This window comes from Bradyrhizobium sp. CCBAU 25338 (assembly GCF_028128965.1).
GTDB classification, from domain to species: domain Bacteria; phylum Pseudomonadota; class Alphaproteobacteria; order Rhizobiales; family Xanthobacteraceae; genus Bradyrhizobium; species Bradyrhizobium liaoningense.
This window is the reverse complement of sequence record NZ_LFKY01000002.1, coordinates 57,672-163,224: the sequence shown is the minus strand read 5'-3', so window position 1 is coordinate 163,224 and position 105,553 is coordinate 57,672. Positions and strand designations below refer to the sequence as shown.

General features: G+C 58.6%; 70 protein-coding genes and 4 pseudogenes (1 of these 74 running past the window's edge). 45 read left to right on the top strand and 29 right to left on the bottom strand.

Features of this window, described 5'->3' with window-relative positions; genetic code table 11:
- Positions 1-587, top strand: a pseudogene (locus tag ACM42_RS02245) (integrase core domain-containing protein); the annotation flags it as partial.
- A 1,055-nt stretch (positions 588-1,642) separates the two neighbouring features.
- Here the strand turns inward: ACM42_RS02245 and nodU (ACM42_RS02240) are convergent.
- A complete protein-coding gene (gene nodU, locus ACM42_RS02240) occupies positions 1,643-3,397 on the bottom strand; it encodes a nodulation protein NodU (protein ID WP_271526478.1) in 1,755 nt (584 codons plus the stop codon).
- A 503-nt stretch (positions 3,398-3,900) separates the two neighbouring features.
- On the bottom strand, positions 3,901-5,097 hold the full coding sequence (locus tag ACM42_RS02235) for a pyridoxal phosphate-dependent aminotransferase (protein WP_271526477.1): 1,197 nt from the start codon (positions 5,095-5,097) through the stop codon (positions 3,901-3,903).
- Between the two features lie 828 nt (positions 5,098-5,925).
- On the opposite strand from ACM42_RS02235, the pseudogene ACM42_RS02230 reads away from it, so the two are divergent.
- From ACM42_RS02230 to ACM42_RS02215, 4 genes and pseudogenes are all read left to right on the top strand, one after another.
- A pseudogene (locus ACM42_RS02230) lies at positions 5,926-6,402 on the top strand (integrase core domain-containing protein); the annotation flags it as partial.
- A gap of 533 nt (positions 6,403-6,935) precedes the next feature.
- Positions 6,936-7,736: a hypothetical protein gene (locus ACM42_RS02225; RefSeq protein WP_271526476.1), complete on the top strand. Its 801-nt coding sequence runs from the start codon at positions 6,936-6,938 to the stop codon at positions 7,734-7,736.
- A gap of 37 nt (positions 7,737-7,773) precedes the next feature.
- Entirely contained in the window at positions 7,774-8,031 is a 258-nt protein-coding gene (locus ACM42_RS02220) for a hypothetical protein (protein ID WP_271526475.1), read from the top strand.
- Between the two features lie 371 nt (positions 8,032-8,402).
- Positions 8,403-8,984: a hypothetical protein gene (locus ACM42_RS02215; protein WP_271526474.1), complete on the top strand. Its 582-nt coding sequence runs from the start codon at positions 8,403-8,405 to the stop codon at positions 8,982-8,984.
- Positions 8,985-9,477: 493 nt separating this feature from the next.
- On the opposite strand, the gene ACM42_RS02210 is transcribed toward ACM42_RS02215, so the two are convergent.
- Together ACM42_RS02210 and ACM42_RS02205 are read right to left on the bottom strand one after the other, a co-directional pair.
- Complete coding sequence (locus ACM42_RS02210) at positions 9,478-10,842, bottom strand: hypothetical protein (RefSeq protein WP_271526473.1); 1,365 nt, start codon at positions 10,840-10,842, stop codon at positions 9,478-9,480.
- A complete protein-coding gene (locus ACM42_RS02205) occupies positions 10,839-16,784 on the bottom strand; it encodes an AAA domain-containing protein (RefSeq protein ID WP_271526472.1) in 5,946 nt (1,981 codons plus the stop codon). The genes ACM42_RS02210 and ACM42_RS02205 overlap by 4 nt, the downstream gene beginning before the upstream one ends.
- Positions 16,785-16,910: 126 nt before the next feature.
- Between ACM42_RS02205 and ACM42_RS02200 the strand changes: the two genes are divergently transcribed.
- Complete coding sequence (locus ACM42_RS02200; protein WP_271526471.1) at positions 16,911-17,396, top strand: NEL-type E3 ubiquitin ligase domain-containing protein; 486 nt, start codon at positions 16,911-16,913, stop codon at positions 17,394-17,396.
- 360 nt (positions 17,397-17,756) lie between these two features.
- On the opposite strand, the pseudogene ACM42_RS02195 reads toward ACM42_RS02200, so the two are convergent.
- Positions 17,757-18,054: pseudogene (locus tag ACM42_RS02195) on the bottom strand (transposase); the annotation flags it as partial.
- Between the two features lie 758 nt (positions 18,055-18,812).
- Here ACM42_RS02195 and ACM42_RS02190 point away from each other — a divergent pair.
- The 4 genes from ACM42_RS02190 to ACM42_RS02175 all read left to right on the top strand — a co-directional run bounded on the left by ACM42_RS02190 (position 18,813) and on the right by ACM42_RS02175 (position 26,708).
- On the top strand, positions 18,813-20,084 hold the full coding sequence (locus ACM42_RS02190) for a metallophosphoesterase family protein (protein ID WP_271526470.1): 1,272 nt from the start codon (positions 18,813-18,815) through the stop codon (positions 20,082-20,084).
- Positions 20,085-20,087: 3 nt separating this feature from the next.
- Positions 20,088-23,630 carry an ATP-binding protein gene (locus ACM42_RS02185; RefSeq protein WP_271526469.1) on the top strand — a complete coding sequence of 1,181 codons (3,543 nt, stop codon included), beginning with the start codon at positions 20,088-20,090 and terminating at the stop codon, positions 23,628-23,630.
- A 295-nt stretch (positions 23,631-23,925) separates the two neighbouring features.
- Complete coding sequence (locus tag ACM42_RS02180) at positions 23,926-24,975, top strand: SIR2 family protein (RefSeq protein WP_271526468.1); 1,050 nt, start codon at positions 23,926-23,928, stop codon at positions 24,973-24,975.
- The gene (locus ACM42_RS02175) at positions 24,972-26,708 is read left to right on the top strand and encodes an ATP-binding protein (RefSeq protein ID WP_271526467.1); all 1,737 of its coding nucleotides are present in this window, start codon (positions 24,972-24,974) and stop codon (positions 26,706-26,708) included. Before ACM42_RS02180 ends, ACM42_RS02175 begins: the two co-directional genes overlap by 4 nt.
- A 487-nt stretch (positions 26,709-27,195) precedes the next feature.
- On the opposite strand, the gene ACM42_RS02170 is transcribed toward ACM42_RS02175, so the two are convergent.
- From ACM42_RS02170 to ACM42_RS02155, 4 genes are all read right to left on the bottom strand, one after another.
- Positions 27,196-28,515: a type II toxin-antitoxin system HipA family toxin gene (locus ACM42_RS02170; protein ID WP_271526466.1), complete on the bottom strand. Its 1,320-nt coding sequence runs from the start codon at positions 28,513-28,515 to the stop codon at positions 27,196-27,198.
- On the bottom strand, positions 28,515-28,766 hold the full coding sequence (locus tag ACM42_RS02165; protein ID WP_271526465.1) for a helix-turn-helix domain-containing protein: 252 nt from the start codon (positions 28,764-28,766) through the stop codon (positions 28,515-28,517). Before ACM42_RS02165 ends, ACM42_RS02170 begins: the two co-directional genes overlap by 1 nt.
- A 114-nt stretch (positions 28,767-28,880) precedes the next feature.
- The gene (locus ACM42_RS02160) at positions 28,881-29,303 is read right to left on the bottom strand and encodes a hypothetical protein (protein WP_271526464.1); all 423 of its coding nucleotides are present in this window, start codon (positions 29,301-29,303) and stop codon (positions 28,881-28,883) included.
- Positions 29,304-29,507: 204 nt separating this feature from the next.
- Positions 29,508-30,674 (bottom strand): nucleotidyltransferase family protein, encoded by a 1,167-nt coding sequence (locus ACM42_RS02155; protein ID WP_271526463.1) that lies wholly within the window; start codon positions 30,672-30,674, stop codon positions 29,508-29,510.
- A 335-nt stretch (positions 30,675-31,009) separates the two neighbouring features.
- Between ACM42_RS02155 and ACM42_RS02150 the strand changes: the two genes are divergently transcribed.
- The 8 genes and pseudogenes from ACM42_RS02150 (at position 31,010) to ACM42_RS02115 (ending at position 42,104) form a co-directional block, all read left to right on the top strand.
- On the top strand, positions 31,010-32,539 hold the full coding sequence (locus ACM42_RS02150; protein ID WP_271526462.1) for a Wadjet anti-phage system protein JetA family protein: 1,530 nt from the start codon (positions 31,010-31,012) through the stop codon (positions 32,537-32,539).
- Positions 32,529-33,167 (top strand): DUF4194 domain-containing protein, encoded by a 639-nt coding sequence (locus ACM42_RS02145; protein ID WP_271526461.1) that lies wholly within the window; start codon positions 32,529-32,531, stop codon positions 33,165-33,167. The genes ACM42_RS02150 and ACM42_RS02145 overlap by 11 nt, the downstream gene beginning before the upstream one ends.
- Positions 33,164-36,598, top strand: a complete 3,435-nt coding sequence (locus tag ACM42_RS02140; protein ID WP_271526460.1) for an SbcC/MukB-like Walker B domain-containing protein — start codon at positions 33,164-33,166, stop codon at positions 36,596-36,598. The genes ACM42_RS02145 and ACM42_RS02140 overlap by 4 nt, the downstream gene beginning before the upstream one ends.
- Positions 36,599-36,600: 2 nt before the next feature.
- Positions 36,601-37,770: a Wadjet anti-phage system protein JetD domain-containing protein gene (locus ACM42_RS02135; RefSeq protein ID WP_271526459.1), complete on the top strand. Its 1,170-nt coding sequence runs from the start codon at positions 36,601-36,603 to the stop codon at positions 37,768-37,770.
- A gap of 862 nt (positions 37,771-38,632) precedes the next feature.
- Positions 38,633-39,662 (top strand): annotated as a pseudogene (locus ACM42_RS02130) (IS3 family transposase); the annotation flags it as partial.
- A gap of 1,049 nt (positions 39,663-40,711) precedes the next feature.
- Positions 40,712-41,014, top strand: coding sequence for a hypothetical protein (locus tag ACM42_RS38445; protein ID WP_333920993.1), 303 nt, complete (start codon positions 40,712-40,714; stop codon positions 41,012-41,014).
- Complete coding sequence (locus ACM42_RS02120) at positions 41,011-41,142, top strand: hypothetical protein (RefSeq protein WP_271526458.1); 132 nt, start codon at positions 41,011-41,013, stop codon at positions 41,140-41,142. Before ACM42_RS38445 ends, ACM42_RS02120 begins: the two co-directional genes overlap by 4 nt.
- A 698-nt stretch (positions 41,143-41,840) precedes the next feature.
- Complete coding sequence (locus ACM42_RS02115) at positions 41,841-42,104, top strand: hypothetical protein (protein ID WP_128948411.1); 264 nt, start codon at positions 41,841-41,843, stop codon at positions 42,102-42,104.
- Between the two features lie 83 nt (positions 42,105-42,187).
- On the opposite strand, the gene ACM42_RS02110 is transcribed toward ACM42_RS02115, so the two are convergent.
- Positions 42,188-42,397 carry a hypothetical protein gene (locus ACM42_RS02110; RefSeq protein ID WP_271526457.1) on the bottom strand — a complete coding sequence of 70 codons (210 nt, stop codon included), beginning with the start codon at positions 42,395-42,397 and terminating at the stop codon, positions 42,188-42,190.
- Between the two features lie 322 nt (positions 42,398-42,719).
- Between ACM42_RS02110 and ACM42_RS02105 the strand changes: the two genes are divergently transcribed.
- The 4 genes from ACM42_RS02105 to nolL all read left to right on the top strand — a co-directional run bounded on the left by ACM42_RS02105 (position 42,720) and on the right by nolL (position 49,812).
- The gene (locus ACM42_RS02105) at positions 42,720-44,015 is read left to right on the top strand and encodes a glycoside hydrolase family 28 protein (RefSeq protein ID WP_271526456.1); all 1,296 of its coding nucleotides are present in this window, start codon (positions 42,720-42,722) and stop codon (positions 44,013-44,015) included.
- Between the two features lie 330 nt (positions 44,016-44,345).
- Positions 44,346-45,308, top strand: a complete 963-nt coding sequence (locus ACM42_RS02100; protein WP_271526923.1) for a pectinesterase family protein — start codon at positions 44,346-44,348, stop codon at positions 45,306-45,308.
- 447 nt (positions 45,309-45,755) lie between these two features.
- Entirely contained in the window at positions 45,756-48,014 is a 2,259-nt protein-coding gene (locus ACM42_RS02095) for a hypothetical protein (RefSeq protein ID WP_271526455.1), read from the top strand.
- Positions 48,015-48,732: 718 nt separating this feature from the next.
- Positions 48,733-49,812: a nodulation factor fucose acetyltransferase NolL gene (gene nolL, locus ACM42_RS02090; protein ID WP_271526921.1), complete on the top strand. Its 1,080-nt coding sequence runs from the start codon at positions 48,733-48,735 to the stop codon at positions 49,810-49,812.
- Between the two features lie 237 nt (positions 49,813-50,049).
- Here the strand turns inward: nolL and ACM42_RS02085 are convergent, their stop codons facing one another.
- Together ACM42_RS02085 and ACM42_RS02080 are read right to left on the bottom strand one after the other, a co-directional pair.
- Positions 50,050-51,339: a carbohydrate porin gene (locus tag ACM42_RS02085; protein WP_271526454.1), complete on the bottom strand. Its 1,290-nt coding sequence runs from the start codon at positions 51,337-51,339 to the stop codon at positions 50,050-50,052.
- 752 nt (positions 51,340-52,091) lie between these two features.
- Positions 52,092-52,526: a hypothetical protein gene (locus tag ACM42_RS02080; RefSeq protein WP_271526453.1), complete on the bottom strand. Its 435-nt coding sequence runs from the start codon at positions 52,524-52,526 to the stop codon at positions 52,092-52,094.
- A 309-nt stretch (positions 52,527-52,835) separates the two neighbouring features.
- On the opposite strand from ACM42_RS02080, the gene ACM42_RS02075 reads away from it, so the two are divergent.
- Positions 52,836-53,420 carry a hypothetical protein gene (locus ACM42_RS02075; RefSeq protein WP_271526452.1) on the top strand — a complete coding sequence of 195 codons (585 nt, stop codon included), beginning with the start codon at positions 52,836-52,838 and terminating at the stop codon, positions 53,418-53,420.
- Positions 53,421-53,842: 422 nt separating this feature from the next.
- Here ACM42_RS02075 and hemN read toward each other — a convergent pair whose 3' ends face one another.
- Complete coding sequence (gene hemN / locus ACM42_RS02070; RefSeq protein WP_271526919.1) at positions 53,843-55,180, bottom strand: oxygen-independent coproporphyrinogen III oxidase; 1,338 nt, start codon at positions 55,178-55,180, stop codon at positions 53,843-53,845.
- 1,282 nt (positions 55,181-56,462) lie between these two features.
- Complete coding sequence (locus ACM42_RS02065; RefSeq protein ID WP_271526451.1) at positions 56,463-57,179, bottom strand: sulfite exporter TauE/SafE family protein; 717 nt, start codon at positions 57,177-57,179, stop codon at positions 56,463-56,465.
- Between the two features lie 1,083 nt (positions 57,180-58,262).
- On the opposite strand from ACM42_RS02065, the gene ACM42_RS02060 reads away from it, so the two are divergent.
- Both ACM42_RS02060 and ACM42_RS02055 read left to right on the top strand, forming a co-directional pair.
- Positions 58,263-58,400 carry a hypothetical protein gene (locus ACM42_RS02060; protein ID WP_164937383.1) on the top strand — a complete coding sequence of 46 codons (138 nt, stop codon included), beginning with the start codon at positions 58,263-58,265 and terminating at the stop codon, positions 58,398-58,400.
- Positions 58,397-58,558 carry a helix-turn-helix domain-containing protein gene (locus ACM42_RS02055; protein WP_128948422.1) on the top strand — a complete coding sequence of 54 codons (162 nt, stop codon included), beginning with the start codon at positions 58,397-58,399 and terminating at the stop codon, positions 58,556-58,558. The genes ACM42_RS02060 and ACM42_RS02055 overlap by 4 nt, the downstream gene beginning before the upstream one ends.
- Before the next feature lie 354 nt (positions 58,559-58,912).
- On the opposite strand, the gene ACM42_RS02050 is transcribed toward ACM42_RS02055, so the two are convergent.
- From ACM42_RS02050 to nodD1, 9 genes are all read right to left on the bottom strand, one after another.
- Entirely contained in the window at positions 58,913-59,638 is a 726-nt protein-coding gene (locus ACM42_RS02050) for an outer membrane protein (protein WP_128948423.1), read from the bottom strand.
- A 770-nt stretch (positions 59,639-60,408) separates the two neighbouring features.
- Complete coding sequence (locus ACM42_RS02045) at positions 60,409-60,690, bottom strand: hypothetical protein (RefSeq protein ID WP_271526450.1); 282 nt, start codon at positions 60,688-60,690, stop codon at positions 60,409-60,411.
- Between the two features lie 1,023 nt (positions 60,691-61,713).
- Positions 61,714-62,076, bottom strand: a complete 363-nt coding sequence (locus tag ACM42_RS02040) for a NolY (RefSeq protein WP_128948425.1) — start codon at positions 62,074-62,076, stop codon at positions 61,714-61,716.
- A gap of 1,142 nt (positions 62,077-63,218) precedes the next feature.
- The gene (locus tag ACM42_RS02035; RefSeq protein WP_271526449.1) at positions 63,219-63,575 is read right to left on the bottom strand and encodes an ABC transporter substrate-binding protein; all 357 of its coding nucleotides are present in this window, start codon (positions 63,573-63,575) and stop codon (positions 63,219-63,221) included.
- Positions 63,575-64,228: a branched-chain amino acid ABC transporter substrate-binding protein gene (locus ACM42_RS02030; RefSeq protein WP_271526448.1), complete on the bottom strand. Its 654-nt coding sequence runs from the start codon at positions 64,226-64,228 to the stop codon at positions 63,575-63,577. Before ACM42_RS02030 ends, ACM42_RS02035 begins: the two co-directional genes overlap by 1 nt.
- 417 nt (positions 64,229-64,645) lie before the next feature.
- Positions 64,646-65,359, bottom strand: a complete 714-nt coding sequence (locus tag ACM42_RS02025; RefSeq protein WP_208757090.1) for a MerR family transcriptional regulator — start codon at positions 65,357-65,359, stop codon at positions 64,646-64,648.
- A 122-nt stretch (positions 65,360-65,481) separates the two neighbouring features.
- Complete coding sequence (locus tag ACM42_RS02020) at positions 65,482-65,691, bottom strand: hypothetical protein (protein ID WP_164937384.1); 210 nt, start codon at positions 65,689-65,691, stop codon at positions 65,482-65,484.
- A gap of 551 nt (positions 65,692-66,242) precedes the next feature.
- Positions 66,243-67,235: a transcriptional regulator NodD2 gene (gene nodD2 / locus ACM42_RS02015; protein ID WP_128948426.1), complete on the bottom strand. Its 993-nt coding sequence runs from the start codon at positions 67,233-67,235 to the stop codon at positions 66,243-66,245.
- Positions 67,236-67,862: 627 nt separating this feature from the next.
- Positions 67,863-68,807 (bottom strand): transcriptional regulator NodD1, encoded by a 945-nt coding sequence (gene nodD1, locus ACM42_RS02010; RefSeq protein ID WP_128948427.1) that lies wholly within the window; start codon positions 68,805-68,807, stop codon positions 67,863-67,865.
- A gap of 789 nt (positions 68,808-69,596) precedes the next feature.
- Here nodD1 and ACM42_RS02005 point away from each other — a divergent pair.
- The 15 genes from ACM42_RS02005 to ACM42_RS01935 all read left to right on the top strand — a co-directional run bounded on the left by ACM42_RS02005 (position 69,597) and on the right by ACM42_RS01935 (position 87,937).
- The gene (locus ACM42_RS02005; protein WP_271526447.1) at positions 69,597-70,229 is read left to right on the top strand and encodes a NodA family N-acyltransferase; all 633 of its coding nucleotides are present in this window, start codon (positions 69,597-69,599) and stop codon (positions 70,227-70,229) included.
- On the top strand, positions 70,226-70,885 hold the full coding sequence (gene nodB, locus ACM42_RS02000) for a chitooligosaccharide deacetylase NodB (protein ID WP_128948429.1): 660 nt from the start codon (positions 70,226-70,228) through the stop codon (positions 70,883-70,885). The genes ACM42_RS02005 and nodB overlap by 4 nt, the downstream gene beginning before the upstream one ends.
- Before the next feature lie 15 nt (positions 70,886-70,900).
- Complete coding sequence (gene nodC, locus ACM42_RS01995) at positions 70,901-72,274, top strand: chitooligosaccharide synthase NodC (RefSeq protein ID WP_271526446.1); 1,374 nt, start codon at positions 70,901-70,903, stop codon at positions 72,272-72,274.
- Between the two features lie 11 nt (positions 72,275-72,285).
- Complete coding sequence (nodS, locus tag ACM42_RS01990) at positions 72,286-72,915, top strand: nodulation methyltransferase NodS (protein ID WP_128948431.1); 630 nt, start codon at positions 72,286-72,288, stop codon at positions 72,913-72,915.
- Positions 72,916-72,928: 13 nt separating this feature from the next.
- A complete protein-coding gene (gene nodU, locus ACM42_RS01985; protein ID WP_271526445.1) occupies positions 72,929-74,638 on the top strand; it encodes a nodulation protein NodU in 1,710 nt (569 codons plus the stop codon).
- A gap of 1 nt (position 74,639) precedes the next feature.
- Positions 74,640-75,560, top strand: coding sequence for a nodulation factor ABC transporter ATP-binding protein NodI (gene nodI, locus ACM42_RS01980; protein WP_128948433.1), 921 nt, complete (start codon positions 74,640-74,642; stop codon positions 75,558-75,560).
- A 3-nt stretch (positions 75,561-75,563) separates the two neighbouring features.
- A complete protein-coding gene (locus ACM42_RS01975; RefSeq protein ID WP_271526444.1) occupies positions 75,564-76,352 on the top strand; it encodes an ABC transporter permease in 789 nt (262 codons plus the stop codon).
- A 324-nt stretch (positions 76,353-76,676) separates the two neighbouring features.
- Complete coding sequence (locus ACM42_RS01970; protein ID WP_271526443.1) at positions 76,677-78,704, top strand: carbamoyltransferase family protein; 2,028 nt, start codon at positions 76,677-76,679, stop codon at positions 78,702-78,704.
- Between the two features lie 167 nt (positions 78,705-78,871).
- The gene (locus ACM42_RS01965) at positions 78,872-79,984 is read left to right on the top strand and encodes a nodulation protein NodZ (RefSeq protein WP_271526442.1); all 1,113 of its coding nucleotides are present in this window, start codon (positions 78,872-78,874) and stop codon (positions 79,982-79,984) included.
- On the top strand, positions 79,981-80,328 hold the full coding sequence (locus tag ACM42_RS01960) for a hypothetical protein (protein ID WP_271526441.1): 348 nt from the start codon (positions 79,981-79,983) through the stop codon (positions 80,326-80,328). Before ACM42_RS01965 ends, ACM42_RS01960 begins: the two co-directional genes overlap by 4 nt.
- A gap of 346 nt (positions 80,329-80,674) precedes the next feature.
- Entirely contained in the window at positions 80,675-81,511 is an 837-nt protein-coding gene (locus ACM42_RS01955) for an SDR family NAD(P)-dependent oxidoreductase (RefSeq protein WP_128948437.1), read from the top strand.
- Positions 81,512-81,696: 185 nt separating this feature from the next.
- On the top strand, positions 81,697-83,517 hold the full coding sequence (gene nifA, locus ACM42_RS01950; RefSeq protein ID WP_271526440.1) for a nif-specific transcriptional activator NifA: 1,821 nt from the start codon (positions 81,697-81,699) through the stop codon (positions 83,515-83,517).
- 536 nt (positions 83,518-84,053) lie between these two features.
- A complete protein-coding gene (locus tag ACM42_RS01945) occupies positions 84,054-84,920 on the top strand; it encodes an electron transfer flavoprotein subunit beta/FixA family protein (protein ID WP_271526439.1) in 867 nt (288 codons plus the stop codon).
- A gap of 1,191 nt (positions 84,921-86,111) precedes the next feature.
- Entirely contained in the window at positions 86,112-87,272 is a 1,161-nt protein-coding gene (locus ACM42_RS01940; protein WP_271526438.1) for a GFA family protein, read from the top strand.
- The gene (locus ACM42_RS01935) at positions 87,272-87,937 is read left to right on the top strand and encodes a 2OG-Fe(II) oxygenase (RefSeq protein ID WP_271526437.1); all 666 of its coding nucleotides are present in this window, start codon (positions 87,272-87,274) and stop codon (positions 87,935-87,937) included. The genes ACM42_RS01940 and ACM42_RS01935 overlap by 1 nt, the downstream gene beginning before the upstream one ends.
- A 285-nt stretch (positions 87,938-88,222) precedes the next feature.
- Here ACM42_RS01935 and ACM42_RS01930 read toward each other — a convergent pair whose 3' ends face one another.
- From ACM42_RS01930 to trpD, 3 genes are all read right to left on the bottom strand, one after another.
- Positions 88,223-89,533, bottom strand: coding sequence for a peptide ligase PGM1-related protein (locus tag ACM42_RS01930; protein WP_271526436.1), 1,311 nt, complete (start codon positions 89,531-89,533; stop codon positions 88,223-88,225).
- An 859-nt stretch (positions 89,534-90,392) separates the two neighbouring features.
- The gene (locus tag ACM42_RS01925) at positions 90,393-90,656 is read right to left on the bottom strand and encodes a hypothetical protein (RefSeq protein WP_271526435.1); all 264 of its coding nucleotides are present in this window, start codon (positions 90,654-90,656) and stop codon (positions 90,393-90,395) included.
- Between the two features lie 1,318 nt (positions 90,657-91,974).
- Positions 91,975-92,988, bottom strand: a complete 1,014-nt coding sequence (trpD, locus tag ACM42_RS01920; RefSeq protein ID WP_271526434.1) for an anthranilate phosphoribosyltransferase — start codon at positions 92,986-92,988, stop codon at positions 91,975-91,977.
- 1,783 nt (positions 92,989-94,771) lie between these two features.
- Here trpD and ACM42_RS01915 point away from each other — a divergent pair.
- From ACM42_RS01915 to ACM42_RS01910, 3 genes are all read left to right on the top strand, one after another.
- The gene (locus ACM42_RS01915) at positions 94,772-95,005 is read left to right on the top strand and encodes a hypothetical protein (protein WP_128948446.1); all 234 of its coding nucleotides are present in this window, start codon (positions 94,772-94,774) and stop codon (positions 95,003-95,005) included.
- A gap of 1,754 nt (positions 95,006-96,759) precedes the next feature.
- Positions 96,760-97,167, top strand: coding sequence for a DUF7694 domain-containing protein (locus ACM42_RS38570; RefSeq protein ID WP_442868885.1), 408 nt, complete (start codon positions 96,760-96,762; stop codon positions 97,165-97,167).
- 591 nt (positions 97,168-97,758) lie between these two features.
- Positions 97,759-98,595 carry a YopT-type cysteine protease domain-containing protein gene (locus tag ACM42_RS01910; RefSeq protein ID WP_333920992.1) on the top strand — a complete coding sequence of 279 codons (837 nt, stop codon included), beginning with the start codon at positions 97,759-97,761 and terminating at the stop codon, positions 98,593-98,595.
- Positions 98,596-100,063: 1,468 nt separating this feature from the next.
- Here ACM42_RS01910 and groL read toward each other — a convergent pair.
- Positions 100,064-101,704: a chaperonin GroEL gene (gene groL / locus ACM42_RS01905; protein ID WP_271526433.1), complete on the bottom strand. Its 1,641-nt coding sequence runs from the start codon at positions 101,702-101,704 to the stop codon at positions 100,064-100,066.
- Between the two features lie 82 nt (positions 101,705-101,786).
- Entirely contained in the window at positions 101,787-102,101 is a 315-nt protein-coding gene (groES, locus tag ACM42_RS01900) for a co-chaperone GroES (RefSeq protein ID WP_128948479.1), read from the bottom strand.
- A 1,098-nt stretch (positions 102,102-103,199) separates the two neighbouring features.
- Between groES and ACM42_RS01895 the strand changes: the two genes are divergently transcribed.
- Positions 103,200-103,847 (top strand): FkbM family methyltransferase, encoded by a 648-nt coding sequence (locus tag ACM42_RS01895; protein WP_271526914.1) that lies wholly within the window; start codon positions 103,200-103,202, stop codon positions 103,845-103,847.
- Positions 103,848-104,166: 319 nt separating this feature from the next.
- Entirely contained in the window at positions 104,167-104,391 is a 225-nt protein-coding gene (locus ACM42_RS01890) for a hypothetical protein (protein WP_271526432.1), read from the top strand.
- A gap of 433 nt (positions 104,392-104,824) precedes the next feature.
- On the opposite strand, the gene ACM42_RS01885 is transcribed toward ACM42_RS01890, so the two are convergent.
- A protein-coding gene (locus ACM42_RS01885; RefSeq protein WP_271526431.1) for a flavin-dependent monooxygenase crosses the window boundary here: on the bottom strand, positions 104,825-105,553 show its 3' portion. The gene runs 465 nt beyond the window's last position; only the last 729 of its 1,194 coding nucleotides appear in the window; its start codon lies off the right edge, out of view; its stop codon occupies positions 104,825-104,827.

The window sequence follows — 105,553 nt, the reverse complement described above, 5'->3', positions numbered from 1 at the left end:
CACGACCAGTTCGCCAATGGCCGACGCTTCCGCATCCTCAACATCGTCGACGACGTCACCAAGGAATGCCTGGGCGCCGTTCCGGAGACGTCGATCTCGGGGCGGCGCGTGGCCCGCGAACTGACGGCAATCGTTCAGCGACGCGGCAAGCCAGGAATGATCGTGTCCGACCATGGCACCGAATTCACCTGCAATGCCATGCTCGCTTGGTGCAAGGACGCAGCCATCGATTGGCACTTCATTGCGCCGGGAAAGCCGATGCAGAAGGGGGGGGGGGGGGGGGGGGGGGGGGGGGGGGGGGCGGCTTCGTCGAGAGTTTCAATGGCCGGATGCGCGATGAGCTACTCAACGAGACCCTATTCTTCCATCTCGATGACGCCCGCGCCAAGATCGCCAACTGGGTCGCCGACTACAATCTCCAGCGTCCCCACTCGTCGCTGAAATACCTGACCCCCGCGGCCTACGCCGCCCACCTCACCGCAACGGACGATCGGCTGCGCAACCCCGACCAGCTCCGCCGATCGTCCGTTGCTCCACCCGCGCCACTTGGCGTACAAAACCCCGAGACTCTAACTGCCGCTGGATGAAAATGCAGTGGCAGGTCAAGGTGGCTCAAAATGATGGGTAACGTGAGTCGCCAAACCGCGCTAGTCCCACCTCCCCGAGCGCGGTGATCGGCGCACCGCGTGGATTGACGCTTCGCCCTGCCCAAATGGCACTGGAGATACAAGGCGCGCTGAGCCCCGGCCGTCCTTGAATCCGGCGCTGGATGAATAGGCCCCGGCTCCCGCCGATCGTGTCGCTCGACGCGAAGACGACGCGCGACAAATCAGCGATCGATGCCCTCGCCCTCGCGGTAGGGGGGTACGTCCGCCGATACCCGCACCGTCGCCGAGACGAAGAGTACGTCTATTGCGTCTTGGTGGGTGACGATCTGTTTGTTAGATCGGGGCAGCCGGAACAAACGCGGCCTTCGTCGTATTCGGGGTCGATTTCAATGGTGATGACTGTTGAGCTAGGCCGACAACACGGACGCTGCGGGATAGAGGATCCACGTGCTGGAGGAAGCGTGCGCCATCCGCGAATGCGAGGAGCACGGTTAGATAGGACCATCCGCCTGCACGAGAGCGCGCCTTCTGATATCGCCCGACAGAACCCGCCAGCAGGCGTCTCCCCTCACGGAGCGGAAGCCCCAATTCGCGACGTGCTGGACCGGATCAAAGCATGGAGAACGCGAAGTAGCGTCTGCGCCGACCTCGCCATCGATCCGGATGCGGTGCCCGGTACCAGGATCAACCACGATGACTCCCTGGCCCCTTCGTCGACGTGCCGCCGTCGTCGTCGATGGAGCTTCGGCCACTTCCCGCGGCGGCACAGACGATCCAATCTCGCCCCCCACGAACGGCGCTATACTCGCTTCAACGTGCTTCCAAAGCTCTGGCGCCACCTGAACAGCTGGCTCACATGAAACCGACGATGCGAGTTGCCTCGGAAACTGGCGCCGGGCGCGGGCGATACTGCAACAAGCCGCTCCTTCTTATCCAGCGATCACCGCGCCGCCCCTCTAGCGAGGTGATCATCTCGACCCTCGAAATCGTGGCCTTCTCCCAAGATTACCCTAGGCCGGCGGCGATCGCATTCGTCAAACAAGACGACCTGTGGCGGGAGTTATCCGCTCTTCGTCGTACGGTCCCGCCTCCGCGCGCTGAGAGAGAAAAATGCCGTTGGCCGGCGCTGAGTCTCCGCCCGCGAGTTTCGTCCACAGCACACCATCGCACCACACGTGGTCAACGCGGCCCCACTGGCAGGCAGATGCCACATTCGGGAAAAACCCGCGTCCATTGCGATTGGCGCTTGTGTTGCATAGTAGCGGAATGCCCGTGAGGGCCTCGTATTCGACAAGAAGTTCGGCGATTTTGTGCTGAGAGGTCCGACAAATCGTCTGCAATCGGGCAGATCCGTCCAGATGCACAACAGCGGGGATCTTGTCCCGCCATTCTGCTCGTATTAGGTGCTCGAAGAGCATGTAAGGGTCTGGCGTTCCAGGACTAAAAATATCCGGCGCACGATCCTCTAGGCATATTGGCGCTACAGGCCGGAAGCGCTCGCGAAGTTTGATGTCGTTGAGACGGTCCTTCATTCGCGGCGATGTCGCCGCGGCCAGTATGCTTCTGCTACCCAAAGCCCGAGGTCCAAGCTCCGCGCGGCCAGCAAGGAAAATAACGGGCTTGTTGCTGGCGAGAATCGTTGCAAGTTCACGCATGCTACATGGTGAGCCGCCCCATCCGGGCGGCACGCCGCCTCGTTCCACGGCTGGACCACTATAGACGGACCATTCCAATGGTACAAAGCCTTGGTCCGCCGCCAATGCGGAGCAAGCGGCACCTATTGCCGAGCCACTGTCATTCGGAAAGGGTGGCACCCAGATAGCATCGAACAAGCCGGCAGCTCGTAGTGCGCTATTCCATTTTATGTTGAGACCGCAGCCGCCGGCGATGCACAGATTGCGCACGGGAAGCCTCGAATGTCTCTGTATAGCGCTCGCGAGTTTGGTAACGAGCAGACGCTCTTGGAACCAATGAAAGGAAGCAAGCACATCTTCGGGAGCTTTGGCTTTGAACCGTAGCGCGCTGGCATCGAAGAACTCGTGGACAGGCTCAAGCGCGGCGTCCTCGCTGCAACGACCGACTGGCTCCGTAAACGTGCTAAAGTGCTTTTCGTAGAGCTCCCGAAACACCCCGACAATGCTTTCATCGACTGAACCGAGCGCGATGTAGGCCATCAACTTGCCCGCAACACCGAGGTCCCACTTGGTCCGGTTCGCCTGCTTGTATGGTCCGAAGTGATAGCCCGCGGCAGCATAAGCATGCCCGATCAGCGGGAAGAGGCACTCGAGGAACCTGGCGGCGCGGCGCTCTACATGGTAGAGACGTGGAAAGGAAGCTCCGTCCCACACCAGACAGAACGCGGGCTGCCCGGCCTTGGCGAAGGGGCTGGTACAAAAAGCGGAAGCCACATGGGCTGTCACGTGCGGATAGCTTTTGTAAGGGAAGGCGCTCTCGTTGAGCAGCAGCCCAGAGCCGTCGTGCGCTATGAGGAGGCCTTCGGCATCGCCCTCAACATACGGCGCCCCTTTAAGGGTAATGGGTGCAGTCCCACTGAAAACCTCAAATTGTGACTCAACCTCGCCCCACCATCCGTCGATGACGAACCGATCAACGTCCCGCGGATCTAAACCGTGCTCTGCCAAGGCGACAACAACCGCATCGAGATTGTTGATTTTTTGATATCGCGGATTATTGCCCCGCTTCTCCTGCTCGATACAAAAGACAAGCCGTCCGTCCTCGATAAGGGCGACTGCTCCGTCATGGGTCAGTTTAATGCCGCAGATGCGCATACTGTCTCCGAACCTAACGTCGGTGATCCATCCGATTTGAAGGCGCCGCAACTATTGCTCGTGTCGCAAGACTCAGATGGGCTCCCACTGTCACGATGCACGCTCTGGGCCAGTTCCAATCAGAGGAATCGCTGGCGATTGTCTGATCAAAGTCGGAGTTTGAAGCGACTTGATCGATTCGTGACACCGGACGCGTTCGGTTTCGGACCAAGCACTCCCGCCTACGGCGACAATTTGCGTGCATGCGACCTGCTGCCTTCGACGTCGAGCGAACGAGTGCAGCGGAACTCTTTACCGGATAGTGAGATCATTAACCGATCCTTTCCAAACCAGATCAGGAGACGTGACCTCCAGAGGCGGCGACGAATCGCGGTCTTTGATGTCACAATTCAACCGATGCTCGCCGTTAACGGACATAGGAGCTGCGTACATTGCGGAGTGCCATCATCAGCTGAAGCGCAGATATTCATATCCATGCCTTTCGTCTGGGACTGGACCGGCGGTTATCTGATCCTAAGGCTATTTAGCGCCTGGACGATGCGCTTCAGTCCGATCGCCGATGCCCCCGGTGGGGCGCCGAATGAGAGTCGCAGGCCGTTGACGTCTCCAAACGCGTCTCCCGCAAGGCAAGCCACATTAGTATGCTTCAGGAGCCAGCCTGCAAAATCATCCGTCACTCCAACGCGACCTTCGTCCTGCAAAGCAGATGCAAGCCTGTTCAGATCAAGATAGAAGAAGAATGCCCCGTCGGCACGAGGTGGGGTTACATCACGTAGATTAGAAAGAATGTTAAGACCCATGTCGCGAGCGCCGAAAAGCCGTTGGTATGTCTCCCGCTCAATCCGGCCGCCGGCGACCTGAAAGTGGCTCAGCGTAGCTTGCTGCGCCTCTCGACTTGGTGTTATCGCTGCATAGCCCTGAAGCTTTCTTGCGGCGGAAACGATGGCGGTGGGAGCCGCGAAATAACCCAAGCGAGAGCCTGATATCGCCAGCGCCTGCGAACATGGATTGACTATGATCGTTCGCGGTCGCACGGCGGGGTACGCCACGACGATCGACTCATGGCGGTGTAAACCGGTGAATACTAATGTTGAGTAGCGCTCGTCCGAAATGATCCATATTCGGAATTCGACAGCAAGCTCGCCGAGCTCCTGCAATGTTGTTCGACTGTAGACTGCGCCCGTCGGATTGTTGGGTGAATTGATAATCATCGCTTTAGTCCGCGATGTAACGGCAGCTCGGATTGAGCCGACATTAGGAGTATATCGCGGGCGCTGAGCATCGACGAACACCGGTACTGCGCCAGCGGCCTGAACCAGCGCTGGGACCCACGGTTGCCAGGGGCGGATAATGATAACCTCATCGCCCCGCTCTAAAACGGCCAACGCCGCATAAAGCAGTGCTTCCCTTGAGCCGGCAGTGATTGCGATCTCCTCCGCCATCCAATCGAGGCCTGTCTGGGCCGCGAGCCTTTCGGCAACAGCTTTGCGGAGCGGCATAAGGCCAATGGGATCCACGACGCCGCTCGACCCAGAATCGACGGTAACCATCGCCCTCTCGTGCACTGATGAGAGTGGCTGGATGATCTCGTCGTTCGCGAGATCGATGAACTGATCTCCGCCACCGACAGAACCGGTGGCCGCGCCCTGGGCGCCGGACGCACGCTCTGTAGAACCGAACGATATCAATCGTGACGGCAAAGTGACCTCCCACGGTCGTCGAACTCGAAGCGAGCCAAAGCTCGCAACCGCCGTGCGCTCCCGGTTTAGCCATCGATCCATATCCGGCGAGGCCGACGATCTCACCTAGACCGACACAGTCCCCCCAACACACAACGCTAGCAGCCTAATGGCAGTCGCTCCACCCTGAGTGCTTGGTGAGACAATTTTGGCCGGGCATCAAACGGACTGATCTTCGGCTCGACTATCGGCGTATAGGCCATCCTGGACTGCTTGCGAGCACGGGCTCCTGCTATCGTCCTACTTGTGAAGCGTTTTGCCGCCAGCACGTGATACTGACCTCGGACTCAAAAGGATACCGTAAACGCGAGCATTAGCCCGCGCGCCTCGCGACAGAGCCGTTGACGGTGACATAATGCAGTTGCTCTAGCCACACTTGTTGAAGGTGCATCGTCATGCGCCTGATGCGCACAGGCGACACGGTGTGTCATCGCCAGGAACTATGTTCCCAATCAATGACCAGTGTTAGTAGTTGATCCGGCGAGCATCGAAAAAGCGCTAAGATGTTGCGACCGATCCAGGCAATCAGACGCGGACACTTCTAAGCGGCCCCGAGGAGACGCTAACGCCCGCAAGCTATCACTACATCGCCCAGAGTTAGCTCTAGCAGCTAAGCGGAGGCCGTCTACGCTTTAGGTACCTTTCTGCTGGCGCCGCAGGTCGGCTCGCGGTCGCAGACTCCATCGTCAATGGAGAAAGAGGGCCCTAGCTTGGGGTAGTGGTTGATGGCGCGGCCGTTCCGGAGGCGCCTGAAGGCTCTTAACGCAAGCAATAAAAACATGGGNCGGCGCCATTCCGGAGACGTCGATCTCGGGGCGGCGCGTGGCCCGCGAACTGACGGCAATCGTCCAGCGACGCGGCAAGCCAGGAATGATCGTGTCCGACCATGGCACCGAATTCACCTGCAACGCCATGCTCGCTTGGTGCAAGGACGCAGCCATCGATTGGCACTTCATTGCGCCGGGAAAGCCGATGCAGAACGGCTTCGTCGAGAGTTTCAATGGCCGGATGCGCGATGAGCTACTCAACGAGACCCTATTCTTCCATCTCGATGACGCCCGCGCCAAGATCGCCAACTGGGTCGCCGACTACAATCTCCAGCGTCCCCACTCGTCGCTGAAATACCTGACCCCCGCGGCCTACGCCGCCCACCTCACCGCAACGGACGATCGGCTGCGCAACCCCGACCAGCTCCGCCGATCGTCCGTTGCTCCATCCGCGCCACTTGGCGTACAAAACCCCGAGACTCTAACTGCCGCTGGATGAAAATGCAGTGGCAGGTCAAGAGCTCAAAACTAGCCCGGCTCCGATCCTGCCGTTCAATGGAGGAACAGCTTGCGAGCACGGTAGGAAGTCGTTGCCTCCGGCGCTTTCTGTACCGTTCGAATGACACCCTTCGAAATGACTGCGCCTGATCAATCGCGGGGAAAATACGCGATTGGGCTTGGATTACGATGTGCCGGCGGCGGCGCGAGAAAACGGCTGCAGCCAGCATCCGTGATGGCATTTCTGGTGCCAAGGCGTGCGTGCGAATCCGCGAGAGGTTATCCGATCCAAACTACGCCGATTGTTTCAGCATGCCGCTTTGTCCGCAACGTGCAATGCCGTGGCGGAGGCGCAACAGTCGGTTCATAAAATCCCATAACTCAACTTTTGCTAGTTGCGCGCTTAGGCCGAAAGGCATTCGATAACAACCAGTTTTGTCAGGTTGACCGGAGTGGCTCCCTCGGCCCCTCTAGAAACCTGCACACTGCAAATTTTAAGCCCGGGGATTTGGCATGTTGAGGCCGGGAGTCAATTTGATCGCACTTATCGCTGGTTGTGTGCTTGCCGGATGCGGGTTACGCGTCCCAGAGATCCGCGATTTTCCTAACGGTGGGTCATACGCCTCCAATAATGCTTTGGTGCAGGCAATCGTTCGAAGTGTTCATTGCGAGCTTGAGGATGCCGTTACCCGGGTTCTCAACGCAAGAGCCGGTTCATCTGATGCTCTTTTCTTGCGCAAGTGGGGCGCTCAGGTCGCCCTCACTATTCAGCTTGAAGAGAAGTCGACGGCTAATCCGACGGCTGTTTGGTTCCCTCCCTCGCCACCTTCGTCCATCTTCAGTTTAAGCGGCGCATTTAATGGATCAGCAGATGCGACCCGTGTAGATAAAGTAAACTTCTATTACAAGGTGAGCGAGCTCTATCTCGGGCCAAACGGAAGATGTGAGCGTGACACCACGGCGCCAACCGACTCATTACTAATTCAGAGCGACTTGAAATTGGCAGAATGGCTTGACGCGATGGTCAACGGTGTCGCGACAGGGCAAATCACGAGCGTCGCTAAGCAAAATGTTCTTTCCCATCAAGTAACTTTCGAAATCGATACTAGCGGAACCATTACTCCTGCATGGAAGCTCGTGCGAGCGACGTTCAACCAAAGTGGCAACTTGTTGTCGGCTTTGCGCAATCGCAAGCATGACCTGGTGGTGACCTTCGCGCCGCTGGATAAAACGCAGAGCGGAAATTTCCTAATCCCAATCGGCGAAAGTACGCATATTGCTTCGCAGTTGACCAGCGGCATTACGACTGGCTTCAAGAGCGCCCTGGGCCAATAGACATCTATAGATGTAGATCTTTGATTGGAGGATTATAATGGCCAAGAAAACGAAAAAGCGCGCCATCAAGAAAGCTAGAAAAACCGGCGCGGAAGTCGTGCCTGACTCTCTGTCGGCTGATCCGGCAACGAATGCTCTGGCTGACAGAGTTGCGCGTTGTAATAAGCCGCCGCTCAAGTGGCTTAGGCAAGCTGATGGGTCATGGCTGGAATGCTCCCTTCGATCAGACTGCACCTACGGCAACTGCCACGAGGTAAGTGCCAATGAGGTGCCAGCAGAAATCCGCAACGGTTGAGGCGCACCGTGTGATCGCCGGAGGCGCTGTCAAGCTCAAAAGCCGAGCGAGCTCATGTCCGGAAATATTCGCGCACTGAAGGCCCGGTTTGGCAAGCCGTTGATCAGTGGCTTCAACGAAGCGATCTTGCCATTTTATTCCGGACGGTTGCTGGTCGTTCGGTCCTGAAATCAACGCTTCCTCGGAGCGTACTCGATGTCACTATGCTCTGACCGACTAAATAGCGCAATGCAGTGAGCCGATCCAATAGGCCAAACGCCGAAATGATTTATTGGGGTCACCAACGCAACGGCATGACATCGTCATTTCCGTAGCGCCTTTTTTGTTGCGCTGGTTTCTTGCTGGGTTGACTTTGTTGGAGGAGCACACCCATGGCAAAAACACTCTTTTGGGGAACCCTTTTGGTAGTCCTGACTATCGGGGGGATATCTTATTTCTATGTTCGAGCTTTGAATCAGCTTCAGGCGGACAGCGAAAAAATCGCTCAGGTACGGGCAGGTTACGAAACACGATTACAGGAGCTGCAGAAGAACCTAACCGTTGAGCAAACGAAAACTGTGGCGGTTCCGACTCAGACCGTGACAACGGAATGCAGGTCACCCGACATTAATCTCGGCGGTATCAAGCTTCCGCCCGTTTGTATCCCTGTTGTCAAAACGACCACTCAGAACATCCAACAGGTTGTGAAAGTGGAGGATGCAAAGGTACGAGCAGAACTAGATGAGACGCTCGCCCGCTTGAAAGATCTCTCGAAGCAAAATCAGAATGCAAAGTCTGTCCTAGACGAGATTAGGCCATGGTACGAGTTTGCGCAGCAATTGATGAAGCCTGTCATAAGCATCATCGTTCTTATTGTTAGCCTGATCATCATTCTCTCGAAGAGATATAATGCCGATCAAGAAAAATGGGCTTTCGGCTCTCTCGGTACAATCATCGGTGTGTGGTTGAAGTAGTTCGTTGCGCTTGGCGTGGCGGAGATCGACAAAGCTAGATCCGAATTTGCGCGCGGCGCAAAGAGAGCCTAATCACAGGCGAGAGCTGGTCGCAAAGAGACGCTCGTTCTCGCCTCTATTTGCGCAAACCGACTGATTGGCCGGTTGAGACCGAAGTTCTCAGTTAATGTTTGACCGCAGTATTCGGGCCTGAATTTGCCCCTTCGGCGCAGTGCGGCAAGGACGAGCTCGATGAAGTCCTTGAGCCCATCGGGAACAGTTCCCGGCAACAAGTTGAATCCAAAGCCGCGCATTATCGCTGCAGAAAGCGTCAATCATTCCGCTGAACTGGAATTTGTGCGCGGGGCAATCGATAGTCTGATCATAAGGGACGGCTATAAAGGAGTTGCCGTAGCAGCTCTCGACCGCGCACAGGGAAGACTCAGGTCAGTGTGATCTTCGCGGAGATTTGCGAGATCATCTCTGTTAGATTGCAGCTGGCTTCTCGCAATTGCTAAGTGGGCCGGTTCGCTGGCACCGATCGATATGATCGTTCAGCAACTTCCGCTTCTTGGCTTGCACCCGGATCTGAGACGATCTTCAAAGGGAGTTGACCGACTGGCCTTGCGAATTCCATAGTAACGTTTCCGCCTGCTTTAGCGACCAACGCCTTCAGCCGATCGAACTCGCCGCACCAGATCGTTTCCATGTCGTGGTCACGATTTGCATCGCGAGCTTCGGCCGAGCTGCCGATACCTACGGCACGCACCTGGAGGAGATCCGATCTCGATCCGCCCAAGAGCTCTACTCCGTAACCAGGATTGGCCGCCTTACGAAGGACAATCCGGCCGTTCTGGACCCAGGCGGTCGCCATTCCCTCCGATACTTCGTATCCCAGGCTGGCAAGACCTTCGAGCACCGCGCGCCTGCGCTCCGCCGCGGCCATCGCCTTGAATTCTTCCTCGATGAGAACGTCGGCGCGTTTGACGAGTTCTTGCCGGTTGCTGGGCAATGGGGAGGCGAGGGCGTCCTCGATTTCGCTCACCAACGAGGTAGCCTCCGCTGACTTCATGCCGGAAAGCTCGGCGCGTCGCGCCCGAAGCTCGTCGGCTAGTCGCGCGCTGGCGCGGCCATCCTTCACGGCCGCGGCCAAGTCCAACAGAAGGCTATCTGCGATAAGTGATCTTCGAGCCGACGGCTCTGCTTCCAAGAGCGCGACACGGTCCGAGAATGGGGAGGGATCGATGCCAAGCCCGCGCAACTCGCCGAGAAGAGTATCGACGCGTCCCAAGGCAGGATCCTCCATCTCCTGAGCTTGCCTGGCAATCCATTCCTGCAGCGTGGCGCGGCGTTCGCCGGCGGCCAGGCGAGTAGCAAGCTCGCGTTGGCGGTCTGTTGCTTTTTGTGCCGCCTGAGAAGGAAGCAGCAGCAGCGCCTTTGCCATCGCCGCTTCCAGGCGCTCGGAAGATCCGTTCGAGTCACTGAGCTCGCTTCGAATGTCGGTGGGAATTTCGACTTTCAAGGCTTGTAGCCTCTGCAGCAGTGCCTCGGCCGCGGCTTTGGAGCGCCTCAAACCACGCTTCGAACGGACCTCCATTTCGGCAACCCTTTCGACCCGGCGTTCGGAGTCCGCCTGAAGGAAGGCGATCTCGGCGGCAACCTGTTTCTGGAGTTCGGTGAAACGATCTGCCTTGAGCAGGCGATGAAGCGCGTCCCGCCGGGCTGTGACATTCTCGATGTCCTTCTGCTCGATCGTTCCGTTGCGCCTGCCGGCGGACGTCCAGCTTTCGATCGCGCAGTCAAGCCGCGCCAGGTTGCGACGACAGATGGCGATGATCTCTGCTCGGGTAACGATCCTGAATGCTTTGGGTCCGCTCATTGCAATCCTCCCCCACGAAGCGCGTGCTCGACAGCGTTCTTGAGCCGGAGGCGTTCGGCGTCTCCAGCATGAGTCCAAGCATACGACGAAACTCTATGGACATAAGGAACGGCTCTTCCCAACACATTGGGGCGCCAGATCTCGCGAGCACGCGCTCTTTGAAGCAATTGGTGTCGCGGCGCATCGCATTCGACGCCTATCGCGTACAGGCCGGTCCGGGGATCGGTCACGGCAAAATCAAGGCTGAATGCGCCGCCATCGCGAGCCCGACTGGGCTTATAGCCATTTGCTTCCAGAAAGGCTTCGACGGACCTGGTGAAGCCGTCGTCCTCATGATGTCCAGCTTCGTGGTGCGGACGTGGTTCGGTTACCATCCGGTCCAGGAGCGTCTTTCCGGACTCTGCAAGACCATCGGATACCGTCCTGGCATATTCGAGGTAGCCTTGCAGATAGTCGCGCGGCACCCTGGGACCGCTCCTCCTCGTCAACAGGTCCGATATCTCCGATATCGGCATGGATGTGACGATGACCACCTTTTCTCTCGCACGTGTTACTGCGACATTCAGGCGGCGCTCGCCGCCGGCGTGGCCTAGCGCGCCGAAGCTCTTGCGAAAAACGCTGTGTTCGTTGCGGCCGAACGTCGTGGAGAAAACGATGATGTCACGTTCATCGCCTTGCACGTTTTCCACATTCTTGACGAAAAAGCCCATGTCCTCGCCATGCTCGATACGTTCGCGCTCGCGCATCAATGCCTCTCGGAACGCTGCATCGTTTTCGGCGCGATCTTCCAAAGCATCTTCTATGGCGTCGGCCTGCTTGCGGCTGAATGTGACGACACCAACCGACGGTGGCGATGAATCCTCCCAAAGCTCCGATAGGTATTGTACGATATCGCTGGCTTCCTTTTGGTTCGTCTGGGCCTTGTAAGTGCCGTCCGAGCGCACGACTTCGATCGGCTTGAGCCTGCGGATTGTCTCTAGGGGATGGCGAACGGGGACGCTAAGGCGGTTGGCGTAGAACGATGCGTTCGAGAATGATATCAGCTCTCGATATTTCGAACGATAGTGCACCTGCAGAGTACGGGTCCGAAGCACGGAGCGAGCGAGTTGGAGGAGATCGGGACAATCCTTGATCTCTCTCCGATTCCACGTCTCCGCGAAGGCTTCGCGTTCCTCCTCGCTGGCTCCTTCTTCTGGTTCTTCACCGTCGAATATTGCCGCTTCGTCGTTCTCGACCTTGCTGGCGAAGAAGGATGTCGGCGGCATCTGCTTCTCGTCGCCGCTGACGACGACGAGCCTGCTGCGAAACAGGGAGGGCAGCGCATACTCAACCGGCATCTGCGAAGCCTCGTCAAAGATGACGGTATCGAACAGTCCCGCGCGAGGTTGCAGCACGCGGCTTGCGACATCTGGCGTCATGAGCCAGACCGGCCGGAGCGCGAAAAGACCGAGCGGAGCGGCGCGATCGATGAATTCACGCAATCTTAGTGCTCTTGGACCACGCAGCCTGGTGATCGCGTCCCACTCGCTGGTCGGACGCACTTTTGCTGCATCGATACCTTGGACGAGAAGATCCCGGTTGTACTGCCGGATCTGCGCGTCGGCTTCCGCGAGCGATTTTACCTTCGCATCTAGCTCGTCAGCGTCGAACAAGACGTCAGGATTCGCACCCTCCATATCGGCCTTCCACGCCAAACGGGCCTCGCGGCCTATAGTGGCGCGAATGCAGGCGTCGAGGTCTTCGGAAGCCGAAAGCTCGGACTCCCTGGACCTGAGTGCTGCGAAGATTGCACGCTCCTCGTCGCCCAGTCGCGAAGAGCGAAGTCGATACTCCTGATAGCTGCTCAGCAACGGCAGAGCCTGCACGATCTGGTCAATGGCGCTCGCATTGGAGCGGCCATTCTCGAGCGCCGAGCGTCTCGATCCGAGCCACAGTTCGTCGAAATAGGTCCTGAGCCGGTCCAATGCGGCACGGCTCTCCTCTCGCGTGTCATGCCTTCTGAGCGCGAGTTCAGCCCGCTGAAAGAACGTGCCGAGCTCCTCGGTCGTTCCGGCCGAGAGCGCTCTCTCGAGCTCGAGCCGGTCGGGGCACCGATCGATGAGGGAATTAAGGCCTCCCAGACCATTGAAGAACGCGCCGACGCGCTCGGCGAAATCGGCGAGCTTACCGGGCGACAAATCCAGATTGGGGGCACGACCGAACAGGATCGTGAAATATTGCTCCAGTTCGTGCCGTGGCTGGCGTATGGCCAATTCGAGCTCGACCGCATAATACAACGAGCTGATGGCGTCGTTATCTTGCGGGAGCTGCAATGACGCAAGGAGCTGGCGTACACGGCGCGTGCGCAGCCAATGGAGCGGGTTGAGCCATTGTAGGGCGCTTGCCGGCAAGCGAACTTGGCCCGCGAGTTCCTCGGCAGAGCAGAGCTCTTCCTCATTGAAGGCGATGAGCTTGGAGCAAAAGTTCGGCTTGTAGGACGGGCCGTCGAGCGCTGAGAGGATTTCTTTAATCGCTGATAGGCTCTTGAGAATGCGCGCAGCTTCCGATGTCCCATCCTCGACGTTCCGAAACAGCGGCCGCAATCGAGCAAGATTTGCGCAGACCGAATCGCTGATCGAGCGGAGCTCATCCGCTTCGGCGAGCCAGGACCGAAATTCCGCCGCATCCGATATTTTCAGACAGTTCGCCGTCTCAGCGTCGGTCTGGTCCCGCCGTGTGTCGGCTTGCAAAAATGCCTGCAGGTGCAAGGCCAGTGCGGCCGCGGTTCCTCGATCGGGATTGAACGGCTTGAGGGCGGACAGAGGATTGTCTTCAAATTTCGACGGAAGCCAGAATTTCGCAAGCGGGCCGCAATTCTCCTCGATCCTCGCCACGTCCGCGGGATGTAGATCTGCCAGCAAAGGGCGGAGTTCAGGAGCCTCAATCGTTTTCCGGCTTGCTTCTTCGATCTCGAGCAGTTCGCCGAGCAGTGTTCGATAGGACAATCCGGTTCGATCATCCACGGAATGAAGTGCAACCTGGCGACGGTCCAGCTCCGTTTCGAGCGTCTCGATGCGAGCGGCGAGGCGATCGCGCTCTCGCTTCCAGGCCGCAGACCCTCCGGGAGACAAGTTGTGCAAAGCCTGGACTTGCGAACGGATTGCGCCGACGATCGGCTCACGGTCGCGATGGGCATCGGTAATCATGACGAAGCGATCCGTCAGGCGTTCCTTATCCAAGCGCTTGCGAACCACCTCGAGAGCGGCTTGCTTCTGGCAGATCACGAGGAGCGATTTTCCCGTGCCGATGGCGTCCGCGACCATGTTGACGATGGTCTGGCTCTTGCCGGTTCCGGGAGGTCCTTCGATGACCAGTCCCGGGGCCTGACGCGCGTCGAGGACGGCCGCTTCCTGCGAGGGATCACTATCCGCGGTAAAGTACCGGTCGGCCTCTTTCACCGGAGGGGATGCCGAAGGCGCCGCCTGCTGTTCGTTCAGGCGCAGGGCGGCCTCCAGCGCCGTGGCCGTCGGCGGCAAGCCCCGGAGGGTCTCGAGATCCTTCATCACCGCCTGGCCCATGAAGGCCAGATGGAACAGCACGGCTGCTGGCACCAGCTGTCGTTCTTGCGCGCCGACGTCGAGGTCCTTGCCGGGAAGCGTAGTCAATTCGGTGCCGATAGGCTTGGCCAATCGGCTGAAGGCGTCCATCACCGCCTGGACGGACAAGCTTGCATGCGTCAGGAGCTCGTTGGCCGCTTCCTGCCAACGTCTCGCCTCGGCAATGCCGACCATTCCTTCGAGAGCGGGATTGACGAGAACATGCTCTATCTCGGTATCGGGATTTCTCTCGCGCCCATAACTTAAAATGATGTGACCGCGGTTTCCGACCTCCGGATTGACGCGCACCGGCCACAGCAGGACCGGCGCAATCCGCGGTTTCGCGTTCGGCCGATGATCGCGCATGATCAGGAATGGAAATCCCATGAACAGCCCATCGATGCCGGTATCGCGCCTGTAAAGCAATGCATGGGAGTGCAAGGAGCGCAACCTTCGCTCAAGCCCGTCGTCATCGGCGAAAGCCGCCGGATCGACGTTCACGATTCGGTTCGTACGACCAAGCAGTTGGTCTAGAATGTCAGTTGCCGGCACTCTGGGCGTATCGAGCTCGGTGAGATCGATCCTGGCCGATTTGCCGATCAGCATGCGCGTCAGCGGCCCGCGCAACACGCCGCCTGAAATCCGCTTGGCGAAGAAGTCCAAGATCGTCGACACATAGCCTTGCTTCGGAAGCGCTCTCCACGTCTCGGCGGGCACACAAAGAAGGGCAACCGCGCGCCCTAAGGGCATTCGTCGGTCCAGGCGAAACTGGTCCGCCCACTCGTCGACGTCCTTGATGCCGCATCTGGCGAAGTTTTGAATGCGCTCGTCAATCGTCTGGTAGATCTCGCGACGTGGGCGGCCGAGAAGCGTTGTCGCCTCCTCTGCCGAAAAGTTGCCGAGCCCGGCCGTCGACGCTTCCTTTTCTGCTTCTTCGATGACCTCGGCGACCGAGCGGAATTGGTTCGAGGTCGCGCTGAGCAGGATGACAAGGTCTTCTTCCGCCGAAATGCGGCGCTCAGTGAGCGCTGCTACTCCGGCATGGTCGGTATCGGGGAAAAGCCGTCGCCGTTCTTCCCAGAGCGCGGCCAGGCGGGCCATAGAGGTCGACAGCAGGTGAACGCGCAGAGCATCCTCGTCGACCGCGATTTCGAGTTGGTCCAGTCGCTTACGAACCGTGTCCGAGCGGACCTTCAGGCGCCAGAGCCAATCGTCCGAATCAATTTTCCGCAGCAGGTCGGGTGCAGGACCTGTGATCAGGCTGTAGCCGTCGCTCGGGTGGTCAAGCAGCCAACCCGGTGTGACGATATTGCCTCTGACGATCAGAGGCATCGACGGATTGAGGGTTTTAAGTGAGATGGAGAGCTTCAAATCCTCCTGAAGGTCGTCAGTCCGCAGAATTTGCCGTAGACCTGCCGCAACAGCCGCTTCGAAGCCGGCCTCCGCAGTCCAGCTTGCAACGGCGCCTCTGAGGACAAGCGCCTTGGCTTGGTCCCAGTTCGCAGCTTCCGCGGCTGCCAATGCGAACATGTTTGCAGATCGATATTGTTTGCCGCCCAGCGAAATCGAGCTCCCGCCCTCTGTGTCGGCCGCTGTATCGGGCGCGGGCGCAGATACGCTTTCTCCGCGTAGCCAAGCCTGAACTTCCTTCCACTGCCAACGCTGACGCCTGTCACGCGCCAACAGGCCGCGCAGCAACGTGTTGGTCCGCTCGTCCAGACTTTCGGGGAGGTGTACGCCGTTGGTGAGAACGTGGATCAGAAAGGCCTGCTCATTGATGCCTGCGAAGCACGCGCCTTGGGTAATCTTCTCCAACAAGATCATCCCCATGCTCCACCAGTCGGACGCCGGGGCGACGCCGCCGGCGATCGCCTCGGGCGCCATATAGCGAGTGGTTTCAAGTGGAGACACGATATCGAGGTCGAATTCGGAGAGCCGTGCCGAGCCGAAGCCCCCGATGACGAGGTCAAGTGGCTCTTTTGACCGCACGAAGATCACGGAAGGGCGCAGATCCCTGTGTCGCAATCCGGCTTCGGTGAGAGCGTGAACGGCCTTGGCGAGCTCGCGGACTAACGTTGCAAGAGACGCCGGATCGGCTGGATCGACGGCAAAATCCGCCAGAGTGCCGTCCTTAAATTCCTCCGCGACCTCGTAGGCGCGGTCTTGCCAACGACCGGTTGCGAAGAATTCCGGGACGTGATCTCGAGGAAGCTTTAAGAGCAAATCGTAGATCGCTTGGTCCGGTTCCGAGCCTGCAGCGTAAAGCGTGAGTATTCCTCGCTGTCCGTCTGAGGCGCGCGTGGCGACAAAGCGCTCGCGAACTGTGCTGGACGAGGCGATCCGATCCAGCAGATGCCAACCGTCCACGACCGTTTCCTGACCGGACGCTGGCGCGGGCTGTGGCGTCGGACTGGGCTCGGTCGGTGAGGGCGCCTCGTCCCCTTCGATGATCGGCTCGGCGAACTCATCCAGCAGGCGCGGGTCCTGTTCCGCTTGAACGCGCTTGAGCCGATCGCCCGTCAGAAAGTCGACTCGCTCGGATTCGTCGACGAGATCGAGGTCTATCTCGCCTATCAGGTCAAGCTACGTGATCGGCTGGACCTGCAGCTCATCGCTCCGGACATGCGATTCTTTGATGTCGCCCACGTCACTGAAGACGACCTCACCGCAGCCGAGATCCAGGTGCGCAACGAGGAGGCGGCGGGGTTCGCCGACTATCTGGCAACTCGCTGGCAACCCTGGGAGATGGTGGTGAGTCGGATTGCCCCACAAGCTCATGCACAGATGGAGGGCCGACTCAGGCAGGCGATGGACGAGGAGTTTCCGAGCCGCCTTGAGCAACGGCTCGCCGACCATCAGCTAACCGGAGATAGCGATGCCGCGGTGCAATTCGGAGCCCAGATCAGCGTGGAGATCGCCCGCGAGATCAAGGGCGCTCTGATGCGCCAGATGCTTGGGGACCGAGGGCTTGAGCTGTGAAACGGCCATCCAATTGCGAGGAGCGTCAATTTTACGTCATGTTGTTTTCGGATGCCGGCACCCTGAATGGGTCGTTTGTTGAAAACGTTCGGCCGGCAGATCTACGCGCATGGCGGCGCTCGATCTCCCCGAAAGATGACCGCGGGGGCGCGCGGCAGCGGCCCAGATGCAATTCATCAGCTTCGCAGCTGACCGACACTATTGCTTGTTGCGCAATTGCTGCTTGGCATCAGGGCATCCATCCGGGGTGACGCGGACTGATTGACTGGCAGATCGCCTATACTAGGAGTCCGATGCCTCGCAACCGTAACGATGACAACGCGCCGCTCGGTACGATTCCAACTCTAGAGCATCCGCCGATCATGCAGCGTATCCTGCGGCGATGAAGTAGTTGCGGCATTTGGTTGCTGTCAAGCGATCAATCGCCCAAATCGCGCTCCAGAGGCCCTTCGTTCTGCGGCCTGACGCAAGAGCGCCTTGAGCTTGGCGAGGCGTTCTCGATCGGATTGAAGTCGGGGCTGTAGGGAGGCAGGTAGAGTAGGCGTGCACCCGCAGCCTCGATCATCTGGCGGACCCTTGGTCCCTTGTGGCCGGAGAGGTTGTCCATGACGACGATAGCGTCTGGCGGAAGGTCGGGGATGAGAACCTTCTCGACATAGATTGGCGTATAGTACCGCATGGGTACATCAATGCGGTTGATTTCTTCGATGAACTCCAGCGCGAAATGAGAAAATTCGCTTGATATCTGCGGTGCCCGGCAGAAATTGGCGAATTTTCCTCTTCATGACGAGGTAAGTTTTCCGTTGCGGACGGTGTTCGAAGGGCCCGGGCCCGGGCCCGGGTCCGGATGAAGGCTCAAGCCGAATGAGCTCACGCGGCAGCAGCTTTCTATCGATGCCGAGCAGCGAGGATGCTCCGGATGCTGCACACCAGAGTTTCTGACTCCGGAGTTGCAGAAGATGAACGTGTGGGATCGTCGCGAAGGCTTTAAGACTCTCCCAGGCGCGACAACTGGAAGTGATCGGGCATCTCGGCATTTCGGCTCGCTCCGATCGGGTTCCGTGTTGGTCGTCTCCAAAGCGTCAGCGCGGCACGGTGTGTGTCTTCCCAGCCGATCGCCGCATTTGCCAGAATTTCGAGGCAAGGTCACTCAGGAAAGCGGCGCGCAGGACTGAGGAGCTAGCTCAGGTACGACCTTGTCCGAACCGTACCAAAGACACGCTCTCCGCAACATGGATAACGCGAATGTTAAACGTGCCGCCGAATCTTCGCGTCGCCCTCAAATTCGGCGGCCCCTTCGAGCCCTCATCGACAATCCCTTTCCGCGTTTGCGGATACTTGGTGACAACACTCCGCTCAAGATTGCGATAAAAGGAATTTACTAGTTTGTTCTGATTGGAATTAGCGAGTCCTGTTGTGAGCACTTTCCAATTTATCCATACCGGCGACATACATCTGGACAGCCCCCTGAGAGGCCTGAGCGGACAGGAGGGGCCAGCGGCCGAGCGTATTCGAACGGCGACCCGAACTGCCTTTGAGGACCTCATTACTCAGGCAATCGATAGACAGGCGGCTTTCGTGGTCATCGCCGGAGACCTCTACGACGGCGATTGGCGCGATTTTCACACCGGCCTGTTTTTCGTTCGGCAGATGGGTCGTTTGCGGGGGGCGAAAATCCCCGCCTTCGTGTTGCACGGCAATCATGACGCCGAAAGCCAAATCACGAAGCGGCTGACGCTTCCCGACAATGTTGAGGTGTTTAGCTATCGAAAGCCTCAAACTTTCAAGCTCGATGATTGCCGCGTCGCCCTTCACGGTCAAAGCTTCCGCCTGCAGGCGACGACGGAAAATCTCGCGGCAGCCTATCCCGCGCCGATCAAAGGCTATTTCAACATCGGCGTGCTGCATACTGCACTCGGCGGAATGGGTGGTTCTCACGAGAACTACGCCCCTTGCACGCTCGAAGAGTTGGTCAACAAGGGGTACGACTATTGGGCGCTCGCGCACGTGCATCAGGGCGGCGTACTGCATCGAAATCCGCACGTGGTGTTCTGCGGCAATCTACAGGGGCGCCACATCCGCGAAGCCGGCCCGAAATCGGCGCAGCTCGTTACGGTCCAAGACGGAGCGATCGAAGGCGCTGAGCTGCTCCAAACGGATGTCGTGCGGTGGATGCATGTCGATGTACCGGTCAGTGGTAGCGCGCGGTTCGGGGATGTTGTAGATCAAATCAAACGCTCGATCGACGAGGCGGCCAAGAACGCAGAAGGCCGACTGCTGGCTTGTCGCATCAAACTAACTGGCCCGACGGCTCTTCACGCCGAGCTGATGGCGTCTGCGCCGCAATTGTTGGCTGAAGCGAGAGCCGCAGCACTGGCTCTTGGCGAAGAGGTTGCATGGATCGAACGTGTGATCAATGCGACCGTGCCTACGACGGCCGTTTCTATCCAGACAGAGGGCAGCGCGATCAACGATCTCAAAGTCCTACTAGCTCAGGCTGCGGGGGATTCCGATCTCCAGGCAGAAATCGCGAACGATCTGGGCGACCTTGTCCGCAGGCTTCCTCACGACGCGGCACTTGATATTGACGATTTTCTTCTCGAAGCGGTGATCGCGAAACAATACTCGGTTGTGATTGAGCAGGCTGGCGAATATCTGAGCGCACGTCTGACTGCGGAAAGGCGTTGATCCGTGCGTATTCGTTCTCTTGACCTGGTCCGTTACGGACATTTCACCGGCACGACGCTTCATTTTCCGTCAGGCGAACCAGACTTTCATGTCGTGTACGGCGAGAATGAGGCTGGAAAGTCGACGACGATGTCGGCGATTGAAGATCTGCTCTTCGGTATTCCCGGGCAATCATCCCGTAATTTCCTGCATGAGAATGCGGCCCTGCGCATCGGCGCCGCCCTAGAACGTGACGGCGCGCTGCTTTCGGTCCGGCGTCGCAAGGGCAACAAGGACACGCTTCTCGGTCCGGACGATCTGCCGCTTGCGGCTGGCGATGGCCTGCTTGCTCCTTGGCTCGGCGGGATGGACCGCGCGTTTTTCTGCCGGATGTTCTGTCTTGACCATGAGCGCCTGCGGGCTGGCGGGCGGGATATCACCCAGGCCAAGGATGATATCGGCGCGGCATTGTTCGCCGCCGGGGCCGGCGTGTCAGGTCTCCGCGATCGGCTGGGTGCGATGCAGGCAGAGGCGGATGGGCTCTGGGCCAGCCGCAAGGCGGGACACCGAAAATACTACCAAGCGGAAGACCGCCTTAAAGAGGCTGATGCGGCGTTGCGTCAACACATGGTGAGCGCAAGCAAATGGCAGGAATTGAAATCCGCCTTTGAAGAGGCGCGCGGCCTTTGCAATCAGATCGAGAAGGAAATCGAAGAGCAAGTTTCCGAACTTGCGAAGATTTCTCGAGTCCGGCGCGTATATCGCGGTGTGCGTCGGCTTCAAGAGATTGAAACCGAGATAGCGGACCTCGGCGCGGTGGTCGAATTACCTCCCGACGCGGCTAGGCAATTTGAGGAGGCCTCGGGCGATAACGCTGCTGCAGAAGTGCGTATAAGCGCATTCCGCGAACAGATCGCAACAATCGGCACGGAAATTTCCGAACTTGTGGTTGACGATAGCGTTCTGCTCCACCAAACGGAGATTGAACGACTTTCGAAGCGCGGCATACAACTCTCTTCGGGCCGGGCGGACTTACCGAAGCGGCGGGCCGAACTCGCCGCAGCGGAAGAAGTCCTGAAGCGCGCGGCGATTGAACTGGGGTGGACAGGGTCCGTCGCCGACCTGGTCGAGAGAATTCCGCCGCGGGCCAAGGTTGCAGCAGTCCGCGGACTGTTGACATCGTCTGGCAGCCGATTTGCCGCCGTTGATAGCGCTGAAGCGGCGCTAGAGGATGCCAGCGAAAAACTCGCTGATATCCAGGCACGGCTTGAAGCGCTCGGAGCGCAGAAAGACCTTTCGGTGCTGGCTGGGGTCGTTGAGTCCATTCGTGCTTTTGGCGATCTCGATGCGCGTCTCCTGAGTATCCATCAAGAGCATCGGGATGCCGATAGATCATGTCAGCGGCAAATGGCTGATATGAATCCGCCTATCGTGAGTGAAACGAGTTTGCAGGCCTTGAAAAGTCCGGCGAAAGAGGCGGTAAGGGCGCATCGCGATGCTGCTCGTGAGCTTCAGGCGCGTATTCAGCGCCAGCAAGCTGTGACGCGTGAGCTGACGCGTACAGTCGAAAACAATCGAAAGTCTTATGCTCGTCTTGTGTCAGATGAAAAAATTGTCGGCGTTGAGGAGTTGAAGAAACTCCGCGAACGGCGGGATGCCGGATGGTCTATCATCAGGCGCAGACATGTCGACAAGATCATGGTGCCAGAATCGGAGGAGCTCGCTTTTACAAGCGGCGAGCCGCTGCTCAATGCCTATGTGAAGGCCATCGAAGACGCCGACACCGCGGCGGACCGTCGCTTTCAGAATGCGCAGTCGACGGCTGCGGCCATGGTGCTGGCGCGGCAAATCGCTGACGAGCAAGACGTCCTTGAATCCGCCAAGCAGGAGCTTTTTTCGTTAGCCGAAGAGCAGAAAGCGTTGGCCGAGGCTTGGGCGATCCTGTGGAAACAGGTTACCGATAACCCGCGTTCTCCGGACGAAATGCTGGATTGGCTCGATGCGAGGGCTGACGTGCTCGATCAAATCGCCAAGCGTGACGCCGCGCTTCATGCAGAGTCCTCGCTCCAGCAGCAAATTGCGAAAGCCAAGCAACAGCTCGCCAGCTTGATGGCGGACACGGCAATCGCAGCCTCCGCAGATAGTCTGCCGCTGAACGGAATTCTTGGGGCTGCCGAAGCGCGCCTTCGCGCGGAGGAGGGCAACACACAAAAGAGGAATGAACTCGCGCTCGAGGAACGGAAGGTCGCAACAGAAGTCGAACGCAGGCGCGTGGCTGTTGAAAACGCTGCGAAAGAGCGTGATGTCTGGAACGCGCAATGGAAGGAGGCCCTGAGGGGTCTCAATCTGTTACCCGAAGCCCCGCTTGAGACCGTTCAAGAGCAAATTGAAGCAGTCGATCAGATGCGGGAGACGTCTGCCAAGATCGCGGATTTGAAGCACGAGCGCATTGGAAAGATCGAGCGGGACATCACGGCGTTTACGGAGGATGTCGAAAAGCTCGTAAATGCGATCGCGCCACGGTTTTCCGGACAGAATGCAGATGAAGCAATCCTTCAACTCCATGCGCAATTGAATGCGGCGAGGCAGACTGTCGTGTCCCGCGACGAAAGAGCTGAGGCGATGCGGGGCCTGCAGAAGAAATTGGAAGAATGCGACAAGTCCAGGACGGACGCCGCGGCCGTAATAGATGGCCTCAAAAGGGCTGCAGCCGTCGATTCGATCGACAGATTGCGAGCGGCTATTCTTCAGTCCGATCTACAACGCGCACTTCGGGATGAGCGATCGCGCTTGCGGACCACGCTCGAGGCTGATGGCGATGGGCTTGGTGTCGAACAACTCGCCGAGGAATGTCGCAGCGCCGATCCCGATCAAACAACGGCTCGGGAGCAAACGCTAAAGGCAATACTCAAAGATGTCAGGGAACGCCAGCTGATCGCAATTCAGAGTCGCAATGATACTGAGCGTTTGTTCGAAGCCGTCGGCGGCGACGCCGCTGCGGCCAAAGCTGCTGGTGATCGTCAGCTGGCTTTGGCCGAGATGAAGGAGGTGGCGGCGCAGTATGCGCGCGTTCGCTCCGCAACCATCATCCTGAGGTGGGCGATCGAGCGGTTTAGGCGCGAAAAGCAGGCACCATTGCTCAAACGGGCAGGGGAGCTGTTCTCTATTCTGACCGGCGGCTCGTTCCAACGCCTTACGCTCGAATACGACGAAAAAGATGTGCCACATCTGGCGGGCGTGCGCGGGAACGGAGGAGCGGTGCCCGTATCAGGTCTCAGCGAAGGAGCCGCCGATCAGCTCTTTTTCGCGCTGCGCATTGCGGCCGTTGAAGAGTATCTGATGCATGCTGCGCCGGTGCCCTTTATTGCCGATGATCTTTTCATCAATTATGACGATGCGCGCGCATCGGCCGGTTTCAGGGTGTTGCAACTGCTTGCGGAGAAAACACAGGTGCTTTTCTTCACTCATCACCAGCACCTGCTTGATGTGGCGTCTACTGCGTTTGGCAGGAGTGTTTCGACGGCAACGCTTGAGCCTCGCCCACATCAAATGAAGAATGTTGCTTAGATGGATTACAGAATGCATGTCTCGACATCATTATCGCTATGTTCAAACGCAGTCCGCGATGCGGAGTTTGCGTCGACATGCTTCTCGGACTTCCTTTGGGGAAGATCAATCCCGGAAAGTTCACGGTCCTGCAGGCCCTTCGTCGCCGCGACACCAAGCGTAACCTGATCGGCTAAGGGCTAATTTCAGATTTAGCGAGGACGCAATCCTCGCCGAAATTGTTCCATTCACTAAATCTCATGGGGATGACGACGGCTGTAGTGGATACAGCCCGCGTTGGCCGGGAAGGGACTGTATGGCGGCCAAGAGCGCGCCGGAGATGGCGCAGGAATTCGCGCAGGCGGCGCTTAGCGCCACACCGGTGATCATTCTGGGCAGCGGCGCCTCGGCTGCACACGGTGTGCCCGGCATGGGCGGCCTGGCGTTGCAGCTTTCCGCTATCAAGCCTCCCACGAGCTGGACAGCAGACGAGAGGAGCGAATGGGAGAAGTTCGTCGCGCAGCTTGCGGCCGGCAATGATCTCGAAAGCGCCCTTCAGGCCGTGCGCCCGACGGAACGCCAGACCCAGTTCATCGCCACCGAGACCCGCGCTGTCCTGCTGCCGCACGATCTTCGCGTCCTCCAGACGCTTGTGGCGGATCGGCGCGCGCTACCCCTTTCGCGGCTGTACCGCCATCTCTTCGACAGCACGCACAAGACCGTCCATGTCGTCACGCCTAACTATGACCGGCTTGCCGAATATGCCGCCGATGCCGTCGATGTAAGCACGTTCACTGGCTTCAACTACGGTTATTTGCAATCGCGCGCCCGCGATTCGAACACGCGCGTTTTCGTTAATCGGCAGGTGACCCGTACCGTTGCCGTCTGGAAAGTGCATGGCTCTCTCGACTGGTTCCAGGATTCTGCTGGCCAGATCATCGGCGTTCGCGGAATGCCCGAAGTGCCGGCCGGATACTCGCCGCTGATGATCACGCCGGGCATCGATAAATACCGGCTGACACATGGCGAGCCGTTCCGAACGATCTTGGGCTGCAGCGACGCCGCGCTGGAGAACGCCCGCGCCTATTTCTGCGTTGGTTATGGCTTCAACGACGAGCATCTTCAGACCAAGCTGATCGAGCGTTGCGACCGCGATTCCGTCCCGCTTGTCGTGATCACCAAAGAGCTGACCACGTCCGCCCGGACCTTCCTCGGCGGCGGACGCTGCCGGCGCTATCTCGCGATCGAGGAGGGGACGATGGGCGCGCGCGCTTATATGCACGACGTACCGAAAGGGTTCGACGTAGATCAACCGATCTGGCGGCTCGACCGCTTCCTCAATGAGATGACAGGAGTTTCCGCGTGAGCATTCTGGATTTTGCGGATGGAGAAGCGCTGGGCCGCGTCCAATCGGTCGACACGACCACGGTGATCGTCCACGTCGATGATGTCGAGGCGCTGCGGGCGCTGCAGGTGAACCGGCTGGTTGCGCTCCAGAGCAGCCTTGCCGGCCACAAGTTGATTGGCGTGATCCAAACGATCATCCGTACCGCGCTCAGTGAAGCGAAGATCGCCGATGTCGAGCTAGGCGAGGCCGCGCATCCCGAAGTCAATCTGGTTCGGATTATGTTGATCGGCACGCTGCTCGATCGCGACGGACCGCGCGCCAATGTCTTCCGCCGGACGCTTGAGACCGTCCCGGAGATCGATGCCTGCTGCTTCGCTCTCGAAGGCGAGCGCCTAACGCGATTCATGGGCGTGATTTCGGAGGTGACCGGCGGCGCGCAGCGCCTGTCGCTTGGCGCCTATACGCTCGATCCCAACGCTCAGGCGTTCGTCAATGGCAATCGGTTGTTCCAGCGTCATGCGCTCATCGTGGGCAGCACCGGCTCGGGCAAGTCGTGGACGACCGCCCGCCTGCTCGAGCAAATCGCCGAGCTCGACAGCGCCAATGCCATCGTGTTCGACATGCACGGAGAATATGCGTCGATGGCTGGCGACGGTTTCGTCCATCTTCGCGTCGCGGGCCCAAGCGACATCGAAGCGGGGAAGGGGCTGAACGATGGTGTGCTGCATTTGCCCTATTGGCTCATGAGCTACGAGGCGCTTGTCTCGATGTTTGTTGACCGCTCCGATCAGAACGCCCCAAACCAGGCTATGATCATGTCGCGTACCGTCGTGGACGCCAAGACGGGCTTCCTGAAAGCTGGCGGTCATGTCGAGGTGCTCGCCAACTTCACGATCGACAGTCCGGTGCCTTTCAGGATGGAAACCGTGCTCGGCGAGCTCAACCGCCTCAACGCCGAGATGGTACCGGGAGCCAGGACGGAGAAGCAGGGCGATTTCCACGGCAAGCTCAGCCGTCTAATCCAGCGCCTCGAGGGCAAACGCACCGATCGACGCCTCGGCTTCCTATTTCCTGCGTCCGGCGTGGCGGACAGCTATGATTGGCTCGATCGCGCAGTTGAGCTGCTGCTCGGTGGCAGGGCGGCCAAAGGCGGCCACGGTGGCGTCAAGATCATCGACTTCTCTGAAGTTCCCTCCGACATTTTGCCGCTGATCGTCGGCATGGTCGCGCGCATGGCCTTCCACGTGCAGCAGTGGAGCACGCAGGGGCTTCGCCATCCGGTGGCCCTGTTCTGTGACGAGGCGCATCTTTATATTCCACAGGATCCGACTTCGGGCGCCGCGGAGAATGCGATCGCTACCTTCGAGCGCATCGCCAAGGAGGGGCGGAAATATGGCGTCGGGCTGGTGGTGATCAGCCAGCGCCCCGCCGAAGTGAACCGTACGGTGGCCAGCCAGTGCAACAATCTCATCGCGATGCGGCTAACCAACGGTGACGACCAAGCTGTCGTGCGACGGCTGCTGCCCGACAGCCTCGGCGGCTTCGGCGACCTGCTTCCGGTCCTCGACACGGGCGAAGCACTCGTCGTTGGCGATGCGATTCTACTGCCCACGCGTATCCGCATTGCCAAACCGATAAACGAACCGCTTAGCGGCACGATCCAGTTCTGGGATCGTTGGGCCGACCCAGCGGCTGCGGCGACGCTCGACAAGGCTGTCGAGAGTTGGCGCCGTCAGACGCTTGTCAAATAGTTGCCTTCCGGCAAGCCTCTCGCGCATCACGATGCTGGGCGCGACGCTGCAGCAACTGATGTGATCCTGCCTGCTTCCCACCATCTTTATCATTCGTCTTGCCAGTGCGTCCGCGATGCTGGTGCTGATGGCCTCCGAGATGGTTGGCGCGAAGGCAGGTCTTAGCTGTCTCATCATCAACAGTCAGTACAGCTTCCTGATTCCTCCGATGTAGGGCATCATCAGCATCACGATGATCGGACTTGCTTTCAACGCCGTTCTAGAGGCGTTGCAGCGGCGCTTCATGCGGTGAAGGCGCCGGGCACGAATTGAGTACGGCGGTGGCTGATTGGGCTCCTTCGATGAAGGCCCCCCTTGGAAGATGGGACGCGGAGAGCAACTTCTTTCATCAAGGCGACACATAGAAAATTTATGATCCCGAGATCTTAGCCGCAACGCCGGCTCGGTCAGAAAAGCCGACCTACGCGCCGCGCCGACTGGCCGCGTGTCATTCACTACTCTTGAGCGCAGCCAGCGAATTCACACGGCGCTTCGCGCCATCAGCAATCGATATGGCCATCTTCTCCGGAAATCCTTTTGGAAGCGCATTCAGCACCTGATCTATGGCTTTTGCGGCTGTATCGCCGAGCTGCTGGATGACAACCTTGACTGTTTTGTCGGATAGACCGCAGCTTTTCGCAGTCTGCACGAAATGTCGGCCGAGAACCGTGTGAACGACATAATGCCGGTTGCTGCCGATCGCCATGGCAAGCTTCATTTGGTTTTGGCTGATCTGTCCAGCGTCCAGGCTCGGTTGGGTCGAAATGATGTCATAAAGCGGGGCAAGATGAAAACGTCCGCCCGGCGCCAAATGAATGCTAAAATTCTTCGCATGGCCATCGGTGGCGGCGAGCAGCCAGAACACGATCTGCGCCTTGAAGAAAATGGCCCGGTCATCCTCAGGCGTATCGCTGCCCTTGAGGAAATCCGAGATTTTGCGGATGCCAGGTCCGCCGTCGGATTCATACTTGCGCGCGGGCGGAACCGACAGTGCTTGGCAGCAGTCTTCCTGCGGCAGCCGCAACAGGCGGCCGTCGCGCGTCCAGATGCGATCGAACCGCTCAACTGCGAGCACGCGGCGCCCGGCGAAATCGATGATGCTCGATTTGGCGACCGGCAAGCCGAGTGCGGCAACCAGCTCGAGGCACAGATGCTCGTTTTCGACGCTGCTGGTCAGGTCGCTTCCGTTCGGCAACTTCCCGATCTGCGGCTTGATGATGTGCGTAGTTGCGGTCGTGCCATGAGGAACGTGCCACTTGTCTTTCCAGTAAAGCAGCGCTGTCTTTTCCTGCGCGCCCGCGAGAGAAATGCGGAAGTCCTGGTCGGGGCCGATGCCGAGCGGATTGCTGTCAAGATTACCGAGAATGGCGGCGATCTCCTGATCGCTAGCGGCGCGGCCATCAATGGCGCCGGCGGCTCCGGGCGCGGCACCGTCGGGAAGGAATTGCAGCGCGCCGATGCAATCGCGGCCGATTGCGGAGAGCAGGCTGTAAGCGTCGGCGCCATCAGCATGCGCACGTTCAGCGACGCGTCGGCGGATGTCGTCATTGTCGGGCAGAAGATTATCAAAGACAGCGACGACCGGATCGCCGATATAACGATCCTCCCGCAATGGCAGCGACCCCGAAACGGGGATGGCATTTTCCCACGCGAGCCACTGCTTGTCATACTGGAAATCGATTGCGCCGCTGCTCTCGCGCCGCAGCCGCCCGACCAGCCGTGCGTTGAGATAGACGTTGAGCGGCGCGCGGGCAGGACGACGCGCCATCAGAACAGATCCTCAATCGCTTCAGCCGTCAATTTGGTGCGCGGCCGGATGACCAACTCGAGGTCGAGCGCGGCCAGCGCATCCATCAAGATGCGCAGCTGCGTTGTAGGTACACCGGCTTCCAGCTTCGAGACCGTCGCTTGACGCGCATGCATCTTCTCACCGAGGCCACCCTGGGTGAGCTTCTTCTGCCGCCGGTAGCGCCTGATCCCGGCGCCGATTTGCTGGGGGGTGCGGGCAATCGTATCCATAAGCTAGCATACGCAAACGCGTATATACCGTCAATATACGCGCCCGCGAATATCTACTGATTATACGTTTCCGCGTATGCTTAATACGCAACTGCGTATGCCACGCGATCTATCTCATTTCTGAGATCGCAGTCTGGCGTACGTCGCTTTGATCAGCTCGTCCAACGCCGCAGTGGCGTTCTCGTTGAGATTGGGATCTTCGCGCAGGATGGACGAGATCTGGGTCAAGGGGCTGGCCGCGCCGAAAGCGACTTTCCGCTGCCCCAAGCGGTCAGCCGGCAGGCCAAGCCATTGCGTAAGAGCTGCCAAACTGCCGACATCGGGACGCCTTCCCTGGGACAAACGCGTTGGGGTTGAGGCACTTACACCGGCGGCAATCCGGGTCAGGGCGGAGGTCATAGCGGTGGCCCCGACAAGCCCGTTAGTCCGTTCGTCGTCGAAAAACCGGTCACGGTCGAGGACGAGAAGCAGACCGGCCATCAAACAGGCGGCGATTGCGCAGCACGTTCCGATCCAGCTCGACTTCGTGCTGAGCATCGAGCGCGTCGGCGGCAAGACCGAGCTGATCGAGCGGCATGATGCCTAGTGATCGGCACCATCACCGGAATGGTCAGCTGCATCGGCAGCGAGATGATCAGCGAGCCAATCACGTGATTCGGCATGCCGACGTATCAGCAGCAGCACCGGCACGCCCGTCGCCGATGATGCGCGAGAGAGCCTCATCGACATGTCGAATTGGCATCACGGCGTTGGCGAGGCCGTCGGCTTCGCAATTGAAACGCGCGCCAGAAGACCTTCCTTGCCTCCCGTAAGCCCGTACTCCTCTGCCGGCTTGCCGTCGAGTTTGGCCGCTTCGGCTACGCCCTTCGCGAGCATGTCGAAAGTGTCGTGCGAAAGACGCAGGGCGCCAACACCAAGCCGTCGTCGCCATCTGGCTCCGCGTTCCCACGCTTCCATCCACGCAAAGCCTAGGTCGCTACTACGTTTGACGGCATTGAATGCTTGAATGAGCGCGCCAGCCTGGTTGATGTCCTTTTTGGCCTTATCCGCAAAGAACACATTCCGTTTGGTCGCGATGATCAGTTTGTGGACGGCGTAGCGCTCCGGGGCCGGTACAAGGACCGGCACGCCGGCGTCGTGCAAGACCACAGAGCGGATGGGCTCATGGATCAGGTAGTCTAGGAACCGCAAAACCTGCGCCCCTACAGACGGCCCCAATGAAGGCATCTGCGTCAGTCTGGAGGAGTAGTCCTCGTCGCCACGGTTTGGTGTAAGGAATTCGACCTTGAAGCCGGTGGCATTGGCAAAACCGCTGAACAGCTTGGTTTCATCGGGGGAGAATGAGGGCGCAAATGTCGGATCCACCTTTTTCAGGATCTCTTCGATGTCGGGCATGCTTTCATCGATCGAGATCGAGATGCCGTAGAATTTCGCGATGTCCAAATCCTCGGTCGTCACGAGCTCGTCGGGCAGCTTGACGCCGAGTACGCCGCTGTATGTCTGATAGGCCATCGAACCGACGAGCGTGGCGCGAAGCCGGAAAAGTCCCGCGCGCGCGAGTTCGTTGACGACGAGACCTTCCATGTGGGGAGGGGCAGGGTAGCCGGCCCGCCTCAACTTCGCTGCCAGCTCGCGTCGCGCGCGATAGCCAATCTTGGTGCGCTGGAAAGCTTCCGCGCGTTTGGCAATCTCGGGATCATCGGCCGGACCGACATATTTGAGGGTCGTCTTCGTCGGTCCGTCGCCACCGGAGGGCTCGTAGGCCTTGTAGTAATAGTATTCGCGGTTGGCTCGCTTCTGTTTGAGAAAGGTCCCGTTTTCCGGGAAGTTCTCGTCGAAATCCGCGTCGGTCGCCTTTTGAACCAGGTCGGAGAACATGACTTGGTCGATGTTGGAAAACTGCTTCATAGGTTTTTGTTACCATTTTGGCGAAGTGGTAACAATGGCTTTGTATCCATCCTGCCAAAATGGTAGCAAAGCCTTTGTATCCACTTCGCCATAATGGTAACAACAATGGATTCAAGGGCTTGAGCCGATTGTTCCGCTTCCAGGGTCCGAAATCTACCTCCCGATCCAACTTTGGAGCCTCGACAGGGATCGAGCTGCCAAGCTATATTAGAACATACTAGGAACAAACCTTCCGGTTGTATTTTCAAGACCCACTCTCAATAACAATGTTGTCCGGCACATCATGCGTTTAGTGTCGCCAACTCAAGATAAAGTCGGGCCCAGGAGCCGCGTCATTGACCTTGTTTCGCCATTTGCATGACGACGCGTTTTTGGCCTTTTCGCGCGATCACAAGCACCTGTACGCGGCCTGTCTGCTCGACCTCCATGAACGCTTCTTTTCAGGCGCGCCGTCGTTTCCGACGCCGCAGCAGGTCGTCCATGCCGTCTACGACGTCATGCGTGCCAACCCCGTCCTCTGGAACGAGGGCGATGATTTCGGCAGCCTGCCGGAAATGATCTCCGCGGGACGCCGCCGGATCCGGAAGGCCGACGTCGCGCTCGCTTCCGAGAAGGGCGACAAGGCGCTCGGTCTTGCCCGACAACTGTACGCCCGGCTGCTCGCCTGGGGATGGCTTGAAGAGGAGGAATACGGGCTTCGCGTCACCGTGGACATGGCTATGGGATCGCTGCTCGTCATCCAGCGGCTCGCGAGCCTCAACAAGGATCTCTCGCAGCGATTCGGCGGCTTGATCGTGCAAATCCGCCTCAACCTGGAGGCCGTCGAAAAACTGAGGCCCGAGATCACCGACCGCAAACAGCGCGAAGCCGCGCTCGCCGTCCGCGAGGCGCGCAATCAGGCCGACCAGTTCACTAAGAGCCTGCGGGCCATTCTGGCCGACCTGAAGCGCGTCCGACGGACCGTCATGGAGTCGAAAACAGTCGCTACCCGGCTGGAAGCCTTTTTCGAGGAGTTCGTCGAACAGCTTCTGCTGAAGGATTTCGAGTCCATCCTCACCGTCAACCATCCGTACCGCTTCCGCGACGCCATCGTCGATCTCGCGCGGAGGATCTCCTACACCCCTGAGACCATGCAGGTCCTTGCCGAGGAGTACACAGCTTCCAGCATGGCAGCCGACATCGAGGACGGTCGAATGGCCGCGGCCGACGACCTGCTGGCCATCGAAAGCATCTTCGATCAGATCGGGGAGATGTTTGGTAGGATCGAGGCCTTCCGCAGGCAGCTCGAAGCCAGGGTCCGCAACACCATTAAGTACGCCGAGCGGGGCGGCCAGGGACTCGTCGGCCGGGCTAGCGATCTGGTTCGGCGGCTGGATGCCCTACTGCGGGACGGCACACACCACAACGCGACAATCGAATGGAGCATCGAGCCGCTGCGGTCGCCCTGGTCGGAGCACCATCAGGCGCCGGCCAGGCAGCCGCGCCGTCCCGTCGAAGCAAGGGAGCTCGCCGAGCCGCCGTCGGACCCGCTGTACGAACTGCGCAAGAAGCTCCGCCTCGAGTACATCGCGCGCATCGCGCCCCGCCCGGAGGATGTCAGACGATTCCTCGAGGGCCAGGTGCCGCCCTTCGCGACCAGGGAAGCCCGCTTCATGGAAATCGATACTGTGGACGACTTTCTCGCCTTCGATTGCGCCCGCCGATATGCGCTGACGGGCGAGATTCCGGTGCAGGTCGCGGCCGGGTTCGATCTCGAACCGTGCCCCGACACGCCACCACACGACAGCGAATGGCTCCGTTGCGCAAACTTCCTGGTCAAGCGATCGGGCGCACTCCGGAAGGCGAGCGTGGCTCATGCTCAGTGAATTCGAAAACGTCGAGCGCTCCCTCGGCGCGGAAAAGGCAGCCGACCTCCGCAAAGCGCTGCACTTCCTGCTACGGCGGCAGTTCGTGTTCGCGGGAGATCCCCGGACCGGGACAGTCTACAGCACGATCATGGATGGCCGCTTCCGCGACGTGGTCGACGGATTCTTCGATAGTTGCGGATACCGCGTCCATCGCGATCCGGAGGCGCAGTGGGCCGGCATCGTCGCGATGGACGAGGACGTGCCGCTGCCCCGGATGAAGCTCGATGAAACAATCGTCATGCTGGTGCTGGCGGCGTACTGGCAGCAGGAGGTGAACGTCGGAGCGGTCGAGGACCGGGCCGTCGTTGTCGCCACCTTGAACGACCTGTTTGACCGGTACCGCGAGATGGCGCAACACGGCGGCGGAGGCGCGATCTCGCCCGCCCGCTTCCGAGACATCCTGCGCGAGGCCGCCCAACGCAGTTTGGTCGAGATCGGTGATTTTGACGACGAGCAGCAGGACTGCGAGATCAGGATCCGTCCGATGATTAAGCTGATCAGTGGCGGCGATGCCCTCCAACGGCTTGAGCGCTACGTCCGTAGCGAGGAGGCGCGGTTTCCGCAGCCCGCAGGAGACGAGGCATGATAGAGCTACGCCACCTGACGATGGTGAACTGGCACCTGTTCGACGTCGCCGACATCGACGTGACAGGACACGTCGGGGTCCTGGGCGAGAACCGGTCCGGAAAATCCACAATCCTCGACATGGCGCAGGTCGTTCTCACAGGCGCGAGCCGGCGGTTCTTGCGCCTGAACGCGGTCGCCGGCGACAGCGGAAAATCGCGCAGCGGCTCGAAGCGCAGCGTCGTGGACTACTGCCTCGGGACGCTCGGCGAAGACCAGCGTCGGCGCGACGAGGCGCGCACCTACATCGCGCTAGGTTTCGAAGACACGGAAGGCGCCCGCCCACCGGTCACGATCGGCATGGCACTTGAGGCGCGCAAGTCCGACAGCAGGGAGACCGTGCTGGCACTTTTCGTCGCCGTCGGGACCGTTCTGAGCTCCAAGGACTTCATCGAACAGCGAGGAAAGTCGCAATTCCCGGCGCCGTGGGAGGACGTGCGCGCCCGGATCCTCGCGGCGGTCGGCGATGGCAACTTCGTCAATCATCGCGACCGGGCGAGCGACTACGTCCGTGAGTACATGCGCCATCTTCTGCCGCATTCGCCCTATGGCGAGCAGAACGCCAGCGCCCTGCAGAAATCAATCGTCAACGCGATGACGCTCGACCACAACCAGACGGCGACGCAGTTCGTGCGGAACTACATCCTCGAAGACAGTCCGATCGGCATCAAGGAGCTGCGCGAGTCGATCCAGACATACCGCAACATCAGCGAAACCATCCGAAAGATGCGCCTCAGGCTCGAAGCCCTGAGGGCGCTTCGGGTCGTCCTCGGCACGCTTGAAGAGGCGCTCGAGACCAAGTTCAGGGAGGAGTGGATCGCAAAACGCGCGACTTGGCTCGCGGCGCGCGCGACAAACCTGGACTTCAAGACCAAGCGGCGTACCGAGATGGCGCGCCGGGACGCGGCAGCAAAAGAGCTCGAATTCATCGACGACGACGTCAAGGCCATCGATAACGAGATCGAACGTCTCACGGCCGCGATCGCCGAGCACGATGCCAAGACCGGCAGAAAGTCCCTGCAGCAGACCGCCGATGTGGCCGGGCAGGCGGCGCACCGCGCCTCGGCGGACTTCAAGGCTCGCATGGAGAACATCCGTCGCCTGGAGCCGCTACGCGCGATGTGCGCGGACGGTTTCGAGGACTTCGTTCCTGCTCTTGAGCGTCTTGTGACCGCCACCGCCGGGGCCGACATCGGGGGCGTCTCCAACGAGGTCACCGCGGCCGAGAAATCCTTCGCGGCAAGCGGCGCCAAATGGCTGCCGAAGATCGACGAAGCGCGTCAGACGATCATCGCGGAGCTTTCCGGGCTCCGAGGCCGGCGCGACGAGGTGCTCGAACGCATTCGACAGCACGCGGCGGGAGGGGCGCGCGCCTATCTTGGCGACGACACTGAACTTCTCTGCCGCAGGCTGCGGCAGAAGGGAATGGTCCCGCGCGTGCTCTGCGACATCGTCGAAGTCGCCGAACCAGAGTGGGTGGGAGCCGCCGAGGCGCTCCTCGGCCGCGACCGGGAAGCTGTGTTCGTGGACAGAGCGGATATCAGCGCCGCCACGTCAATCTTCAAGGAAGGTCGCCGCGAGTTTCGCCACGCATCGCTCGTGAGCCTAAACAAGCTCGAGCAGTTCAGGGTCAAGCCGGAGCGCGGCACTTTCCCCTCGATCTTCCGGAGCCAGGATCCGGATGCGATGGCCTTCATCATGCGCCGCTACGGCACGGTTCGCCTCGCGGACACGCTCGACCAGTTCAACAGGCCCGGCCGGGCTATCATGAAGGACGGGCTCTACGATGACGGACTCGTAAGGACCCATCGCTGGATCGAAGCCTCGCAGCACAAGATTGGAAAGGCGGCCCAGGCGAACGCCCTGCGCTCCCTGCAGGATCAGGCCGACGAACTGGATCGGCTCCAAACGGAAAAGAGCAAGCAGGCCCAGGCGGCAGAGCAGGCCTTCGCCGCTCTGAAGAATATCTGCGAGGGACGTGACGATCTGAGGGCTTGCGCCGCTGCCTTCGCAGCCGCGCAGACCGAGATCGCCGAAGCCCAGGCGAGGCTCGAAGCGCTCGACGGCGCGGGCGACGGCGGGCTTCGCGACAAGAAACGAGCGCAACAGAACCTAAAGGTCAAGAGGCTCGACGAACGAAAGATCCAGCAGAAGGCGTTCGGCGAGCATGACGGTGAGGTCAGGTCGGCGGAGAGGAGGCTCGGAGAGGGCGAAAACGTGCCCGGCTCCGAGCTCAGCCTGCGGGTCGCCCGCTCGATCTATCGCAAGACCTTCCCGCTATACTCCGCCGCGAAGGGCAGGATCGTGTACCGCGAGCGCCTCGATGCCGCAGCCCAGAAGGGCTTCGCGGAGAAACACCGCGCTATCGCCGACAGAGCGCTCAAAGATGCCGACGCTTCGGACGCCGAACGTCTCCGGATCGAGCGACGGGTCCGCGAACTCCTTTACGATTACTTCGACCAGTTCGGGATGAGCTCGCAAGTCGGCGCGGAGAGCGAGCCGCTGCGGGAGGTGAAGCCATGGATGGAACAGCTCATCTCGGATATCGAATCCAATGAGCTGCGCCAGTACGAACGGCAGGCGCGTGATGCGGCGGAAAAAGCCTCTACCCTGCTGCGCGGCGAGTTCATCAACGCGCTCACGGCCCGGATCGGAAAGATGGAGCGGGAACTGCAATCGTTGAACCGTAGCCTCTACGCACATCCGTTCCATAACGAGCGATATTCATTCCATCGCACCCAGATGGTGGAATTCCAGCCCATCCTGAAGATCATCGAGATAGCCAAAACCTCTCCGGAGGCGCTCGATATGCTGTTCCGGGGCGACGTGCCCGATGACTTCCCGCACAAGGATACGATCGTCGCACTCGAGGCGCTGCTCGAGGACCCCGACAAGGATTTCACCCAGTTCGAGGACTACCGCAACTTCTACACCTTCGAGATCCACATGGAGGATGTTGCCACCGGCCGCTCGACCCGCTGGGAGCAGCGGCGCGGCACCGGGTCTGGCGCTGAACAACAGGTGCCTATCTACGTTGCCATCGGCGCTTCGCTGGCCGCCGTCTACGGCAGCGCGGAGCGTCGTGCCGGCAAGCCCGCCGGTTTCGCCCTGGCCATGTTCGATGAGGCCTTCTCCAAGATGGACGGCAAGAACCAGCGGCAGATGATGAGCTTTTACAAAAATCTCGGCCTGCAGTTCGTGATTGCTGCGCCATTCGAGAAGCGGGTCGCCGTGCTCGAGCACATGGACACCATCGTGGAGGTGGACCGGATCGGCGAGCAGTCCAGGGCTACCGTGGTGGAACTGAAAGAGAAGGCCAAGCGCGAGCTGATGGCCATCGATCCGGACCTGATGTCCGAAGATGAGCTCGCCAGCCGTCTGGCCGCCGAGTAGCCATGGCTCGGCGTTTCACGGATGCGATCGGCCTGTTGAACGACCTGCTCAACCGCTTCGAGGCCGGGGCCGCAAGCCCGATCGCCCACCCGGACTACCCCGCCTTCCCATCAGTAGTCGCGGCGGACGCCTTCCTGAAACAGATCAGGGAAGCCGAAAGTGCCGGCGCGGTCTCCATTCGCTGGGGGCGTGGCGCGAACCGAGACCAAGTGGCGCACGTGCGGTTGGTCTCGGCGGAGATCTTATACCGATATCTCGGCCGCACCCCGGCCTCACGCATCGCGGAGCATGCCGCCGTGCGGCTTGTAGCCGGGGCGGCGCTGCACGAGTCCCTGAAGAACAGCGGCTCTCAAATCGCAGAGGTGTGGGCGCGGGGTAAGACGTGGCATGGATTCGGTTCGTCCGACGTCGACACGCTGCGCCACGCATTCGTTCTCGCCCAGGCGATCCTCGATAACAAGCATCTGGACGTCGACTACAAAACTTTCTCGCGACGTACGGTGGGGCACAGCAAGATACTCGAGCGCATCGAGGGTGCCGTGGTCCGACTTTTGAGCGGCATGATGGACTTTCCGCCTGGCGCCCGCCCCCGCGAGGCACTGCGAGCGATCGGGCTGGAGCGCTTCGCGCCGCCCCTGCTGATCGCGGGCAAGATCGACCTCGGCGGAGCCGATCTTTCCAGAATATCTCCGCATTATCTCGGAATCACTCCCAAGGAAGCAGATCGCGTCCGGTTCCGGGAGCCGCCGGCCTACGTTTTAACGATCGAAAACTTCGCAAGCTTCAACCGGCACATCGCCGAGGCGGACCCCGGCCGATTAGGAACGACCATGTATGTCGGCGGGTACCCCTCGCTTGCCACCCAGCAGGCGCTGCGGACAATCGCAGGATTGGTATCCGAACAGACGCCGATCTTTCATTGGTCGGACATCGATCCGGACGGCACCTGGATCTTTCACACCATCGAGTGCGCCGTCGATCGACCGATCCGTCCCCACCTCATGAGCGTCCAAGTTGCCGAGCGTTTGGGCCAAGTGCCCTTCAAGAAATCGGCACCCGCTCGATGTCCACCGCACTCCGGTATCGCAGCTCTGGCAGCGTACCTGGCCAAAGATGGAGCCAAGACGCTCGAGCAGGAAGAACTCGATCCAGTCCTGCCAGAGTTTCATTAGAATATGCGCGCGGACGCTCGTGGTTGCGGGTTTGGCTGTCTCGCTCAAGACGTCGTTTGTTTCAAGCGCGACAACAGCACCGTCTGCAACTACGTGCTGCGGTAAAACCGACATCGTTTCTTCATAAAAACGCTCAACCGGCATTGGCATGCCGGTTGCTTGAAAATGTACGAAACCAGCTGTGACTATGATGCTCGTTCAGCATCCGGTTGAGGTATTCAGATGAAAGTTGTCCGCTTGATCGATGGTAGAGGTCTCCCCATGCGCTTTCCCAACGTGCTCCTGCCTTCGCGAACTCTGCCATCTTCGGATCGCGCTCCGGTTTGCCGGGCAGAAGCCGATTGTCAGTAAGGGGGCTCGCAACGAATGGTGGTTCTCAACAAGAACGCCAGCGTAAAAGGCGTCCTCAGGACGATCGCTTGGCATCGCTTTAGCCCATGGCTCAGGGTGGGGCATCCGCGACATGCGGAGCCTGCGTTCTTGAAGCTAAGTGCCCGCCTTGCATCGGGGCTTGCAGATGGTCAATGAGCTAATGCAGAACGATTGGGATCTTGAGAAAATACTCAGGCAACAGGACGAGCTCAAGGTCAAGCTGCTTCGCGCCCAATCGGTTGTCGCCGAATGTAAGGCAGGATTGGCGTATCTGGAGCGGAGGCTTGAGCGTCGAGCGGTCTCATCGTCGATCGATGAACGCCAGCGCAGCTCTGCGCCAAACAATTCAATACGCAACGCACGACCGCCCAAATCCCGAACCGTCGATGATCCTGTTGACCCGGATGCAGCCGTGGCGTTTCCGCCTCGATCATGGGACCGTTGAAAGCTGCCGCCGCGCACGTTGACGGCGACAGGTTTGGTCACGGACCTGGCGAAGATCTGCCGCAAGGCCGGGATCAGCCAGGCGACCTATTTCAACTCGAAGAAGAAGTATGACGGTCTGCTGCCGACCGAGATGCGCCGACTGAAGCAGCTCGAGGAGAACGGCAAGCTGAAGAAGCTGGTCGCGGACCTGTCGCTCGACAAGGAGATGCTGCAGGACGTGATCCGCCGAAAGCTATGAAGCCTGGTCGGAAGCGCATGCTGGTCGACGCGGTCCGCAGCGAATGGCAGGTCTCGATCCGCAGGGCCTGTGACGCTCTCGAATTTGACCGCTCGACCTACCACTACAAGTCCCGTCGCTCCGGCCAGGCTGCCCTCGAACAGAAGATCAAGGAGATCTGCCATGTGCGTATCCGCTACGGTTATCGTCGTGTTCACGTCTTGCTGCGTCGTGAAGGCTGGCGCCATGGCCAGAACAAGACGCGGCGGATCTATCGCGAATTGGGCCTGCAACTACGCAACAAAACACCCAAGCGCCGGGTCAAGGCCAAGCTGCGCGATGATCGCAGGCCGGCCACACGGTCGAACGAGACCTGGACGATGGACTTTGTCCATGACCAGTTGGCGAGCGGACACAAGCTTCGCGTCCTTACGATCATCGATACCTTCTCCCGCTTCTCGCCGGCGCTGGCGCCACGGTTCACCTTCCGCGGCACCGACGTGGTGGGGTGTTGGAAAGGGCCTGCAAGGAAGTGGGATTCCCGGCAACGATCCGCGTCGATCAAGGCAGCGAGTTCGTGTCGCGAGATCTTGACCTGTGGGCCTACCAGCGCGGCGTCACGCTGGACTTCTCGCGGCCCGGCAAACCGACCGACAACGCGTTCATCGAGGCCTTCAACGGCCGCTTCCGGGCCGAATGCCTCAACGCTCACTGGTTCCTGTCGCTTGCGGATGCCCAGGAAAAAGTGGAGACTTGGCGCAGATATTACAACGAAGAACGGCCCCATGGGGCGATCGGCAATCGACCGCCGATTTTGCTGCAAACCCACCTCGGCGCGACCAGCCCGCCAACGTGACAGCGGCGCAAAACTCTAGTTCTGGGTGGTCCAAAGTTCGGTCTCGCTACAACCCCAACGGGGACTCTACCTGCGGCTGGATGAAACTTCGGTGGCAGGTCATGTCGCGAACGGTATGAGCGTGACGCCGTCGCTGAAAACTGAACTCACGCGGAGATTGTGTCGGCTGTGGCCTTCAGCCGCTTGGCGGCTGCGTGGTCGAATTGGAGCGCTGATTGCTGCCGCCTTCTGTGATCCTATGATTCGTGAGTTGCGCGCGTTGTTGTCCAACCGTTGGCTCCTGCACCATGGGGCCGGGACCATCGTCGCACAGATCAAAAGCCCAGATCTGACCCGTTCGATTCTCGCAATTTTCTTGCCGGAGATATCGATCATCTGCTCAATCTTGCCGAGATGCAGCCTGCAGTGAGCGCAATCGGTAATGAAGCTCTCGGCATGTAGGTCACTCGTGCCCGTCGCGACGGTGCGTCCGAAAAGGACCTGGAGGCTATATCTTCACTCATCGGACATTTAGATCCGACACAGCTATCCGACGAATGTCTGCTGGCGGTCGCGCTTGATGAGTGCTTGCCGATCTACATGCGTCTGGAAGCTTTCGCCCTTCGTTCCACACCAGTGGACCCGCGAGCCATGCAGCAACAATTTGAAGTGACCGCAAACCGAAGATGCTACCAGGAGGCGCGGCAGACCTCTGTCGGCCACAAAGCAGTACGTTCTATCCTTGAAAGGCCCGCCCTATGGTCCATTGTCCTTAGTCCTAGGACAAAGGACGGAAGCGAATTTGTATGAAAAGTCAAGACCTTGTTGTATTGCTTAAGCTCGTGAGCCTTGAGTAGGCCAAGAATGAGCGCGATGCGCATCCTGGGGAGGCTGCGTATCACGCTGACCCTTACTCAGTACGCAGCCTGGAATCAGCCCTTGGTATCAGCAAGACAGAGATCAATGCCTCGATCAACCGGAGCCTTTCGTCGGGACTTGCAGTCAAAGATCGGGAATCCGGCCACGCAAAGCCTAACCGCCGCAATCTCCATAATTTTGTGGTGCACGGATTGAAGTTCGTTTTTCCGGCTAAACCGGGTGCGATGACCCGGGGCATCCCCACCGCCTTTGCAGCCGCCCCCCTTAAAAATCTGCTTATCAGCGCAGGAGAGTACATTTATGTCTGGCCGTACGCAAAAGGCAAAGACATGGGGCAGGCGGTAGAACCGCTGTACAAAAGCGTACCCCAGGCCATTCAAAAAGACGATCGTCTGTATGAATATCTGGCCCTTATCGATGGTGTCAGGCTTGGAAATCAAAGGGAGGCTGGGTTCGCGGCCGAGCGTCTATCGGAAAGGCTTCTCAGAAAATGACCACCGTTAAAGGCGGTCATGAGGATTTTGACCATTTCCTCGGCGGGAATATCAAGGGACCTGAAGGCCGGGTCGATATTGTACGAGAGCGCTTTGTCGCCATAGGCCAGAGCGATGCTGGCGAGTGAGAGGGGAATGGAGATCAACTGGCGCAGTGAGCAAGGAAAGAGGACGCGCGATAACCGGGATTGCGGGGGAGTCGGAGTGCGCGCCGATGCCGTGTTATTTCTCCTTAATGTCGTAGATTGGTACGTCGCCACAGACGAAGCCGCAACGATAGAAAGCCTCAGCGCGTAGTTGCGCCGCGCTCATCGCAGTTTATCTCCGCGGTTTCCGCGCGACAGCGCGAGCTACGTGCTCACCCACTTAGCGAACAAAGGGACGGCGCTCGTTATGCATGCTGGCGATTGTATGTTAGGAAGCCGCGAGCAAACCGGCGCGGTACATTGGTTCACCAAGCCGCATACGCTGGCCAATCCGATAGGTGAAGTCCCGTTTGACGAGATTGCCAGGAGTCCTGCCAGTCCGGCATCGCGTGAATGATACTGGCTGACGATGTCTCCCAAGCGGTCGGCTCCGCCGAGGTCGATCTTGCCCGCGATCAGCAGGGGCGGCGCGAAGCGCTCCAGCCCGATCGCTCGCAGTGCCTCGCGGGGGCGGGCGCCAGGCGGAAAGTCCATCATGCCGCTCAAAAGTCGGACCACGGCACCCTCGATGCGCTCGAGTATCTTGCTGTGCCCACCGTACGTCGCGAGAAAGTTTTGTAGTCGACGTCCAGATGCTTGTTGGCGCGGAGAGCGAGCCGCTGCGGGAGGTGAAGCCATGGATGGAGCAGCTCATCTCGGATATCGAATCCAATGAGCTGCGCCAGTATGAACGGCAGGCGCGGGATGCGGCGGAGAAGGCGTCCACCCCGCTGCGCGGCGAGTTCATCAATGCGCTCACGGCCCGAATCGGAAAGATGCGGTCCTGGAGGTGTCGGCTAACGGCGGTCAACTTAAGTCCGGACGTCAGGCGGAGCGTTGCCGGTGCGAATGCAATCCAGTCGTCAGCTTTTCGAAAGCTTCTCCGAATACGCACAGCCCACTGATCTCAGGACGGGAGGCTGGCGTGGACTCGCACAATTTCGCTATATCCAATGCTGCCTCTCCGCCATCGGGACAGCAAGCCGTTCTAGACGATCAGCAAGCGAACCAGGCGGAAGAAGATGCCTTTGAGCAACAATTGGATCCAGCACGCGTGGCCGATCGAATCGGCCTTGCCCGGCGCCCCGGTCGCAAACCGCGGTTGAATGTCTCGCGCGAGGATCATGATTACATTCAGCTCGCTAACACGCTCTTGAAGCAGAACAAGCGCGTAGGTATGGCCTTGCGGCCGCTTCAAGAACAGCGCGGGGGTTCAACAGCAGCAGTCAGGGTCAGGCGCTTGCGTGCTTCGGCTCCGGGCCGTACTGGGCGCGCGCCAGTTGCTCGAAGTGACGCTGATGCGCCGCTTAGCGAACCCCTCAACCAGCAGCCGGCAAAGCTTCTGCGGTGTCTAGTGCAGTGAGCGCCCTGTCGGTTCTTGTGGCCGGGTGTTTTCGGTCGAATAAAGCGCAAAGGGTGCGCCTGCGCGGGCCACTGACGCGCGCGACGGCTCGATCGAGCTAGCGCTCCAGACCAGACAGGGCCGGGGCGGGGATGCGTGACAAAGTACGAGGAGGTCAATGACAAAGCGTTTTCGCAACTGCGCCCTACTGTCCACACTTATCTCCATGGTTGTCGTCCCCGCCGCGAAAGCGCAAGACCGCCGGATTATCACCGAACCTGTTGCACCTCATACGGTGTGCGATCGCCCCGTTCCGTCTGGCAAGGAAGATACGACCACGTTGCAAGATGCAATCGACCAATGCCACTCCGGGGCCGCTGTGTATTTAGGGCGTGGCGAGTTCCGGTCGGGCCCACTTGAGATGAAATCGGGCGTGACCTTATGGGTGGGGCGCGGTGCGATCCTGACCGCCATCCCCGAGCCTGCTGCTTACGACAAAGGCCTCGGACAATGTGGTCGCGTTGCAGGCAAGGGTGACGGTTGCCGGCCGTTTATCAGCTTTTCCAAAACGCGTGGCGGTGGCATCTACGGGGAGGGCATCATCGATGGTCAGGGCGGCGCAACGATTGGCGGCGGAGCGGAAACTTGGTGGCAGCTGGCGCGCCGCGCCCAAGCGGAGGGCGGCAACCAGAACGCGCCGCGCTTGATCCAGATCGATCATGCGCAGGATATTACGCTGTCCGGTGTCACCTTGCGCAACTCTCCGAATTTTCATGTCGCGATGAACCGGGTCGAAGGTGCCACGTTTTGGGGCCTCACGATCGATTCACCGGCGGATGCCCGCAATACGGATGGTATCGACCCTGGCGCCAGTCAGGATGTAACCATCACCCATAGCTCGATCCGTACGGGTGACGACAACGTCGCAATCAAGGCCGGCGACAATGGCTCGAGCAGCCATATCTCGATCATTGATAATTATTTCGGCTGGGGGCATGGCATGTCGATCGGCAGTGAGGTGAATTCCGGGGTCAGAGACATATTGGTGCGTAATCTGACGCTCGATGGTACGACGTCGGGCCTGCGCATCAAGAGCGATGTTAGTCGAGGCGGTCTCGTCGAGAGCGTGACTTATGAGTACGTGTGCCTGAGGGGCAACCGGTGGCCGCTAGCTTTCGATACAAAATATGATCCGCGCGCACAAGGCACGAGGGTTCCGGTCTATCGGCAAATTGTTCTCCGTCACGTGCATGGCGATACTGGTGTGTTGCTGATGCGCGGCTTAGACGAGGGGCATAAACTTGACGTGACACTCGAAGATGTCCGGTTTGCCAATTCCGCGACTTGGCAGGTTGAACATGTCAAGGTCACCGCAAATCACTCTGACGTATCGCCGCCGCTGCCCGGCCGAGCTACACAACCGCTGCGCGGATCGGAGGTATGTTCCAGGGCATTCCGCGATGGCAATCGGTAAGCACTACCCCCGGCGCCGAACTCAGGTGGTGAGTTCCGCGTCCGGGCCGGGCACTGGTGTTGACGAAGGTCGGCCTTATGTCCCGAGTTGGTTGCAATTGGCCGACGATTGCGGAGGGCCGAAAAATGCGAAGGTGACGTGCAGGTTCTGATTTGGTGATGAAAATCTCTTGTCCAATGTGACGGCTATCCTGCTGAGATACGCTCTATCGACTGCGTCGAGCGTGCCGCTGGCTCAACGAGTGTAGGATCCATGCGTATTTTCGTTTCCTCCGCTGTGCTTCTGGCGGGATGTTTCTGCATCCCCGCGGCGTGCGCTGAGCCACTGTTGGTGTCGCATGCCGGAAGTGCAGACTATCACTCCGTGCAGCAGGCCATCGACGCATTGCCGGCGGAAGGCGGAGATGTCCAGATCGCGCCAGGCATCTATCGCGAGAAGGTCAAAATCTCCAAATCCGGTGTTCATCTCTCAGGGACTGGTAGCAATCCGGAGGATACCGTTATTGTGTATGGCGACAGCGCGATCAACGTAGGAGGAACCGCCCGCTCGGCTACGCTGGATGCCACTGGCGATGACTTTCGGCTCGAGAACCTGACCATCCAGAACGACTACGCCCTCAATCCGGTCAATCCACCCTCGCAGGCGGTCGCGCTGTCCCTTACCGGAGACAGGGACGTCGTTACGCGTGTCCGCTTGCTCGGAGCCCAGGACACGCTGTTTGCCGGCAAGGGACCAAACGGCAGAATGTCACGGCAATACTTCTCGAACTGCTACATCGAAGGGCACGTCGATTTCGTATTTGGCAACGCCAAGGCCTGGTTCCGGCGGTGTGAGTTACACGGCATCGCCAATCAAGCGGTCGTCTTTACCGCTCAGAGCAAGGCTGCACCGGATGAGGACAGCGGCTATGCTTTTGATCATTGCACCTTAAGTGCCGACCCTGCCGCGCGCTATATCGCGCTTGGCCGCCCCTGGCGGCCGTACGCCACAGTGGTCTTCCTGTGGACAAAGATAGAAGCACAGGTCATTGCGGAAGGCTGGCGCGAATGGACTCCCGGCAAGACCAACAACTTGAGCACCAGCTATTATGCCGAATATAGATCCTTCGGGGTCGGGGCTAATCCCTCAGGGCGCGAACCTCACTCCCATCAACTGACAGATGGCCAAGCCGCGAGATGGTCGCTGGGAGCGTTCTTCGGGGGTGCCACAGATTGGCTGCCAATGGAACCATATCGATGGAAGAAAAAGCAAACGCTCACGGTGGGGGGACGACGGCGATCCTCGGATGAATGATGGAGGCGAGCGGACATAATTGAGAGTGGTGTGCAGCAACGAAACTGCTGGGAGTGTGAGGGGCAGCGCTTCGGCTGTTACGCCACTTTTAAGAGAGCTCGTTAAGACGCTCCATCTGCCAGCGCGCGTTACATCGGATCGCGGCTGAGTGAACCCGGCCGTGATGCTTGAATTCCTCGCACAAGCGACGGGCGATCCATCGGTCTTATCGGTTTACGAATTTCGGCGATTGGAACAGGCCTGCGAAGAGCTGCGAAAAATTGGAGTGCCCCGTCCTGTCGCCAGGCGGCGCCCATGCGAGGCTGTTAATCGCGGAGCAATGTCCTGATCTCGTCAGCTTTCCGAAAGGTTGCGGCTACAACAATCGACAATCGTTTTCTTCGTAGACGATCTGCTACCAGGCAGTACCGATTGCTGTAGGGCTTATACAAACATGAGGAGAGCAGGGTGGATCCGGTTGACCCATTCTTCGATTTAGGAGCCTGGATGCGGGAGTACGCCGCGCTGCAGGGGCGGACCGCGCAGCGAGGGGACAACTTAAGTGAGCACGGTGATTTTGAACGGCAGCTGGAGGGTTTGCATCTCGATCCCTCTGATGAGAGCAAGTCAAGTTCGCCTGATCGGGCTCCCAAAGGAGAGGGGCGAGCAGTCGGGCGGGAGAATTTCGGCGGGTCGATGCGGGTGCCGCCGCACTCGGCTTTTAGAGAGAGTGCGCTGGGCGACAGGCGCCGGAGCGTAGACATTCCCAGCTTTCAGCTTCCCGCTTCGGCGCAAGTGCCGCAGCCTAGTTTGCGAGATGATCTGTTCAGCAGCGCTCGCTACAGCTTTCCGTACGCAGAGTCTGCCGCGTCGGCCAAGAGCGGAAAAAACGGCGGATTATGGTCACGCTTCAAGTCGGGAGTCGGCAAGGCTTTTGGCGGGAGCAGCAGCGAAAAGTCCTCGCGCGACGCGGGACAGGCGGACACCTTTTCCACGAATCTTCGCATTGACTACGCTAGGCAGCCGGGCCGGACGCGCGGGGCGCCTGTCCCTGACGCGGACGAGGTGCTGATAAAAGATTTCAGAAACAACGCGGCGGGTAAGCTCACCGACGGCACGATCAAGAATGCGGCAGCCGATCTGCGCCATTTGAGCGTGCGCCTGAGCACGGCCGGCAGGCCCTCAATTGCGGATCGAATTCGCCGAGAATTGGAAAACGCGCAGCAGGACAACCCGCAGGTGGAAAACGAGCAGCTGGAAGCTGAACTCGATCAGGATGTCGATACCTACGCAAAGGACCGCAGTACGCGCATCAAGGCGGCCTTGAAGAAGCTCCGTGAGGTCTGTGCCGGAAACGCCCTGGCGCCTGATCTCCGCCGACTGGCTCCTCACGGCGCGGACGCAACCCTCATCGGCATGTGGGCGACGGCGGAAAAGGCAACACGCAGGATCGAGCCGGAGACGATCGACAGGCAAGCTCGCCGCATGTCTAGGCTGAGTGAGTGGCTGCAGACGAATAATAGGCCACCGATGGCCGGCCGACTTTCCACCCCCGAGTTTGTCCGGGATCTCGAGGAGTACAAGCGCGAAACCAAGGATAAGAAGATCAACGCTGATCTGGTCAAGCTTGGCCAATACGCGCAAATCCTGGAGGCGAACAGGGCGCTTGGATTGAGGCCTCCTGAGGATCCGGGCCAGCCTTCTCGGCAAGCTGCTCGACAGCCGCATTCACTGCAGGATCCTCCCGCAACGCCAGGTAGCCCGAGCGCGGGAGCCTGGGATTGGCGTGGCGAGCAGGTCCACGGGCCCAACATCTTGATGCCACCGCCGCGCAGCCACTGGCAGGCCGGTTCGTCGCAGCAGCTTCCCGCAACCCCGGCGACGCCGAGCGCCGGAGCCTGGAACTGGCTTGGCGAGCAGATCCACGGACCTGCCTCACCAGAGCCAGCGCCGCACTGGGCCGCGCAAGCGCATCCGCCACTTGAGCTTCCTGCTACACCGGCCACCCCCAGCCAGGGAGCCTGGGCCTGGCTTGGGCAACAGATGCAAGACCCCGCATCGCCGTCGTCCGTGAGGCCTCGATCGTCAAACATCTACGGCGGTCTGGATTCCTTCGTTGATCTGGATCCACCCACACCGCACGACTTGCGTGACGATGCGCGCTCTGCGCCAGCATCTGAATTTGCAGCCGCTTCGTCGTTCGCAGGACCGCCAGGGGCGGCTCCGGAGCTGCGGGATATAGGAGCGATCGTTGGCGCCGGCTGGCGCCACGGCTCCCAGGCGGCTTCAGACGTGTTGATCGATGTATTGGGCAATATCCATCTGCTGCCAAACCAGTTCGGGCCAAGTCAGTTTGTGATCAATGGGGAGCGCTATTCGGCGACGCTTGGACCGGGAGGCCGCAGGGATGTTCGCCTGATCCATCATCCCCGCCTGAGCCAGCCGGATGAACCTGGCCCGTCTCAGTCGCTCCACCGTCCCCGGCCGATCGTGCCAGCGGCGCAATCCGGTGAGGGGCCCGTTGATCTTGGGTATCTGATCCGCGGGGGCTGGGAGCACCGCGAGCGATTCCTGCCGGATTATCTTGTCCGCGCCCTCGAAGGCCAGCGTATCATGCCCGAAGTTGGGCGCCCAACCTATTTCGAGATCCGCGGAGTGCCTTACAGGGGCGAATTGGAGGAGAGCGAAGGCCGCCAGCGCGTGCGCATATATCCTGAACGTGGCTGAAGAGGCAGCAGGACGGCAATCGGGCTTTCGGCGGGGCAGCTCGCGTAAGGCGTTCTATGCGAGGCCTTTGGCAGGCGATGGATCTGTTGCAGGGGCACGTAGAATCTGCCAAGGGATTCTACGAATTTGGTGCATGCCCGGACTTGCTTTCTGCATCCCTGATCCTTTCACATAGTCCGACAATTCTTGTCTTGAAAACCGCAGCTACTACAGATCGAACGAATTCGTGATCGATGGAGCACCGCGCCGAGTGCAGGCGATGGACAAGCGCCAAGAACATGGCCACCAAACGAAAGTTTGCTGACGAAGGCGTTTCCTGATGGCGGCCCAAATTCTTCGGCGGGCGCGGTACTTCGCAACGCATAGCTTAAGCCTTCACGCGCAGCTCAGTATTGCGCTATGTAAAGTCTCCTCGCGCTGCGCTGCAAACACCTGGCCTGCTCGGGAGCAGAGTGCAAGGTCCCGCTGAACCAGGGAAGCCGATGAAAGCGAGCTTGGTGCGACAAAAATCGATAAACCATCGTATAGCTCGTTTCCCCCTTTCTTTCGGTCTTTATCGCACAGTCAGCTATTGGAGCGTAGACTCTCGGTGACAATTGTCTCCGCTGTCATCTGATATCTCGATTTCCATGCAAACAGACTACGCAACACGTGCCCTTAACAATAGGTGTTGGCCAACCCCGAGCATGTATTCGGCTGGCTGCATAAGTGTGCCGAGATGTTGATACATCAAGTAACAGGAAAGGTTGTGCCTGAGACAGCGTACGATCGCGATCTCGCTTTGGACTTCATCAAAGGAGTTCTCATCATTTTAGTGATCGTTGGTCACCTGATCCAATATATCCTCTACCAAAACGCAGGATTTTGGGATTCGGCATGCTTCAAATGGATCTACATGTTCCACATGCCCCTCTTTATGGCGATAAGCGGTTATCTTTCTTGCCGAGCGCTACTGGTAAAGTCGTTCACGCAAGCTATCGGCGATCGTGCGACGCAGCTCCTGGTGCCGATGCTGTTTTGGTGCTCTCTTCTGGCGTCATTGAAGTTTACCGTGTTTCCCCGATCGACGGACGCACCAGGCACCGTTTTGCAGTTCCTGAATGAGTTCGTCGGCACATACTGGTTCGTCTGGGCCGCGTTCATTTGTTTCATTCTCGCTAAAACTATTTCGATCTTCAATCGTTGGTCGCCCTGGGCCTTGTTCGTATCCGTCATTCTGGTCGTGCTTGCGCCTCTGACTTTCTCCATATTCCCTCTTATAAAGTATATGTACCCGTTTTTTTGCCTGGGATTCTCATTTGCGCAGTCTAGAGAACGGTGGACGAGCATAATGCGCTCTCACAGGCCGTTCTTGATTATGTCTGCCTCGATAGCGGCTATGATGTTCTTTCTGGCCTGGCGTAACGATACTTATGTCTACAACAACCTCGCTTTGGTCCAGGATTTGCAGTCGGCAAAAAATGTTCTCCTGATGTTTCTCGGCTCCGCAGCTGCCTCAGTGATAATGATTGAGATCCTGCTACGATGCTGGAATATTGGTCACTCAAATCGGGTGGTCCGCTTTATCGCCGCGAAATTGGGGCCGAGCACGCTCGTGCTGTACTTGATTCAGGGTACGGTATTCCGTCTCATGGATTCCATACAGTATGGAGAACTTTGGGACCCCACAATGAGGTCTGCCGCGGCTGCATTTCGCGGGACAATGATTGTTGCCGTCGCGCTAGCGGTTCGCTGGAGCGTGGGCGACATTCCTTATCTGTCCCAGCTCATGCTCGGAGTGCCACCCCGCTCACACTGAGTAGCTGTAACCGAGATCTGATCGGGAGGCTCTCGCAAACCATCGTAGATTGCAGGGTGTGAACCTGCTGTCAGGCGAGACAATCTGGAAAAATGTCCTCGAAAAAAGGGTCGTTGCCCCCACGTAATTTGCTTCCCTCGAACGTTTAGCGCAGGTGCGGCCGATCGCTTCAAGGGGCGCGAAGGTCCGGTCCCAATGCGTCACGATAACGTCGGAGCAGAACGGCGCTTGCCATGATCAGAAGAATATCAACGTAGATACCAACAGATTGAGTGCGTGTTCCGTTTGGGGCGTATGTGTGATGCTTGTCGGGTAATGAATGTATGACAGTCCGACGCTTGCATATATCCCCGGAGCGAGATGCGCGATGTATGTTCCCGTGACTGCTGTGCTATCGCGGTGCGCAAGCTGGCCTTTTGCCAGAGCAGCATCCACTGCAAGCTTACTCCAGGCCGTGTTGGTCGCAACGAGAGCAATCAGATCACTGGGCCGGTTATCAAAAGGTCCCTTCGCGTAAAGACGAAGCTCGTAATACCGGCTGATCCTGTTGCGCTCAGGTGGAGCTCCCATGACGGAGAAGCCGCCGTAGATGCCGCGAGACGGCGACCCAAGGGCGTCACTCTGCCACAGCTGCCTGTCCGCAGCGATGTAGTGAAAATTATTTCCGGTCTCCCTTTGTTGCTTGGGATCCGCCAAATTCGTGTAGCGGCTACTGTTCAAACCAACGCCCGCCCGCAGCCACGTGTCGGGTACGCCGGGAGCAGCCTTGCTCTTGTAGCCAGCTTCTTCGACGAGAAGGATGCCTGCATTGGCCGTGCTCCATTTCAAGCCGGTGGGATTCTCGGTTATATGGGCATAGGCACCATCTGGACTGATTGAGCGCTGGACGGAGACCTTGTTGTACAAGCGAGCGTCAAAATTGTACTTCAAGTTGGCCGCGGGCGTCGGCGCGGCATTGGTGCTCATCCCAGCCTGGAACAAGGCAGACATGTTCGATCCTGTCATCCCTCCGAACAATGTGCCGGTGAATTCATTCTGGTTTCTGAGGTAGCCAAGTTTGAGTTCTAGTGTCCTGTCGAAGAAAGTCTGATAGTAGGCGAGCGTATTGAGTCCCACTCGATCTGGCCCTGGGCGATCCCACGTCCAGTATTGCTGCTCGGCTCCTACGACAATCTGTCCGTCGGCAATGCCAAACCGGCTCAGATCGTAGGTGACGATCATGAGGTTCGCCGACGCGATAGTCGGATTCTGGCCCATATAGAGCTGGTTTGCGATAGTGCTTCTGGCTGCATGCGGTAGCTGGTTGCTCGCAAAGGAGTTATGTGTCCACCCGATATAGCCGATGCCGACGTCCGCCAGAGCAGATCTAACGCCCCCCTTGTCCTGATCAATCGTATCTGCAGGACCAGGGATGGGGAACCACAACCCTTTTTCACGCAGATTGTCGTACCTTTGGAAGGGATCGACGGTTTTTTGCGGTCTCGTCTGAGCAGCCCTGTCCGCATTGGCGCGCTTCTCGAAACGCACTCCGGGACCTGCTGCTGGCGCCGGGGCAGGAGGGCGGATTGCCTGAGGGATCAGGTCGATCGGGAGCTTTGCGGCCCGGTCGGGAGTCTTTCCTCTTTTGCTGGCCTGATCCAGAGGGGGGTTACTAGGATCAAGTCCGCTCGCAGTTTGTGCCAGTACGGAATTGCCGACCAGACAAGCCGCTAGCGAAAGTGCGCTAACAAGCCCAGATTGCTTTCCCCTTGGTCTTAAATTGAAAGAAAGTGCTGCCGTAGCCGAGTATGTCCGAGGCGAGGTCGTCGCAAGAAGGCAATCAGGCATGGCGTAGTTCGGGTCCATGTCTGCCGGCCATGAATAGATTGAAATGCGGCCTGATTGGCCCGGAGTGAGCTCCCGGCCCAGTGTGGCACGCGCCTGCTTCCACATCGTCATTGCGTGCGCAGCCAAGCAATCCAGAATTCCTCCGCGGCGGCAGTCTGGATCGCGTCGTTCGCTCCTCGCAATGACGAGCAAGCGGCATCGTCGGCGTCGTTTCGCGTCCGAGGGTGAGGGGGAAGAGCCAGAACTCGATCTATCCGAACAGAGCCACTCAGGCGTCCTGAACCTCTCAGCTCGCGGCGCGATGATGATCTGGTCCGAAACTTTGCTTGTGCATGACGCCGGTGCGCCGAGAGCCAGCGGAGAGCGCTGGCTCGGCAAATGCTCGCGAGCGCGCGGGGGCTTGCTGCCCTGGCCACCAGAACATTGCGAATGTCCACCTAGCTCACTGTGAGTCAGGCGAGTCTGGCGGTGCCGCGCATCTGCATCGAAGGCGGCTCTCTGGACCAAACGGCAGCGACCAGAAAGCAAGGCTCGCCGTGCAAGAGGCTTGGCTTTACGAAGCGCTTCATTGGTATCGTTGTCAGAGAAACACGAGACGATCGGCGGGCTCGAAGGCCGAAGAGCCTTTGAATTTGCCCGCGCGGCAGCCACACCACAACATCCAACGTGATGGCCCAGGAGATCGGAGGAATCAGCCATCGAGCAGCTTTGGCGGATATCGGCGAGTAGTTGCTGGCTGCCGTCGGCGCGGCAAAACCTGTCTTGCATCCAAAACCTTGATGTGCGCGGCGTTCGTTGGTCACGCTTGCCACGTGCCCGTCATCTCGAACAACCTGCCGGAACTGGTAGTTGATCAGGTGCAATGTTTGCCGGTCCAATCGCGCCATTGCGGCTCGGCCGATCAGCCGTGGCGCTTACGTGGCGCGTCCCAGACAAAGTTGCTGGTCTGGGCAATGCGTGAGCCGGGCTCCATCGAACACTTGCAGGAGTCCGTGGACGGTTTGCATTCGTGCCTGGGCGCAGTAAGAAAATCGACAAAGACGAGAACCATTGCTCCTTGGTGGCGCTATCAGGGAGAACGCGCGCAAATTGTCGCGCTGCGTTGCTCGAGAAGGAGCGTTTCATAGGAGCAGGCGCAGCCGATCGGGCAGCTCGCCAAGATTGATTATTGTCGACGCTGGCAGCTCCTGGAGCGCGTGAGCATTGCAGTCTATCGCGTCGACAAAATGAGCCTGCTGGAATGGGATCTTGAGCGAGGGACAATGGATTTGATTGATCTGGCGGCCGCTTCAGACTTGCGGCCGCTCTTGCGCGGGCCGTCAAGACGGCTTCTCCCGGTTTTGGTGCTCCCGCTTATCCTCGTCGGCTCGTGTGCTGCTGGCGCCTGGCTTTCGGCTAACCTTGACGAGCCTGTCGAGACGCCGGAAAGCAGGGAAGTCGTTTCAACGATGAGCCTGCCACCGGAGGACAGGGCATCCTTGTCCGAGATAAAGTGGGCACAGCAGAAAACTGGTGATGAGATCGCAGAACTCAACCGCCGGATCGATGCCCAGCGGGATGTCCTCAAAGGGATCCTGGATCGGATCACCATGCTGACTTCGCGGATCGATGCGCTGCAGAGTTCAACACCTGTCCCTTCTGCTGCTTCCGAGCCTCCTTCGTCGCCAGGCCCGGCTGTTTCGAGCGTCGCCAGGAAACGCTTCGGGCGGTCCAAACCACGGGGACCTGTTTCCGTCGGAGGCGCGCCAGTGATCGCCGGACCGAAGACAGCCGAGCCTTGAGTCTGAGATGCTGCAGGCGTGGTCGAGTGTCCAACTGTGCTCGAGGAGGTGGACCGTAGCTTCGCAAAGCTCCATCCAGCCGTAAAATTCCCGACGCTGGTGCGGGCGCCGGCGTCTCCAGCGGCACGTCGCTGAGGCCGTCACCATTATCAAGAGCGCTCAAGGGGAGGGGGGCAGAGCCCTCTCGGCATGATCGAGCGGTGGCCCTGAACGGCGGAATCCGCTGCGCCTCTCCTCCAAATCGGCTTCCTTTTAGTCAGTCCTCCCGGTTTAGGGCCATATCTGAAAGGTCGTTGTCATGACACCGCCGCTGCATCCTCGAAATCTGGCCTGTCTGCCGGAGGTGCCTCTGCCGGAGGTGCCTCTTCAGATCATTCCGTCGCGAAGAGCTTAAATGTTTGAAATCTGCTCACATGCGCGGCTTAGTTAATAGGGGTACGGTCGAGATAGGTGTCGAATGCGGCAGCAACAGCACGAATGAGAAACCGGTGTTCCTGCTTGACCCGAATGAATCCCTCTTCAATGTCCACTATTCCGTCGTCGGCGAGCATTCCCAGCCGGTTGGCCGAATTTAGAAGAGGAATCGGATCAAATCCGTGAGCAGCACAGATCGCTGGTACGTCGGCCTGCAAATCGCACATCAGACGCTCGATAATTGCGGCGCGGAGGCGATCTTCGGGGGAGAGGCAGTAGCCTTTTGAGGTTGCCGGACGACCAGCCTGAATGTGTTCGTGATAGGAGGCGGTTGCGATCTCGTTCTGGACGTAACCCTCACGCAGACGGCCGATGGCTGACGGACCTAAGCCGATTACGGTTTTGCAGGTATCAGCCGAATAGCCCAGGGAGTTGCGGCGCAGCCGACCCGATTTCTGCGCGAGCGCGAGCTCGTCGTTGGGCAGGGCGAAATGGTCGAGCCCGATCTGGCGGTAGCCGGCCGAGACCAGCGTATCTGCAATGGCCGCGGCTTGCTCGGCGCGGGCGACATTGTCCGGCAGCGCCGTCTCATCGATCTGGCGCTGACGCTTCATATAGGAGGGGACGTGAGCATAGCCGAAAACCGCAAGCCGGTCTGGCCGCATGGCCAGAGCCGTCCGTGTAGAGTCCACGCAAGACCGCACCGTCTGATGTGGGAGTCCGAAGAGGAGGTCGAAATTGATGCGGCTTATCCCATGCTGGCGAAGAGTTTCGACGACAGACACCGTCTGCACCTCGCTCTGCACGCGGTTCACCGACCTTTGAACCACCCGATCGAAGCTTTGCACGCCGATGCTCGCGCGATTGACGCCGGCCACTTGTAATGTTTCGACCATCTCCGCCGTGAACGCACGTGGGTCGATTTCTATGGCAATGGTAGCTGATTTGCTGAACGCGAAGCGGCGTCGCAGGAGACCCATCAAGGCGAGGAAATCGGCCGGTGCAATGGCGGTCGGCGTCCCGCCGCCGAAATGCACGTCGCTGACCCGCAGAGCCCGAGGCGCTTGCTCTGCGACCAAAAGTATCTCGGCATGCAACGCCGCCAAGTAATTGCGGATCGGTCGCTCGCTGCGCGTGAGGCTTGTAGGGAAGCCGCAATACCAACAGATAGAACGACAGAACGGAACATGGATGTATAGCGACACGGGATCGTCGGGCGGCAGCCGCCTCAACCACGTCTCACAAGTCTTGGCACCGACAGTCGCGGAGAAATCCGGTACGGTCGGGTATATGGTGTACCAAGGCAGGCGAGCGTCGCAATATTTGTTCAGAAGAGACGTCTGCAAAGCCCAACTTTCTCGTGATCCAGCGGCATGAAGCTGACCGATGCCCACTGTTATGTCTTTGCGTTATGTCAAAGGGGTCTAACGGTCCCTGAGGTTTGGCCTGCTTTCGATGTCACTGCCAAACGCAGCGTAGGGGTTCAGGCCTGGAAGTGAGAGCCGCTCGTCCGCGATTATCTGGACGTTTATGGTGGCATATGAATTCCTAAAAGGACGCTCGAATTGGCGCGGCGTGCCGCGACTAGCCGCGCGCAGTATCAATCGCTCATCGGGCAGCGTCGTTTCCGCATTCCCTGGCGTGCTACCTCTTTGCGACGCAAACAGGGATCTTAAAACCTCAGCAGGGCAGCTGAGCTTGTTGCTGTTCGACCCGGCTTCCCGAGGAAAGGTCGACGTGGTTGCTCTGCAATGCCTCCCGTTCAAGGCCGGAGCGTCACGGAGATAAGTGACTTGCTAGATCAGAGCGCGATGTGCGATTGCAGCACATGACGCTACGTGCGATTCAAGTCTTTTGGAGCAGCTCACGAAAAACTTTTTTTGGTTTCAAGCAAAAATCAATGAGCCTCAATTCCGCCACGCTGCTTGTCTCATTGCGGGAAGCATCATCACGGATGTACTGATGATGTTGGGGTGGCCCCGGCGCACTTTACCGCCCCCCGCGAGGTGCGTCGGGACGCCTTGGTTCGCCGGCATCTCGTTCAGATCCAAATACATGTCACCAACTCACAACGACTTGGACGTCGTGCTGATGGTAAACGCGAGCTCGGAACGATCTGCTATACGTTCTATTCTGCTTCATCGTTGAGGCGTTTCGTTTCTGATAACACCGTTGCAGCCGTTGATCGGCCAGATCGGATATCTGTGTAGTCTTCATTGGCGTCGCATCAATGCGTTGAACCTCCAGATTCAGTTCCACATAAGCCTCCTGGTGAGGCGTCGCCGATCTCGGCTATGGCCTGGCGAGGCTTCAACCAAGCGTGCCGAACGAAGAGCACCTGATGGACGGCCTCGTTTGCTCGCCCGGCCTGCCCGACGTTGATCCTCCCCTCGATTGGAAGCGTGAACCGAATGCGATCTAGTACTGACCGTCCGGCTGAGGACCATCAGCCGGAACGCGCTCGGATCCGCCTCACCGTCGCTCGACCCTACGGCTTTTCGCCATCGTGTTGGCGGCTTTCAGAGTTGGGCAAGGCGCTCGGACCAGGCTTGAGCCGCGGCTTGCAGAAACCTTGTACTTCGATTTGACCGCGCTGGGATCCCCGCATGAAAGATGTGCGTTTCGATCTCAAGTGCGAACCAATTGGATGCCGGCAACGAGCAGAACCGCTGCCAGTATGTATCTGATGGCTGTCTGGCTCAACCATTTCAGGCCGATTACTGTTCCAGCGACCGCACCCGCCAGCACGGCGATTGTGTAAAGAGCAAAATCCTGGGAAGGAAATTGGCCAGTGAAAAGAGCTCCGACGAATCCGACTGTGGAGTTGGCCAGGATAAAAGGGGGGGATAGCGCGACGGTCTGCCTCGGTGATGCCCAATTCAGTGCGATGAGCGTCGGGGCGAGGAACACACCGCCGCCCACCCCTGTCAGGCCGGAGACGAGGCCAAGGACCGCGCCAATGCTCACGCTTGCCCGGAGCGGAGTTTCGCCGACGCGATCGACGGCTTGTCCCCGGTGCATGATCATTACTGCGCTCGCCAGAAGAAGAACGAGCCCGGTCAGTGTTTTGTACATCTGCTCCTCGAGCACAATCAAGCCACCGGCAAGTGACGCTGGCATCGACGAAAAAAGAAGAGGGCGCAGGAGTGTCCAGTCAACGACCTTGTTGCGGTTGAACAGCCAAGTAGAATAGGTCGCGACAACAATGTTGAGACCAAGCGCCGTGGGGCGCATCTCTGTCGATGACATACCAAAGAATGCCATCAGCGAGAGGAATGCAGTACCGCCAGCCTGGCCAACGCTCGCATATAGCAGGGAGATGATCGCGAAGAGCAGGGAAGCCATGCTTCACCGATTTTGGCGACGACCTTCGCCCTGTTTTACCAAGCCCATCATGATTGGTGCATCTGGTGCGGCTCAAATTGTGTTTCCGATCGGGGGCGGCTCTAATCGTTTCCCCGAATCGCGCGGCCGGAGGTGCAGTCAGTTCAAGTTCCTTAGCGAGTGCCATGTGTGGACCCTCCCATCAATTGCCGAGGTTGGTAGTTGACTGGGCCCCAATAGGGGGGTGAGTCCCTGAGAGGACGGCACTCGAGGAGGGGGCGGCCGAGGTGAGCTGCATTTCTTGCTGTAGCTCACCTCGTGCCGCGGTTCGCGATGGTGCTGTCGCCTTCCCTCCCCATGTCATGAATGCTTCGAGGCACCTACCTCGCAACGAACCGTCCGCGTTCGAAGCCCTTCTGCGACGATTGATTTTGGCGAAATCAACAGTTGGTATGGCACTTGCTAGTCCGATCCGGGGGGCTTCCTTCTGGAGATGCGCATGCAAAATGTCTTCCGCATCAAGCAGGTCTCGCGACTGCGGCTATCTCTTGTTGCGCTTTTGACGTGGCCCTTTTCTGCCCGTTCGGTTCGTTTGTCCCGGGCCTGCCGGACGGGTCCGATGAAGCGTCGGACAACAATGTGGAGAGCATGGCGTCTGCATCGGATCTTCCGTGCTGCTCATCGATCGCGTCACCGGCGCTGTCACACGCCGACGATCAGCGACAGGTTAGCGATGGGCGATGTGAAAGATTGGGAAAAAAGATGACGCTTCTGTTGTCTTCATCTGAAAGCAGGGAATTGGTACTGACAAGACGCAGATCGAGTCCCGCACCGAAACGCGCGTGCTCTACCTTACGTGTATCGCGAAGTTCAGAGCCCAGGATCGCCGTGCTCGCATTCGAGAGAAAGCGAAGCGTCGTTCGGACGCAACTGCGTTTTCTCGCCATGCAAGCTAAACAGACCCAAGCATCTAGCCGTTAGTGCTGCTTGGTTCTTGTCGCCGGCACAGTCCCGGGGGCCCTCGGACCGTCTATCACTAGGGGCATGAGTAAGGTGGAGGCATCTTTGTGTTCGCACCGATTCGATCCACAAGGACGACAGGCGATGATCTCCGATTTCGCCAGCTCCGCCATCAGCGAGTACTTTGTCGATCGCCTCGGAGCAAGGATGATGACGCTATCTCGGCTGCCTGACGATGCGATCATCCTGGCGCAGTCGCCGGCAGAGCAACGAATGCGGTGAATGGCGTCGGAGAGGGAAAATCGTCATGGGAAATTGGGATGATCGTGGGAATCAGCGACAATGCAGTCATTTTTCATGTCGAGAATACGATGGGAAAGCTGGGCGCGACCAGCCGGATTCAAGCAGTCGCGATAGCTATTCGCCTCGATGTTCTTTGAATTCAGTTAAGGAACGAGCGCCAACTGTCACATCTTTGGCTCCCAGTTTCTGGCAAGTTGACCATGGCGCTTTCGGCGAACTCGCAGATATAACGCTCCTTTGGGCAAGTCTGCATCTCGCGCTGGGTGAGGCTCTGGGGCTTCGTAGGGTCGGTGAGATGTGGAATCGGCGGATCTAATGCTCACTGGTCGGAGCATGGCGGCCTCTCTCCATCGAGCGCGTGATCCTTTGCTCAGACGCGCTCGCAATCCTTGCTCCGGAAGTAGGACAGGGGTCCCTAGGGAGAGGGACAGCTGAGGAAAGAACCCCGACCGCCGGTCGGGGTCCCGATTCAAGCAAGCGCGGGGGGACCTTTATCTGGCAAACGGCGAGCCAAACTTGTAGTTGAGCCGTGCCGTGATGAGATCGATGTCCTGGTGCACGCGATCCGCGCCAAGGGCCGCTGGGAAGCTTATGTTGCTGCGCTGCATGAACAAGTGGTTATACTCGACGCCAGCCGACCAGCTCGGCGTGAGGCTGACTTCGGCACCGGCGCCCAGCACGCCACCCCAGCGAACATCACTGTTTTTGCCAATCTCTGTGCCAGTTGCCACCGAGTTGACGTGATAGGTGTTGCTGGTCAGCGCAGCGCCGCCCTTGCCATAAAGGAGGATAGCATTGAACGCGTATCCAATATGGCCCGTGAGTAGACCGAATGCATCTGTCGTGGTGCCAACGGTGTCTGCCGGGAAGGCGGTGCTGACATTGGAGCCGCGGAAGTCGGCCCAGTTGCCCTGGCCTTCGAGGCCGTACACCATGTTGAAGATGTGCCAACGATAGCCGATCTGGCCGCCAATCGTACCGCCAGTCGAATTGTGGCACCCCTCGGAAGCGACGCCATTGAAATCCCAGCAATTGCTGCTCGTTCCCCAGCCACCATTGGCGCCGATATAGTAGCCGGACCAATCGATGATCGGGGCTGCGACCGGCAGCGGTGCCGCCTTGACCTTGACAGGCTGCCCGGCCAGGTCCGTGCCGAATGAGGGAGTGGCCGCACCGAGTGCGCCCATAATGGCAGTCAGAATCAGAATCTTTTTCATTCGAGTGTCGTTTCCTTTCGGTGCCCCCCGGCGCCGTGCGTTTAACAACATGAACGCGAATTGCTGTAACTGCCGCACCACATGTCTTCGAAAGAAATGTCACCAATCGTACGTGGCGTCAGATTGCGGAGCCCGCAGCTTGCCGCTGTTCCGCTTCTACGGAGACGCTACGGCTCGGCAGTGGTTGCCCCGCGCGGATTGTTCTTTGACATGATCGTTCATGATGAGCTACGACGCGAAGCAATCTGGGAGGTGTTTGGCTCCTTCTGTCGCTAAGGAGCGACAAACCCAGGCCGCGCCCTACAATGCTGGACCGATGGCCCGCCTCGGGCGCTCAAGGTCATTCTTTCGGCACGGTGTGCTATCGCTTGAGCGATGCCGGCCGTTGCAGGCTCGATCGCTCTGGCTCGGGAACTACCACAAATCTAGCTAGCTCGAAGTCCGTAACTCTACCACCGATCGATGGGTCGCGAAGCCTGCTGTGGCTATGCTAGACAATGCTCTTGCTTGAAATTGCGCAAGCCCGGGCCGAGCTCAAGGTGAGGCAGAAAAGGGTGGTCGGCTTCCTGGCGCGAGGAATACTAGCGCGGCCGCCCCGTCTCGCCCCCGATTGGGCCTGTATTCAGCTTACTGGTCTTGCGGTCGCCAGAGGAGCGGCAGGCCTCAGCTTTCGGGAACGTTCTCGTCAACGGGGCCGCACATGAGCAGAGAAAAGTCCGCTCGACCACGTGCTGACCCGATTGTTCTACGATAAAGGCGCCCTAAATACCTCAACGGCGCCGGACGCTCTCGCCGGTCCATGTACAAGCGCCTGGTTGCTCGGGCGACAGCGCCAGTTCAGCCCGCAAGTTGCGTATCGCCTCGTTTGCCAGATCCAGAGTATTCCGTTCTCCGTTTCTTATCAAATGCTCGAGGTAAGTGCGCAGTCGGCTATGAAGGACGGCCTTGCGATTATGTGCCAGCAGCGGATCCTTCTCGACAAAGCTCCAAGCCTTCTCAAATGCGACGCTCACGACGGCATCTGGCACCTGCTGGGAAGAGAACTGATCCATTCAAACACTCCTCGACATCCTGAAAGGAAGTACCTTCGCAAAGCAAACCGAGATTGTGTTGCATGTCTAAGCAAGAAAGACATCAGCTCTGCAAGACTTTCTACCGAGCTGCTCTCGGCGCTTTCAGGAGAGGATAAAGATGCTTGTTGAAGTTGTGATGACCGAACGTCGTGACGGGCACCATTCGAATAATTCTGAAACGAGTGAGACGAGTACGGGTTACCGTGCACTTCATTGCCGCAGTGGTCCTGTTGGTAGGTCACGAGTCACAAGTTGTGGCTCCTGTTCATTTACTCGGAAGATCGGCGCCCACCAGTCGCGACTAAAGCCGAGCATGATGAATTGGACCGCGCGCTCATTTTCCACCCTCAAGCCAAGAAGCGTCCAGACCGCAATAGTCCTTGTGATGTCGAATTGTGGATCATGTAGCGTGTTCCGGATGTGACTTGTCTGTCGGCTTTTTGACATGTCTCGATGGCCCATTGCCGGGTGAGTCACCTGCGCATGGCCTCCTGCTCCGGGTGTGGTGTTTGTTACCGGTCAGTCGCCCTAGAGAGGAGCGAGATGCAACGGCAATGGCGATGCTCCCATAATGGATTCTTTGTCGTCTGGCAAAGACGGTTCGGCCCCGTTCGCTGCGGGTTTGAGACAGACCGGCGTAGGGAAGCCGGCGCAGCGAGGGACCGGAAGCGGCGGTAGTCATCCGAGGTCTCGCACGTATGTGTTGGGTTGCGCTTCCGAGCTCTCGACCCCTGCAGCTGGCCACAGACGTCGAGAGACAGCAAGGTCCAGCTGGATGGAATATAATGTGTCGTCCGCGGCGCAAGATAGAGCGAGCCTGGTTTCGAACGTGGTGGCGAGCAGTTGCTATATGGCAAGCCAGCGGGAGCGGCGCGCCTACGGATGGTGAGCCCATAAATAGAAAATGTCGATCGCTGGTGCGTACGGCCTTAGCGCAACCGTCAGCCCAGCGATAAACGTTCGGTCAACGCCGTCAACCTTCAGAAAAAAGCAAATTAAATCTCAGTCCGCTGCTGCACGTGAAAAAATGAGTTTGGCGATCGTCATTCGATTGGCGGAAGTCCGCAGCGCGGCCGGTAATGCCGCGACAGTCTGATCAAATAGGCGTCCCAGAACCTGAAGGTCCTCGGGGTGGTAAACGCCACGGTCTCGCGACAGTCGCATTCGTCCGTCGCCGGTTCTCGTGTCGCCAAGCCGGCCGAGCTCCAATTCCGCCGTAATCATTTGGCCTATGAGCGCATTAAGTAATCGGATCGCTTCGAGCTCGTTATCTTCTTCGCGCATGAGGGCAGCCACGATCTCGAGTTGCAGGTCGATGCGATCCTCGAGGTTCTGTATGCGTGAATTGGAAGGGTCAAGTTCCACGGTATTTCTCCAAAGTGGTGAAATGCAGGACAGGCTGAGTAGAGGTATCGTTTCCCGTTCGGCAGATGCCCGACGCTTCGCTGGACGTGATTGCTGCACAGGAGGTGCGCTCGGTCCCATAGAGGCGGGCACACATGTGCCGCGAAAGGACTGCAAAGGCGGATGAGGGTCTAGGGAAAAACGAAGAGCGTTGTCGTTGGCGCGGGATTTGAATGGATTGTCGCGCTGTCCAGCGCGTCCGGCAATGGCACCGACTCCGTTGGGGGGCCAACAGCTGATGGTACTGCTTTGCTTGGAGGCCGCCGCGGGGGCATCGGATTGTTGACGCTACAGGCCTCGTCAGAGCGAAAAGTCCAGCCTGCACCGGTGGAAAGGGCAGCTCACCTGCCTGAGTTCTATGCTGCGGACGCATTTACCATCGCCGAACAGTGTGCGTGAGAGCTGTCTTCTTGGAGTCTTCAAGTATCGTGCCAAGGGGAGAGGCGACGACGTGATAGATTCCGCGCGAACTGCGATTGGTCATCGCACTGCATTCGTGCCCCGCGTGTCTCGCTGTCAAACATTGCTCGATGCAGCCACGACAGACCTGGGTGGCGCTGCGACCAAGCTGAAAAGGATCCATTATCGCGCGACATTCGTGAACTTTGCTTTCCGTAAGCCGGCGACCGACTTATGCGGTGATTGGGTTGAATTAGTAAAATAGAAAGTGTTGATGGGATGCATCCAGCTCGTTGATAGCGCCCGTGAGCAGCCTCAGTGCCTTCATCGGGAGTCGGTTAATTGGTGTTTCCTACGGTCTAGGTCTAGCGTGCATAAGGAATGCTGGGCAGCGCTGCTGATCTGCTGATGCCCGATCGAAATTGACCGGCACGAAGTTGCGGGGCGAACAGCGTTGAATCCAACCCTAAAACCCTGGATACTCCCAAGCCGAAATCAGACAACGGTGCTGCTATTTGTCTATCATCGGATGTAGCACCTCCGGCAGCTCGACGCTGCGTAGCTCTGCGAGCGCCGCAGCGAGAGCGAAAAACGCTCCGAAAGCGGCAAGTATAAAAGAGCTAGCGAGTATCGCTGCAATCAAGTTCGGAGGACGTCTCATCTTGCGTATACTTTGCGGTCGGGAACGCGGCGTTCCGTGCAAATCAGTACCTCGTGACGCGTTCAACATGGCCGTTGCGCCAGCGGTAAACCAGAAATCCAGAAGCCGAGTTGTCTCCTTTTTTGTCGAACCGGACCGGGCCAACCACGGTATCGATCGGCCGTGAACGAAGTGCGCTGGCGACCCGCGCAGGGTCGAAGGAGCCGCTACGGTACACCGCCTCTGCCCAGGCTTGCACAGCTGCATAAGCGTATAGCGTGTAGCCTTCAGCGGACCGGCTGGAAGCTTTGAGGCCGGCGACCGCGCCGGCCGCGTTGGCATTCCCGGCGGGATCGGGCATGAAGGTAAACAGTGTGTCATTCCCAGTGCTGCCGGTAATGGCCCAGAATTCGGAGGTCATCAGGGGATCGTTCGCCATACTCTGAAGTCTGCTTTTGCTTCTGATGCCTGGCGTAGAAACAATCCAATTTCGGTATGATAACCGCCGATATAGGCGACGCGCACCCGATCCTTCTTCATTCTTGAGACCAACGCTCTGAAGTCCTTTTCGCCGGCAACATAGCTTTGCCGAGTGACTTGTCGTCCGAATCGATGAAGCCGGGCTTCAACCACGTCGGCAATTCCCTTGCCAGCAGTGCTCTTATCGTCGAGCACCGCGATATTCTCGTTGGGATAATTCATGTGAATGTACTCGGCGGCAACGGTTCCCTGTTGGTCGTCGCGGCCGCAGATCCGAAAGACAGTCTCAAGGCCGCGATCTGTAAGCTGAGGAGTTGACGAGCCTGGTGACACCTGAACGATGCCTGCTTCGGCGTAGATGTCGGAGGCGGGGATCGAGGAAGAGGAACAAAAGTAGCCAACCACCAACAGGACCCGCTCTGTCGTGAGCTTATTCGCGACTGCGACAGCTTGCCTGGGGTCGCAGGCGTCGTCAGCGACACTCAATACAACCTTGGCGTTATCGGGCAGTAGGCCCGAAACATTCAAGACTTCGACTGCCGCAGCCGCACCATCGCGCATTTGGGCGCCGAACGCGGCGCTGCTTCCGGTCATTGGGTCAGCCACGGCGATCTTTATTTCAGAGCCGCGCGCAGACGGACCGGCGAGAGCGCAGAAGAGAAGCGCTGCACTCGCAACAGAGGCGGGCCGCCTATTCACCATTGTAGAACTTCCAATGCTCACCTGAAGTGAACCACAGTTAGTTGTAAGCTTGCACGTCGGCAGGGCGAGGTTGCCTGCCGAGCAGACGTGCGATGGCTCAGTGAGCTTCCAACTGGAAGGTCTACAACTTGACGTTACGTGCGGATCAAGCCCTTTCGGGAGGGAGCGATGGAGCTGTCAGGGAAGCGAATCGATGGGCGATGACCATCTGCCCATTCCCTGAGACTCTCAGCCGCATCAGAGAGCGGCCGGTTAACCTAGCGCTTCTAGAGGTTGTCCCGGAGACGTGTGGAACCGGCCTTGAACGCGTCAGTACGGCTGATCCTCCAACCCGCTAAGGGCGAGATCGAGATATTGCATCAGGCAGGGATCCCAACCAGCCAGACTGCGGGGGGCGCTTAATCGTGCAAGTACCTTCAGGATCATCGAAACGCGTGAATCGGCGCCGGCGATTTCGCTGATCAGCAAGCGTGCTGCAACTGCGACAGTCTTTGCGCGCTCGCCGCAAGGGTGCTCGCCCCGATCCATGCAGTCGCGAAGGTCGTCGCGGATTCGGCGCCAGCGGTCCTCGCGCTCCGCAGCTAAATTGCAGGTGCATTCGGACGTCTGACTACGCGTCTCAACCCGCGACATGGCATTCAGGGTGGCAGGCAGCTCATGCACACTTACCTGCGCCTCGCCGTCGATGGTCATGTTGCGCAAACGGTCCCGTAACAAAGTTGCTCGCGCGACTTGAAGTTCTATGCGCTCTAGGTGTTTGCGCAGCAGGTCCGTGAGTGAGGTCGTGCCTTCCATAGCTTTACGGATCTCGATTAGCGAGAAGCCAAGCTCACGCAGCGCGCGAATCTGGTGAACCCGCTGCACGCTTTCGCGGTCATACATCCGGTGACCGCCGTCAGTACGCTCTGTGGCGGCTAGGAGTCCAGTGTGCTCATAATGGTGCAGCGTGCGTACCGTTACTCCGGTCGCCTCTGCAAGTTCGCCAATGCGCCATCGACGCCTTCTTGGTGTAGCTCTGTTCATGTTGTTCAATTTCAAAGCCTACAACCTGACGTCACGTATGATTCAAGCGGCTTTCTAAGCTCCAGCTGAATCGTCTTCCACCCCGACACGCGAGTGGTGACTATCCTTAGAATGGCGGCCGATCAACCCTTAGGGGAAATGGTGATCAACAACTTCGTCAGGCGTGCCAGTTGAGCCTCGCCAGCCGCTGTGCGCTCCAGGATGAGCTTGGCGATTGCCGTGCGGTTCTCTGGACTCCGCATCGATGGAGGAAGCGCGTTGACGGCGCCGTCATAAAGTCGTCCGAGGGCAGAAAGCTCTTCTGGATCGAACACCCCGCTGCAAAGCTTCAACGTTCAGCTCCTTGTTTGAAATTGGTCAGCGCAGCGCACGTCGTCAAGACGTTTGGCTGCGGTAGGGCCAAAACAAGTCATACCTGCGGCGCGGAGCAATGAAGGTGTGATGTACTGCTGGGTGATGCGCTAGCGCCACACGCGTGCGCGATGCTTGCTTCGACTGCGCGGCTGGTCCGACGATCTCTATGCGAGCAGTGGATGTTGGTAGGACTCCGAAGACGCTGATCGTCTCCGTTCATCGGGAGCAACGACTGACTGACACGACAAGAGCTGCCTGCCTGTCCTACCTCCTTGAGACAGGTGCGCCCGCACCCGCAGTTGCAACGGAAGCGCCTAGCTTCAACGCGAGCTCGTCGGTTTGTCCCCGTCCACGTCGCTAAAATCAGGCCGGCAGTCTGCCGCGCCTAGGCGAAGATGCGAGGAACTACATAACGTCCTACGAGCCGGTGGGTCGCGAGGAGCTTTATCCTCCGACAATGAGAGCAAGATAGGCGAGGTGTGTTGAGACAAGTGTTGGAATGCGAGGACCGTAGACTTTACGGATGGGCTTACGGCAACGGGGAGACAGATCGTACGAGATGTCCCGCGGTGTCTGCTTCTTCCGAGAGGCTGGTGACAGGGAGCTCTTGTGTAGTTGCCATGCGGGTGGCCTCCTGCAACAATATATCCCTCATCCACAGACTTCCCGGGTCGCTGTTCTGAAGCGCGGGCCATTGGACCGCCTCAGTGAAGGCGGGGAATGGATGCGGAAGCTCGACGATCTTAAGGGGCATCGTTCTTTGGAAATGCCTCACGAGCCCTAACGGCATGGTGCCTATGCGGTTCGTCCCAACCAGGAGGGGCGGGATCATACTGAAGCTCTGCACGAGAATGTCGATGCGCCGAGTGGGGCCGAGATCCATTAAGAATGAATGCTCAACTGGCGTTTGGGGCGCACCTTCGTGCTTAACTGCAACGTGACCCATCGACATATATCGATCGAATGTAAGCCGGCGTTGTAATTCCCTGTTGGTGCAGCAGCCTACGCAGACGAGTCTCTCCTCGAATAGGGCCGCTCTTGGGTGCGTGCTGGACATGAAAAAATCTGGCAAGATAACAAAATCGACTTCGCCGCGGCGGAGGAGCTCCTCGTGCTCATCGGTCGGCGCCTCCAGTTGGAAGCTGACGGTGGGGGCTTCTCGCGTGACGCGCTCTACGACATTTCGGAAGAATACAACTGTTATAAAATCCGAAAGGACGATCTTGAATCGGCGGTTCAATCGAGCTGGGTCGAACGCATCCCGCGCCATAATCGAGAGTTCAATGTGCATTAGAGCCTCGCGCACAGGAGCCGCCAGCCCTTGCGCGCGTGAGCTCAAGACAAGTTCGCGCCCCCTCATTCCAAACAGCTCATCACCGAAATAGGAGCGCAGCCGGGCAACGGCCGCGCTCATGGCCGGCTGACTGAGATTGATTTTGCGTGCCGCTGAGGAGAGGTTGCGCTCAGCTATTAAAGCGTCCAGCGCGACGAGAAGGTTTAGATCCAGACCTTTGAAACGCATCTCTTCCTATCCGGCAGAAACGTCCTTGCTACGCAAAAGCGTGCCGTGACGGCTGCGTCTGGAGCAATCGTCTCGACTCGCCCGAGTTGACATCGCGCAATCCTGCTACCGCGAAAGGAAGCTCGCGAAATTCCGCAAGAATGGAGAGCGAACGCTAGGCCAATCGGCAGCGGCGCGTAAGCGTCAGGAGCCTCTCAGCTGATTGGTCTCGCCGGTTTCTGCCCGACAACGCAGCTGAGTCCGGTCGTTCGCTAATGGCAGATCAACCCACAGTCCGCGAGCTCGCCAAAGCGACCTGTCGAGGCTGCGTCGTGCAGCGTTAGTCACGACGGTGAACCTACAACCTGACGCAATGTGCGATTCAAGCCATTTTATTCGCGAAGCTATACATTTTTTACTGGAGGCATGTCCGGCCGCGACAGCGGCTGGCGTAGCCTGAATCCGGCGCAAGCGCATCAAAATAGACCTTCAGTTACCACGCTCACCGGGGAAGTCTTCGCAAGCGATTGCCGCATTGCGAGGTCTGTGGCGGTTTCTCCGCAAAGGACCCTGAAGCGAGGAAAGGGACCGAGCACGTCGGAGGGGCAAGCGTGCCTAGGATGTCCAAAGCGTAGCTTGCGGGTAAGCCTAACAGCGCCTGCGAGCCGGAGGCGTTTGCTCCCCAGATGCCATGTTGGATGCCTCCTCGAGCAATATCCGCCGCATCCAGATGCTCGCCGGGTCGGTGTTGTGGAACGACGGCCACTGCACGGCCTCTGTGAATGTGGGGAGAGGGAGCGGCGGTTCGATGATCCGCAGTGGCATTCGCTTTTCGAAGTGTCTGGCCAGCCGTAAGGGCATCGTGCCGATGCGGCTCGTGTCTAACAATATGGGCGGAATCAGGCTAAAACCCTGCACAACGACCTCGATTCGTCTCCTCAGACCGTGCTCAAGCAAAAACCATTCTTCGAGGTTCGGTCTCAGGGCCCGTCCGAACTTGGCAGTAACGTGCCCCATCGAGATGTATTTCTCGAACGTAAGCTGCCGGGATAGCTGCTTATTCGTGCGGCATCCCACGCATACGAGGCTCTCATCGAACAGCGTCGCCTTAGGGTGCGAGCTCGACATGAACAGTTCCGGCAGAATGAGAAAGTCGACCTCGCCCCGCCGCAGCAGCTCATCCGGTTCATCAGAAAATGGCAGCAGTTCGAAGCGCACTGCGGGAGCTTCTTGTGCCATGCGGTCCACAATTCTGCGAAAGAAAACGATCGTCATGAAATCTGAGAGAATGACCCTGAAGCGTCGACTCGACTGAGCCGGGTCGAACGCGTCCCGTGATATGATCGAGAGTTGGATGTGCAGCAGGGCCTCGCGAACCGGGCCTGCAAGCGCCTCCGCGCCAGGTGTCGGGACGAGCTCGCGACCTCTCATAGTAAATAGTTCATCGCGGAAATAGGTGCGCAGCCGTGCGATCGCAGCGCTCATAGCGGGCTGACTCAGGTTAATTTTACGAGCCGCCGCTGTGAGGTTGCGTTCCGTCATCACGGCGTCGAGCGCAACGAGAAGATTTAGATCAAGTCCCTTGAACCGCATGCTGTCAGTCTATCCATCGCGTGGATGTGTTGCATCGAAACAATCGATTTTACCAAACTGCGGGAAATTGGATAGCAAACTGAAGTTTGCAAAAGTAATTGGGCGCGCCACGATGCTTTCCGATCGTTCACGTGAGCTAAGAGAAGAGCGTCCAGACGTGCGAGCGCACCATGGGCGCGCGCTGTTGCTTCTTCTTCTTAAGCTCGCCCGTAACGCCAAGCGCGTCCCGATAAACGTTGGTATGCGGATTTCATCCGTTTCCATATTTGACGTTTACCCGCGTACAATTGAGCGCGCGTTCAGCCTCATTCTAGTGTCGAGGAATAGCGGCAGACGCAGATTGCGGATGCCAAGAATTCCAGGCGCCGCTCCAAATGGCTCGGCTGTCCAGTGAATGCGGGGCGTGTCGAAGATGTATAGAAGCCAGTTTGATCCGATGCCGCTCCGATGCGCCATCGATGAGGCTTGCGCGTCGATGGCCAGCCCTCAGACGTCGAAGCGCCGGAAGACGATGCGACAGCAGGCGCAAAAGCTAGCTGATGCAGACAGGTTCTGGCTAGTCCAACCGCCTCGTCGGCACCTTCCGATTTATAGCGCGCGCGGCATTAACCGGACGAGCGTGCAATCAAACGATCGCTCCATCGTGCAAAGGCCAGCGGCGCGGAGCAGGCGAGCGGTGCCGAGCTCCGACAGAGCATGGCGGCGCATCTCAGCATTGATCGGCGGTTCGCCGAATAGCGAATTCACGTGACCATCCCTCTTAATTCCACCGGCGCAAGGAAGCTCGCCATGAACGTTGCCGTGTCCCCGACTGCGGAAGTGCCTTCTGCTCGCGCCCAAGTGCAGTGGAGCCGTCGTTGGGAAAGTGAACTTCAGCTCTCCGATCATGCCGAGCTCGCGGAGTTCTTCCGCAAGAGCTACGGACCGACGGGTTCGTTCAATGCGCAGCCGTTTGAGGGGAACCGAAGTTGGGCCGGCGCAAGACCCGAGCTCCGCGTAATTGGTTACGACGCGCTCGGGGTAGCGGCTCACATCGGGCTACTGCGCCGCTTCATCAACGTTGGTGGAGCCGATCTCCTTGTGGCCGAGCTGGGGTTATATGCGGTGCGCCCGGATCTCGAGGGTCACGGGATAAGCCACGCAATGCGCGTGATGTATCCCGCACTGCAGGAGCTGGGTGTTCCATTCGCCTTTGGCGCGGTTCGCTCGGCGCTTGAAAAACATTTGACCCGACTGGTCGAAAGGCAGGGGCTCGCCACCCTGATGCGTGGCATTCGCGTCCGCTCCACCCTGCCGGACGTCTATCCAAATTTATCGCCGACGCGCATCGAAGACGTGATTGTCGTGGTGTTTCCGGTCGGACGCTCGATAAGCGAATGGCCGGCCGGGACTGTCATCGATCGGAACGGGCCTGAGTTGTGACAGAGCGTTCTACCCTATCTATTGTCCGCTGCGACTACGCTGACGCGGGCGAAAGTCGAGCTGTCTATTTGACCTTTGACGATGGGCCAAATCCATTTTGTACGCCAGGGGTGCTCGATGTGCTGGCGCAACATCGGGTCCCCGCGACATTCTTCGTCATCGGGACGTACGCTACGGAGCATCCTGAACTCATCCGACGAATGATTGCGGAAGGGCATGAGGTTGCGAACCATACGATGACCCATCCTGATCTATCCAGATGCGGACCTGCGGAGTTACACGACGAGGTGCTGACGGCGAGCGAGGCCATCCGTCTGGCGTGCCGGAAGGCCTCGCCCAGGCATATGCGAGCGCCTTACGGCAAATGGACGCAAGAGGTGCTCGCAATGGCGGCGAGCGCTGGTCTCACGGCTCTGCACTGGTCGGTCGACCCTAGAGATTGGTCCCGCCCCGGGGTTGATACAATTGTGAATACGGTACTGGCGAACGTTCGCCCGGGTGCAATTGTGCTCCTGCACGACGGATATCCTCCCGATGAGGAGAGACTGTGCGGTGATGCCACGCTGCGCGATCAGACCAAGACGGCGCTGGCATATCTGATTCCCGCACTGCAACGGCGCGGGTTTGTAATCCGTCCACTCCCTCAACTCCACTGAAAAAAACGACACCCCATGGACCTGCTCGCGACAACCAGTGCTGCCGCCGTTTCATCTTATGCGCTCCTCTCGACTATCTATAAGAGCGTGCAAGCGCTGTATGCCCAGCCGGCGATCGACTCATCGTTGGACGACCTTGGACAAGCAGAGGTGGTCCTTCCTGCTGTGGACGTCATCGTACCGTGCTTCAACGAGGATCCAAACACACTCGCCGAATGTCTGGAGTCGATTGCCAGTCAAGACTACGCCGGAAAGATACAGGTCTATGTAGTCGATGACGGATCGGCAAACCGCGACGTTGTCGCTCCTGTGCACCAGATATATGCGAGCGATCCGAGGCTCAGTTTCATCTTGTTGGCAAGCAACGTGGGAAAGCGCAAGGCGCAGATCGCAGCAATACGCAGCTCATCCGGTGATCTGGTTCTCAACGTCGATTCCGATACGATACTTGCGGCCGACGTCGTCACGAAGCTTGTATTGAAGATGCATGACCCGGCAATCGGTGCGGCCATGGGTCAGCTGATAGCAAGCAATCGCAACCAGACCTGGCTGACCAGGCTGATCGACATGGAATATTGGCTCGCGTGCAACGAAGAGCGCGCGGCACAGGCGCGCTTCGGTGCCGTCATGTGTTGCTGCGGCCCATGTGCCATGTATCGGCGGTCCGCACTCACCATGCTTCTTGATCAATATGAAGCCCAATTCTTTCGTGGGAAGCCGAGCGATTTCGGCGAAGACCGCCACCTAACGATACTCATGCTCAAGGCGGGGTTTCGAACCGAATACGTTCCGGACGCGATAGCAGCCACAGTCGTCCCGCACAGTCTTCGGCCATATCTACGACAGCAACTCCGCTGGGCGCGCAGTACCTTTCGAGATACGTTTCTTGCTTGGCGCCTGCTGCCAGAGCTCGATGGTTATTTGACGCTAGACGTTATCGGGCAAAATCTCGGCCCATTGCTCCTCGCCATTTCATCACTTGCTGCGCTCGCACAGCTCCTGATCGACGGCTCTATACCCTGGTGGACCGGATTGACGATTGCTGCAATGACTATGGTCCGGTGCAGTGTGGCAGCGCTTCGTGCTCGCGAGCTGCGGTTCATCGGCTTCTCGCTCCACACACCGATCAATATCTTTCTCTTACTGCCTTTGAAGGCCTATGCGCTTTGTACATTGAGTAATAGCGATTGGCTATCGCGAAAAGTCACCGATGTGCCGGCGGAAGAGGAGAAACAGCGTGTCATTCTGCACCCTAATGCCGGACGAGGTGCGGCTGGTGTGGGGGTGGCGCCTGCTCCTATTCGTACGGCGCCGTTATCGCAGCCTCCGTCGAGCCTGGCGGCGACGGAGAGTGTTTCCGGTCGCGATCGTTCGACTGTCTACAAATAGGTGGTCGGCTCATGACTCAGGACGCAAACCATCAACTATTAGAGCGAGAGTTGGCTGTCGACGACCCATGGTGCCTCGACACTAGTGCGTTCGAGCAGGAGCGATACGCGCAAATGCTCCGGATGTCGCGTTGCAACGGAGATGCGGGGTCTGCCCTCGAGGTCGGATGTGCAGCCGGTGCATTCACCGAGATGCTGGCGCCGCTATGCGTGCGACTTACGGTCGTGGATGTCATGCCGCAGGCAATCGAGCGAGCGAGACTGCGGACTGGGAAGTGGTCACATATTACTTGGGTCGCCTGCGACATTCAGCGGTTCTCGACCACTGAGCAATTCGATTTGATTGTCGTGGCCGAGGTTCTTTATTACCTCAAGGACGTGGTCGAGATGCATGCGGCTATCCGCAACCTAGTGAGTATGCTTGCGCCAAGTGGCACTCTCATTTTCGGGTCTGCGCGCGATGAAATATGTCAACGCTGGGGGCATGCTGCTGGTGCCGAAACGGTGATCACTCTCTTCAAGGAGAGCCTGTCGGAGATCGAGCGTCGGCACTGCCGCACCGGGTCGGCGAACGAAGACTGTTTGATCGTCCGGTTTCGGAAGCCGAGCGACCCCTCAGAACAATCAAACGTTGGCCATTAGGCCAGGAGGACGTATGCGCATCTGCGGAATAAAGTTGACACATGACGGAGCAATTGCTGTCGTCGAGGACGGTCGGCTTCTTTTTTGCGTCGAGCAAGAGAAGCGCGGCAACAGTCCACGCTATCAGTCCGTCGACAATCTCGATGCAGTCGTGCGCGCCTTGGCGGAGCATGGCCTGGATCCGCGCGACATCGATCAGTTCGTGATTGATGGCTGGGACGGGGAGAATGAATCGCAGTTCCAGCTCCTAAGCGGAGAGTTGCCGATCGCGCTAAAAGGCGCGCCATATGTCGAGCGTCATGCTGAGGGCCTCCTCGATTCCGTCGACGGCTTTGGCCTCATCCTCGAAGGCGAGGAGTTTCCATATAAGAGCTACCCGCATGTCACGGGCCACGTCGCGTCAGCATATAGCACCAGTCCCTTCGCCAGCGCGGGGAAACCCGCGTTCTGTCTGGTATGGGACGGCTGTATCTTTCCACGCCTTTACTATGTCGAACCTCAGGGGGCGCGGCTCATCGGATCGCTGTTTCCGATGATTGGCCATGCCTATGCTGCCGCGGGCCTTCACTTCGGGCCATACCGGCAGCCGAACCGCTCCAGTTGGGATTTGGGCATTGCTGGCAAGCTGATGGCCTACATCGCGCTTGGCTCCGTGGACGAAAGCATCGTGGAAGTGTTCCAGGAGCTTTATGAAACGCGGTTGGCGGCTGACACGGAGCAGGCCCGTCGCTACCGCGAAAACATCAACAATGCGGAAGCGTCCCTTGCAGCCATTCACGACTTCTTCGAGGCAAGCGCATTGCGCCTGACGGCCAAGCGCGCGGAAGACGTCCTTGCGTCCTTTCATGTGTTCTTGGAACGTCTTCTTGTTAAGGAAATCGCGATGGTTCTGCTGCGGTACTCGTCGCTTCCGGGAGCGCGAAATCTCTGCATCGCCGGAGGTTGCGGTCTCAATATCAAATGGAATAGCGCGCTTCGCGCGACGGGACTGTTCGATGATGTCTGGGTGCCGCCGTTTCCGAATGACAGCGGCTCGGCAATCGGGGCGGCGTGCGGCGCTATGGCAGCGCAGGATGGCTTCGGGCCGTTGGAATGGTCAGTTTACAATGGTCCGGCCTTGCAGGAGAGCGAGGTTCCGCCGGACTGGGAGGCGGCACCCTGCAGTCTGCGTGAACTTGCGTCGATTCTTGCCGACAACAAGCCCGTCATCTTTCTTTCCGGGTGTGCCGAGCTTGGGCCGCGGGCCCTGGGGGGTAGAAGCATTCTTGCAGCGCCGACGTGCTCGGCAATGAAGGATCATCTCAACGACATCAAGCGTCGCGAGCACTTCCGGCCCGTGGCGCCGATCTGTCTGGAAGATCGGGCGCCGGAGATCTTCAGCCCGGGGACGCCAGATCCTTACATGCTGTTCGATCACCAGACCCGGGCGAATTGGCGCGACAGGGTCCCCGCGGTGGTCCATCTTGACGGCTCGGCGCGGCTGCAGACAATTTCCCGCAACTCTCCTCACAAAGTTGCTGCGCTTCTCGTCGAATTTGAGCAACTCACGGGCATTCCGCTGCTCTGCAACACGAGCGCAAACCTCCACGGACGGGGCTTTTTCCCGGACGCTGCGGCGGCCTGCCAATGGGGGCTTGTCGAGCATGTCTGGTGCGAAGGCATCCTCTGGAGCAAAACGTTCGTCAAGATACCGTCGTCCACGGAACGACTTCTGTCAGCCTAAGATGAACATGTCCACTGTGGCAATCGACTTTTCCGGCGTGAAAAAGTCATTTGGCGACAAGCTCATCGTCAACGACTTGTCGTTCTCGGTTGCGCGCGGAGAGTGCTTCGGACTGCTGGGGCCCAATGGAGCTGGCAAAAGCACGATTGCACGCATGCTCCTCGGCATGATTTCGCCCGACGTTGGCGAGATTACAGTCCTCGATGAGCCTGTGCCTTCCCGCGCTCGTGCGGCGCGTGTGCGCGTCGGCGTGGTGCCGCAGTTCGATAATCTTGAAAACGAGTTCACGGTACTAGAGAATTTGCTTGTGTTTGGCCGCTATTTCGGCATGAGCGCTCGCAAGATCGAGGCGGTTGCGCCCTCGCTGCTCGAGTTTGCGCGCCTTGAGGCCAAAGCGGACGTGCGTGTCTCCAAGTTGTCCGGTGGCATGAAGCGGCGGCTGACGCTGGCGCGTGCCCTGATTAATGATCCGCATTTACTCGTGATGGACGAGCCGACGACTGGTCTGGATCCGCATGCACGTCACCTGATTTGGGAGCGCCTGCGGGTTCTGCTTGCACGTGGCAAGACGATCCTCTTGACCACCCACTTCATGGAAGAAGCCGAACGCCTGTGCGATCGGCTATGCGTGCTTGAGAGTGGATGTAAAATCGCCGAAGGCAAGCCAGACGCTTTGATCGACGAACATATTGGCTGCAACGTGCTCGAAATCTATGGCGGTGATCTACATCAACTCCAAGAGCTGATCAGGCCTTATGCGCGGCACATCGAAGTCAGTGGTGAGACGCTTTTCTGCTACGCGCAATATCCGGAGCAAGTCTGCGTGCATTTGCGCGGGCGAGCGGGCCTTCGCGTTCTGCAGCGCCCCCCGAACCTCGAAGACGTGTTTTTGCGGTTGACCGGGCGCGAGATGGAGAAATGAGCAATGAATGAGAGTTATGCGTCGGTGATGCCGGCTAACGCTTACAACTGGATCGCGGTATGGCGACGAAACTTCATGGCATGGAGGAAAGTCGCGCTTGCATCGATTCTCGGCAATCTCGCAGACCCCATAACCAATCTGTTTGGTCTTGGCTTTGGCCTCGGACTCATCGTGGGACAAGTTGAGGGAACTTCGTACATTGCTTTTTTGGCAGCGGGTATGGTCGCGGTCAGCGCGATGACATCCGCGACCTTTGAAACGCTATATGCAGCCTTTGCTCGCATGGACGCCAAGCGCACTTGGGAAGCAATCCTTTCTACTCAGCTCACGCTTGGCGATATCGTCCTGGGTGAACTGGTGTGGGCGGCCAGTAAGTCCGTTCTGGCCGGAACAGCGATCGGAATCGTCGCCGCCACGATGGGCTATACGTCATGGCCGTCCATTCTGTATGCGATGCCCACAATCGCCCTTACTGGCCTCGTATTCGCGAGCCTTGCGATGGTCGTCATATCTCTCGCACCAAGTTACGACTACTTCGTGTTCTACCAGACACTTGTCCTCACTCCTATGGTGTTCTTGTGTGGCGCGGTCTTTCCGACGAGCCAACTGCCCGGTTCATTTCAGCACGCTGCCGCCATGCTGCCGCTCGCACATTCGGTCGACCTTATTCGTCCAGCGATGCTTGAGCGCGGCGCCGACAGTGCTGCCCTGCACGTAGGTGCGCTCTGCGTATACGCGGTCTTGCCCTTTTTCGCGTCGACAGCGCTATTTCAGCGCCGGCTTCTGCGTTGACATGACATGAGCGAAACGGAGAAGGTCGAATCAATGCAGTGTCATGGTAGGTACCGCGGTAGCTCGCGAGTGACCTGGTCTGTGACAGCTTCTGCAATGACCTTAAGAAGCCACGATCGACCCAGCTCTACGGCCGCCTGTTCGGCCGATCGGTGTCGGACGTCAGCACCCTTATTTATGAGCGCCTGTCGCTCGGCGCCGAGACGGACCTTACAAAGTCGTGTTGTGCTGTCTGGCTTTCGCACCTGCGGAGCGTGACAGTACAGGTTAGATCGGTGGGACGGTGCAGTTTGGCCTTCCCGCCATGGCTAGTTGGAGAACGCAATGTTGTGCCTGGGACTGAGTGGCGGCCTTGACAGAATCTATGAAAGCTCTCCGGAGCTGCCGAATACACTTCTTCACGATGGCGCTGCGGTTCTTGTGCAGGATGGCCGCGTAATTGCTGCTGTCGAAGAGGAGCGCCTCAACCGCATCAAGCACTCCAACAAGTTCCCTAGCAATTCGATCCGGTACTGCCTTTCTACCGCAGGAGTCGAGCTCGGGGACATCGACCGTATCGCGTTCTACGCGACTGAAGCCTACTGCAAAACCATGCTCGAGCGCCTTTCTGTTTCTCAGCCCGTTCCGTTGGACGCCAAACTGTTGCTGCAGCAGCTGCTGGCACGGGAGTTCGGGGCTGAGATCGATTCGTCCCGGCTTTCCTTCGTGAATCACCACGAAGCACATGCCGTGAGCGCGTTTGCCATGTCCGGGTTCGAGCAAAGTCTCGTCTTTGCGATCGACGGAGGTGGAGATTTTCTCTCAGGCTTATTGGCGGTAGGGTCTGGCACCGAAATTGCGGAACTTGTAAGTTTCCCGGAACATAACTCCTTGGGGCTGCTCTATCTTGAGACGATCCGATATCTCGGCTACGGGATGTTCGACGAATACAAAGTGATGGGGCTCGCACCGTATGGTGATCCCGATCGCTATCGCGAACTGTTCGCCCAGTTCTACGAGCTGTTGGACAGCGGTGGCTATCGCGTTCACCTGGACCGAATCGGACCGGCCCTGGTCCGCAACATCCAAGTGCGGCGAAAGGGAATGCCATTCACCCAACAGCATCGAGATGTCAGCGCGTCGCTGCAGGAAGCACTGGAGCGGATCGTCCTTCACACCCTGCGGCACCATCGTGAAGCGACAGGCATGAAACGCTTGTGCCTAGCTGGCGGGGTGGCCCATAATTGCTCGCTCAATGGTAAGCTGCTTTATTCCGGACTATTTGACGACATCTTTGTTCAACCAGCGGCGCACGACGCTGGTTGCGCACTCGGCGCTGCATTAATGGTATCAAATGAGCTAGGTAGGCCAGCGCCGCGCGTGCGACTGCCGGACGTTTATTGGGGGCCCGATCTGGGGAACGAGCAAGCCGTAGAGCTTGAGCTCAACGCATGGTCAGGCCATCTCGACATTCAACGCAGTGATGACATAGCATCCAGTGCGGCAGACTTGATGGCAAATGGCGCTGTAATCGGCTGGGTTCAGGGCCGCTCTGAATTCGGCCCACGTGCGCTTGGTAACCGAAGCATTCTTGCCGACCCGCGTCCTGCGGAGAACAAGGACCGCATCAACGCGATGGTCAAGAAGCGGGAGGGCTATCGCCCCTTTGCGCCATCTGTACTGGAGGAAGATGCGAGCGAGTTCTTTGAGCTCCCGGACGGCGCGTGGCAGCTCCCCTTCATGAACTTCGTGGTTCGTGTGCGTGAAGCCAAGCGTAACGTGCTCGGTGCGATCACGCACGTTGATGGGACGGCTCGGCTGCAGACCGTATCGCGCAAGACAAACCCCGCCTACTGGGATGTAATTAATGCGTTCAAGAAGCGAACGGGCATTCCGATTCTTCTAAATACCTCATTTAACAACAATGCCGAACCGATCGTGCAGTCCGTGTCGGACGCGATCACCACGTTCTTGACGACTGACCTGGACGGACTTGTTGTTGGGCCGTTCCTCGTCAGGAAGCGACCAACATCACTGGAGGATTGGAGTGCGCTAGGCGTTTCATTGCCGCCGTATGCATCCCTTCATCGTGTTCGCTCCCACACAGCGCCAGATCGTCAGGACACGGTCTGCGAGATCCGCACGGGACATTCCGCCCACTCGAGTATGCGTATCTCACCTGAGCTTTTCGAGATGTTGATGCGAATCGAGGGCGAGGCGTCGCTCGGGTGGCTTTTCGAACCAGCCATGCTGGACCAGGCCAAGCGTGAAGATCTTGTGAAGGAATTGCGGCTCGTATGGGAACGGCGGTGCATTCGCCTGCATCCGCCGCGCGCGGCTTGCGGCCACAATGAAGTGCAAAGCGGAACATAGCCGTAAGTCATGAGCACGGCTATGCCTATGCGTGTATGTGAGGGGACCAGGCCATCCGATGCACAGCGGGCCATTGGGCGTCTGGACTTCGGGCTGGTCGATGCAACACCGCTGAAGAAAGTACGGAAAGTATTGAGAGAACGCGGTTCAGCACGGATAACCCCGCTATGAAGTTCTACCGACGCAGCTCGCCGGTACTGCGATCGCAGGCCCTGACGTCGGGCGAGAAGATGCCCGAGATGTCTGTGTTGACATCTCGTGTCCAACCAGGAGCGCACGAAAAGGCAAGGCAGATGGGTAGCGATTTGAGGAAGGATCGGTTCGTCGTGTCCCGGCGACGTACGGGGTTCGGCGACTGTCTGTGGTCACTGGCGGCAGCCTGGCGTTTTGCAAAGCAGACAGGACGGACGCTAGCCATTGATTGGCGGGGATCTTGTTATCTTGATGAACCATTCACCAATGCCTTTCCAGTTTTCTTCGAACCGGTTGATGACATTGCAGGTGTGCAGATAATTTGCGATGACGACATCAATCAACGTTCGTTTCCGGGCCCATTCTTTCCGGCATGGTGGAATAAGCCATCTATCGATTGCGTCTATCGCCCGGACGAGCAGATTTTCCGGGAACGCGACCAACTCGATCAACTATTCCAAAGTCAGAGAGATAGCGACGCTAACACGGTTGTCTGTGATGCCTGCCTGATGTGGCGCTGCGATCAGGAGGCGGAACGAGAAATCTTCCGGAGTATCAAGCCGCGACCTGAAATTCAGGCTCGGATTGATGCTATCTACCGCGAGCACTTTGAGCCGTACAGCGTCATCGGCATTCATGTCCGGCATGGCAACGGCGAAGATATTATGGGGCATGCTCCTTACTGGGCGGACGCGGAGCGCGCCTTGCGGCAGGTCTGTAATGCCATTGATAAGGCCAGGGGCTTGCGCCACGCAAAACCTGTGAGGGCGTTCCTGTGCACGGACAGCGCGCTCGTCCTTGAGCAGGTTTCGGCTAAATTCCCTGATGTTTTCGCGATCCCAAAGCAGTTCCAGGCGCCTCAAGCCGGCCCATTGCACAATCCAGCTCTCGGAGCCGAAGGTGGCTTTTCTGCACTCACCGAGATGTATCTCCTAGCCCGCTGCGACACCGTGATCCGTTTTCCCCCAACGAGCGCGTTCACGCGCTATGCGCGTCTTTTCGCCCCACGCGTTATAGAATTCGATTTGAACGATCCGGGCCGCTTGATCCTAATTGAGGAAGACTCGCAAGAGCTCATGGCTTCATGAAAGTCGCAGACCGGCTGGATCGATCTGACAGCCGCTCTGTACATCCAAGAGTACTGGAAGATCTTTCCTGCGACGATTTTCTGCCCGTGTTGCAGTTGCCGCGAACTTCCAGCGGCGAAGAGAACGAAGCGGGGGTCGGATGCCCTCGGCTGAGGCGCGACTTCGACAAGAACGGCCCTAAACTGCTGCTTCAGCAAAGGAGGAGCACGTCGTCGTCTTCTTTTCGGGCGGGCCACAAATGGAAGCTAATCGGCGCTCAATCACGGATGAACATTTCAGCACGCCAGCTCGTGTTTGGAACCGACACGCCCGATCCCAGTGCTGCTCAGAGCATCGCGCGATAAATCAAAATCGACCGCCTGCCGAATCTAACGTGCAAGCCTGGTACGTCAGTTTTTCCCGAGCGATCTTTGACCTCGACGAGAGGTGCCGGCCAGCCGCAGGCTCGTACGGCTGCGCGATCAAGAGAGCGAACGCGGCTGGTCGCCCTTTCATGAAGGAGGCGAGTGTACTCGCAAACTTACGTAGCGAATTCACCATCGCTGTCGGAAAGCTCACCGCCGCTGTCTTGAATCCGCCAAGCATTCCGCGTGCGCGACATTAGGACGCGAAACGGAAGTGGATTTACGTGCATCGCAGTGGCGCAAATCCTGCTACGGGTGCGCGGGAGCAACAGTAGAGGAGGCGGCTGTGGGTCTCGATCTGCCAAATGACAAACTGATCAGAGGCCCGCTGCCCGAAGCACATATGGATCGCCTCATTGAGGCTGATAAAGCGCATGTTGATCGTGGTGAACCGAAGGCGATGTTGCTCACCGGGGCATCGCGCGGAATTGGCCATGCCACCGCCAAGCTATTCTCGGAGGCGGGCTGGCGCATCATTTCTTGCGCGCGCCAACCGTTCGACGGTGAGCGATGCCCCTGGGGGGCTGGGAATGACGATCACTTCCAGATCGACCTGGGCGATCATCGAATGCTGCCGCGCGCGATCACCGAGGTCAAGAAACGCTTGGCCGGTGCGCCCTTGCACGCGCTGGTGAACAATGCCGGTGTCTCGCCGAAAACGCCCACTGGCGATCGGCTGACATCGTTGACCACGTCAACCGATACCTGGATGAGGGTCTTTCACCTTAATCTGGTGGCTCCGATCCTGCTGGCGCAGGGTTTGTTTGATGAGCTAAGAGCCGCGTCAGGATCGATCGTGAATGTGACGTCAATTGCGGGCTCGCGGGTGCACCCATTCGCCGGTAGCGCGTATGCGACCTCGAAAGCTGCGCTTGCGAGCCTCACACGCGAACTGGCCCACGACTACGCGCCGCATGGCATTCGCGTAAATGCGATCGCGCCCGGCGAAATCAAAACCGACATGCTATCGCCGGAGACGGAAGCCCGTCTCGTTCCAAGTATCCCGCTGCGCAGAGTGGGGACCCCGGATGAAGTGGCCAAGGTCATCTTCTTCCTGTGCTCGGATGCGGCGAGTTATGTCACGGGTGCTGAGGTGCCGATCAATGGTGGGCAGCATCTGTGAATCGGCCGGCGCGGCGGCGAGGCTGACTTGAACTGCAGCAACCGCACTCGTGTTCTCCGCTGACGGCGCGCATACAATCAACAAAAAATGAATCGAAGGCACACCGCAAGTTTACTGTCGTGCCATGAAAAAGTGTCACGGTTCGATGTCATCTCGTCAACACTTGGCGCTAGATCGAGAGTGACATGCAAAACGAAGCTCGCCAATCCGGACATTGCTCCAGGGAGGATGATCAAGACAACGGAGACAGGCTCATGCTGCACATTCCTTCCTCAAGCAAAAGACCTGCCTCGCAACCGGAGCCGGAGCGTAAGCCCCCGGGGGAGCCGTCGCATGAGAGCGCGCTGACCGGCATCTTCGAAATATCGAACATACTCAATGCTCCTGGTCGGCTCGAAGTCACTTTGGCCAACGTCCTGGCTGTTCTGCAATCGTTTGTGCCGATGCGACACGGCATCGTCTCACTGTTCAGGGATGACGGCATGCCAGAAATTACAGTCGGCGCCGGCTGGAGCGAAGGCACTGGCGAGCGTTACCGGAGCTGCCTGCCGCAGAAAGCAATCGACGAGATTGTAACGACAGGTAGGCCTCTTGTCGTCGAGAACGTAGCCGCCGAGCCGGCCTTCAGCGCTGCCGACCGGGAGGTTCTCGGCGCCTCCGAGAGTATGCCGGTAGCATTCATCGGGGTTCCGATTCGTATTGATCAGGGGGTCGTTGGCACGCTGACGATCGACCGTATCCCGGAAGATAGTTCAGGTCTCCGGCTCGAGTACGATACGCGGCTGCTCACCATGGTCGCCAACCTGGTGGGACAAGCAGTAAAGTTACATCGCGTGTTCGCCAGCGATCGCGAGCCATTGTTAGTGGACAAAGACCGGCTAGAGAAGCAGATAGTTGACGGTGGGCCGCCCGCTCGCGAGCGCAAAAAGCTTCACGCCCACGCGATCATTGGCGACAGCCCGGCGCTGAGCGGGCTGCTCGAGAAGATTGCGGTTGTAGCCAGATCAAACAGCACGGTTCTGCTGCGCGGCGAATCCGGCACCGGCAAGGAGCTCGTAGCCAAGGCCATTCACGAGTCCTCGGCCCGTGCTAAGCGGCCGTTCGTTAAGCTGAATTGCGCGGCGCTCCCTGAGACGGTTCTGGAATCGGAATTGTTTGGCCATGAGAAAGGTGCCTTTACCGGTGCTGTCAGCTCCCGCAAGGGGCGCTTCGAACTTGCTGATAAAGGGTCGCTATTTCTTGACGAGATCGGCGAGATCTCAGCTCCGTTCCAGGCGAAGTTGCTGCGAGTTCTGCAAGAGCAGGAGTTCGAGCGCGTCGGCAGCAATCACACGATTAAAGTCGATGTTCGAGTTATAGCTGCGACCAACCGGAACCTTGAAGAGGCCGTGGCAAGGAGCGAGTTCCGCGCGGACCTCTATTATCGTATTAGCGTAGTGCCCTTGTTGTTGCCGCCGCTGCGCGAAAGACGCAGTGATATTCCGCTGCTCGCCAGAGAGTTCCTCAGAAAGTTCAACAGCGAGAACGGCCGTACGCTCACTCTGGAGGCGAGCGCGATCGAAGTACTGATGAGCTGTGGCTTTCCGGGAAATGTCCGCGAACTCGAAAACTGCATCGAGCGAACAGCGACGCTGTGTGCCGGATCATCGATTGTGAGAAGTGACTTTGCATGCAGCCAAGACCAGTGCCTTTCCACGATGCTGTGGAAAAGCACATCGCACGGCAAAACAGACCAAGCGGCACCGATGCAACCGATGCCTGCAAAGCCTATCATTCCGCTAGCTGAAACGACCCCGCCGCCGCAGTCTGGCTGCGAACTGGCCTCACTGGCACCTCCTGGCACGGTTCTCGTTGGTGGTGCGAGGATGGCCGATCGCGAGCGGGTCATTGCGGCCATGGAAAAATCTGGCTGGGTCCAGGCCAAGGCAGCGCGCCTACTTGGACTAACCCCGCGCCAAATCGGCTACGCGCTGAGGAAATACGGAATCGAGATAAAGCGGTTCTGAACGACCACATCGGTCGGAACTGATACCGCCAAATCGATAGGTGAAGACGATCCGCCTAAGCCAGTCCATGCAATCTGAAGGGAATGGGTCCGTCCGCGGCGACGACCTGGCTGCGAGCGCTGCGACCGCGAGGAGGGCTGATCTGTTCGGTCAGAGATGGAGCGTGCGCCATGAGAGCCTCGCCTGCGGGTCATACAATCGCGAACCGCCGGTTGCTCGTCACGAAGAGCTATCATCCCGGTGCTCAATCAAACCGGATTAGCGAACCAAATGCTTATTGACCCTCGATCGGTCTGATGCGCGCAGGTGATTAGCGGCAGTCATCCGCAAGCAGCCGTCATTTGCCTGGCGTGCGCTGCGGAACAGCGCTGTGTCGGAGCCCTGACTTGTGTCGTCATTCGTTCGTCGGCAGAGCAGCCTAGAGAGACGCATTAGCCGGTTTGAGCCTTTGTGACCGCAAGCCGAGTCCAAAACCGCGGGGATGGTACAACACTTGCTGTTCTCTTCGCAGCTGACGCAAGTTTAGGAGCAACCCCGTGCATAATGTTGTCTGCATCAAACAAGTGCCGGACTCGGCGCAGATCCGCGTGCACCCCGTAACCAATACAATCATGCGTCAGGGAGTGCCGACCATCATCAACCCATATGACCTCTTCGCGCTCGAGGCCGCGCTGGAGCTGCGCGATCGGTTCGGCGGTGAAATTACCGTGCTTACCATGGGACCGCCATCGGCCGAGGAGTCCTTGAGAAAGGCACTGACCTATGGTGCTGATCGCGCCGTCCTACTCACCGATCGCTGCTTTGCGGGATCCGATACGCTGGCCACAACGTATGCACTTGCAACAGCGATCCGGAAAATTGGTAAGGAATATGGCCGGACAAACCTCATCTTCACGGGAAAGCAGACCATCGACGGCGATACTGCGCAGGTCGGTCCCGGCATCGCAAAGCGACTGGGCGTAGGCCAACTAACTTACGTTGCGAAGGTCAGATCCCTGGACGTCACCAATCAAACAATAGAAGCTGAGCGACGCTCGGAAGGTGGTGTGCAGGTTCTGCACACCAGATTGCCCTGCCTCATCACCATGCTTGAGGCGACGAATCAGATTCGTCGTGGCGCGATGCCGGATGCCTTACGTGCCGCGCGTGCCCAAATCGTGAAATGGAGCGCGCAAGATGCCGGTATCGAAGACATCTCCAAATGCGGGCTCAAGGGCTCGCCAACTGTCGTCAAGCGTGTGTTCGCTCCCTCTGCGCGGGCCGAGAAGGCGGCGTTGGTCGAGTGCGCCGAGCAACCGGCGCAGGCGTTGATAGACGCAATTTTCTCGCATCAACCGAAGCTCGAAACCGATCTTGCGGCGCTTGCTCGTGAGGCTCGATCTGGAGAGTCCAGGCAATCGTAGCAGTTACGCTCCAAGGAATGTATCAATGCCGCGCCGTGTCGATGAGCGCGCAACATGTACCTAGGAATCTCGACCAGCTGCCAAGAGAGTCTGCTATGGCGTCCGTCGATCTCGCGATCAACCGGGGCCGCATGGTCCGTAGACGACGCTATGGTTACGGTCGATGCCCGGAATCGCACGGGTTTGTCGGGATACGGCCAAACGTGCCTGGGCATATTCCAGATCCTCCGTTCGGTCGTGTTCGACGGCGAAGGCCACTGCTTCCCCTTTAACGATCGCGAGCGAAGACGGAATACGTCAGCGACCCTCGTCACCATACTAGCGCAGCGCTGTGCGCGCCAAAAGCGCTGTCGCTGGCTTTAGGGCGCAAAGCCAATCTATGCGGCGCACTCGAGGCAATCTCCACGGTTCAGCAGCCCCGTACGCATGTGAACGGCTGCTGGCCGTTCGCTGTTTGGTTCCTAACGGCGGTGCGCAGCCTCTCAAGTGCATGCACTTGCAATGAGGAGAGGTCACGAGCGTATAGCAACCTCTTCGGACTCTTGCGAACCGAATTCGAGGGTTGGCATGATGATTGCTGTGAGCCAGTAACAACTAAGAGGTGGTGATCGCGAACCCGACCCACCAGAGACCGGAGGCCATATGAGCTCGGTAGGTACAAATTGGATTTGCAATGCTGTACCAAGCTGACAGCGCTTCGATGAAATGGCAGCAGCAACCGCGAGGGCTTGGCTCATTCGCCCCGGATCGCGAAAGCTGCAAGCTCGCCGAGCGAGCAGATGCGCTACTCGCGCACGCGACATTAGCCTCAGCATGGCGTGGGCGGCGAAGTATCCACGATGAGCCTCCACGCGCATGCTGGCCGTGGCTGGCATTGCCGCATCGGATTGCTGGTGGACCGGAAACCAACGGATCCTCGCCGCTCCATCAATGAACGCATTCCCTTCGATGTGCATGAGCGGGACAGAGCATGCCGCTGTCTGCCCCGCCAAGGAAAATACGAAAGTCCGCCAGAAAGGTGAACGCAGTCATAGGCCCTTCGAAGTCAATGAACTCAGGACGGTTAATAGTGGGCCCGAATACGGAGTTGCTTCGTCAACGACCGGTTCGCTTCTCATCTGCAAGGGTCAAATGACATCTCGAGCGTCTCAATTTGCACCGGATCAGCCTCCGAGGATATCCTGCGAGTACTTGACCGAGCAAGCGCAAGCCTTGTTCGGTCCGCATCCGTTCGCTTCGCAGATGTCCCAAGATCAGGTCGCCAGCCTGCTGCCTGAATACCTGGCGATGTCACAGGCGTTCCCGTACCTACAGGCAGGGTCCCAAAGGGATCTCATATTCGATGCGATGGATCAAAATCGGGATCTTGCGAGGGACATTGAATTAACCAGCGTGGTCGCCAATTTTATCTGCTGGGATGAGACCGGCGGCCATGGCCGGATTCTCCAGGGCGGCAAGGCGGCGCTACCCGATATTCTTTTGACGGAATACTTTCACTCCAACCTCTTGAGAAAGGATGCCTCGCAACTACTCGGCAGAGCAATACTGCCCAACTATAGCGACAGGACGAAGCAGTACCTGCATTCTCTCTATGCCGGATTGTCATCGAAAGACGCCCTGGTTCGTTGCGCCTACATGGTCGCGTTTGAACTCCATGCTGCGGATATGATCCAGTCGCTGTGGACCAGTCTGGTAAAGACCTTCAAGGCGCGGCCGGACGATCTCGAGTATTTTCGCGTTCATGTCGGTGGAGAGGATCCTGCGGAGAGGTACCACGGAGACATGACAGGCCGGCTGATTGGTAAACTCGTGCCGGCTGGGAGTAGTGATCGCTTTTTGGATGAATTCGGTCGAGCCTATGAGCTCAGCGTCCAGTGGTGCCGCGATCTGCTCGGAATGGCCGTGCGCACGGGAGATGATCACTCCGAGATCCAACATCGTGGGCGTTGTCATTGTGGCTCTATCAAGTTCCACGTCAGTGCGCCCCGAGAGCTGTCCGCAGTTCGATGCAATTGCTCAATTTGTCAAATGTCTGGATTTGTCCACTTGCTCGTAACTGGCGATAAGCTACGCATCGAGTGCGGTGAAGAATTCCTCACTACGTACCAGTTCAACAAGAACATTGCTCGGCACACGTTTTGCCGGCTTTGTGGCGTAAAGCCATTCTATAGGCCGAGGTCGAGCCCCTCCGGGTTCAGCGTAAATGTTCGATGTCTAGATAGAAGGACGATCGAGCGCATAAGAATAACTGAGTTCGACGGCGAGCATTGGGAGCAAGCATTCGCGTCAATGCACCGGGACCCGGAGTCATGCTTCGAAAATCAAAGGAGTGAGCTCGAATGGCGCGCGTAATGAATGATAAATCCCGTCTGCTTACAGAAGAAGTCCTGACAAAGTACCGCGTAGAGCTGTTAGTAAAAGGGACGGTCGTGATCGCCCCGCAGATATTATTCACGCAAGACGACTTGGCCAAGATCGATCAGCTGCAGGCTGATATCCCGGAAGAAGAAGTGCGGGAGGGAGATGCCGGCGACTTGCACAGGGTCTTTGTCAAGCGCGTGAGGGTAGACCCGCCGGGCCGCGCGCCTAGCAACGTGAGTGGGACAGCTGCACGGCAGATCATGGAGCTACTCGAAAGTAAAGACCGCAGCTTCGCGCTAAGCAGGATATTCGGAGCATCCTCAGATTACGTGGTTCGCCGATGCCAAATGCATCGTATGCCGCCGGGGTCCTTTGTCGGCATCCATTTGGACGCGGAGAGCGATCCGGATTTCGAGTACTCGGTGATTGTGCAGCTAACGAGAGACTTCAACGGCGGCGAATTCGTGGTATATCCAACGGGGTACGAACAACACGTATTCCGACCGCCATTTGGCGCCGTGATTGTCACAACATGTAAGGTGCGGCATGAGGTAAGGCCGGTGTTGAGCGGGGAACGCCGATCCCTCGTGTACTTCTGTTCGAAACGCGGCGGCGCGAACCGCCGGGTCATCGAAGGTCCTACCGCTCGGCTTTAGGGTGGCGCCTGATATGGTTCTCTGAGAATCGGGCGGCTCTCCGGAGAATTAGATTGCTTTCCCATCTTGTGGTCAGACTGACCTTCGTAAGGTCTGGGACAATTCTTGTCGGAAGAGATGGCTAACATTGATCTCTGTACGGCCACGACACATCATCCGACCAAAGCTTACTAGGTGCTTGTGGCCATCTTCGTCGCTGCGTGAAACCACGGGGGGCGCGTCGGCGGTGCGCGATAGTGTACCCCCGGGCAGCTGCGCCAAATTGAGCGGCTGACGGTTTGTTTGCTAGGACCTCAACAGTCGGTGTTGCTGATCGTGGGCCGCGGGCCTGTTGGGCGCAATCACAACACACTCCACAGTGCCAGCCTCTTCGTCGGCGGCAAGCGGGATCACGCCCTCCTTACGGGTGCGGTCAAATATAAGTCCGTCTTTGACGAAACGATCATGCGCGGCTTGGAAGGATGGTGATCGGACATTTCTTACTGACAAAACAACGTTGGAACCGGAATAGTCGAAGCCTAGCAGACGAATGGCGATGTCGTGTAACACCGAGCCGCCACCCCAGCGGCCGTTCGCTTCATTGAACAGCAACCGTCCATCTTTAGCGAAAATGGCGTCGATGTTGATCATTCCGCGATATCCCAGGTCGCGCGCTAGTGCCACAAATCGGTAGGCATGCGCCTGGGCAGCCAACCATTGCTCATTCTCCAGGTCGCTAGGAAGCTCGAGCCCGGTCCAGATCAGAGCTCTTTCGGATCGGTCTGTGCTTTTGCGCAGACGTATGCTTCCACTATTGATAAAGGCGATTGATGCATCATCCTGGATTGCATACTCGAGATAGAACAAAGATTGGGCCAAGTGGTACGATTCCACGACAAGCGTCTTACACGAGGCTGTTGTCATCTCAGACCAAAGTGCTTCGGGATCAAACGACGGCCACGAAATCCACCTTGTATCCCTGGCTCCAGGTAGCGGATCGCTCTTAGTGCTGGTCAAGATGACATTTCCGACTCCACCAGCTCCATTATCCAACTTTACAATGACCCTGCCGGTCTCGGATTTGAGGGAGGTGACGGCTTCGAATAGTCCATTTGGGTCTGTCGCGACCGACCCATGAGGGAGCGGAAGTGCGACGCTGGTTGCCAATTGGCGGAAGTGGCTCTTGCGATTCAACAGATCAGGCCCGCGCTGCAAAGCGAACTCGTCACCGGTGTTCGGTATGCCTAGCATGGCCGCCAGGCGTGCGACGCCTTCGGTCGGGTAGCAGGGATACAATCGCCAGGCTGATTTCTGACGAAGATGTCTTTTGATTCGCTCGACAACAGTCTTGGACAGCAACGTACAGTCATCGAGGATCGTCGATTGGCGGCTCGCAGGTACAAGCAGGCGAAGACTCGATACATCGAAATCGAGCGTCCCGCCAATGAAGGATAGCAGATCCGCCGGGATGACGACCGGGGAGACTATCAGGTCGCCCTCCTGAGCAAACCACGCTGAACGATATGCCGAGTTGGCGGCCAGCGAAAGTTGAGCTTTTGTTAGATGGGCGCCGGACATCTGAGGCGTACCGGCATTCATAATTATGATTCGCGGCATTCTCGACTCCGGGTATCTGGACGTGATCAGGATGGGATCGCATGACAACCATGATGTCTTTGCCATGCCGTGGTGAGGCTCTGAGAGAGGAGAGGTTTTTGCGCCGTCTCGAGTCACCTACGATGTAGCGCGAGAGAACGGCTTGTTTCCGATCTGCAGATTTCGCTTGACAGCTTGGTCGCGTGGCAAGTCGCTTCAGACGAGCTTTACGTCGCCTAGCGCGGTGTTCGGAGCCGTTCGCGTGAAATGATGTCGCGGGGGACACTAGAATTGGTTGTGACCTAATAGGTGCGATCAGCGCTTCCTCGATCCTGCCGCCCCGTTGCTTGGTCACATAACCGCCCGGTGCTTCTTCCCAGCGCGCATCGGCTCGACCGACCAGCTGCATTCGGCTGCAGCTGGATATTCCGTAAGCGCTCGCTCTATTCTTGCTATATGGATATTTTCGCTTGAAATAGTCGAGTGTTGTGTTGCCGCCGTGAAGCGGAAAAGTTCCATCGGTGTCGTAGCATTCAATGTCCCCGGCGACGCTGGGAATCTCGGGTCGGTCTCCTCTCTGGACACCAAAGCGGCTTTCGAAGGTACGAGAGGCCCGCTCTATGTGTCGACTGACGACATAGCTGGGCGTCTTCCGGTCGAAATGGATTACGGTCTTGTCGAGAGTATACGTATTTTGTCGCTCGACCAGGGTCGAGCAATCCAGTCGGCTATTCATGTGTATCAGGTCCGCACATTATGTCTGCGCCGACGCGCTTCAATGGAAGCCCGGATCCTGGCGATGCCCGGGTGATATGCTTCGGTTGCCCCTTGTACACGCTATGATCACAGCGTCTTGGCAGAACCCGGCTCTTGATGGCTGTCATGGGGTGCGACGGACGGATATCGCTCGAGGCAGATCTGCCGATCGATCACTCACTTCGCTCTGCTCTGCTGCGCTCGTGTGCATCTGTCGGTAATGATAGGCGCACCACGAAGAGGTTTTCTTGCCGCGCCTTTGATATACGGGCTCGCCGCACATATAGGCCGCTCTCATATCTTTATCCTTGAAGCCGATGATGTAACGGCACTGGCCTTCAATATGATCAATTAACAGGACCTTCTTAAGGCCGTCCGGGTCTTTCAACGTTCTGCTCCAGCATGCCAAGCAATGTCTTCGGTGCCGCGCTGGTTGCGCGAAGTCACACGCGCGGGTCACTCCTCGAAAACCTGCGCCGGCTCACGATCTGGCACACCTTGCGCGATCGAAATGCCTTGCCAGGTGCGGGAAGGCTTTTGAAAGTAGTGGGTTCGGCAAACTGATTTTTGCGTTGCTGCGCGAGACGAGGGGCTTGTTAGCAAAGCAGCGCCACCTAGGGCCGTAGGATAGAGTTCCACGCCGACAAATGCTGACCTTATCGGCGCGGAGCGGTCGTCGACAGCCGCATGGTTCGGATCAGAAATGCCGAACCATTTATGGCTACGTGCGAGCTCTGCCGCCGCACCTCGCTGCACAGCCCTCCCGAGCGACGGGTTATAGAGAATGAGGAGCATGAGCGGCCATCGGTCCGCGGATCTGACCAGCTGAGGCATTCGAAGTCCTTCAACACCCAGATGGGTGTCACCCCAGGAGCCTACGATTTAACGCTACGTCAGATTCAAGCCTTTTCCGTCGGTCTACGGGAAAGTGGCCAAGCTCACGCTGGCCCAAGCAGCCCGCCAAGGGGCTGTCGCAAGCATGTCAGCGCTGCCCTGGTTGGGCTGGGCTGTAGCCCTGTGAGGCCTTTGATGAGAGATTCGACGAATGCCCGGCGGCGTGTCCAACGCACGTTGGTCGCTGACTTCCGACGAAAGTTTGAGTTGCTCACGGGGCGTATGCGGGAATCACCATCGTCGGTCGGTCTGAGAAGGGCGAGAGTCGCGGCGCTTAGCAATCTCGATTAGCCACCGCTGGACGAGCGAGCAGATCGAAGCCCGGTTGGCGGCATGTTTTAAGCGTCTGCGTAAATGTAGACGGAATCGGCGCGCCTAATGCGCTCTCAGGAGAACACGCTGTTTTGCCTCGAGAAGATGCTCATCTAGGGTCTCGTGCAGCGCACGCCGCAGCTCTGGCGGGATCGAGCTATCTGTATCGATCAATTCCCGAAACTTCCGAATGATGTGCTCTATCGTTGCGATCGTTCCGAGTGTTTCAGTCCTTTGCCAAGGCATCACCGATTATCTCCTTTGGCGCGCAACGCACGTTGCGGCGCGAGTCCTCACCTCAGCGACCTGGCCTCGAACAGCCTCTAGTAGATGAAGGGGGGGCTGTCGGGTCACGTGCTCAGGCGAGTTGTTTTGACAAAGACTTAGCCGGTGGCGCTCACTCAAATTCCGCAGAACTGACGCGTATTGCGGCTGCAATATTTTCGCGCGCGTAAGTTGCACTCTTGACGGCATTGATCGAGCATCAGCCAACTCGGTTCTCAGGCGTTTGAAACCGCGATCAAGCGATTCAACCGGGCGGCTGCCGCGCCGCGATCAAGTGATTCTTGTCCAAGTGCCACGCCTTCCTGTAGGTTCGAGGCACGCCCGGCCACGACCAGTGCCGCCGCCGCGTTCAAAAGTGCGGCATCACGAAAACGTCCTGGCAAGCCATCAAGCACTTTTTGTAACGCAGCGGCGCGAGCCTCAACATCACAGTTCTCCAACGCATCCGCGCGGTAGCGGGGGAGCCCGGCTTCTTCCGGCGTCACTTCGAACGTGCGGACTGTACCGGCCTCAACCGCAGCAACGAAGCTTGTCCCGGTGAGGGATATTTCGTCGAGCCCGTCCGAGCCATGAACAACCCATACCGAATCGGCGCCCAGGTTGTTCAAGACGTACGCCAGAGGCTGCACCCATTCGGGAGTGAACACTCCAAGGATCTGCCGCTTGACCCCGGCCGGATTGGACAGGGCCTCGATCAGGTTGAACATCGTGTGGGTTCCAAGCACGCTCCGGATCTGGCTGATACGCTGCATCGCAGGATAGCCGGCTGACGCAAACATGAAGCCAATGTCGGCTTCGTGCACACAACGTGCAATCGCGTCAGGCTTGAGATCGACCTTTACGCCGAGGCGCCCCAACACGTCTGCGATGCTCGAGCGCAAGGATGCAGCGGGGCTGACATTCTTGGCGACGGGAACGCCGACCCCGGCGACGATGAAAGAGGCGCACGTCGATACGTTGAGCGAACACATAGCGGTATCGCTCGTGCCAGTGATATCGATGGGGTCGCATCGCATTTCCACCTTGGGCATTATATTTCGCATTGCGGATGCGGCGCCGGTGACTTCTTCGACTGTCTCGCCGCGGACCCTCATCCCAATCAACAAGCCACCGATTTGCGAGGGAGTTGCGTCACCCGTCAGCATGCTGTCGAACGCTGACGCAGCCTCTTCACGCGTCAGAGTGGCGCCGCTGGCAACTTTGGCGATGATCGACTTGAGCGGTTCCATCGAGCTTTACACGTTCCTTTGTCCAATCTGCGGCCTGACCGTTCAGCCAACGCGCCTTTGCAAACCGGATGCCTTGTCGCAGCTGCCGGTCTATTCGCACGCGCAGTGTCGCACTTGTCCTTGAGGCGGCCGTCAGCTGAACGTGGGCATCGGTGGCGACGCTACAACCTGACGCTACGTGAGGGTCAAGCTCTCTCCATCGATGGTGCCGTCGATAGGATAGTGGCGGCTAGTCTTGGCTTTCCGGGCGCCGGCGTAGCGGAGCCGCTGATGGGCTTCCCACGCACTATGAGTATATCGTGCTGAAGAGTTCAGGCCGCGCTCAGCTGGCTCTACGAAATAAATTCGCCGGGCGCAAATGAGCCTGTGCGCGACAGCCTTCAAGAAGCGAGGACGCGTCCTTGATCCGCCCGCATGAAGAGGTGAGCCGCCCGGCGCCCCTCGAGTGACGTGTTGCATGTCAAGCTGGGGCGACGTCTTTGGAGAGGAGGCGGACGGACAGGTCTCAGCATCTTCATTTCGAGCCGCTGCTCTTATTGCTGATGTCCCGCCCGGAGATCACGTCGCGACATTGCTGACTGAGGCGATCTTGCCTGGATCTGAGGCAGGCAGTGATAGCGGTGCGATCTGGTATTTGACTACTACAAAGGCGGAACACGTCTTCCATGCAGGCCTCTTTCTCCTCTGCGGTCGGCGTTCGATCACGCGCGTTGAGCGGCCCGAGCATTACAGTTGTCATTGCCAGGCCAAGAGCGACGGGGCGGTAGGAGAGTCTGAGGCACGAAGCCAACTGAATTCGTTGTTTTCGATTCATGACATTTCTTTGATTCGGTGGAGCTACTTATTGTTCTTGCCCCGCGGAGCGATCACCTGCCAACCGTACGGAGCGCGTCATCTGTCCAGCATGACAGGGACGACACCTTCCATACCGGCAGAGCCTCACGAAAGGGGGAAGTACTAGCGGTTGCGCCGACGCAGCAGATGATCTTTTTGGAGCTGCTGGTGGTTGTGCGGCCGGTGCATGCCTCGATGTCTCGTGGCATTGCTTGGGCCCGCCTGACATGACCTGAGGGACTATGGGGCGGCCTAATCGTAGGCCGATGAGTGACGGAGGACTCGGCGCGATGCCGGCTCGAAGCGGCACAGGCCAGCTCTGGCGAGGCAAAGAGATCAGGCAAACCAGATGTGCTTAGGTCGTTGTTGATGACGCATTCGGACTTGCAAGCGCGACGATGATGACGCGCTGAGACAATGTTTAGTATCATCGCCCTTCTGTTCCACTTTATGTGAAGAGGTTGGGTGGGGTTGTCTGTGAGGTAGGTCTCGTCTTGCGTTGGGTCAGGGGAGACTGCGGTGATAGGAGTCCTGCCGTGCAGACTCCGCAACGCGCGATTTCGTCCAGCAGTGACAGGAATAGCATTCGATCAATCGCGGGCAGGTCTGCATCGGAATGATGTTAGGCTCTCTATTCGATCGTCCTGGGCGAGTGTAGGTACTTGAGACATTGGCAATTCTCGTAAACTGTCAGGAATCACGCGATTGTCAGAGGTGATCTCCACTTGTCTAGAACCCTACAATCTGACGCTGCGTGCGATTCAAGTCTCTTCTCGGGACCGATGGTCTTAAGATGTCGGTGCCTGTGCATTGTTCCTACAAGGATCGTCTGCAACGCGTACTTAGCCGTTTCTGAATTATTAGCCTGGACTGGGCCTGACTGCTTCGGAAGCCGCGGCGGCGAGCGTGGCTCCTACGTGATGATACGGAGCGTCGGTGTCGCAATTCTTTGATCTACGAGTTGCATGCTCTCGGCATGAATTCGAAAAGCAAACTCTACCAGCCCGATCACTGGCTAGGCCGCGCGGAAGCAACGCGAAAGAAAGCGGCAGGGCTCGATGACGGAAAAGCCAAAGACAGGCTGCTTAAGATCGCCTTGGAATACGACAAGTTAGCGCGGCGTGCCCTCGTGTGGCAGATGCGCAAAAACGAGGACGATACGTGGCCTGAGCAAGAGCTTTAGAGCGTCGCTACCTCACATAAAGGCCTCAGCCTGTTATACCCGCTCCAATGGCTAGGCAGACATCGCTCAGCAAGCGAGTCAATCCCGCCTGCAGGGGCGTTGCGGGAGCCGGGACCTTTCACATGATGGGAATGGGGAGTACTCGTTCTCACTTGCAGTCAATCCGTTGCGCCTAACGAGGACGCCAAGATGCCAACTGCGTACGGACGCATTGACCTGCTACTGGTCAATGTTTGGCACTTGGTCGCGGCTGCAACGCATGTCAGTGTCGCCAATTTGAGCCATCGGGGTTATGCGTCGACCTCCCCTTTGCGACCGCCGGAGCAGCGCATTCTATATCCAGGTAGCAGTGAAATGCGCACTGGCATCAGCCCTGGTGGCCGCGGCTTGGGATAGGCCCTAGGAGCCGCCTCGCGCGGTTGCCACGCGCGAGAGTCTTTCAGAAGAACGATGTGATGACCCAGTAGATTCCAGCCCAAAGCAGCGCATTTATGAGAAGTGCGGCGCAAAGGCCCCAGTTCAACCTCTTCCGGGGTTGCAGGGAGGGACGATCGGCGCCGAAATGCTTGACCATTGAGTGCTTTGTTGCGCGCCAATGTGTCGTTTCATCGCGCTCCGCGCAGGTCGACAGAAATATGCCAAGCTTTGCATGCCTCCTATCACTCATAAGTTAGCAGTCCTCTTTCGTAGGCAGTATGAGAATCGATGATAGTTGCCTGACGACCACTCGGCCGATTGATTGCTCATGCATCCTTGGTACAGCAAGGTCGCGTTCTGGCAGCACAGCAAGCGACATGCCAGGAGGTAGAACTGTCGACAGCGCGTTTGATGAGATGGGTTCGTCACACGAAGCAGTTGCGCGACGTCGAAGTCGCGACATTTATGTCGGAAACGACACCCCCATTAGCAGCAAAGGGTGAGCGCTTCGCGAGTGACATGCCCTAGACAACGCGTTAAGAGCTGCATCTTAGTGGCGCGGAAAAGATCGGGCGATACTCGCCGTTGCAGTCAATGAGATGACTATCCATTGTTCCTGACCGTTAGCTTACGACCAAGATCGCAGGCGACCCGCTGGATGTATCAGTTCGAAGAAGGGGCGTGCCAGACGTCCGCGGCTATCTGCACCGATTTGGACGCCATAGAACTGAATCATTTTCACATAAGTGGCGCATTAGGAACGCTGAGCCTTGGCGAGGAGGCCGCGAGTCATGAAGTACTCCCTCACGAAGCAAGTGGCCCCCACCTATCTGGTGCCGCTACTGGTGTTGCCAGCATCATGAGATCTAAATGTCGCCGCCAATCGGGGCGCGCCATGATGAAGGCCAATTCGTTGAAGAGGAGGTGGAGCCTCAACAGCCGCCAACTTCGTGTGCTCGAGCGCGATGTGCGCTCTGCCGGCGATGAGCAGTGAATGCCTGGCAGCGATGGCAAACTGCTTCGCCTCGGAGAGGCTCAATGACGCATTTACATAAGTAGCAGGAAGGTCCGATCGGTGGGTCAATTCGCCCAACGCGCAGACCGTGCTACCGCCCATGCTCGAGCAACCAGCGGCACCGAGGCCGCAATTCGAGCACGGGAGGAATAAGAGGCGCGTGAATGACGATAGACATCTACCGCTTTTGCGGATGGTACGCTGTAGACTGATTCAGGAACGCTGGGCCGAGAACCGAGAAGCTTGACTTGTTGTGCGACAACGTCATCTACGTAGAGCTTAGTGCTATCCAAGACCCAAAGGAGCGGGCGTGCGAGCGCAGATGATAGACAAGCTGGAGGCTGGCCGTGTGCAACATGGCCAGTTCGCTACTGCTCCGGGATCAGGACCTTGCGGTGTTTTCTTTGTACAGGGGCCCTGCGGGTGTGAACTCGAGATAACTGCATTTGTCCATCCTGGCTGGGAGCATGTCGCTGTTTCGACCCCGCGGCGTCGTCCAAACTGGGAGGAGATGTGCTTTGTCAAAGACCTGTTCTGGGATGAAGGGGAGAGCGTCATGCAATTGCATCCGGCACAATCGCGGTATGTGAATAACAGCCGATATTGCCTTCACTTGTGGAGCTCCACTTATCGAGACATTCCGATGACGTCCCCGAGCTTCGTAGGCGTCGTTGGATTAAGTCCCTCAGATGCGGCAACGTTGTTCGCGCGGATCAGCGCGACAGCATGACGGGCTGAGTTAACAACGTTCGAGCAGACGTGTCGAGCGGTTGCAGGAGCACAGGTTCCGCGTCCCGAAATGAGGTGTCACAAGCGGGTGCATGTCAGGCTCGCTCGACTGTTGCATTGTGCACGGCGGGCTGCTCTGAAATGCCGCTGTCAAACAGGAGCTTGCTAATGCACCCTGATTCGGGGGGAATGTCTGCGCCATTGTTATAGAGAGACCGATAGATCGTAATTTGGGTCTTGGCAGGTTCAAACCAGTTTTTGCGGATCTGCGCTGAAGGTGCCTGAGCGGCAGCAACGGCATCTCGCTGGCCGATGGCCGATCACGGAGCGATTTGAAAGACGCGAATTGCGCACTCTTTGGAGGCGAAGTTGTGCCGGCCGAGCGGCGCCCGCGTCACTGTGCAAGAGTAACTAGCTGGTCGACCACTGCCTCAATGAACAGGGACTGTCGCGCAACCAATTTGCCGACGCGGCGGTAGCTTCCGCAAGCTTGTTTGGTGGTCAGCTCTTCGTCAGTTTGCCGCGATATCAGCCGCAGGAAAGCTGCGCGCTCCCTCTGAGGACGCGTACGCCGAAGAAGCAGGTGACCAGCATGTATAATCGAGTCGATGGCGAATACACACGCCCTGGCCAAGCTGATGAATTGAGTAGGCCCGCAGACAGTAGCGAATTTGCGCAAACACTCACCGAAGTCGCACGGCGGGAGAGCCTGCCGTCAGACGAATCGGTCGACCGAATGGGGCTCTGCTTCAGCAAGCCACATACCTCAGATGCAATCGATTCTAGTCCAAGCACCTCGCGCCACAGCACATCCTCTCTGTCCTCCAGCTCGGAGCTATCCTCAGCCGGTAGTCCTGTCCGTGATCTGTTCGATTACAGGACTGCTGAATTGTCCGAAGCCAATGTCAGCGGAATTTGTGTTGGATTGGTAGCGGAGTGGCTCCTTAGTCTCCCAAGCAACCCTTCATCCCGAATGAGGGCTCTGCTCCCGGGGACTGAAAATCACAGCTCAGCGGCAAGGCGGCAGGGGGAGTATGAACGGGTCTTGACTTCATTGAAAGAGGATACGGCGGAAGGGTCTCACAACCTCCAGGCAAAAAGCACGATGTTACGCAACGCCGGCCTAGAACCGTCTGGTGAACAGACGGGACATAGGTTTGGTACATCTTCGCGCATTGACAAGATCGTGAAGGAGGTCACCCAGGATGCGTCCCGCTATTGGGTCCGCTTGAATTTCGTCGGGGGTGGCGGCCACTCGATCGCGACGGCGACGTCGAATGGAACGACGACCCTCTTTGATCCCAACTATGGGGAATTTGCTGTTGCGTCAGATCGGGTCGGAGGGTTGTTCAAGAGTCTGGCGGAGCGCTACGGCAGCCCCCCGAACAACCTTGATATATCGACTGTCGTCACACAAAGGATAGCGTGAGGGCTTCCGACGTTGCAACGGACTTGCCCGATGCCGCGCGGAACCTCATCGGTCGATGCGGGACAGTCGCATCGCCAACCATGATGCACCCGGCGCGGTTCTGACGATGTTCAGTCGGTGTTCTAGACGGAAGCTCTCTGGACGTAGTGCGGAGAGGGGCGAATGTTCAGCGATATAGGTTGGCCGATCACTCAAGTTCGTGAGCCCGCCCTCGCCCCTCAAAGCCTCAATCGCCTGCGCTTGCACTCAGGCACGATCGGCGGCCCGTTTGGCGAACCTGTTTCGTTACCTGCGCGCAATCGCGCGCTCAGGGATAAGGTTGGGACCAGGCATCCACAGTCGGCACGAAGCTCTAGTTCGTCTGCATCGGAATCGTCGCTTCTATAGTGGGTTCGTCAACCAGACAGCTGCTGCTGGGCACATCCGCATGCCCTCGCACCGGCGCACAAACCCAGTCCTCGCTCGCTAGGAGCTCCGCGACAATCCGCGTCTTCTCCTCGTTGCTGCACTTGACTTCTGGCTTCGGTGAAGGCCTCATCCGCGATCTGACTCAGTGATCTTACAGCACCTGTCTCGTTCCAAGCGTCTCAATCGAATTGTGCGCCGAGCTGGGCTACAAAGCCATTTTAGGATTAACTTGCCGATAATCGGAATGACATCCTGAAGCTAAGACTAGGAGCTCTCTCGGCCGCAGCGAGCGCAAGCGAGCTATTAAGCTGACTTGGAAGACCATCGCCTGTGTGGATCTGATCCCAGTCTCACGGAAGCAGCGCGGGCGCGACTCGGCGCTGGTCGGGCTGGATGGACCAGACGTTATCTCTGCCACGCCCGCACTACTGGTTGAAGTTAGCAGAAACGTGACTCGGCGCCGAAATCCCCACGCATACTCGGGGCTAGCGCTGTCCCTACCACGCGCCGCTAACTTCAAGATCATTGTACACCGACAAGCTGTCCAAAAGCTGACGGACCCGACGCGATGCATCAGGCGTAGCGGCCTGTGCGGATCGATGCCCTCCTGCCTTGAACCCTGCTGTCCGCCTAGCGGACGACTGGCTTAAGGGTATAATCGAGCTAAGCACAAGCCCATCCCTTCAATGAAACTGGCATAATGCCATGTGCCAGCGAGAAGGTGGCAGGATGCTTAAAACATAACTAGCCCAGCGCTATTGGATCGCGCGGCTCCGCTGTATCAGCTACGACAGAAAATGATTGTCTCTGTGACTTTCGGGCTAGGCGAGTCCATCAGCATCGACAACGAATCCACCAGCACGTCCGATGGACGATCTTCCACTCTCGCTCAGTGCCCGAAGGAATGGTCACAAGAAAATTGCGTCCGAGTCCAGCCGCGGCGCACATGGATAGGCCGATGGCCCAATCCTTCCGCGGCTGGCAGGCTACAGGCCGCTCGATGCAAAAAAACCCTGACATTATTGCCAGGGTTTCACATGTCATCGAGAACTTGAAGGGATCAGAAGTCCATACCGCCCATACCTGGAGCCGCCGGCATTGCTGGACCAGCCGTCGCCTTCTTCGGCAGCTCGGCAACCATGGCTTCCGTCGTGATCAGCAGCCCGGCTACCGAGGAGGCGTTCTGGACCGCGATGCGCACGACCTTGGTCGGGTCGATGATGCCTTTGGAGAGAAGGTTGCTGTACTCGCCTGTCTGCGCATCAAAGCCAAAAGAGTACTGCTCGTTATCGAGGACCTTGCCGACCACTATCGAGCCGTCTTCGCCGGCGTTGATCGCGATCTGGCGGGCCGGCCAAGACAGCGCCTTGCGAACGATCTCGACCCCGGTCTTCTGGTCGTCGTTATTGGTAGGCAGGCCCTTGAGCTGCTCGGAGGCACGGAGCAGGGCGACGCCGCCGCCCGGGACGATGCCTTCGTCGACCGCCGCGCGGGTGGCATGCATCGCGTCATCAACGCGATCCTTGCGCTCCTTCACCTCGACCTCCGTCGCGCCGCCGACGCGGATCACCGCGACGCCGCCGGCGAGCTTGGCGAGACGCTCCTGGAGCTTCTCACGGTCGTAGTCCGAGGTGGTCTCCTCGATCTGCGCCTTGATCTGGGCCACGCGCGCCTCGATGTCGGCCTTCTTGCCGGCGCCGTTGACAAACGTGGTGTTATCCTTGTCGATCGTAACCTTCTTGGTGCGACCGAGCATGTTGAGCGTGACGTTCTCAAGCTTGATGCCGAGATCTTCCGAGATCGCCTGGCCGCCTGTCAGGATCGCGATGTCCTGCAGCATGGCCTTGCGGCGATCGCCGAAGCCCGGAGCCTTGACGGCCGCGACCTTCAGGCCGCCGCGAAGGCGGTTCACGACCAGGCTCGCGAGCGCTTCACCCTCGACGTCCTCGGCGACGATGACCAGCGGCTTGCCGGTCTGCACCACGGCCTCGAGCAGCGGCAGCAGCTCATTCAGCGAGGAGAGCTTCTTCTCGTTGATGAGGATGTAGGCGTCGTCCATCTCAACGCGCATCTTGTCGGCGTTGGTGACGAAGTAGGGCGAGATGTAGCCGCGGTCGAACTGCATGCCCTCGACGACGTTGAGTTCGGTCTCGAGCGACTTGGCTTCCTCGACCGTGATGACACCATCGTTACCGACCTGCTTCACCGCGTCGGCGAGAAACTTGCCGATCTCGGCATCGCCATTGGCCGAAATTGTGCCGACCTGGGCGATCTCCTCATTCGAGGTGACCTTCTTTGAGTTCTTCTCGAGGTCCGCCACGACGGCTTCGACCGCGAGGTCGATACCGCGCTTGAGGTCCATCGGGTTCATGCCGGCGGCAACCGACTTGGCGCCTTCACGCACGATCGCGGCCGCCAGGACGGTCGCGGTGGTGGTGCCGTCGCCGGCTGCATCCGCGGCCTTCGAAGCCACTTCGCGCACCATCTGGGCGCCCATGTTCTCGAACTTGTCGTCGAGCTCAATCTCCTTGGCGACGGTGACGCCGTCCTTGGTAATCCGAGGCGCGCCGAACGACTTGTCGAGCACGACGTTGCGGCCCTTCGGGCCGAGCGTGACCTGCACGGCATTGGCGAGAATGTCGACGCCTCGCAGCATGCGGTCTCGCGCTTCCACTCCGAACTTGACTTCTTTGGCTGACATACAAATTCCCTCAATTCCTATTGGTTCATCCTTTAGCGCGCCCGATGGGCACTCCTCAGGAGGGGCTGCTGCGAGCCCTGTGTCAGGCGGCTTTCTTCTTCGAGAACACCTCGGTGAGAACGCCCATAATGTCGCTCTCCTTCATGATTAACAGGTCTTGCCCATCGATCTTGACTTCGGTGCCGGACCACTTGCCAAACAGCACTCGGTCACCGACTTCGATGTCGATCGGAATCTGCTTGCCGCTATCATCGCGGCCGCCCGGGCCAACTGCAATGACCTCGCCCTGCGATGGCTTTTCCTTCGCTGTGTCCGGAATGATGATGCCGCCTGCGGTCTTCTCTTCGGCGTCGATGCGCTTAACCACGACGCGGTCGTGAAGCGGTCGGAATTGCATAGAGGTCTCCTGCGCGTTTGAACAAGTTGGCGTTAGACAGAATGTGACCAGCCCCTCGTAGCAAGAGTCAGGCCAGAAATGCGCTGAGCGATCTATCCTTCCAGTTCTGCTGAAGCATTGACCGGACTGCGTGTGTGTTTGTCCGGAAGCAAACGTGCAGAGGTGCACGGCCGCCCTGCTGTCGTGAAATTGACATTGCGTTTCTTCGAGACACCTGCATCGGTCCTTGGGATACTTCAACTTTGCTCGGTTGGCGTTGCACCAACCGAAACGCCGCCGGTCGAGGACGGTGCCGGGATTGCACATGACGACCTGACGCATCATCTGGCAGCTGGGGTCGGCGCAGCGTGCAGTCCACGAGTAATATCGAAGAGCGGCTCGTCAAAGCTGTCGTAGTCGTGCATGCGAAGAAGTTTGCAACGATCTCGAAAAACCGAGAGCTGTTTCTTGTAAGACGCGGCGTGCTCCAAGCCAGGTCACCATCGTAGCGAATGATGCGTGTCCGGCCGCGGCGCGCCGCTCAAAGCCTATTGAGTTGAGCCTGGTTATCCTAGGGCCACAGCATTTTAAGAAATTTGAACATGCCGCGAAAGCAGGATCACGCCTAGCAACGCGTGGGCCGGTGCTTTCACCGACTTCGCTTCCACCGACGATTCCGAGGAAGGGATCGCCGGGAGCTACCGTCAGCCAATCTGAGATGGCGGCCGTCAGTGGGCAGAGCACATTTTCGCACCACTCGTCATCGAGCGGAGTGGCTGTTGCTCTGCACGAGGGGCACTCTGATCGGCACGCGCCAGAAAACATTTCCGATAGGTGACGCTCGGACCAAGGCGCTCTTTCGGCAATTGGAAAAGTAGGACGACGATCTGGCTCTCCGAGGCCGCATTTTTCCGACGATAAGTTCGAGAATTGCATCGCGAGCTGTTCGACAGGCTCTCCGTTTGATGTCGATGGCATCCAAACGGCTGTCGTGGATCAAGGGGTGCTGGCGCATATATGAACTTTATACCTTGATATACGTTGTGCAGCGGCTTCTGACGTGTGATCGGTTTCGAAGTCGAAAATCATCCGATCTCCGCGCACCATGGAAGAGCAGCTGTGTCGTCCGTAGAAGTACATCAGCACATCCTCTCACTTCTTCAGAAGCCGGATCCGGTCATCCTGGATATTGGCTGCAATGATGGGACTGATACGAAAAAGTTTCTCGAGCTGTGCCCGCAACCCAGGCTCTACTGCTTTGAGCCGGACCCCCGAGCGATCGCGCGCTTCAAGAGGAAGCTCGGTCCATCCCTCGACAGGGTGAAGCTGCTTGAAATCGCCATCAGTGATCGAAACGGGACGATCGACTTCCATCCGAGCAATGCAGATGGGGATGCGAAGGATTGGGACTTATCCGGTTCAATACGCCGGCCAAAGAACCATCTTACCGAGTATGATTGGGTTCGGTTTGATCACCCTGTCTCGGTTGAAACACGGCGGCTGGACGACTGGTGCAGAGAAGCCAACGTGGACGCAATTGATTTCATCTGGATGGACGTTCAGGGAGCCGAAGCCGACGTTATCGCCGGCGGAATGCGGACCTTGAGCAACACGCGCTTCATCTACACCGAATATAGTGACCGCGAGCTCTACGAAGGGCAGTTAACCCTGCAAGGCATTCTTAACTTATTGCCATCATTTGAAGTGGCGGCTCACTATCCGCGCACTGTGGAAGGTGATGTGCTGCTCAAAAATACGCGTCTCTAGCAGCTACCCATATCGACGTCTCATTCACGGAAGGCTTGACCAGCGGACTCTATGATGGTCGTAGCTGCACAGCGGTGATCGTCAAGGCAAGCGGCCATCGCTAGCCGGACAGGCAGCGCGACGGGCTGGCATTGGGCCGGCGTGCACGTCGGCCGGTCCATCGGGGGGCAGCGCCATGGCAGTTCTCGGGTCCACGCGGTCCCGAGCAGGCAGGCCGTGGTGCTGCCGCTGCGATCGAACGGCCGATGTAGCAGCGGGGCGGGCGCTCGTGACGCCGCTACGTCGGTTTCGCTCTAGCGACAGTCGCTACGATCTAATGTTGATCACGCCGAACCTGATCGCGCGATTTCATCGGCGTAGCCCGAACCGGTCCAGCTCGCCGATATCGCTCGATCGCAACGGCAAAGGGCTGGCTGTGTTGGCGGCCGACATGGATCTCTTCAGCCGCAAGATAAGCGGTTGGGCGATGCGCGACCTCATGGGCCGCAGCTTCTCTTGCGCGCCGTCGATGCTGATCCGCCAGCAGCCGCCAAGGCCGAATTGATCCATTAATTCCGATCGGCGGTGTACAGTACGCTTCATATCAATGTCGCACGGCCGTTGCCAGCGCGTTGGCGTGCCGCATCGATGAGCGCAAGGGTGAGTGCTAGGAAGTGCGCAATGCAGAGCGTCTTCCGCACCGTGCGGCCCAAGCGGCAAGTGTGAGTTGAACCGCGAGCCGTTGCGCAGAATTTCAGGTGGTCCCGCTCGGCACGTCAATGATCGGGGCAGGGCTGTAGAGGCTAATAATGGCGCGCTATGTTCGGACAACGAACCTGCGCTCCAGGATATGAAGTGGGATTTTTGAAGAGGGACAGCCCAAAGCTGTCTTTGTCCACATTGAAACAAGGCGCCAAGTCCTCAGCGGCAGACCACATCACGACTCCGGTCCGGTAATTCGTTCGCGTGGCGTGTGGCTTGCCCGTGCGTGCCCCACTTCATGGAAAGCCCGGCTGTATTGCAGTGCCGAGCAGAGCGCGGCCAGCGCTCTGAAGCGTTCCCTCGTTTAAAGCTGCGTGCTGGGCAACCACGAAGCTGTCGCACATGGCGCGTGCGAGATTGCCGGTGGTATAGAGCGCCTGAGTTCCAGCAAGGCCGCTCGCAATCCTGCAGACCTCAGCGCCCCGCTGCGCGGCGTTCGTAGCGGCGAGCCGCATCAGCATCGTGGTGCTCAGATTTACCTCACCCGTGAGCGCTTGCTTCCACAGCTCCTCCGTGGTCTCGTAAAAGAAGGAACGAGCGGAACGTAGCATGGCTTCGGCTTTGGCGATCTCAAGCTGGACATAGCCGCGCTCAGCCATCACAGGCGCTCCAGTGATCGAGGCGCGGCTTCCGGCCATGGCGAGCACCTCGTCGATTGCGGAACGTGCAATCCCGATGCCCACAATCGCATGCGCCTGCGCGGCGAAAGCGACGGATGGGTAACTATAGATCGGCCCATCAAGTGTCGCCGGACCACCGCGGATCAAAGTCCATTCCTCTGGCACAATGACGTCGCTGACAACAACGTCGTGGCTTCCGGTGCCTTGTAGTCCGATGACGTCCCAATTGGGCCGGATTGTTACCTTCTCGGCCGGGATCACCGCTACGCGCGGGAGGTCTCCGGTCGGCTCGCCTTCCACTGTGATACCAACTCCTATCAAATCTGCCCCCGGCGAGCCGCTAGC

Coding starts and splice junctions, on each gene's coding strand:
- nodU (WP_271526478.1), bottom strand. CDS start 3,397: ATGCGCATCTGCGGCATTAAACTGACCCATGACGGAGCAGTCGCCCTT.
- ACM42_RS02220 (WP_271526475.1), top strand. CDS start 7,774: ATGGCCAAGAAAACGAAAAAGCGCGCCATCAAGAAAGCTAGAAAAACC.
- ACM42_RS02215 (WP_271526474.1), top strand. CDS start 8,403: ATGGCAAAAACACTCTTTTGGGGAACCCTTTTGGTAGTCCTGACTATC.
- ACM42_RS02210 (WP_271526473.1), bottom strand. CDS start 10,842: ATGAGCGGACCCAAAGCATTCAGGATCGTTACCCGAGCAGAGATCATC.
- ACM42_RS02180 (WP_271526468.1), top strand. CDS start 23,926: ATGGCGGCCAAGAGCGCGCCGGAGATGGCGCAGGAATTCGCGCAGGCG.
- ACM42_RS02170 (WP_271526466.1), bottom strand. CDS start 28,515: ATGGCGCGTCGTCCTGCCCGCGCGCCGCTCAACGTCTATCTCAACGCA.
- ACM42_RS02165 (WP_271526465.1), bottom strand. CDS start 28,766: ATGGATACGATTGCCCGCACCCCCCAGCAAATCGGCGCCGGGATCAGG.
- ACM42_RS02160 (WP_271526464.1), bottom strand. CDS start 29,303: ATGCTCAGCACGAAGTCGAGCTGGATCGGAACGTGCTGCGCAATCGCC.
- ACM42_RS02155 (WP_271526463.1), bottom strand. CDS start 30,674: ATGAAGCAGTTTTCCAACATCGACCAAGTCATGTTCTCCGACCTGGTT.
- ACM42_RS02145 (WP_271526461.1), top strand. CDS start 32,529: ATGCTCAGTGAATTCGAAAACGTCGAGCGCTCCCTCGGCGCGGAAAAG.
- ACM42_RS02140 (WP_271526460.1), top strand. CDS start 33,164: ATGATAGAGCTACGCCACCTGACGATGGTGAACTGGCACCTGTTCGAC.
- ACM42_RS02135 (WP_271526459.1), top strand. CDS start 36,601: ATGGCTCGGCGTTTCACGGATGCGATCGGCCTGTTGAACGACCTGCTC.
- ACM42_RS02120 (WP_271526458.1), top strand. CDS start 41,011: ATGACCACCGTTAAAGGCGGTCATGAGGATTTTGACCATTTCCTCGGC.
- ACM42_RS02115 (WP_128948411.1), top strand. CDS start 41,841: ATGGAGCAGCTCATCTCGGATATCGAATCCAATGAGCTGCGCCAGTAT.
- ACM42_RS02105 (WP_271526456.1), top strand. CDS start 42,720: ATGACAAAGCGTTTTCGCAACTGCGCCCTACTGTCCACACTTATCTCC.
- nolL (WP_271526921.1), top strand. CDS start 48,733: ATGTTGATACATCAAGTAACAGGAAAGGTTGTGCCTGAGACAGCGTAC.
- ACM42_RS02080 (WP_271526453.1), bottom strand. CDS start 52,526: ATGGCGCGATTGGACCGGCAAACATTGCACCTGATCAACTACCAGTTC.
- ACM42_RS02065 (WP_271526451.1), bottom strand. CDS start 57,179: ATGGCTTCCCTGCTCTTCGCGATCATCTCCCTGCTATATGCGAGCGTT.
- ACM42_RS02060 (WP_164937383.1), top strand. CDS start 58,263: ATGATCTCCGATTTCGCCAGCTCCGCCATCAGCGAGTACTTTGTCGAT.
- ACM42_RS02050 (WP_128948423.1), bottom strand. CDS start 59,638: ATGAAAAAGATTCTGATTCTGACTGCCATTATGGGCGCACTCGGTGCG.
- ACM42_RS02045 (WP_271526450.1), bottom strand. CDS start 60,690: ATGGATCAGTTCTCTTCCCAGCAGGTGCCAGATGCCGTCGTGAGCGTC.
- ACM42_RS02035 (WP_271526449.1), bottom strand. CDS start 63,575: ATGACCTCCGAATTCTGGGCCATTACCGGCAGCACTGGGAATGACACA.
- ACM42_RS02030 (WP_271526448.1), bottom strand. CDS start 64,228: ATGACCGGAAGCAGCGCCGCGTTCGGCGCCCAAATGCGCGATGGTGCG.
- ACM42_RS02025 (WP_208757090.1), bottom strand. CDS start 65,359: ATGAACAGAGCTACACCAAGAAGGCGTCGATGGCGCATTGGCGAACTT.
- nodD2 (WP_128948426.1), bottom strand. CDS start 67,235: ATGCGTTTCAAAGGTCTGGATCTAAACCTTCTCGTCGCGCTGGACGCT.
- nodD1 (WP_128948427.1), bottom strand. CDS start 68,807: ATGCGGTTCAAGGGACTTGATCTAAATCTTCTCGTTGCGCTCGACGCC.
- ACM42_RS02005 (WP_271526447.1), top strand. CDS start 69,597: ATGAACGTTGCCGTGTCCCCGACTGCGGAAGTGCCTTCTGCTCGCGCC.
- nodC (WP_271526446.1), top strand. CDS start 70,901: ATGGACCTGCTCGCGACAACCAGTGCTGCCGCCGTTTCATCTTATGCG.
- nodS (WP_128948431.1), top strand. CDS start 72,286: ATGACTCAGGACGCAAACCATCAACTATTAGAGCGAGAGTTGGCTGTC.
- nodU (WP_271526445.1), top strand. CDS start 72,929: ATGCGCATCTGCGGAATAAAGTTGACACATGACGGAGCAATTGCTGTC.
- nodI (WP_128948433.1), top strand. CDS start 74,640: ATGAACATGTCCACTGTGGCAATCGACTTTTCCGGCGTGAAAAAGTCA.
- ACM42_RS01975 (WP_271526444.1), top strand. CDS start 75,564: ATGAATGAGAGTTATGCGTCGGTGATGCCGGCTAACGCTTACAACTGG.
- ACM42_RS01970 (WP_271526443.1), top strand. CDS start 76,677: ATGTTGTGCCTGGGACTGAGTGGCGGCCTTGACAGAATCTATGAAAGC.
- ACM42_RS01965 (WP_271526442.1), top strand. CDS start 78,872: ATGAAGTTCTACCGACGCAGCTCGCCGGTACTGCGATCGCAGGCCCTG.
- ACM42_RS01960 (WP_271526441.1), top strand. CDS start 79,981: ATGAAAGTCGCAGACCGGCTGGATCGATCTGACAGCCGCTCTGTACAT.
- nifA (WP_271526440.1), top strand. CDS start 81,697: ATGCAAAACGAAGCTCGCCAATCCGGACATTGCTCCAGGGAGGATGAT.
- ACM42_RS01935 (WP_271526437.1), top strand. CDS start 87,272: ATGAATGATAAATCCCGTCTGCTTACAGAAGAAGTCCTGACAAAGTAC.
- ACM42_RS01930 (WP_271526436.1), bottom strand. CDS start 89,533: ATGCCGCGAATCATAATTATGAATGCCGGTACGCCTCAGATGTCCGGC.
- trpD (WP_271526434.1), bottom strand. CDS start 92,988: ATGGAACCGCTCAAGTCGATCATCGCCAAAGTTGCCAGCGGCGCCACT.
- ACM42_RS38570 (WP_442868885.1), top strand. CDS start 96,760: ATGATAGACAAGCTGGAGGCTGGCCGTGTGCAACATGGCCAGTTCGCT.
- ACM42_RS01910 (WP_333920992.1), top strand. CDS start 97,759: ATGTATAATCGAGTCGATGGCGAATACACACGCCCTGGCCAAGCTGAT.
- groL (WP_271526433.1), bottom strand. CDS start 101,704: ATGTCAGCCAAAGAAGTCAAGTTCGGAGTGGAAGCGCGAGACCGCATG.
- groES (WP_128948479.1), bottom strand. CDS start 102,101: ATGCAATTCCGACCGCTTCACGACCGCGTCGTGGTTAAGCGCATCGAC.